This window comes from Frondihabitans cladoniiphilus (assembly GCF_039544345.1).
In the GTDB taxonomy this organism is placed as follows: Bacteria; Actinomycetota; Actinomycetes; order Actinomycetales; family Microbacteriaceae; genus Frondihabitans; species Frondihabitans cladoniiphilus.
On sequence record NZ_BAABLM010000004.1, the window covers coordinates 113,947 to 217,793 of the forward strand.

The 103,847-nt window shown below is 70.4% G+C and carries 103 protein-coding genes, 1 pseudogene and 1 riboswitch (1 of these 105 running past the window's edge); of the genes and pseudogenes, 47 read left to right on the forward strand and 57 right to left on the reverse strand.

Features of this window, described 5'->3' with window-relative positions; all coding sequences use genetic code 11:
* On the reverse strand, nt 1–696 hold the 5' portion of the coding sequence (locus ABEA39_RS11480) for a polyprenyl synthetase family protein (RefSeq protein WP_345376013.1). 384 nt of this gene lie to the left of the window's left edge; the window shows 696 of its 1,080 coding nt (coding positions 1–696); its start codon is at nt 694–696; its stop codon lies beyond the left edge, outside the window.
* A gap of 26 nt (nt 697–722) precedes the next feature.
* Entirely contained in the window at nt 723–1,439 is a 717-nt protein-coding gene (gene ubiE, locus ABEA39_RS11485) for a bifunctional demethylmenaquinone methyltransferase/2-methoxy-6-polyprenyl-1,4-benzoquinol methylase UbiE (protein ID WP_345376120.1), read from the reverse strand.
* Between the two features lie 225 nt (nt 1,440–1,664).
* Between ubiE and ABEA39_RS11490 the strand changes: the two genes are divergently transcribed.
* Nucleotides 1,665–2,987 (forward strand): isochorismate synthase, encoded by a 1,323-nt coding sequence (locus ABEA39_RS11490; RefSeq protein WP_425556969.1) that lies wholly within the window; start codon nt 1,665–1,667, stop codon nt 2,985–2,987.
* Between the two features lie 45 nt (nt 2,988–3,032).
* On the opposite strand, the gene ABEA39_RS11495 is transcribed toward ABEA39_RS11490, so the two are convergent.
* From ABEA39_RS11495 to ABEA39_RS11525, 7 genes are all read right to left on the reverse strand, one after another.
* Nucleotides 3,033–3,884: a polyphosphate kinase 2 family protein gene (locus tag ABEA39_RS11495; RefSeq protein WP_345376015.1), complete on the reverse strand. Its 852-nt coding sequence runs from the start codon at nt 3,882–3,884 to the stop codon at nt 3,033–3,035.
* Between the two features lie 100 nt (nt 3,885–3,984).
* Nucleotides 3,985–4,884: a carbohydrate ABC transporter permease gene (locus ABEA39_RS11500; protein WP_345376016.1), complete on the reverse strand. Its 900-nt coding sequence runs from the start codon at nt 4,882–4,884 to the stop codon at nt 3,985–3,987.
* Between the two features lies 1 nt (nt 4,885).
* Nucleotides 4,886–5,830 carry a carbohydrate ABC transporter permease gene (locus ABEA39_RS11505; RefSeq protein ID WP_345376017.1) on the reverse strand — a complete coding sequence of 315 codons (945 nt, stop codon included), beginning with the start codon at nt 5,828–5,830 and terminating at the stop codon, nt 4,886–4,888.
* Nucleotides 5,827–7,179, reverse strand: coding sequence for an ABC transporter substrate-binding protein (locus ABEA39_RS11510; protein ID WP_345376018.1), 1,353 nt, complete (start codon nt 7,177–7,179; stop codon nt 5,827–5,829). The genes ABEA39_RS11505 and ABEA39_RS11510 overlap by 4 nt, the downstream gene beginning before the upstream one ends.
* Nucleotides 7,180–7,255: 76 nt before the next feature.
* Entirely contained in the window at nt 7,256–8,278 is a 1,023-nt protein-coding gene (locus tag ABEA39_RS11515; RefSeq protein WP_345376019.1) for a phosphotransferase enzyme family protein, read from the reverse strand.
* A gap of 50 nt (nt 8,279–8,328) precedes the next feature.
* On the reverse strand, nt 8,329–10,260 hold the full coding sequence (locus ABEA39_RS11520; RefSeq protein ID WP_345376020.1) for a thiamine pyrophosphate-binding protein: 1,932 nt from the start codon (nt 10,258–10,260) through the stop codon (nt 8,329–8,331).
* Between the two features lie 123 nt (nt 10,261–10,383).
* Entirely contained in the window at nt 10,384–10,803 is a 420-nt protein-coding gene (locus ABEA39_RS11525) for a PLDc N-terminal domain-containing protein (RefSeq protein WP_345376021.1), read from the reverse strand.
* 162 nt (nt 10,804–10,965) lie between these two features.
* Here ABEA39_RS11525 and ABEA39_RS11530 point away from each other — a divergent pair, with 162 nt between their 5' ends.
* Nucleotides 10,966–11,313 (forward strand): DUF4229 domain-containing protein, encoded by a 348-nt coding sequence (locus tag ABEA39_RS11530; protein ID WP_345376022.1) that lies wholly within the window; start codon nt 10,966–10,968, stop codon nt 11,311–11,313.
* A 741-nt stretch (nt 11,314–12,054) separates the two neighbouring features.
* On the opposite strand, the gene ABEA39_RS11535 is transcribed toward ABEA39_RS11530, so the two are convergent.
* Genes ABEA39_RS11535 through ABEA39_RS11545 form a run of 3 tightly spaced genes read right to left on the reverse strand, consistent with a single transcriptional unit; the run spans nt 12,055 to nt 15,250 of the window.
* Nucleotides 12,055–13,053, reverse strand: coding sequence for a 1,4-dihydroxy-2-naphthoate polyprenyltransferase (locus ABEA39_RS11535; RefSeq protein ID WP_345376023.1), 999 nt, complete (start codon nt 13,051–13,053; stop codon nt 12,055–12,057).
* A gap of 45 nt (nt 13,054–13,098) precedes the next feature.
* Complete coding sequence (locus ABEA39_RS11540) at nt 13,099–14,337, reverse strand: AMP-binding protein (RefSeq protein ID WP_345376024.1); 1,239 nt, start codon at nt 14,335–14,337, stop codon at nt 13,099–13,101.
* Between the two features lie 4 nt (nt 14,338–14,341).
* On the reverse strand, nt 14,342–15,250 hold the full coding sequence (locus ABEA39_RS11545) for a 1,4-dihydroxy-2-naphthoyl-CoA synthase (protein ID WP_345376025.1): 909 nt from the start codon (nt 15,248–15,250) through the stop codon (nt 14,342–14,344).
* An 80-nt stretch (nt 15,251–15,330) separates the two neighbouring features.
* Between ABEA39_RS11545 and ABEA39_RS11550 the strand changes: the two genes are divergently transcribed.
* Nucleotides 15,331–16,362 (forward strand): o-succinylbenzoate synthase, encoded by a 1,032-nt coding sequence (locus ABEA39_RS11550; protein ID WP_345376026.1) that lies wholly within the window; start codon nt 15,331–15,333, stop codon nt 16,360–16,362.
* 213 nt (nt 16,363–16,575) lie between these two features.
* On the opposite strand, the gene ccsB is transcribed toward ABEA39_RS11550, so the two are convergent.
* The 5 genes from ccsB to ABEA39_RS11575 are packed head-to-tail and all read right to left on the reverse strand — an operon-like array spanning nt 16,576 to nt 21,415.
* Nucleotides 16,576–17,604, reverse strand: coding sequence for a c-type cytochrome biogenesis protein CcsB (ccsB, locus tag ABEA39_RS11555; RefSeq protein ID WP_425556963.1), 1,029 nt, complete (start codon nt 17,602–17,604; stop codon nt 16,576–16,578).
* A complete protein-coding gene (gene resB, locus ABEA39_RS11560; RefSeq protein WP_425556964.1) occupies nt 17,601–19,424 on the reverse strand; it encodes a cytochrome c biogenesis protein ResB in 1,824 nt (607 codons plus the stop codon). Before resB ends, ccsB begins: the two co-directional genes overlap by 4 nt.
* Nucleotides 19,408–20,178 (reverse strand): cytochrome c biogenesis CcdA family protein, encoded by a 771-nt coding sequence (locus ABEA39_RS11565; protein WP_345376028.1) that lies wholly within the window; start codon nt 20,176–20,178, stop codon nt 19,408–19,410. The genes resB and ABEA39_RS11565 overlap by 17 nt, the downstream gene beginning before the upstream one ends.
* The gene (locus ABEA39_RS11570; protein ID WP_345376029.1) at nt 20,175–20,777 is read right to left on the reverse strand and encodes a TlpA family protein disulfide reductase; all 603 of its coding nucleotides are present in this window, start codon (nt 20,775–20,777) and stop codon (nt 20,175–20,177) included. Before ABEA39_RS11570 ends, ABEA39_RS11565 begins: the two co-directional genes overlap by 4 nt.
* Nucleotides 20,774–21,415: a histidine phosphatase family protein gene (locus tag ABEA39_RS11575; RefSeq protein ID WP_345376030.1), complete on the reverse strand. Its 642-nt coding sequence runs from the start codon at nt 21,413–21,415 to the stop codon at nt 20,774–20,776. Before ABEA39_RS11575 ends, ABEA39_RS11570 begins: the two co-directional genes overlap by 4 nt.
* Nucleotides 21,416–21,488: 73 nt before the next feature.
* Here ABEA39_RS11575 and aspS point away from each other — a divergent pair, with 73 nt between their 5' ends.
* Nucleotides 21,489–22,817 (forward strand): aspartate--tRNA(Asn) ligase, encoded by a 1,329-nt coding sequence (gene aspS / locus ABEA39_RS11580; RefSeq protein WP_345376031.1) that lies wholly within the window; start codon nt 21,489–21,491, stop codon nt 22,815–22,817.
* Between the two features lie 38 nt (nt 22,818–22,855).
* Here aspS and ABEA39_RS11585 read toward each other — a convergent pair whose 3' ends face one another.
* The 5 genes from ABEA39_RS11585 to ABEA39_RS11605 form a co-directional block, all read right to left on the reverse strand.
* On the reverse strand, nt 22,856–23,158 hold the full coding sequence (locus ABEA39_RS11585) for a Dabb family protein (RefSeq protein WP_345376032.1): 303 nt from the start codon (nt 23,156–23,158) through the stop codon (nt 22,856–22,858).
* Nucleotides 23,155–23,451, reverse strand: coding sequence for a glutaredoxin family protein (locus ABEA39_RS11590; RefSeq protein ID WP_345376033.1), 297 nt, complete (start codon nt 23,449–23,451; stop codon nt 23,155–23,157). The genes ABEA39_RS11585 and ABEA39_RS11590 overlap by 4 nt, the downstream gene beginning before the upstream one ends.
* Nucleotides 23,452–23,512: 61 nt before the next feature.
* The gene (locus ABEA39_RS11595; RefSeq protein ID WP_003792170.1) at nt 23,513–23,611 is read right to left on the reverse strand and encodes a 30S ribosomal protein bS22; all 99 of its coding nucleotides are present in this window, start codon (nt 23,609–23,611) and stop codon (nt 23,513–23,515) included.
* Nucleotides 23,612–23,760: 149 nt separating this feature from the next.
* Nucleotides 23,761–23,955 (reverse strand): helix-turn-helix domain-containing protein, encoded by a 195-nt coding sequence (locus tag ABEA39_RS11600; RefSeq protein ID WP_345376034.1) that lies wholly within the window; start codon nt 23,953–23,955, stop codon nt 23,761–23,763.
* Nucleotides 23,956–24,129: 174 nt separating this feature from the next.
* Complete coding sequence (locus ABEA39_RS11605) at nt 24,130–24,678, reverse strand: ArsR/SmtB family transcription factor (RefSeq protein WP_345376035.1); 549 nt, start codon at nt 24,676–24,678, stop codon at nt 24,130–24,132.
* Nucleotides 24,679–24,811: 133 nt separating this feature from the next.
* Here ABEA39_RS11605 and ABEA39_RS11610 point away from each other — a divergent pair, with 133 nt between their 5' ends.
* Together ABEA39_RS11610 and ABEA39_RS11615 are read left to right on the forward strand one after the other, a co-directional pair.
* The gene (locus tag ABEA39_RS11610; protein WP_345376122.1) at nt 24,812–26,203 is read left to right on the forward strand and encodes a TrkH family potassium uptake protein; all 1,392 of its coding nucleotides are present in this window, start codon (nt 24,812–24,814) and stop codon (nt 26,201–26,203) included.
* A complete protein-coding gene (locus ABEA39_RS11615; protein ID WP_345376036.1) occupies nt 26,196–26,867 on the forward strand; it encodes a potassium channel family protein in 672 nt (223 codons plus the stop codon). The genes ABEA39_RS11610 and ABEA39_RS11615 overlap by 8 nt, the downstream gene beginning before the upstream one ends.
* A 49-nt stretch (nt 26,868–26,916) precedes the next feature.
* On the opposite strand, the gene proC is transcribed toward ABEA39_RS11615, so the two are convergent.
* A complete protein-coding gene (gene proC / locus ABEA39_RS11620; RefSeq protein ID WP_345376037.1) occupies nt 26,917–27,750 on the reverse strand; it encodes a pyrroline-5-carboxylate reductase in 834 nt (277 codons plus the stop codon).
* 70 nt (nt 27,751–27,820) lie between these two features.
* Between proC and ABEA39_RS11625 the strand changes: the two genes are divergently transcribed.
* Entirely contained in the window at nt 27,821–28,783 is a 963-nt protein-coding gene (locus ABEA39_RS11625; protein ID WP_345376039.1) for a cation diffusion facilitator family transporter, read from the forward strand.
* A 111-nt stretch (nt 28,784–28,894) separates the two neighbouring features.
* Here the strand turns inward: ABEA39_RS11625 and tadA are convergent, their stop codons facing one another.
* Nucleotides 28,895–29,326 (reverse strand): tRNA adenosine(34) deaminase TadA, encoded by a 432-nt coding sequence (gene tadA, locus ABEA39_RS11630; RefSeq protein WP_345376123.1) that lies wholly within the window; start codon nt 29,324–29,326, stop codon nt 28,895–28,897.
* Between the two features lie 87 nt (nt 29,327–29,413).
* Here tadA and upp point away from each other — a divergent pair, with 87 nt between their 5' ends.
* The 5 genes from upp (at nt 29,414) to ABEA39_RS11655 (ending at nt 35,244) form a co-directional block, all read left to right on the forward strand.
* Nucleotides 29,414–30,049, forward strand: coding sequence for a uracil phosphoribosyltransferase (gene upp, locus ABEA39_RS11635; protein ID WP_345376041.1), 636 nt, complete (start codon nt 29,414–29,416; stop codon nt 30,047–30,049).
* Between the two features lie 483 nt (nt 30,050–30,532).
* Nucleotides 30,533–31,261 carry a winged helix-turn-helix domain-containing protein gene (locus ABEA39_RS11640; RefSeq protein WP_345376042.1) on the forward strand — a complete coding sequence of 243 codons (729 nt, stop codon included), beginning with the start codon at nt 30,533–30,535 and terminating at the stop codon, nt 31,259–31,261.
* A 433-nt stretch (nt 31,262–31,694) separates the two neighbouring features.
* Nucleotides 31,695–32,234, forward strand: coding sequence for a MarR family winged helix-turn-helix transcriptional regulator (locus ABEA39_RS11645; RefSeq protein ID WP_345376043.1), 540 nt, complete (start codon nt 31,695–31,697; stop codon nt 32,232–32,234).
* Nucleotides 32,231–33,613, forward strand: a complete 1,383-nt coding sequence (locus ABEA39_RS11650; protein ID WP_345376045.1) for a cryptochrome/photolyase family protein — start codon at nt 32,231–32,233, stop codon at nt 33,611–33,613. The genes ABEA39_RS11645 and ABEA39_RS11650 overlap by 4 nt, the downstream gene beginning before the upstream one ends.
* Nucleotides 33,610–35,244 carry a serine hydrolase domain-containing protein gene (locus tag ABEA39_RS11655; RefSeq protein WP_345376046.1) on the forward strand — a complete coding sequence of 545 codons (1,635 nt, stop codon included), beginning with the start codon at nt 33,610–33,612 and terminating at the stop codon, nt 35,242–35,244. Before ABEA39_RS11650 ends, ABEA39_RS11655 begins: the two co-directional genes overlap by 4 nt.
* Before the next feature lie 729 nt (nt 35,245–35,973).
* Here ABEA39_RS11655 and ABEA39_RS11660 read toward each other — a convergent pair.
* Nucleotides 35,974–36,921 carry a carbohydrate kinase family protein gene (locus ABEA39_RS11660; protein ID WP_345376047.1) on the reverse strand — a complete coding sequence of 316 codons (948 nt, stop codon included), beginning with the start codon at nt 36,919–36,921 and terminating at the stop codon, nt 35,974–35,976.
* A 107-nt stretch (nt 36,922–37,028) separates the two neighbouring features.
* On the opposite strand from ABEA39_RS11660, the gene ABEA39_RS11665 reads away from it, so the two are divergent.
* The gene (locus ABEA39_RS11665) at nt 37,029–37,481 is read left to right on the forward strand and encodes a GNAT family N-acetyltransferase (protein WP_345376048.1); all 453 of its coding nucleotides are present in this window, start codon (nt 37,029–37,031) and stop codon (nt 37,479–37,481) included.
* Nucleotides 37,482–37,561: 80 nt separating this feature from the next.
* Entirely contained in the window at nt 37,562–38,125 is a 564-nt protein-coding gene (locus ABEA39_RS11670; RefSeq protein ID WP_345376049.1) for a TetR family transcriptional regulator, read from the forward strand.
* A gap of 36 nt (nt 38,126–38,161) precedes the next feature.
* On the opposite strand, the gene ribH is transcribed toward ABEA39_RS11670, so the two are convergent.
* From ribH to ABEA39_RS11690, 4 genes and pseudogenes are all read right to left on the reverse strand, one after another.
* A complete protein-coding gene (ribH, locus tag ABEA39_RS11675; RefSeq protein ID WP_345376050.1) occupies nt 38,162–38,650 on the reverse strand; it encodes a 6,7-dimethyl-8-ribityllumazine synthase in 489 nt (162 codons plus the stop codon).
* A gap of 29 nt (nt 38,651–38,679) precedes the next feature.
* Nucleotides 38,680–39,372, reverse strand: a pseudogene (ribB, locus tag ABEA39_RS11680) (3,4-dihydroxy-2-butanone-4-phosphate synthase); the annotation flags it as partial.
* Nucleotides 39,372–40,028, reverse strand: coding sequence for a riboflavin synthase (locus ABEA39_RS11685; protein ID WP_345376051.1), 657 nt, complete (start codon nt 40,026–40,028; stop codon nt 39,372–39,374). The pseudogene ribB and the gene ABEA39_RS11685, both read right to left, overlap by 1 nt.
* Before the next feature lie 137 nt (nt 40,029–40,165).
* Nucleotides 40,166–40,319, reverse strand: a riboswitch (FMN riboswitch).
* Nucleotides 40,320–40,445: 126 nt separating this feature from the next.
* The gene (locus ABEA39_RS11690; RefSeq protein WP_345376052.1) at nt 40,446–41,132 is read right to left on the reverse strand and encodes a pentapeptide repeat-containing protein; all 687 of its coding nucleotides are present in this window, start codon (nt 41,130–41,132) and stop codon (nt 40,446–40,448) included.
* Nucleotides 41,133–41,154: 22 nt separating this feature from the next.
* Between ABEA39_RS11690 and ABEA39_RS11695 the strand changes: the two genes are divergently transcribed.
* Nucleotides 41,155–42,045 (forward strand): aminotransferase class IV, encoded by an 891-nt coding sequence (locus tag ABEA39_RS11695; protein WP_345376053.1) that lies wholly within the window; start codon nt 41,155–41,157, stop codon nt 42,043–42,045.
* 40 nt (nt 42,046–42,085) lie between these two features.
* Here ABEA39_RS11695 and ABEA39_RS11700 read toward each other — a convergent pair whose 3' ends face one another.
* The 3 genes from ABEA39_RS11700 to ABEA39_RS11710 form a co-directional block, all read right to left on the reverse strand.
* A complete protein-coding gene (locus ABEA39_RS11700) occupies nt 42,086–43,471 on the reverse strand; it encodes an L-serine ammonia-lyase (RefSeq protein WP_345376054.1) in 1,386 nt (461 codons plus the stop codon).
* Between the two features lie 111 nt (nt 43,472–43,582).
* Complete coding sequence (locus ABEA39_RS11705; protein WP_345376055.1) at nt 43,583–43,720, reverse strand: hypothetical protein; 138 nt, start codon at nt 43,718–43,720, stop codon at nt 43,583–43,585.
* Nucleotides 43,721–43,779: 59 nt separating this feature from the next.
* Nucleotides 43,780–44,520, reverse strand: coding sequence for a GntR family transcriptional regulator (locus tag ABEA39_RS11710; protein WP_345376056.1), 741 nt, complete (start codon nt 44,518–44,520; stop codon nt 43,780–43,782).
* A 229-nt stretch (nt 44,521–44,749) separates the two neighbouring features.
* Here ABEA39_RS11710 and ABEA39_RS11715 point away from each other — a divergent pair, with 229 nt between their 5' ends.
* The 4 genes from ABEA39_RS11715 to yccX all read left to right on the forward strand — a co-directional run bounded on the left by ABEA39_RS11715 (nt 44,750) and on the right by yccX (nt 48,757).
* A complete protein-coding gene (locus tag ABEA39_RS11715; protein WP_345376057.1) occupies nt 44,750–46,084 on the forward strand; it encodes an NtaA/DmoA family FMN-dependent monooxygenase in 1,335 nt (444 codons plus the stop codon).
* A 67-nt stretch (nt 46,085–46,151) separates the two neighbouring features.
* The gene (locus tag ABEA39_RS11720; protein WP_345376058.1) at nt 46,152–47,384 is read left to right on the forward strand and encodes a winged helix DNA-binding domain-containing protein; all 1,233 of its coding nucleotides are present in this window, start codon (nt 46,152–46,154) and stop codon (nt 47,382–47,384) included.
* 99 nt (nt 47,385–47,483) lie between these two features.
* The gene (locus tag ABEA39_RS11725; protein WP_345376059.1) at nt 47,484–48,470 is read left to right on the forward strand and encodes an aldo/keto reductase; all 987 of its coding nucleotides are present in this window, start codon (nt 47,484–47,486) and stop codon (nt 48,468–48,470) included.
* A gap of 5 nt (nt 48,471–48,475) precedes the next feature.
* Entirely contained in the window at nt 48,476–48,757 is a 282-nt protein-coding gene (gene yccX / locus ABEA39_RS11730; protein WP_345376060.1) for an acylphosphatase, read from the forward strand.
* 7 nt (nt 48,758–48,764) lie between these two features.
* Here the strand turns inward: yccX and ABEA39_RS11735 are convergent, their stop codons facing one another.
* Complete coding sequence (locus tag ABEA39_RS11735; RefSeq protein WP_345376061.1) at nt 48,765–49,715, reverse strand: amidohydrolase family protein; 951 nt, start codon at nt 49,713–49,715, stop codon at nt 48,765–48,767.
* Nucleotides 49,716–49,737: 22 nt separating this feature from the next.
* Here ABEA39_RS11735 and ABEA39_RS11740 point away from each other — a divergent pair, with 22 nt between their 5' ends.
* Both ABEA39_RS11740 and ABEA39_RS11745 read left to right on the forward strand, forming a co-directional pair.
* Complete coding sequence (locus ABEA39_RS11740) at nt 49,738–50,415, forward strand: DNA-3-methyladenine glycosylase I (RefSeq protein ID WP_345376062.1); 678 nt, start codon at nt 49,738–49,740, stop codon at nt 50,413–50,415.
* Nucleotides 50,416–50,425: 10 nt separating this feature from the next.
* Entirely contained in the window at nt 50,426–52,414 is a 1,989-nt protein-coding gene (locus ABEA39_RS11745; RefSeq protein ID WP_425556965.1) for an APC family permease, read from the forward strand.
* 534 nt (nt 52,415–52,948) lie between these two features.
* Here the strand turns inward: ABEA39_RS11745 and ABEA39_RS11750 are convergent.
* From ABEA39_RS11750 to ABEA39_RS11760, 3 genes are all read right to left on the reverse strand, one after another.
* Complete coding sequence (locus tag ABEA39_RS11750) at nt 52,949–53,293, reverse strand: hypothetical protein (RefSeq protein WP_345376063.1); 345 nt, start codon at nt 53,291–53,293, stop codon at nt 52,949–52,951.
* Nucleotides 53,294–53,370: 77 nt separating this feature from the next.
* Nucleotides 53,371–55,071, reverse strand: a complete 1,701-nt coding sequence (locus tag ABEA39_RS11755) for a sodium:solute symporter family protein (RefSeq protein ID WP_345376064.1) — start codon at nt 55,069–55,071, stop codon at nt 53,371–53,373.
* 280 nt (nt 55,072–55,351) lie between these two features.
* Complete coding sequence (locus ABEA39_RS11760; protein ID WP_345376065.1) at nt 55,352–56,047, reverse strand: SDR family oxidoreductase; 696 nt, start codon at nt 56,045–56,047, stop codon at nt 55,352–55,354.
* 184 nt (nt 56,048–56,231) lie between these two features.
* Between ABEA39_RS11760 and ABEA39_RS11765 the strand changes: the two genes are divergently transcribed.
* Nucleotides 56,232–56,579 (forward strand): DUF7882 family protein, encoded by a 348-nt coding sequence (locus ABEA39_RS11765; protein WP_459076810.1) that lies wholly within the window; start codon nt 56,232–56,234, stop codon nt 56,577–56,579.
* A gap of 193 nt (nt 56,580–56,772) precedes the next feature.
* Here ABEA39_RS11765 and ABEA39_RS11770 read toward each other — a convergent pair whose 3' ends face one another.
* The 6 genes from ABEA39_RS11770 to ABEA39_RS11795 form a co-directional block, all read right to left on the reverse strand.
* On the reverse strand, nt 56,773–58,170 hold the full coding sequence (locus tag ABEA39_RS11770; RefSeq protein WP_345376067.1) for a glucose-6-phosphate dehydrogenase: 1,398 nt from the start codon (nt 58,168–58,170) through the stop codon (nt 56,773–56,775).
* A 10-nt stretch (nt 58,171–58,180) separates the two neighbouring features.
* Nucleotides 58,181–59,797: a S53 family peptidase gene (locus tag ABEA39_RS11775; RefSeq protein ID WP_345376068.1), complete on the reverse strand. Its 1,617-nt coding sequence runs from the start codon at nt 59,795–59,797 to the stop codon at nt 58,181–58,183.
* Nucleotides 59,798–59,870: 73 nt separating this feature from the next.
* Nucleotides 59,871–60,875, reverse strand: a complete 1,005-nt coding sequence (locus ABEA39_RS11780) for an SDR family NAD(P)-dependent oxidoreductase (RefSeq protein WP_345376069.1) — start codon at nt 60,873–60,875, stop codon at nt 59,871–59,873.
* Complete coding sequence (locus tag ABEA39_RS11785; protein ID WP_345376070.1) at nt 60,872–62,026, reverse strand: UDP-N-acetylglucosamine--N-acetylmuramyl-(pentapeptide) pyrophosphoryl-undecaprenol N-acetylglucosamine transferase; 1,155 nt, start codon at nt 62,024–62,026, stop codon at nt 60,872–60,874. The genes ABEA39_RS11780 and ABEA39_RS11785 overlap by 4 nt, the downstream gene beginning before the upstream one ends.
* Nucleotides 62,027–62,060: 34 nt before the next feature.
* Complete coding sequence (locus ABEA39_RS11790) at nt 62,061–63,425, reverse strand: sensor histidine kinase (protein WP_345376071.1); 1,365 nt, start codon at nt 63,423–63,425, stop codon at nt 62,061–62,063.
* Nucleotides 63,422–64,141 (reverse strand): response regulator transcription factor, encoded by a 720-nt coding sequence (locus tag ABEA39_RS11795; RefSeq protein ID WP_345376072.1) that lies wholly within the window; start codon nt 64,139–64,141, stop codon nt 63,422–63,424. Before ABEA39_RS11795 ends, ABEA39_RS11790 begins: the two co-directional genes overlap by 4 nt.
* 95 nt (nt 64,142–64,236) lie before the next feature.
* On the opposite strand from ABEA39_RS11795, the gene ABEA39_RS11800 reads away from it, so the two are divergent.
* The 3 genes from ABEA39_RS11800 to ABEA39_RS11810 all read left to right on the forward strand — a co-directional run bounded on the left by ABEA39_RS11800 (nt 64,237) and on the right by ABEA39_RS11810 (nt 67,546).
* Entirely contained in the window at nt 64,237–66,069 is a 1,833-nt protein-coding gene (locus ABEA39_RS11800; RefSeq protein ID WP_345376073.1) for a gamma-glutamyltransferase family protein, read from the forward strand.
* Nucleotides 66,070–66,531: 462 nt separating this feature from the next.
* On the forward strand, nt 66,532–66,735 hold the full coding sequence (locus ABEA39_RS11805) for a hypothetical protein (protein ID WP_345376075.1): 204 nt from the start codon (nt 66,532–66,534) through the stop codon (nt 66,733–66,735).
* A gap of 10 nt (nt 66,736–66,745) precedes the next feature.
* Nucleotides 66,746–67,546, forward strand: coding sequence for a hypothetical protein (locus tag ABEA39_RS11810; RefSeq protein WP_345376076.1), 801 nt, complete (start codon nt 66,746–66,748; stop codon nt 67,544–67,546).
* 117 nt (nt 67,547–67,663) lie between these two features.
* Here the strand turns inward: ABEA39_RS11810 and ABEA39_RS11815 are convergent, their stop codons facing one another.
* A complete protein-coding gene (locus tag ABEA39_RS11815; protein WP_345376077.1) occupies nt 67,664–69,202 on the reverse strand; it encodes a YrzE family protein in 1,539 nt (512 codons plus the stop codon).
* 168 nt (nt 69,203–69,370) lie between these two features.
* Between ABEA39_RS11815 and ABEA39_RS11820 the strand changes: the two genes are divergently transcribed.
* Complete coding sequence (locus tag ABEA39_RS11820; protein WP_345376078.1) at nt 69,371–70,249, forward strand: HpcH/HpaI aldolase/citrate lyase family protein; 879 nt, start codon at nt 69,371–69,373, stop codon at nt 70,247–70,249.
* A 141-nt stretch (nt 70,250–70,390) separates the two neighbouring features.
* On the opposite strand, the gene ABEA39_RS11825 is transcribed toward ABEA39_RS11820, so the two are convergent.
* Nucleotides 70,391–70,600 (reverse strand): hypothetical protein, encoded by a 210-nt coding sequence (locus tag ABEA39_RS11825; RefSeq protein ID WP_345376079.1) that lies wholly within the window; start codon nt 70,598–70,600, stop codon nt 70,391–70,393.
* A gap of 87 nt (nt 70,601–70,687) precedes the next feature.
* Between ABEA39_RS11825 and ABEA39_RS11830 the strand changes: the two genes are divergently transcribed.
* Together ABEA39_RS11830 and ABEA39_RS11835 are read left to right on the forward strand one after the other, a co-directional pair.
* Entirely contained in the window at nt 70,688–70,969 is a 282-nt protein-coding gene (locus ABEA39_RS11830) for a hypothetical protein (protein WP_345376080.1), read from the forward strand.
* Between the two features lie 3 nt (nt 70,970–70,972).
* Nucleotides 70,973–71,599: a hypothetical protein gene (locus tag ABEA39_RS11835; RefSeq protein ID WP_345376081.1), complete on the forward strand. Its 627-nt coding sequence runs from the start codon at nt 70,973–70,975 to the stop codon at nt 71,597–71,599.
* Nucleotides 71,600–71,629: 30 nt separating this feature from the next.
* Here the strand turns inward: ABEA39_RS11835 and ABEA39_RS11840 are convergent, their stop codons facing one another.
* On the reverse strand, nt 71,630–72,631 hold the full coding sequence (locus tag ABEA39_RS11840; RefSeq protein ID WP_345376082.1) for an alpha/beta fold hydrolase: 1,002 nt from the start codon (nt 72,629–72,631) through the stop codon (nt 71,630–71,632).
* A 130-nt stretch (nt 72,632–72,761) separates the two neighbouring features.
* On the opposite strand from ABEA39_RS11840, the gene ABEA39_RS11845 reads away from it, so the two are divergent.
* The 3 genes from ABEA39_RS11845 to ABEA39_RS11855 all read left to right on the forward strand — a co-directional run bounded on the left by ABEA39_RS11845 (nt 72,762) and on the right by ABEA39_RS11855 (nt 76,863).
* Nucleotides 72,762–73,448 carry a PadR family transcriptional regulator gene (locus ABEA39_RS11845; RefSeq protein ID WP_345376084.1) on the forward strand — a complete coding sequence of 229 codons (687 nt, stop codon included), beginning with the start codon at nt 72,762–72,764 and terminating at the stop codon, nt 73,446–73,448.
* Between the two features lie 155 nt (nt 73,449–73,603).
* Nucleotides 73,604–75,334: a hypothetical protein gene (locus tag ABEA39_RS11850; protein WP_345376085.1), complete on the forward strand. Its 1,731-nt coding sequence runs from the start codon at nt 73,604–73,606 to the stop codon at nt 75,332–75,334.
* A gap of 146 nt (nt 75,335–75,480) precedes the next feature.
* Nucleotides 75,481–76,863 (forward strand): MFS transporter, encoded by a 1,383-nt coding sequence (locus tag ABEA39_RS11855; RefSeq protein ID WP_345376086.1) that lies wholly within the window; start codon nt 75,481–75,483, stop codon nt 76,861–76,863.
* A 90-nt stretch (nt 76,864–76,953) separates the two neighbouring features.
* Here ABEA39_RS11855 and ABEA39_RS11860 read toward each other — a convergent pair whose 3' ends face one another.
* Nucleotides 76,954–77,649: an NAD(P)H-hydrate epimerase gene (locus tag ABEA39_RS11860; protein ID WP_345376087.1), complete on the reverse strand. Its 696-nt coding sequence runs from the start codon at nt 77,647–77,649 to the stop codon at nt 76,954–76,956.
* A 39-nt stretch (nt 77,650–77,688) separates the two neighbouring features.
* Here ABEA39_RS11860 and ABEA39_RS11865 point away from each other — a divergent pair, with 39 nt between their 5' ends.
* Entirely contained in the window at nt 77,689–78,483 is a 795-nt protein-coding gene (locus tag ABEA39_RS11865) for an alpha/beta fold hydrolase (RefSeq protein ID WP_345376088.1), read from the forward strand.
* 232 nt (nt 78,484–78,715) lie between these two features.
* Here ABEA39_RS11865 and ABEA39_RS11870 read toward each other — a convergent pair whose 3' ends face one another.
* The gene (locus ABEA39_RS11870) at nt 78,716–79,369 is read right to left on the reverse strand and encodes a histidine phosphatase family protein (RefSeq protein WP_345376089.1); all 654 of its coding nucleotides are present in this window, start codon (nt 79,367–79,369) and stop codon (nt 78,716–78,718) included.
* Between the two features lie 36 nt (nt 79,370–79,405).
* On the opposite strand from ABEA39_RS11870, the gene ABEA39_RS11875 reads away from it, so the two are divergent.
* The 7 genes from ABEA39_RS11875 (at nt 79,406) to ABEA39_RS11905 (ending at nt 86,314) form a co-directional block, all read left to right on the forward strand.
* A complete protein-coding gene (locus ABEA39_RS11875) occupies nt 79,406–80,704 on the forward strand; it encodes a M18 family aminopeptidase (protein ID WP_345376090.1) in 1,299 nt (432 codons plus the stop codon).
* Nucleotides 80,705–80,839: 135 nt separating this feature from the next.
* Nucleotides 80,840–81,037, forward strand: a complete 198-nt coding sequence (locus ABEA39_RS11880; protein WP_345376091.1) for a hypothetical protein — start codon at nt 80,840–80,842, stop codon at nt 81,035–81,037.
* A 168-nt stretch (nt 81,038–81,205) separates the two neighbouring features.
* Nucleotides 81,206–82,933, forward strand: coding sequence for a class I adenylate-forming enzyme family protein (locus ABEA39_RS11885; RefSeq protein WP_345376092.1), 1,728 nt, complete (start codon nt 81,206–81,208; stop codon nt 82,931–82,933).
* An 88-nt stretch (nt 82,934–83,021) separates the two neighbouring features.
* The gene (locus ABEA39_RS11890) at nt 83,022–83,948 is read left to right on the forward strand and encodes an ABC transporter ATP-binding protein (RefSeq protein ID WP_345376093.1); all 927 of its coding nucleotides are present in this window, start codon (nt 83,022–83,024) and stop codon (nt 83,946–83,948) included.
* The gene (locus ABEA39_RS11895) at nt 83,945–84,850 is read left to right on the forward strand and encodes an ABC transporter permease subunit (protein WP_345376094.1); all 906 of its coding nucleotides are present in this window, start codon (nt 83,945–83,947) and stop codon (nt 84,848–84,850) included. Before ABEA39_RS11890 ends, ABEA39_RS11895 begins: the two co-directional genes overlap by 4 nt.
* Before the next feature lie 134 nt (nt 84,851–84,984).
* Nucleotides 84,985–85,488, forward strand: a complete 504-nt coding sequence (locus ABEA39_RS11900) for a glutathione peroxidase (protein ID WP_345376095.1) — start codon at nt 84,985–84,987, stop codon at nt 85,486–85,488.
* Nucleotides 85,489–85,621: 133 nt separating this feature from the next.
* A complete protein-coding gene (locus ABEA39_RS11905; RefSeq protein ID WP_345376096.1) occupies nt 85,622–86,314 on the forward strand; it encodes an SDR family NAD(P)-dependent oxidoreductase in 693 nt (230 codons plus the stop codon).
* Between the two features lie 84 nt (nt 86,315–86,398).
* On the opposite strand, the gene ABEA39_RS11910 is transcribed toward ABEA39_RS11905, so the two are convergent.
* From ABEA39_RS11910 to ABEA39_RS11925, 4 genes are all read right to left on the reverse strand, one after another.
* On the reverse strand, nt 86,399–86,692 hold the full coding sequence (locus tag ABEA39_RS11910; RefSeq protein ID WP_345376097.1) for a hypothetical protein: 294 nt from the start codon (nt 86,690–86,692) through the stop codon (nt 86,399–86,401).
* A 114-nt stretch (nt 86,693–86,806) separates the two neighbouring features.
* Entirely contained in the window at nt 86,807–87,832 is a 1,026-nt protein-coding gene (locus tag ABEA39_RS11915; protein ID WP_345376098.1) for a bacteriorhodopsin, read from the reverse strand.
* Nucleotides 87,833–87,845: 13 nt separating this feature from the next.
* Nucleotides 87,846–88,181 carry a DUF7882 family protein gene (locus ABEA39_RS11920; protein WP_345376099.1) on the reverse strand — a complete coding sequence of 112 codons (336 nt, stop codon included), beginning with the start codon at nt 88,179–88,181 and terminating at the stop codon, nt 87,846–87,848.
* A gap of 29 nt (nt 88,182–88,210) precedes the next feature.
* The gene (locus ABEA39_RS11925; RefSeq protein WP_345376100.1) at nt 88,211–88,597 is read right to left on the reverse strand and encodes a hypothetical protein; all 387 of its coding nucleotides are present in this window, start codon (nt 88,595–88,597) and stop codon (nt 88,211–88,213) included.
* 132 nt (nt 88,598–88,729) lie between these two features.
* Here ABEA39_RS11925 and ABEA39_RS11930 point away from each other — a divergent pair, with 132 nt between their 5' ends.
* On the forward strand, nt 88,730–89,476 hold the full coding sequence (locus ABEA39_RS11930; RefSeq protein WP_345376101.1) for a GDSL-type esterase/lipase family protein: 747 nt from the start codon (nt 88,730–88,732) through the stop codon (nt 89,474–89,476).
* A gap of 93 nt (nt 89,477–89,569) precedes the next feature.
* Here ABEA39_RS11930 and ABEA39_RS11935 read toward each other — a convergent pair whose 3' ends face one another.
* The 3 genes from ABEA39_RS11935 to ABEA39_RS11945 all read right to left on the reverse strand — a co-directional run bounded on the left by ABEA39_RS11935 (nt 89,570) and on the right by ABEA39_RS11945 (nt 93,944).
* Nucleotides 89,570–90,172, reverse strand: coding sequence for a DUF6518 family protein (locus ABEA39_RS11935; RefSeq protein ID WP_345376102.1), 603 nt, complete (start codon nt 90,170–90,172; stop codon nt 89,570–89,572).
* A gap of 148 nt (nt 90,173–90,320) precedes the next feature.
* Nucleotides 90,321–90,839, reverse strand: a complete 519-nt coding sequence (locus ABEA39_RS11940; RefSeq protein WP_345376103.1) for a GNAT family N-acetyltransferase — start codon at nt 90,837–90,839, stop codon at nt 90,321–90,323.
* Nucleotides 90,840–92,396: 1,557 nt separating this feature from the next.
* Entirely contained in the window at nt 92,397–93,944 is a 1,548-nt protein-coding gene (locus tag ABEA39_RS11945) for a DHA2 family efflux MFS transporter permease subunit (RefSeq protein WP_345376104.1), read from the reverse strand.
* Nucleotides 93,945–94,014: 70 nt separating this feature from the next.
* On the opposite strand from ABEA39_RS11945, the gene ABEA39_RS11950 reads away from it, so the two are divergent.
* The 5 genes from ABEA39_RS11950 to ABEA39_RS11970 all read left to right on the forward strand — a co-directional run bounded on the left by ABEA39_RS11950 (nt 94,015) and on the right by ABEA39_RS11970 (nt 98,648).
* Nucleotides 94,015–94,635, forward strand: a complete 621-nt coding sequence (locus ABEA39_RS11950; protein ID WP_345376105.1) for a TetR/AcrR family transcriptional regulator — start codon at nt 94,015–94,017, stop codon at nt 94,633–94,635.
* Nucleotides 94,636–94,726: 91 nt separating this feature from the next.
* Entirely contained in the window at nt 94,727–95,407 is a 681-nt protein-coding gene (locus tag ABEA39_RS11955; RefSeq protein ID WP_345376106.1) for an endonuclease/exonuclease/phosphatase family protein, read from the forward strand.
* Nucleotides 95,408–95,752: 345 nt separating this feature from the next.
* Nucleotides 95,753–96,439, forward strand: coding sequence for a GntR family transcriptional regulator (locus ABEA39_RS11960; RefSeq protein ID WP_345376107.1), 687 nt, complete (start codon nt 95,753–95,755; stop codon nt 96,437–96,439).
* On the forward strand, nt 96,439–97,143 hold the full coding sequence (locus ABEA39_RS11965; protein ID WP_345376108.1) for a GntR family transcriptional regulator: 705 nt from the start codon (nt 96,439–96,441) through the stop codon (nt 97,141–97,143). Before ABEA39_RS11960 ends, ABEA39_RS11965 begins: the two co-directional genes overlap by 1 nt.
* Before the next feature lie 170 nt (nt 97,144–97,313).
* Nucleotides 97,314–98,648: an O-acetylhomoserine aminocarboxypropyltransferase/cysteine synthase family protein gene (locus ABEA39_RS11970; protein WP_345376109.1), complete on the forward strand. Its 1,335-nt coding sequence runs from the start codon at nt 97,314–97,316 to the stop codon at nt 98,646–98,648.
* Between the two features lie 184 nt (nt 98,649–98,832).
* Here the strand turns inward: ABEA39_RS11970 and ABEA39_RS11975 are convergent, their stop codons facing one another.
* Genes ABEA39_RS11975 through ABEA39_RS11985 form a run of 3 tightly spaced genes read right to left on the reverse strand, consistent with a single transcriptional unit; the run spans nt 98,833 to nt 102,288 of the window.
* A complete protein-coding gene (locus ABEA39_RS11975; protein WP_345376110.1) occupies nt 98,833–100,188 on the reverse strand; it encodes a glycosyltransferase family 87 protein in 1,356 nt (451 codons plus the stop codon).
* Between the two features lie 43 nt (nt 100,189–100,231).
* Entirely contained in the window at nt 100,232–101,287 is a 1,056-nt protein-coding gene (locus tag ABEA39_RS11980) for a PfkB family carbohydrate kinase (protein ID WP_345376111.1), read from the reverse strand.
* Nucleotides 101,284–102,288, reverse strand: coding sequence for an ADP-ribosylglycohydrolase family protein (locus ABEA39_RS11985; protein WP_345376112.1), 1,005 nt, complete (start codon nt 102,286–102,288; stop codon nt 101,284–101,286). The genes ABEA39_RS11980 and ABEA39_RS11985 overlap by 4 nt, the downstream gene beginning before the upstream one ends.
* 26 nt (nt 102,289–102,314) lie before the next feature.
* Here ABEA39_RS11985 and ABEA39_RS11990 point away from each other — a divergent pair, with 26 nt between their 5' ends.
* Entirely contained in the window at nt 102,315–103,148 is an 834-nt protein-coding gene (locus ABEA39_RS11990; protein ID WP_345376113.1) for a putative protein N(5)-glutamine methyltransferase, read from the forward strand.
* A gap of 34 nt (nt 103,149–103,182) precedes the next feature.
* Nucleotides 103,183–103,491, forward strand: coding sequence for an EthD family reductase (locus tag ABEA39_RS11995; RefSeq protein ID WP_345376114.1), 309 nt, complete (start codon nt 103,183–103,185; stop codon nt 103,489–103,491).
* Nucleotides 103,492–103,847: the final 356 nt, after the last annotated feature.

Here is a 103,847-nt window from a genome sequence, read left to right on the forward strand (position 1 = left end):
GGCGATGCCGATCTTCTCTCCGAACGCCGCCACCGGGCCGAGGAACTCGGACGGGGCGCCGGAGAACATGACGCCGACCTTGGCCGCCATGGAGATGAGCGAGCCGGTCTTGTCGGCGAGCACGTCGATGTAGTGGGCGATCGGGTCGTCTTCCGGGCGCGGCCCGATGGTCTCGTGCAGTTGGCCGAGGCAGAGCCGCTCGAAGGTCTGCGCCTGAAGCCGTATCGCGTCTTCACCGAGGTCGGCGACGATGGTCGAGGCACGGGCGAAGAGCAGGTCGCCGGTGAGGATCGCAACCGTGTTGCCCCAGGTCGCCTGGGCGCTCGGGACGCCGCGACGCATGGTCGCCTCGTCCATCACGTCGTCGTGGTACAGCGACGCCAGGTGCGTGATCTCGACGGCTTCGGCGGCCGAGACGACGGCGGGGGTCGCCCCCTCGCCGAGTTGAGCGATGAGCAGGGCGAGGGTCGGCCGGATGCGCTTCCCGCCCGCCGAGAAGAGGTACCGGCTCGTGACGTCGGCGAGGTCGTCGCCGAACGCGATCTCGGTCAGGAGGCCGTCTTCGACACGGTCGAGCCCGGCGTCGATGGCGGCGACGAAGCGCCGCTCGGAAGCGGAGGAGAACAGCTTTTCGGCCAGGCCGAGGGAGGAACTCAGGGAGTTTCCGCGGCGAGCAGCCGGTGCGCTGGGGGTCACAGGATCACCTTGTCGGATCGGGAGGGTCAGGCGTCGGGCGCTGAGGAGGGACGGCGGCCCCCGGAGGCGGGTTTGCGGCCACGGTGGAGGGCCACGATGCCGGCCGTCAGATTGCGGTGGGCGACACGGGTGAAGCCCGCCCCGCGGATCCACTGGCTCAGGACCTGCTGCTCGGGCCACTTCTCGATCGACTCGGCGAGGTAGCTGTAGGCAGGCGAGTTGCTCGACGTGATCTTGGAGATCGCCGGCAGGACGTGCTTGAGGTAGGCCTGGTAACCGAAGCGGAGGCCGGCCATCGGCGGCGTCGAGAACTCGCAGATGACGAGACGGCCGCCCGGCTTGAGCACGCGGAACATCTCGGCGAGCGCGGTCTTCGGCTTGTTGACGTTGCGGAGGCCGAACGAGATGGTGACGGCGTCGAACTCGTCGTCGCCGAACGGCAGCTTCTCGGCGTCGCCGACGATGAACTCGATCGCGGGCTGGCGCTTGCGGCCGACCTCCACCATGCCGGCAGAGAAGTCGAGCGCGACCACCTCGGCGCCGCTCTTGGCGATCGCGGCCGAACTGGTGCCGGTGCCCGCGGCGATGTCGAGCACCCGCTCGCCGGGCTTGGCGTCGATGGCCTTGACGGTGGCGATCCGCCACAGTTTGGCGTTGCCCGCGGAGAGGATGTCGTTGGTCACGTCGTAGTGCGCGGCCACCCCATCGAACATGGAGGCAACCTCGTTCGGTTGCTTGTTCATATCGGCCTTGGTCACGAATGACGAGCTTACCGGCTCGGCCTGCACCCCACCCGTGTGAAGCGGACGCTCAGCGAACGCCCACTTCGACAGGACGCTATTGCCACGAGGACGCCGCCGCCGCGTGGCTACGATGAGGCGGTGAGCGACCCTCAGCCCCCCTTCGACATCCCGCAGAGCATCCCGCCGGCCGACCCGCAGAACGTCCCGCAGAACGTTCCGCCGGGCATCCCACCGACCGCACCGGACCTCGCGACCCCTCTCACGGTGAAGACGACCCGCGTCGACGACATCACCCCGCTCCTCACCCTGGTCGACCCCGAGAACCCGCTCGCGTTCGTCCGCCGCAACGACGGCATCGCCGGGGTCGGGACGGCTCTGCGGCTGGAGTTCCACGGCGCCTCCCGCATGCGCGACGCCGCCGAGGCCTGGCGCCGGATCGCGGCGAACGCCGAGGTCGACGACGAAGTGCGGCTGGGCGGCTCGGGCCTGGTGGCGTTCGGCTCGTTCGCGTTCGCCGACGATTCGGCCGACACGAGCATCCTCCTCGTGCCCCGGGTCGTTCTCGGACACCGGGACGGCGTGCATTGGATCACCCGCATCGGCTCGGTCGACGACGTCGCGGCCGCCGCCGAGCAGGCCGCACCCACTCTGCTCGGAGCGGAATACCACGTGGCAATGAAGCCCGGTGCCTTCGGCCCGGACGACTACGCCGCAGCCGTCGCCGAGGCCGTCGCCACGATCGGCCGGGGCGAGGCCAGCAAGATCGTGCTGGCCCGGACGATGGAGGGGAAGCTCCCCGAGGGCGCCGACCTGCGCGTGCTGGCCGCCGACCTCGCGACCGGCTACCCCGACACGTACACCTTCGCGGTCGACGGTCTGATCGGGTCGAGCCCCGAGACGCTGATCCGCAGCGAGAAGGGCGAACTGACCGCGCGGGTCCTGGCCGGGTCCAGCGCCCGCGGGACCGACGCGGCCAGCGACGCCACGGCCGCCCTCGAACTCGCCACGTCGCAGAAGGACCTCGACGAACACGCCTTCGCGCTCCGCAGCCTCCTCCTCTCGCTCGAGCGCCATGCGACCGACGTGGTCTCGGCGGAGACGCCGTTCACGCTCAAGCTGCCGAACGTCTGGCACCTGGCCAGCGATGTGCGGGCCCGGTTGGCCGACGGCGCCTCCTCGCTGGACCTGATCGACTCGCTGCACCCCACGGCGGCTGTCGCCGGCAGCCCCACGCGGGATGCACTGGCCCAGATCCAGCGTCTGGAGCCCTTCGACCGGGGCCGCTACGCCGGACCGGTCGGCTGGGTGGGAGCCGACGGCGACGGCGAATGGGCGATCGCGCTGCGGTGCGCCCAGGTGCTGCCCGACGGGACCATCCGGGCCTTCGCCGGCGCCGGGATCGTCAGCGAGTCGGTGCCCGAGCGCGAGGTGGCCGAGACGAAGATGAAGTTCAAGCCGATCGTGGACGCGCTCGAGCGGGCACTGCCGGACGACGTCGGGCGGCCCCTGCCGTCGCGGCCGGCGTGGGCGGCCCCGAGCGTCGGCTGAGCATCCCCCGGCTGAGCATCCCCCGTCCGGCCCTGCCTTTCGTCGTCAGCTGACGGCGAGGCGCGTCTTCTGCAGGTCGACGTCGAAGTCGGCGGGTGGCCAGGCGAGGTCGAGGCCGCGGAGGGCGTCGATCACGAGCTTCTGCACCGCCACCCGGGCGTACCACTTGCGGTCGGCCGGCACGACGAACCAGGGGGCTCCGTCGGTGGAGGTGCGCTGGAGCGCGATCTCGTAGGCGTTCTGGTAGTCGGCCCAGAGGTTGCGCTCGTCGATGTCCCCGGGGTTGAACTTCCAGAACTTGTCCGGGCGGTCGAGGCGCTCGGCGAGGCGGGCCTTCTGCTCCTCGAACGAGATGTGCAGCATCACCTTGACGATCGTCGTGCCGGAGGCGGCCAGTTCGTTCTCGAATTCGACGATGTCGCCGTACCGCTTCTCGATCTCGTCGAGCGGGGCCAACTCGCGCACCTTGCCCACCAGGACGTCCTCGTAGTGCGACCGGTCGAACACGCCGATCATGCCGACGCCCGGAAGCTGGTTGCGGATCCGCCAGAGGAAGTCGTGGGCGAGCTCCTCCTCGGTCGGCCGCTTGAACGCGTGGTGGTGCACGCCCTGGGGATCGACGGCACCGACTACGTGGCGCACGATGCCGCCCTTGCCCGCGGTGTCCATCGCCTGGAGGACGAGGAGGACGTTGCGCGTGTCGCCGGCCGCTCGGCTGGAGGCGAACAGCTTCTCCTGGAGGTCGGAGAGCTGCTCGGCGCCCGCTTCGAGCACCTGCTGGCCGTACTTCTTACTGCCCTCGAAGCCGGGGGTGGAGGCCGGATCGACGTCGGCGAGCGACCACCCCTCTCGAACGCGGAGGGACTGTGCGGGCTCGGTGCTCCAGGTCTTGGCCATGTGCCGACTCTACGACCGTCGGGCAGGACGGCGACCGGCAGGCGAGCCGGCCGGCGACCGACAGACGGGCAGGACGGCGACCGCGCCGCGTGATCCGGCCTCACTTCAGGCCGGACCGCGCGAGCCCCTCGACGAAGTACTTCTGGAAGGCGACGAAGAGGATCACGATGGGCAGGATCATGAGCAGGTTGATCGCCATGATCGCCCCGTAGTTGGACGTGTACTGGCCCTGCAGGTCGGCGACGATCCCGATGGGCAGAGTGAACTGGTTCTGGTCGCCGGACAGAGCCACCAGGGGCCAGCCGAACGCGTTCCACTCCCCCATGAACGTGAGCAGGATCAGGACGGCGAGAAGTGGCTTGCAGAGCGGGAGCACCACCGAGCGGAAGGCCCGGAACTGCCCGGCGCCGTCGACCCGAGCCGCCTCGATCAGTTCGTCCGGGATCGCGATGAAGAACTGTCGGGCGAGGAAGACGCCGAAGATGACCGCGCTCTCGGGCAGGATGACACTCCAGAGCGAGCCGTAGAGACCGAGACCGACCGACAGCTTGAACTGCGGCACGATGATCGCCTGCGGCGGGATCATCATCGTGGACAGCAGGACCAGGAACAGGGCGTTGCGGCCCCGGAACCGGAGTTTGGCGAAGGCGTAGCCGGCCAGAAGATTGCAGACGACGGTGATGATCGTCGTCATCACCGTGATGAACAGCGAGTTGCCGAACCAGCGCCAGACCGGGAAGTCGCGGAACGGCTGGATGAAGTTGTCGAGCGTGAGGTGCCGCGGCCAGAGGTGCAGCCCGGGCGCGTAGAGGTCGGCCCTGGTGGAGAACGCCGTCAAGAGCATCCAGTAGAGGGGGAACGCCATCACGACGGTGATCACCACAGCGACCGTGATCCGGAGCCAGAGGAGTCGGCCGTGCTTGGCTCGGGGTGCGCGCGGCGGCGCCGTGACGGCGGGGAGGTCCGATCCGACCTCGAACACGTCGGTGAGCGACGACATCTCAGACTCCTTGCTCGGCGAGCTCGCGGCGGGTGTTGAGGCGCCACTGAACGGCCGTGATCGCCAGGGTGATGAGGTAGATGGCCACGCCGACGGCGGCTCCGTAGCCGAGGAGCGACGGGCCGGACTCGTCGAAGGCGAGCCGGTACGCGTACGACACGATTGTGGTGGTCGAGTAGCCGGGCCCGCCGCGGGTCATCGCCCAGACGGTGTCGAAGACCTGGAACGAGTAGATCAGGTTCATGATCAGCAGGAAGAAGGTCGACGGGCCGAGCAGCGGCAGCGTGATGTAGCGGAACGACTGCCAGCCGGTCGCCCCGTCGACCCGCGCCGCCTCCTGCACGGCCGGGTCCACCCCCTGGAGACCGGCCAGATAGATCAGCATGTCGAAGCCGACCCGCTGCCAGAGCGTGACCAGGATGATCGCGGTCAGCGCCCACGTGCCGTTCGACTGCCAGTCGACACTCGGCAGGCCGATCGCCTGCAGCATCTTGTCGATGAAGCCGTTGTTCTGGTCGAACATCCACGCTCCGAGGACGCCGGTGGCGACACCGGAGACGACGAGGGGAAGAAAGATGATCGATCGGAACACGGTGCGCCCGGGGAGGACGCCGTTCAGCAGAACGGCGATGCCGAGCCCGAGCGCCATGCCGACGGGCACGGTGAAGAGGGTGAAGACGCCGGTGTTCGCCATCGATTGCCAGAAGACCGGATCGGTGACCATCGTGACGTAGTTGCCGAAGCCCGCCCAGGTCGTCCAGCCGAGGGAGTCCAGGGATTGGAAGCTGATGACGAATGCGTAGACGAGCGGGAACAGGGTGAAGACGCCGAGCATGACGACGTTCGGCAGCAGGAACCCCGAGGCGGCGAGACCACTCGTCGCGCGCACACGGAAGGGCGTGCGGCTCCGCCGGGCAGCGGGGATGCGAAGCGGGTGCGTCGTCATGCCGCCACCGCCCCTCGGATTCCCGAGGCGATGGCCCGCAGGGTCGCATCGGTGTCGGTGCCGCGGAGCCCCAGCTCCAACTGGTCCTGCAGGGTCGTGGAGATGCTGGCGAATCCGGGCACGGTGGTCTCCTTGACGACGGTGTCGGTGATCGTGGTGGCCTGCCGGGTGAACACCGCGAGCGAATCGGGACGGATCGGGTAGTCGAGGGTCGAGTCGGCCAACGACTGGAGCGTTGGCAGCTCGGTGGCGAGTTCGCAGAAGCGCTTCATGGCGTCTTCGGAGACGAGGAATTTGAGGAACGCGGCGGCGAGGTCGGGGTTGCGGGTGCCCTTCCAGGCGACGATCGCGTTGCCGCCCAGGTCGGAGGCGGCCGTCTCGTCCTGAGGCATGAAGGTCGTGGCCCACTCGCCACCCTGATAGCCGTTCGTCTTGTCGGCGATCTCGGGGACGAGGAAGTCGCCGATGAACGTCATCGGCACGGTCTGGTTCAAGAAGAAGTTGTCGGAGTAGACGGTCGTCTTGATCGTGTTGTTCGCCGGCACCCACTTCTTCTCGAAGAACGTCTTCGTGAAGTCGAGCGCCTTGCGCGAGGCGGCGCTCGGCACGGCCGGCTTCTTCAGGTCGGAGGTCAGGAGCGAGCCTCCCGCCTGGTAGACGAACGACGACCAGCGGTACGCCCCCGCGGCCGTCCAGTCGTAGGCGAACGGGTACTTCGACGCGGGCAGGCTCTGCCTCAGCTTGCTGGCGACGTCGCTGAACTCGTCCCACGACCAGGCGTCCTCGAGGCGGTCGGGCACCGCGCCGATACCGGCCGACGCGAACGCCGCCTTGTTGTAGACGACGGCGGTCGTGTCGGTCTGGTGCGGAACGCCCCAGGCACGCCCCTCGTACTTCACGGCGTTCCAGAAGGCCGGGAGGAACGCCTCGGTCTCGGCCGTGCTGAAGTACGGCGTGACGTCGAGCAGCACCCCGTGCGAGATGTACTTGCCGATGGACGTGTAGTCGACGCGGAAGAGGTCGGGCGCCGTCTCCGAGACGATGCCGCGGTCGATGCTGGAGAAGAAGCCCGCGTAGGGCAGCGTCTTCAGAACGATGGTGGTGCCGGGGTTGGCCGCCTCGAACCGCTTCTTCACCTCGGCGAAACCCTGGGTCTCTCCGTCGCTGCCGCCCCAGAACGCGAACGTCAGCGTCCCCGTGACCTTCTTCGCCTGCGCCTTCGAGCCGGCGGTGCCCCCGGCCGGAACGGGCCCGGGCGTGGAGGTGCAGGCGGCCAGCGAGGCCACTGCCGCGGCTCCGAGAGCCCCCGCCAGGAGCCCTCGGCGCGTGATCGTCGTCGACTGCAGCACTGCTTGTACCCCGTTCCGTCACCACCGCGATCGACGCGTGGTTCCAGGAAAGGTAGACGCGCCCGGACGATCCTGCTCAGATCCGATCGAGTCTCGCCTCGACGCGTCCCGCCAGCCCCTCCTCCGACAGCACTCCGTCGATGAGCGTCTCGAGGTCGACGGGGAGGTGCGATGGGTGTCCGGTGAGGAGGTCCTCGACCGCCTGCAACAGGTCCTCCACTGCTCGGACGCTGCCGAAGCGGAGGATGCGGTCCTGGTCTAGGACGACGGCGCCGTAGCCGCTGTGGAACGCCCGCCGGTCGGTGTCCGTCACCGGCATGGTGAACAGCACGCCGAGCTCGACCAGCATCAGGTCCACCTCCCGAGGCGCGGTGACGGCGTCGTCGAAGTCGATCAGCCAGGGCTGCCCGGCGTCGTCGACCAGGACGTTGCCCAGGTGCGGGTCGCCGTGGCAGCTGACTCGCGCCGTGGGAGTCCGCGTTCGTCTCAGGCGACCGGCCTCCTCCCGCAGGGCGACGATGCGCGCGCGGATTCCGGGCCAGGCGCGGAGCAGGCGGGCCACGACGGGGTCGTCGTCCTCACCGGTGCCCGCGGCGGCCGCCAACCGGTCGATGCGTCGGAGCCGCGCGGTCGATCGTGCTCCCGCGCGTCGGATCCCCCGCCGCACGGCCGGTCCGTCACCCACCGCGTCGACCGGAGGCGGCGGCTCCTCGTGGACCCGACGCAGGAGCCGACCCAGCGCCTCCCACTCGGCGGGCGCGAGGCCGGTCTCGAACGCTTCGCGACCGAGCACCCAGGCACTGACGGACAGGCGCCCGCGGCGTCGGTCGCTCCAGGGATGGCCCTGCCGCGACGTGAGCTGCTCGGGCACGCCGACGACGGCCGACTGCGCGAGCGCCCCGGCGAGGAGCAGACCGAAGCGCGTGTCTCGACGGGTCCACTTCACCGCCCACGATCGGCCGAGGTCGTCCACGGCGAGCCAGACGGCGGCCTCGGGGTCGAGCCCTCCCACGATGGGCTCGAGCGAGTCGATCGTGAGACCGTAATCGGCGAGGAGCCACGCCCCGATACGGGAACCGAGGTCGGCGCGGGGCGTCATCGCTCGACCGTACCCGGCCGCACGGACCTCGGCGCGCCCTGCGGCACGGGTCACCGTGCCAGCGGCACCTCGATCAGGATCGGGCCGGGGCTGCCGACGAGGGCCTGGTCGAGTTCTCCGCGGGTGGATGCCCGGCGGTACTCCCAGCCGTAGGCTGCCGCGAGCTTCTCGAACGATGCGGGCTGCGGGGTGAACTGCACCCGGGTCATGGCGTCCTCGGGGGCGGTCGCGGCGACCTCGAGGCCGTCGAAGATGGTGCCGCCGCCGTCGTTGCCGACGACGACCTGGATCCGCGGCTTGGCCTCGCCCTCGCCGAAGAGCAGGCTGCCGGCGTCGTGCAGCAGGGTGAGGTCGCCGACGAGGACGCGGGTCACTCCGGTGGATCCGTCGGTCCAGCCGGCTGCCGGGGCACCTGTCGTGCCGCCGCCCTGGCTCGCGAGGCCGATACCGGTCGCGGTGGCGATGGTGCCGTCGATACCGGCGAGGCCCCGGTTCGCGTGGACGGCGATCTTCTTGCCCGTCACGAAGACGTCGGCCTCGCGGATGAGGCGCGAGGCCCCCAGCACGAGCCGGTCGTGCGGCCAGGTGACTCGCCAGAGCGCCTCCACCAGCGACCGCCTCGTGACGGGACGGCGGATCGCCTCGACCTCGCCGCGAAGGAACTCGGCCCGCACGGCCTTGTCGTCGGAGACGGCGGCATCGGCGTCGGGAGCCACGCCGTCGTCCGCGATCAGACTGCGGCCGGTGTGGACCCAGCGGCCGACCCAGTCGCGGTGCGCGGGGTCGTCGGGACGGGCATCCCCGTCTTCGATCTCGATGGTCTCCACGATGGTCGCCGAACGGCTCGGGTCGTAGGCCTCGGGCACTCCGCCGCGGACGACGATCACCTCGACGGCGGGACGGCCGTCGCTGCCGTCGCTGGCGGGGCGGCCGTCGCTAGCGTCGCTGCCGTCGCGCTTGAGCAGCTGCGGCACCTGGCGGGTGAGGGTCGGGTGCCCGTAGACGACGGCACGGCGGATCCGGCCGCCGAACTCGTCATCGTCGAGGAGCTGCCGATACGACGGCACGAGGTTCGGGCCGAAACGGGCGCCGCTGGAGACCTCGGCGATCAGTGGGGCTCCGAGGGCGCGTGCGGTGGCCTCGGCGACGGGGCCGGCGGCGTGGCCCGCGATGACGACGGTTCCGGGGTGGCTGTCGACGGAGAGGCGGTGGGGTGCTGCGGTCGCGCGCAGGGGCGTGGGATGCCCAGGTCGCGGCTCCGGCAGCGTTGTGACGGGCGCCGACAGCGGCTCGCGGAACGCGATATTGAGCTGCACCGGCCCGGGGGCGGCAGGGTGGTCGGGAGACCCCGAGTGCCCCAGCGCCGCCGAGAGGGCTTCTCGGGCGAGGGTGCGGACCGTGTCGAGGGCGCTGGCGCCGGCGCTGCTCGAGCCGGCGGGGACGGTGTCGCCCGTCGGCGCTGCGTTCACCGCGTCTGCGTTTGCTGCGTCTGCATTTGCCGCGGGCCTGCGCCTCCCGGCGTCCGGCGTCTTCGGTGCCTCGACGTCGCGGATCAGTCGCAGGGCTTCGCCGAACATCCGCGCCTGGTGGGTGGTCTGGTTCGAGCCGATCCCCCGCAGCTCCTCCGGGCGGTCGGCGGTTAGCAGCAGCATCGGCACGCCCGAGTGGTGCGCCTCGAGGACGGCGGGGTGCAGGTTGGCGACGGCTGTTCCCGATGTGGTGACCACGGCCGCGGGGATGCCCGTCTCGACGCCGAGGCCGAGTGCGAGGAACCCGGCCGACCTCTCGTCGAGGCGCACGTGCAGGCGCAGCCGCCCGGCCCGCTCGTACTCCGCCGCCGCCAACGCCAGGGCCTGCGAGCGGGAGCCCGGGCTGAGGACGACGTCGCGCACTCCCCCCGCCTCGAGTTCGGCGAGCAGCAGGACCGCGAAGTCGGTGGCGGAGCTGCCGGAGGGAGCGGGGACGGTGGGGTCGCTGGGCACGGAGGAGTCTTTCGTCGGGGATGCGGTGGTGCAGGAAGCGGTGGTGCGGGAAGCGGGGGTGCGGTCGGGGCTCCGTCGGTCGGCAGGTGCCTCGGTCGGCAGGTGCGTCAGCCGGCGGGTGCGTCAGCCGGCGGGCGGCCCGCCCGGGGAGTCGTCGTCGCGGTCGCGGTCGGCGAACTCCTGCTCGAGGCGGCGGATCCGCTCGTCGGTCTCGCGCAGGGCTTTGCGCCGCAGCTCACGTTCGCGTCGATCGAACTCCCGCCGGTCGCGCGGGGTACTCGCCTCGCTCGGTGCGGAGCGCCCCAGGAACGCCGGATCGTCGTCGGGCCCGCGATACCGCGCCCGCTCGACGGCACGGCCCCATCGCCGCCCCATCGTGAGCCAGAGAACGGCGCCGATGACCGGCAGCACGATGATCACCACGACCCAGAACGGCTTGTTGAGAACCCGGAAGCGCGGCCGATCGGCGGACAGGCAGTCGACCAGCGCGTAGACGAACAGCGCGACGGCGGCCACGATCGCGACGAACAGCCCTTTGACCATGTCCCGATCCTAGGCTCGTGCCCTGGATTGCTCCCTGGCGGGTCGCTGCGAGCGGGGCTCCGGTGCCGGGTGCGCGGGGCTCGGGTGCCGCGAGCGCGGGGCTGAAGCGTGGGATGCTCCCCGCCGGGCTGGTTCCCCGAACGCTCGTCTAGACTTCAGCGCGTGAAAGCGACGCTCCTCTACTCTCTGGCCCGTATCGGTGTGTTCGTCGTGGCGTTCATCGTCTTCCGCTTCACGCCGATGCCCATCTGGCTGGCCGCCATCCTGGCCGCGGTCGTCGCTCTCCTCATCTCGTACATCTTCTTCGGCGCCCTCCGCAAGAACGTCGCCCTCGCCATCGTGAAGCGGCGCGCGGCGCCCGAGCGTGATGACGACGCCGACCTCGAGGACGCCGTCCTCGACGCCCGTGCCGACGTGACCGGGGCCGCCGGCACCTCTGCGGCCGTGCCCTCGAAGGCGCGTCCCGCCGCGGCTCCCCGCCGTCCGGGCCCTCCCGCCGAGGACGAATAGCCCCGCGCACCCCGATCCCGCGCGTCCGCACCCCCCGGTCCCGCGCGTCCGCACCCCCGGTCCCGCGCATCCAAACCCCATTCCCGCGGACCCGCACCCCGACCACGCCTCACGACCCCCTGTCGCCAGGGGGTCTTTTGCGTCGACGGGGGGGGTCCGACTCATTGCGGCCGCGCTCCGAGCCGCGCCCAACGCCGAGTGGGCGCAAACGGCCGCTCCCGCCGCACGGGCCGGCCACTTCCGCCCACTCGCCGCTAGTCCGACTCTCGTCCGGTCGCCGCCGCCCGTTCCCGCGCCCTCAGCCGTCGTGCCCGCGTCTGCACCGTCCGTGGCCACCCTCGCGCCGAAGGAGACGCCGAATGTACGAAATCTGGGGGAATTTGCGCAGGAGGGCCCCGATTTCGCACATTCGCGTGCGGCGCGACGGCGAGTGGGCGCAAACGGCCGCAACTGCTGCACCCGCCGGCCATTTCTGCCCCCTCGCCGAGCAGCGGCCGACGAACAGCGCGCCGAACACACCGCAGCGGCACGAACCTCATGCCTAGGACATGGGTTCACGCCGCCACGGTGTGTTCGAGCAGGCGCGGGGCCAGCCCAGCAGGCGCAGCGGGCGCAACGGATGCACGGGGCGCAGCGGGCGAGCCGGCGCGATCCCCGGCCTCGGCCCGGGCCGCGCCAGGCCGAGGCCGCCAGGCCGAGGCCGCCAGACCTCGGTCGCCAGAGGCTACGGCCGTTCGAGCGCTATGGCTGGAAGAAGAGCACAGCCGCGAGCGCCAGCGAGAACAGGAGCGCGGAGAACGACGAGAGCTTCAGCGCCGTGATGTGCTCGCGAGGCGTGCGGCCGGTGACGCCGATGACGATGGCGGGAATCGTGAGGATGGCCGAGAAGTAGACGTAGCCGCCACCGAAGTAGAGCACGGTGAAGTAGACGAGCAGGACGTACGGCAGGCCGAGGAAGAGTGCGTAGACGATTCGCGCGCCGCGGTGGCCGAGGACGACGGCGAGGGTGCGCTTGCCGGCGAGCTTGTCTTGCTCGATGTCGCGGATGTTGTTGATCATCAGCACGCCGCAGGAGAACAGCCCGATCATGACCGCGGCGACCCAACCGGCCTCGGTGACCGTGTGCGCCTGCACGAACTGGGTGCCGGCCGTCGCGACGAGCCCGAAGAAGACGAAGACGAAGATCTCGCCCATGGCGTTGTAGCCGTAGGGGCGCTTGCCGCCGGTGTAGAACCAGGCGGCCACGACGCAGGCGGCACCTACGAGCAGCATCCACCAGTACTGGGTGATGACGATGACGGCGATACCGGCCAGCGCGGCGACGGCGAACGAGGCGAATGCGACCGTGCGCACGCGCTTGGGATTCGCCACCCCGGCGCCGGTGAGGCGAGCCGGACCGACGCGGTATTTGTCGGTGCCGCGGATGCCGTCGGAGTAGTCGTTGGCGTAGTTGACACCGATCTGCAGGAACAGGGAGACGACGAGGCACAGGACGGCGAGGACCCAGTCGAAGTCGTTGATCGCGGCGGCGGCACCGGAGCCCAGGGCGACGGGAGCCACGGCCAGGGTGAGGGTGCGGGGACGAGCACCGCTGATCCAGTCGGAGACGGTCGCCTTGCGCGGCGCGACGGCACCGGGGCGCCCACCCGGGCGACCGGCGGGACGGCCCGAAGGGCGCCCGCCCGAGCGGCCGCTGCTCTGGGAGCCGCGGGAGGAGCGTTTCGTCTTGGTCTTTGCCACGGATGAATTCTACGGGGCCGGGCCCCGTGCATCCCGCGCCTCGGATCAGGCTGTGGAGGAGGTGTCGCCTGGGGAGAACTCGTTGCGACCCGGCGCAGCAGCAGCAGCAGCAGCATCGAGGCCGGCCAGCCGGGTGAGGGCCACCCGATCGGGCTTGCCGCTGGCAAGGAGGGGCAGGGCATCCACCGTCAGGAGCCGAGCGGGAGCGGCAGCGCGACCGGCCCCCGCGACGACCGCGGCTCGAATGGCGCCCAACGACGGCAAGACAGCACCGCCAGCAGCACCAGCACCACCAGCCCCAGCCCCAGTCCCAGCACCACCCACAACCACCACCGGCACCTCCCCCCACCGCGCGTCGGGTGCCCGAACCACCACCGCGCCCGAGAGCCCGGGCAGTTCGCGGACCAGCCGTTCCACGACGCCGAGCGACACCTTCTCGCCGCCCGAGATGAACACGTCGTCGAGCCGCCCGGTCACCGTGACGACGCCGTCCGACGAGATGCTGCCCGCGTCGCCCGTGCGGTACCAGCGCACCCCGTCGCGCTCGACGAACGCCGCGGCCGTCCGCGCAGGATCCGCCAGGTAGTACTCGGCCAGTGTCGGCCCCGAGAGCTGCAGCTCGCCGTCGACCACGGCGGCACGGGTGCGACCCACAGGCACTCCGTCGTACACGCAGCCGCCGCTCGTCTCGCTGGAACCGTAGGTGCGGACCACGCGCACGCCGGCGCCCCGAGCCCGCGACAGAAGCGCGAGCGGCGTCGCCTGCCCCCCGACGAGCACGGCGTCGAACCGGCCCAGAGCCCGAACGGCAGCGGGCCCCGCGTCGAGCAGCGTCGTCAGCTGTGCCGGCACCAGAGACGTGTACCGCGTGGGATGCACGAGCCCCTCGGCAGCCGCCACGAATGCCACCGGATCGAAGTGTCCGCGCGGCACGAACGCCGGCACGGTCGACGCGGCCAACGACCGCACCAGCACGTTCGTCCCGGCCACGTAGTGCGCGGGCAGCGCCAACACCCACTGCCCCGGCCCGGCGAGGGCGGCGTCGGCAGCCGCGGCACCGGCGAGCAGCGCCTCGGCGGAGAGCCCGACGCGCTTGGCGTGCCCGGTGGAGCCGCTCGTCTCGATGACGAGGACCACCTTCTTCTCGACCTCGGCCGGCAGGTCGGACGGCACGCTGTCGTCGATGCGCGGGTTGATCGCCGGCCCGCCGGAGAGGGCCTCGCGGAGCGCCTCGAAGACGCGGCGGGGGTCGCGGGCGTCGACGGGGAGGAGCGGATGGGTCACGAGCTCAGAACTGCCACGGGTACGGCGACCAGTCGGGCTCGCGCTTCTCGAGGAACGAGTCGCGCCCCTCGACGGCCTCGTCGGTGCCGTAGGCGAGACGGGTGGCCTCGCCCGCGAAGACCTGCTGCCCGACGAGCCCGTCGTCGAGTGCGTTGAAGCTGAACTTGAGCATGCGGATGCTCGTGGGCGACTTGCCCATGATGATGCGGCCCCAGCGCAGGGCCTCCTTCTCGAGATCGGCGTGGTCGACGACGGCGTTCACGGCGCCCATCTCGTAGGCGCGCTGGGCGGAGTACTCCTGCGCCAGGAAGAACACCTCGCGGGCGAACTTCTGCCCGATCTGCTTCGCGTAGTAGGCGCTGCCGTAGCCGCCGTCGAACGAGCCGACGTCGGCGTCGGTCTGCTTGAACTTGCCGTGCTCACGACTGGCGAGCGTCAGGTCGCAGACGGCGTGCAGCGAGTGCCCGCCGCCGGCCGCCCAGCCCGGGACGACCGCGATGACGACCTTGGGCATCGTGCGGATGAGGCGCTGGACCTCGAGGATGTGCAGGCGGCCGTTACGCGCCGGATCGGGCGTGTTCTCCGCGTCGCCCTCGTACTTGTAGCCGTCGCGGCCGCGGATCCGCTGGTCGCCGCCGGAGCAGAACGCCCAGCCGCCGTCCTTCGGGCTCGGGCCGTTGCCGGTCAGGAGCACGACGCCGATCTTCGGGTTCATCCGCGCGTCGTCGAGCGCACGGGCGAGCTCGTCGACGGTCTGCGGGCGGAACGCGTTGCGCACCTCGGGACGGTCGAACGCGATGCGCGCGATCTGCCCGCGGACGTCGTGGTGGTACGTGACGTCGGTCAGCTCGCCCGCCCCCGTCGCCTCCGTCCACTCGGTCGGATCGAACAGGTCGGAGACGCGGTCAGTCATGCCCCCAGCCTACTGACGGGCCGCTCCGCCGGGAGGGCGCGCACTGCCGCTCCCAGCGCAGTTCGGGCCAGACTGGACGCATGTCCGACGCCTCGCAGCCCTCGCCCGTGCTCCCGCCGAGCATCCCCCCTCTCGCCGACCTGTTGCGCGACGCGCACGTGGTGGCCCTGCCGCTGCGCAATCGGTTCCGCGGCGTGGACGTGCGCGAGGCGCTCCTGGTCGAGGGGCCGAACGGCTGGACCGAGTTCAGCCCCTTCGTCGAGTACGAGACCGAGGAGGCCGCCTCGTGGCTGGCGGCGACGATCGATTTCGGCTGGGGGCCGTCCGCACCCGTCTCGCGCCGACGGGTCGAGGTGAACGCGACGCTGCCCGCGGTTCCGGCAGAGCTCGTTCCGGGCATCCTCGCTCGCTACCCCGGCTGCCGCACGGTCAAGGTCAAGGTCGCCGAGCCGGGCGGCACGCTCGCCGACGACGTGGCCCGAGTGGCCGCAGCGCGCAAGTACGTGGGCGACGACGGCCGGGTGCGGATCGACGCCAACATGAACTGGACGGTGGACGAAGCGGTGGATGCCCTGCTCGCCTTCGCGCCGTACCGCCTCGAATACGCCGAGCAGCCGGTCCGCACGGTGCCGGAGCTCAAAGCGCTTCGAGAGCTGGCCGCCCCTCTCGGCGTGCCCATCGCCGCCGACGAGAGCGTCCGGAAGGCCACCGACCCGCTCGCCGTCGCCAGGGCCGGAGCCGCCGACCTCCTCGTGATCAAGGCCCAGCCTCTCGGCGGAGTGACCGCCGCCCTCGGGATCGTCGCCGAGGCGGGCCTGCCGGTCGTCGTCTCGAGTGCGATCGACACGTCCGTCGGGCTCTCGATGGGCGCCCACCTGGCCGCGAGCATTCCGTCGCTCCCCTACGCCTGCGGCCTCGGGACGGCGGCGATGTTCACCTCCGACGTCACGCGCGAGCCGCTGCTGCCGGTCGACGGGGCGATCGACGTGCGGCGGGTGGACGTCGACGTGGACCTGCTGCGGGCCGCGGCAGCGCCCGACATCCGGCGCGCCTGGTGGTTCGAGCGGGTGCGTGCCGCGCATGCCGAGCTGGAGCGGCGCGCGGCGTCCTGAGCGCTCGGGCCGTGCATCCCCCGCTCTCGCTGCCTGCCCTTTGTCGCAAATCGCGAGTGATTCGCTGAGGTCGCCCCGGATTCATGCGCCGCCGACGGCAGCGCCCGCCGAAACGCTCGACATGTGCGACCCAGGAGAGACCGGAGCGGGGGATGCACGAACCCCCGCCGCACGAGGCGACGGGGGTCCGGGAGGTGCAGCGGAGGCCGAGGCCTACAGCCCCGAGTACGCGTGCAGCCCCTTGAAGAACAGGTTCACGACCGAGAAGTTGAACATCACCGCGGCGAAACCGACCAGCGAGAGGTACGACGACCGGGCCCCGCGCCAGCCGCGTGTCGCACGGGCGTGGATGTAGCCGGCGTAGATGACCCAGATGATGAAGGTCCAGACCTCTTTGGTGTCCCAGCCCCAGTAGCGACCCCAGGCCTTCTCGGCCCAGACGGCGCCGGCGATGAGCGTGAAGGTCCAGAGCACGAAGCCGACCAGCGCGATGCGGTAGGCGAGGTCTTCGAGACGGTCGGCGCCGGGAAGCGTGTCGAACAGCTTGATGCCGGCGTTCTTCGACATCTCGCGGCGGGCCTGGACGATCTGCGCGGCGGAGAGGCCGGCTGCGATCGCGAAGAACGCGGTGCCGAGGCAGGCGACGAAGACGTGGATGACCAGCCAGTACGACTGCAGGGCCGGAACGAGCGGGCTGACGGCGACGTAGAAGTTGACGACGGCGACCCCGAGCAGGATCAGGTTGAGGCCCATGACGTAGGCGCCGAGGTACTTCACGTTGACGAAGAGGTTGACGACCAGGAACATCGCGACGATCAGCGCGGTGCCGGTGAGGCCGAACTCGAACATGTTCGCCCACGGCACGCGGCCGGCGGCGAGTCCGCGGAACACGACCGAGACGATGTGGACGACGAGCCCGAGAGCCATCATCGACATGCCGATGCGCTCGAACTTCGACGACTTACGCGGGGCCTCGAGGCTCGGCACGTCGGTGCGCTCGAGGACTGCCACGCCGCCACCCGAACCATAAGCGGGGGATCCACCACCGGCCATCTCGAGGACGGCACCGGCACGGGCCTTCGCCTGGACGGCCTGCGCCTTGAGAGCCGCGGTCGCCGCCATCTGGGCGTCGCCGGAGCGCTTGGCGAGGTCGAGCGCGAACGCGATGAAGGAGATCACGTAGATGGCCATGGCCGAGTACGCAGCGTAGAGGCAGTAAGTCGAGAGTTCTGCGGACGTCACTGGGACAGCCTACTTCCGTCGTCGGCCTTTTCAGGCCTCGGTTCTGGGTGGGGAGGGGTGTTCTGCTTCGGCGACCCGATCATCGCCAGGTGTCGCTTGGCGAGGTCGTCGACCGCGCGTTCGAGCGTGGGGTCTTCGCCTCGGGCCAGGCCCGCGTACTCGAGCGACAGACCGTTCGGCCCGCTGACCGCCTTCACCCACACGCGACGGCGCGGGATGAAGAGGCCCGTGAGCAGGCCGAGGACGATCAGGACCGCGAAGATCAGCACGTAGACCTGCGACGGGTCGTGGTGGATGTCGAGTGAGACGAAGCGCTTGACGCCGGTGAACTCCACGGAGCCCAGGCCGTCGGGCAGCTTCACGGTCTCGCCCGGCTTGAGGGTGATCGGCTTCTCTTCCGCCTTCGAGGTGGTGCCCGCGATCGGCTTCAACCCGTCGGTGTTGAGCGTGTAGACCGACTTCGGCACCCCGTCGTTGAGGCCGAGGTCTCCGGCGTAGACGTCGAGGGTGAGCTCCGGGTTGATCGTGTCGGGGTAGTTGGAGGTGAGCGCGCCGGTGCTGAGAGGAGTGGCGCTCGGGTAGAAGAACCCGATCATGCCGAGCTGCTGGGGCAGGGCGTCGGGCACCTTGATGACCCCGAGCGAGGTCAGGTTGGCGTCTTGCGGGAGGAACGGGACCTCGTCTTTGAACGCCACGTTGCCCTGGCCGTCGCGGACGGTGACGTCGACCGCGTAGCCGTTGCCGAGCACGTAGACCTGCGTGCCGCCGATGTCGAGCGGGTGGTTGACCTTGATGGTCGTCTTCTTCTCTTTCTGACCCTGCTCCTGCGTGGTGACGTAGGCGGTGTAGTCGAGCGGCGTGCCGAGCGACGAGGCGATCTTCGTCTCGTACTTGGCCACGAACTTGTCGACCCGGATGTTGTACGGCGCGAGCTGCGACGCGGTGAACCATCGGCCCGGGTTGAACGAGTCGTACGAGCCGAGGTTGTTGGAGAAGCTCTGCCCGGCGACGACCACGCGGTTGCCGGTGTAGCCGAAGCTGCCGCCGATGCCGACGGTGATGAGCACTCCGAGCAGCGCCATGTGGAAGACGAGGTTGCCCGTCTCGCGGAGGTAGCCGCGCTCGGCGCTGACGGAGTCGCCGTACACCTGGGTGCGGTAGCCGGCGCGACGGAGCTGGGTGCGGGCGGCCGCGATGGCGATGTCGGCCGACACGGGAGCCTTGCCGTTCACGCCCTCGCTGCGGACCGGGTGCGACTGGAATCCCGCCAGACGCGAGAGCCGCGCCGGGGTCTTGGGCGGACGAGCGCGGAGGGCGTCGAAGTGGTGCTTGGTGCGCGGGATGATGCAGCCGATCAGCGAGATGAACAGCAGCAGGTACACGGCCGAGAACCAGGGCGTGTTGTAGGTGTTGAACAGGCCGAACCAGTTGAGGATCGGGTACAGCTGGGCGTGGTCGATCTTGTACTGCGCGACGCCGTTGGGGTCGGCGCTCTGCTGCGGCACGAGCGACCCGGGGATGGCGGCGATGGCCAGAAGCATGAGCAGGAACAGGGCCGTGCGCATGCTGGTGAGCTGCCGCCAGAAGAAGCGGACGTAGCCGAGGAAGCTCAGCCGGGGTTGCGTGATCGTGCCGTCGCCGGAGCCGGACCCCGACGAGCCGGAGCCGGAGGCCTCGGAGGCGGGAGCGACGTAGTCGATGTGGTCGCGCGGACGCAGCGGGTCGGCCCGCTCGTCGGTGCGGTCTTGAGCGGAGGCGTCGGTCACTGAGCCGGGCGCGCTCGAACCGGTGGGCTCTTCGGGATCAGACGACCGTGCCATAGTTCGCGATCACCGCCCCGAGACGTGACATGAGGTCGGTCCAGACCCCGGCGACCATGAGAACACCGATGAGCACGAGAAGGCTGCCTCCTACGAGGTTGACGGCACGGATGTGCCGTTTGACGAAAGCGATGGAGCGCGTCATCCAGCCGAGGCCGAGAGCGACGAACAGGAACGGGATGCCGAGACCCACGCAGTAGGCGACACCGAGCAGGAAGCCCTGCTTGGCCGAGCCGGAGTTGAGCGACAGGGCGGTGATGGCGGCCAGCGTGGGCCCGAGGCACGGGCTCCAGCCGAGGCCGAAGACGATGCCGAGCAGCGGGGCACCGACCAGGCCGGTCTTCGGGCTGATCCGGAGCTTCGTCGTGCGCTGGAAGATCGGGAAGTTGCCGATGAACACCAGGCCCATCACGATCACGACGATGCCGAGCAGGCGCGTGAGGAGGTTGCGCCATTCCAGGAACCAGAATCCGAGGATGCCCGCTCCCGTGTTGAGGGCGACGAAGACCACGGTGAAGCCGAGCACGAACATGACGACCCCGAGCAGCAAGCGCCCTCGGTCGATGCGCTTGCCCCGGGCATCCCGCGTGCCGTTGCCGGCGAGGCCGCCGACGTAGCCGAGGTACCCCGGCACGAGCGGGAGCACGCAGGGAGAGAGGAAGGAGATGATGCCGGCGAGGATCGCGACGGGGACGGCGACGACGAGTTGGCCGCTCGTCACGGCCTGGAAGAAGGGATTGCCGGCGAAGTTCACTTGTCGTTCTCGGCGACCGTGTCGCTGATGAGGGTGTCGAGGACGCTCTTGTTGACCTCGCCCAGGACGCGGGCGGCGACCCGGCCCTTCTGGTCGAGGACGATCGTGGTCGGGGTGGCGTTCGGGCCGCGCTGGCCGGAGAAGGCGAGCTGCACCTTGGCGTCGGCCGCGTCGATCACCGAGGGGTAGCTGATCTTGAACGAGCGCTCGAAGGCCTTGGCGGTGTCGGTCTGGTCGCGCACGTTGACGCCGAGGAACTGCACGCCCTGGCTGTCGTACTTCTGGCTGAGGCTCTCGAGGTCGGGGGCCTCGAGGCGGCAGGGCGGGCAGGAGGCGTACCAGAAGTTCACGACCATGACCTTGCCCTGGTAGTCGCTGCGCTTGAGGGTGGCACCGGTGTCGAGGCTGGTGGTGAATTCGACCGGGTCTTTGCGATCGGCGGGCTTGATCTCGGTCAGGGTGCCGTCGCCGGAGATGTAGTTCTGGTTCGAGCCGCTGCCGTACTGCTTGATCAGGCTGTCGTTGTTGGTGCAGCCGGTCAGGGCGACGGCCGCCACGGCGGCCATCACGGCGACGCGGACGAGGTTCTTCTTGTTCACACTGCTCCTGTGTCGACGGCGGAGGCCTGGAGGGCCGCGGCCGGTTCACGGTAGGAGACCTCGACGAAGGCGTCGCCGTGGTGCTCGAGGGTGGTGATGCTCGAGAGCGAGCATCGTCTTCTGCGGGGATCGTGGAACAGTCGCTCACCCTTGAGACTGCGATGGACCATCCAGATGGGGAGCTGGTGGCTGACGAGGACGACGTCGCCGTCGTCGACACTGCGCCAGGCTTCGTCGACGGCGGCCAGCATGCGAGCGGCGATGCTCACGTAGGCCTCGCCCCAACTGGGCTTGAGAGGGTTGGCGATCCAGGGCCACTCGGCCGGAGTGACCAGCGCCTTCTTGTAGGTCTGCTGCCGGCCCTCGAACTTGTTCGTCGGCTCGATGAGACGGGCGTCGGTCTCGATCTCGAGACCGAAGCGGCGGGCCCAGGGCTCGGCGCTCTCCTGGGTGCGCTGGAGAGGGCTCGCGACCAGTCGGCGGATGGGGAGGCTCTCTTCGCGGAGCGAACGGGCGGAGGCCTCGGCCATCCGGTGCCCGAGCGTGCTCAGCCCGAAACCCTCGATGCGCCCGTAGAGGACGCCCTCGGGATTGAACACCTCGCCGTGACGGACGAGGTGGATCTGGTTCGCGGGCACGACTTCCAGTGTAGATTGCCCCGTCGCGCCCACCTCCCATGGAGGATATCCACAGCCGGTAGACTCGCTGCTCGTGACTGAACGCACCCTCATCAAAGACCTCGCTGCCTCCTCCGACGGACCCGTCTCGGTGTCCGGGTGGGTCGAGACGGTGCGGGATCAGAAGAAGGTGCAGTTCGTCGTGCTCCGCGACGAGTCCGGCGCCGTGCAGCTCGTCGCCCCGCGCGTGAGCGGCGACGACGGCGAGATCGTCGCCACCGACGTCTCCGACACGATCACCTCGCTCTCGCAGGGCAGCTTCCTCACCGCCACCGGCGAGCTCAAGCACGACGAGCGCGTCAAGCTCGGCGGCGTCGAGATCAAGCTCGACGCCCTCGACGTGGCGTCGCTCGCGATCGCCGAGACCCCGATCAAAGACGACTCCGGCATCGACAAGCGCATGGACTGGCGATTCCTCGACCTCCGCGTGCCCCGCAACGCCCTGATCTTCAAGATCCAGACGACCTTCCTCCACGCCCTCCGCAGCTACTGGGTCGAGCACGACTACATCGAGATCCAGACCCCGAAGCTGATGGCGTCGGCCAGCGAGTCGAAGGCCGAGCTGTTCCGGGTCGAGTACTTCGACGGCAGCGCGTTCCTCGCGCAGAGCCCCCAGTTCTTCAAGCAGATGGCGCAGCCGGCTGGCTTCGGCAAGATCTTCGAGGTCGGGCCCGCGTTCCGAGCCGACCCCAGCTTCACCTCGCGCCACGCCACCGAGTTCACCTCCGTCGACGCCGAGATCAGTTGGATCGACTCGCACGAAGACGTCATGAAGATGCACGAGGAGATCCTCGTCGCGGGCTTCCAGGCCGTGAAGGACAAGCACGGCGACGCGATCAAGGAGCTGTTCGACGTCGAGGTGACCGTCCCGACGCTGCCCTTCCCGCGCATCCCCCTGGCCGAGGCGAAGAAGATCGTGGCCTCACGCGGCTACGAGATCCCGCGGGCCGACGACGACATGGACCCGGAGGGCGAGCGCCAGATCGCGGCGTACGCGCGCGAAGAGCTGGGCTCGGAGTTCGTCTTCCTCACCGACTACGCCTCGACGATCCGGCCGTTCTACCACATGCGTCGCGAAGGCGACCCGTCGATCACCAACAGCTACGACCTCATCTTCAACGGCACCGAGATCTCGACCGGAGCTCAGCGCGAGCACCGCGTCGACGTGCTCACCGAGCAGATCAAGGAGAAGGGTCTCGACCCCGAGGAGCTCGACGGCTACCTCGACTTCTTCCGCTACGGCGTGCCGGCGCACGGCGGGTTCGGCATGGGCCTGTCGCGCGTGCTGATGCTGCTGCTGGGGCTGCCGAACCTGCGCGAGGCGACGTACCTGTTCCGCGGGCCGACGCGCCTGGAGCCGTAGCCGCTCGACGAGCAGCGAACGCTCGCTTCGGGGCGACCTCAGTATTCGAAGTCGATACCGGCGCGGGACGCCACCAGAGTGCGGATCTCCGCCGCGACCTCCTGGTGGTCGGGGTGCACCTGGTAGGCCTGCACGCCCTCGTAGTCGTCGAAGTCGGCCACGACCGAGATGTCGGAGTTCGTCTCGGGGTAGGCGCCGTTCACGCCGACCGTCAGGCTGCGGATCGACTCGACCCGGCCCACGAGGCCGTTCAGCAGCTGGGTGATGCGGGCGATCGCTTCGGCCTTCTCGAGCTCGTCGGTCGCCTTGAGCTTCCAGAGGACGATGTGCTTGACGGTCATGACGCCGCTTTCGTGGGGTCGGTCTCGCGAGCGAGAGAGGTGCGGAGGGCTGCGCGGAGGCGCTCCTGGTCGACGCGCCAGGTCGTGTGCACGCGGCCGTCGATCTTCACGACGGGGATGTCCTCGAAGTACTCGTCGGTGAGCGCGGCGTCGTCGAGGATGTTCTGCTCGGCGAAGCCCGGCGCGGCGATCGCCCCGGCGAACTCGTCTTCGGCGAGGACCTGGGCGAGGGATGCCCGGGCGTCGTCGCAGAGATGACACCCGGGTTTCGTCAGCAGTTCGATTCGTGGCACGACTTCAGCGTAGCGGGCACAAAAAATGCCCCGACCATCGGCCGGGGCACGTTTCGTATCTCTACTTCTTGTTGCGACGCTGGTGACGAGTCTTACGAAGCAGCTTGCGGTGCTTCTTCTTCGCCATGCGCTTGCGACGCTTCTTGATAACAGAACCCATAGGGCACCTCACTGATTTCTGAATTCGGACCTAGCAACACCGGGCCCCATCAGAACCGCGGAAAAATACCTCGCGTCAGTCTACTCGGCCAGCGGCCGAAAGACGAACCGGGTCGGGACGTGGACCCCGTCGGACGACGTCAGCCGACGTCAGCCGACGTCGGCCACTCCCCCGCGGAGGACGGCCTGCACGGCCGAGTCGGGAACGCGGAACGACCGGCCGAAGCGGATCGCCGGCAGTTCGCCGGAGTGCACCATGCGGTACACGGTCATCTTGGACACTCGCATCATGTCGGCGACTTCGGCAACGGTGAGAAAGCGCACGTCTGTCAGATCGTCCGACATCGTCCTGCCTCGGGTTTCGGGCCCGTCCGACGAACAGTCGGAGCAAGGCGGTGGCTATGCGGCTGATGAGTGTTACTCGTGAGCCCTGTGGTTACTTTAGGGGCGCATGTGACACCGTGGCAAGCCGGGCGGCAGCCCCCGTTCGAGCGGGTCGAGGAAGGCCGTCGACGCGGGTCAGTCGCGGCGCCCGAGCCGCTTCTTCACGGCGGACGAGGCACGGTTCTGCGCCTGGGCGACGGCACGCCCGAGCGTCGCACCGACGTCCTTCGCATCGGGCAGGTTCTCGGCGGCCCGACGGAGCGGAGCAGGCACCGGCACGGGGCGGAGCGGGCCTCCGGAAGCCGCCGGCACCACCTCGGTAGCGGCGTCGGACACGGCCTCGGCGGCGACCAGGGCCTCGACCGGCGCGAGGAACCCGTGCAGCCACTTCTCGAGGTCGTGCAACGGCCCCGTCTCGAGGCTGTAGTAGCGGTGCTGCCCCTTCTCGCGAACGTGGACAAGACCGCTGTCGCGGAGGACGCGGAGGTGCTTGGAGACCGTCGGCTGGCTGAGCGAGAGTTCGATCACGAGGTCGCCGACGTTGATCTCGCCCGCACCGGCGTCGCCGTGGGCGAACCCGGCAGCGGAGGCGGGCGACGACGTCGCGTCGTCGCGGCGTTCGAGCAGGACACGCAGGATCTCGCGCCGGGTGGGGTCGGCGATCACGGTGAAGAGGTCGGCCATTGGCTCAGGCTAGCGATCTCCGGCCGGGAGTACCATGCTGATTCGGATGATCGGACGGGTGGGAGATCGAGTGGCTACCACCGCACCCTCCCGAAAGCCCGGTCGGGCATCCCACGGCCCTCGTCCTTCGCCCGTGGGCCGCGCCCGCGACCGGTTCGGCGACCTGGCGCGGCGCTCCCCCGCCCGCTTCGCCATCCTGCTGTTCACCACGCTGATCCTCCTGTTCACGGCCCTCTTCATGCTGCCGCTGAGCGCCGCCGACGGTCGGGTCACCCCCGTCGCCGACTCGCTGTTCTCCGCGGTCTCGGTGATCTGCGTCACCGGCCTGGCCACAGTCGACATGGCCACGCACTGGTCGCTCTTCGGGCACGTGGTGATCTTCGTCGGGGTGCAGATCGGCGCCATCGGGGTGCTGACCGTGGCGAGCATCCTCGGCCTCGTCGTGTCCGGGCGTCTCGGTCTCCGCTCCCGCCTGATGGCCGCGGGCGACTCGAATCCCCTGAGGGCGCACGCCGGTCCGGTGCCCGAGGGGCAGGCTGTGCGGCTCGGCGAGGTCGGCGGGCTGCTCGCGACCGTGGCCGGCAGCACCCTGTCGATCGAGCTGATCATCGGAGCATTGCTGATCCCGAGGATGCTCGGGGCCGGGGTCCCCGCGGGCGACGCCGTCCTCGACAGCTTCTACTACGCGGCCATGGCCTTCACGAACACGGGCTTCACGCCGAACGCCGCGGGTCTCACGCCCTTCGCCGGCGACGACGTGTTCCTCGGACTCCTCATGGTGGCGGTGTTCCTCGGCAGCATCGGGTTCCCGGTGATCTACGCCGTGATCCGCAACCCCCGCCAACCGCGGCGCTGGTCGCTGCATGTCAAACTCACCCTGACCACCACGGCGATCCTGCTCGTGGCCGGAACCGTCCTGTTCCTCCTGCTCGAGAACGACAACCCGCGCACGTTCGGCGAGAAGCCGCTCGGATCGACGATCTTCCAGTCGCTCTTCCTGTCGACCATGACGCGGTCGGGCGGCTTCTCCACCTTCGACATCTCGCACCTGCACGACTCGAGCCTGCTCGTGGCCGACATGCTGATGTTCATCGGCGGCGGCTCGGCGTCGACGGCCGGCGGGCTCAAGGTGACGACGCTGGCCGTGCTGTTCCTGGCGGCGGTCGCCGAGGCGCGCGGCCGCCGAAGCATGGAGGCGTTCGGGCGTCGCATCCCCAGCGACGTCCTGCGCCTGTCGGTGAGCGTCGCGCTCTGGGGCGCGACCATCGTGGCAGTGGCGACCATCGTGATCCTGCAGATCACGAAGGCCTCGTTGTCGCACGTCCTCTTCGAGGTGATCTCCGCCTTCGCGACCTGCGGCCTGTCGGTCGGGCTGACCGCCGACCTCCCCGACTCGGCGAAGTACGTGCTGGCCGTCACCATGTGGATGGGCCGCGTCGGCACCGTGACCCTGGCCGTCGCCCTCGCGAACTCGCAGAAGCGGCAGCTCTTCACCCGTCCCGAAGAAAGGCCCATCGTTGGTTGACCGGATCCCCCACGACGCTCCCGTCCTCGTCATCGGCCTCGGCCGTTTCGGCGCGGCGACCGCGGGCCAGCTCGAACGCCAGGACCGCGACGTCCTGGTCGTCGACACCGACGCCGAGCTCGTGCAGAAGTGGGCCGAGCGGGTGACGCACGCGGTGCAGGCGAACGCCACCGACATCGACGCGCTCCGCCAGATCGGGGCGGCGGACTTCGCCATCGCCGTGGTCGCCGTGGGCTCGTCGATCGAGGACAGCGTGCTGATCACGGCCAACCTCGTCGACCTCGAGGTGCCGCAGATCTGGGCGAAGGCGATCTCGCGATCCCACGGCAAGATCCTCACCCGCATCGGCGCCACCCACGTCGTCTACCCCGAGGCCGAGGCCGGCGAGCGCGTCGCGCACCTGGTGAGCGGGCGGATGCTCGACTACATCGAATTCGACGACGACTTCGCCATCGTGAAGATGTATCCGCCGGCGCTCGTGCGTGGCAGGGCCCTGGCCGCGTCGAAGGTGCTGACCAAGTTCGGCGTGCGGATCGTGGGCGTGAAGACGCCGGGCGGGGCCTTCCAGCCGGCCACGCCCGAGACCGTCGTCGACGACCACGACCTGATCATCGTGAGCGGGGCGGAAGCCGCGCTCGAACGGTTCTCCGCGCTGGAGAGCTGAGGCTTCGGCGGGCTGAGGCGCCGGTGGGCTGAGGCGCCCGCTGGCCTCGCTAGCTCGCCGCGATCTCCGCCGCGCGGGCCGCCGCCGCCGCCGTGGCCCGGTCGAACAGCTCTTTGAGGCCGCCCGACTGGAGCACCTCGACGGCCTTCTCGGTGGTGCCGTTCGGGCTCGTCACGCGGCGTCGGAGCTCGTCGGGCGCGGTGACGTCGGAGGCCAGCAGCTCGGAGGCTCCGCGGAACGTGCCCTGCACCATCGTGGCGGCCTGCACCGGCGAGAAGCCGAGGTCGATCGCCGTCTTCGTGAGCTCTTCGATGAAGTAGAAGACGTACGCCGGCCCCGAGCCCGACACCGTGCTCAGGGCGTCGATCTTGTCTTCGGGGATGACCACGACGTCGCCGACCACCTCGAACAGGCTCTTGGCCAGAGCGAGGTCGGCGTCGCTCGAGCGCGTGCCGGCGGCGAGCCCGGTGACCCCTCGGCCGACGACCGCGGGCGTGTTGGGCATGGCCCGGAGCACGGGGATGCTCGCCGGCAGTTCGGCCTCCATGGTCGCGATCGTCGTCCCCGCCGCCAGGCTCACGACCACGGTGCCGGGTTCGAGCACGGGGGCGATCTCACGCAGCAGGTCGACGATCATGTACGGCTTGACGCCCAGAAGGACGATCTTGGCGCCCGTGACGGCGGACGCGTTGGCGGCCGGATCGGTCTCGGTCGCGAGCGAGGTCACGTCGTCGTGCCGCAGCGGCACGGCCTTCGCCTCGCTGCGGTTGGTGACGCGGACACCGCCTTCGACGGTGACGTCCGGTCGCACCAGGCCGTGCAGGATCGCACCGCCCATCGAGCCGGCTCCGAGAATCGCGGTCGCGGGAAGGGTCGTCGTCATCCGTCCATCCTAGGATTGGCGGCAACGCACCAGGGGCACAGGGGTCCCGGCGACGAACGAAGGGCCTGCGATGAGCACGACCGGCGGCAACAAGGCGATCTTCGCGGCGCTCGCGGCCAATCTCGGCATCGCGTTGGTCAAGATCATCGCGTGGGCCTTCTCCGGCTCCGCGTCGATGCTGGCCGAGGGCGTGCACTCGATCGCCGACTCCGCCAACCAGCTCCTCCTGTTGCTCGGCGGCCGCCAGTCGAAGAAGGCCGCCGACGAGGAGCACCCGTTCGGCTACGGCCGCGAGCGCTACGTCTACGCGTTCGTCGTGTCGATCATCCTGTTCTCCATCGGCGGTGTGTTCTCGCTCTACGAAGGCATCGGCAAGATCCAGCACCCGCACGAGCTCGACAACTGGTGGCTGCCGATGCTCGTGCTCGTGATCGCCATCGTCCTGGAGTCGTTCTCGCTCCGCACCGCCCTTCGCGAGGCCCGACCGCACAAGGGCGACCAGGGCTGGTTCTCGTTCATCCGCCGCGCCAAGGCCCCCGAGCTGCCGGTCCTCCTCCTCGAAGACACCGCCGCTCTCACCGGCCTGGTACTCGCGTTCTTCGGCGTCGGCCTCACGGTCGTGACGGGCAACAGCCTGTTCGACGCCCTCGGGACGGTCCTCATCGGCGTCCTGCTGATCCTCGTGGCGATCATCCTCGGCATCGAGACGAAGAGCCTCCTGGTCGGGGAGGGCGCGTCGGCCAGCGACACCGAGGCGATCCGAAAGGCCATCACGGGCGGCCCCGAGGTCGAGTCGATCATCCACATGAAGACGCTGTACCTCGGGCCCGAGGAGCTGCTCGTCGGGGTCAAGGTCGCCCTCTCGGGTCGGATGCTCCTGGCCGACGTCGCCTCCGCGATCAACGCCGTCGAGGCGCGCATCCGGGCCGCCGTGCCCGTCGCCCGGGTCATCTACGTCGAGCCCGACGTCTGGGTCGAGCCCGGCGCCGTCTCACCCGCGACCGACACGATCGTGATCCGCGCCGCCGACTGAACTCCCGACTCGATCGGGGGCGGGCTGCCGCGCAACGTATCGCGGTCAACGCAACGTGCCGCGGCGCGTGGAACAGTCCGTGATGCGTCGCGCGGCGGCCTCCGCGAAAACTCAGCGGCGGGCCGCGAAGAACGCGTCGAGCAGGGATGCACAGCTCGACTCGAGCACGCCGCCATAGACCTCGGCGCGGTGCGGCAGCCGTCGGTCCCGCAGCACGTCGTAGACGCTCCCCGCCGCGCCGGCCTTCTCGTCCCACGCGCCGAAGACGACGCGCGGCACTCGGGCGGCCAGGATCGCCCCCGCGCACATCGGGCAGGGCTCGAGTGTGACCACCAGCGTGGTCCCCGTCAGGTGCCAGTCCCCGGTGGTGCGCGCCGCGTCGCGGAGTGCGAGCACCTCGGCGTGAGCGGTGGGATCGTGCAGGGCCTCGCGCTCGTTGTGACCGCGGCCGATGACGACGCCCGCCGCGTCGAGCACGAGCGCCCCGACCGGGACGTCGCCCGTCTCGGCGCAGTGGGCCGCCTCGGAGACGGCCTCGTGCATCCAACGCTCGAATTCGGCGGGAACCCGCGTCACCAGGAGCCTCTCGCTCGGAACCGCCCGCCTCTCGGGTCGGCTAGCCTCGAGCCTATGCGAGTGCACGTGGCCGACCACCCCCTGATCACCCACAAGCTCACGGTGCTCCGTGACCGCGAGACGTCGTCGCCGACGTTCCGCGCCCTGACCGAAGAGCTGGTGACCCTGCTGGCGTACGAGGCGACGCGCAACGTCCGCACCGAGCCGTACGACATCGTCACGCCGGTCGCGCCGACCACGGGGCTCGCGATCTCGAAGCCCCGGCCGCTTGTCGTGCCGATCCTTCGTGCCGGGCTCGGAATGCTCGAGGGCATGACCAAGCTGGTGCCGACGGCCGAGGTCGGCTTCCTCGGCATGATGCGCGACGAGGAGACGCTCCAGCCGGTCACCTACGCCGAGCGTCTGCCCGACGACCTCTCGAACCGCCAGTGCTTCGTGCTCGACCCGATGCTGGCCACCGGCGGCTCGCTGATCGCCGCCATCGACTTCCTGCTCGACCGCGGGGCCGTCGACGTCACGGCCGTGTGCATCCTCGCCTCGCCGGAGGGTCTTGCCGCGGTAGAGAAGGCCATGCACGGCCGCGAGGTGTCGATCGTGCTGGGCGCGGTCGACGAGAAGCTGAATGACAAGGGCTACATCGTGCCGGGTCTCGGCGATGCGGGCGACCGTCTCTACGGCCTGGCCGAATAGCACGGCGCCGCGCTCGTCGGTCTCGTGCACGACACGTGCCGTCCGATGTTGACACGGGGCGACTTCATCCGAAACAATGGCCCAATGACCAACAACGTGCACGCCCTGACCTCCTTTGAGGCCCCGGGGAGCACCGGCATGATGATGCCGGTGGCCGTTGTCCTGTGTTGTCGAATGTGTGCCTGATCCGGCACCTTCCCTCCGCCGAGTCGCCGCCGGTCCGCAGGCCTGATACAGCTGCCCTGCGATCTGCATCCTCGCTCTGAGCCCACCGGCTCATCCCGGACCGCGACTCCGGATGCATTGTCCGCCCGACCAGGCGGCGCATCCCTTCCTGTTCCACGATCCTGGGCCTCATTTGCCCGATCGTGTGAGCCACGCGGCACACATCGAAGACACTGCGCTCCTTCTCCGCACTCGAATGCTCCACGGTCGAGTTGGCGGACGAACGGGTGTCTTCCCCAGTCCCAAAGGACAAAACCCATGTCTCTCGCTCTCGACACGACCAGCACCGCCAGCCCCCTCACCACCTCCGCCTCCTCGACCCGCCACCTCTCGGCCGTCGAACAGCCCGCCGCCACCCCGGCTCCCCGTCTCCGCGCCGTCCCGGCCGGCACCGAAGCCCGCGGCTTCGTCCTCTACGTCGGCATCGACGAGCTCAAGGCCGCCGACGCCGGCACCAGCCTCGGCGAGATCGTCTCGCAGCTCCGAGCGCTGACCGCTCAGCTCGCGCCCTCGGCCGAGACCCACGCCGCCGTCGCCCTGGCTCCCGAAGGAGCCGGCGGACGGGACGTCGACGTCGTGCGCCTCGCCCTGCAAGACCCCGCCGCACTCGCCAAGCACCGCACCACCGAGGTCGACGAAGAGCCCGGTGCCCGCGGCGGAGTCGTCGTGGACATCTCGCGCAAGCGCCTCCTGCTCGACGGCGACGTCGCCCCGCTCACCTACAAGGAGTTCGAACTGCTGCAGTACCTCGTCCTCCGCGAGGGCCGCACGATCGACCGCGCCGAACTCATCTCGAGCCTCTGGTCGGCCGGCGACGACGAGGTGCCGAACGAGCGGACGATCGACGTGCACGTCCGTCGCCTCCGCTCCAAGCTCGGCGCCTTCGAGGACATCGTGCGCACCGTCCGCGGCGTCGGCTACCGCTTCGACCGTCACGCCGACGTGTCGATCCGTCAGGCCTCGACGCCCTCGCCCGACGTCTTCTGAGCCGCTTCCGGCTCGGCCGGCGCCGACAAGTCGAAACGGGGGATGCACCTCCCCACGTCCACCGAGTGGCGGACACCGCGTCCCCCACCGGGGCCGATCAAAGCGAACAGCAGTCATCCTCCAAGTGACTTCCCAGCAAAATAACGATTCGGTAACTAGCGTCCGTTACCAAGCCGTTATAGATTGAGGTCACTGAAGTCGTTTGCTGTGGCGGCTCCAGTGGAATGTGATTGCAGGACACTCTTGGTGCAAGGGAGAGGGTCGGTCTCGCCTCTGAGACCGACCCTCAGTCCGTTAACCGGCCGACGCTGTCCGCCCGACGCCGTCCGGCCCGTCGCCGACCGGCGCGACCGGCCGATCCCCCTCGGCGTCGCCCTCGATCCACCCTGTGGACAACCGGCCCGACGCGCCTCGGAGTTCGTACACTGGACAGGTGAACGAGAAGACAGCGGCCGTCGGCGCGTGGGAGGCGCTCTTCCGTGCCCAGGTGACGATCATGCGTGAACTGACCGCGTGCTTCCCGACCGGCGTCATCTCGTTCAACGAATACGACGTGCTCTTCAACCTCTCCAACCAACCCGAGAAGCGCGCCCGCATCAAAGAGCTCACGCAGCACCTCCTCCTCACCCAACCGAGCATCTCCCGTCTCGTCGACCGGCTCGCTTCGAAGGGCATCGTCGAGAAGCTCAGCGACCCGGGCGACGGGCGCGGCATCGTCGTCGCCCTCACCGACCTCGGGGTCGACGTCTTCCGCACCACCGCCGTCCGGCACGCCGAGGCGATCTCGGCCCGGGTGGGCGGCACGCTCGACGCCGACGAGCTGCTGCAGCTGACCAAGCTCTGCACCAAGCTCCGGCTCGGCACCCCCATCGCCGAGGCCGAGCCCGACGACCGGCTGTGCGGTGGCATCGACGACGAAGCCGATGCCGACGAAGCGCGCTCCGAACCCGCCGTGGCCGAGGCCAGCGCGTGAGCGAAGGCTCCTCCGGCCCCACGCTCGTCTGGCTCCGCGACGACCTGCGTCTGGCCGACAACCCCGCCCTCCACGCCGCCGTCGAGCGTGGCGGCCCGATCGTCGTCGCGTTCCTCCTCGACGACGAGAGCCCGGGCTTCCGCCCTCTCGGCGGTGCGAGCCACTGGTGGCTGCACCAGTCCCTCAGCGCCCTCGCCGCCGACCTCGACGACCACGGCAACCGACTGATCCTGCGCCGCGGGCCGGCGGCGACCGAGATCCCCCGTCTGGTGGCCGACACCGGCGCGACTGCCGTGACCTGGACCCGGCGCTACGGCAAGGCCGCTCGCGAAGTCGATGCAGCGCTCAAGTCCGCCCTCACCGACGACGGTGTCGAGGCCCACAGCTTCCAGGGCAGCCTCCTCTTCGAGCCGTGGAAGATCCAGACCGGCTCCGGCACGCCGTTCAAGGTCTTCACGCCCTTCTACCGCGCCTGCCTCGAGCAGCCGGAGCCCCGGCATCCCTACCCGAAGCCGCACACGGTCGAGGCTCCCGACGCGTTCCCCGCGAGCGACGACCTCGACGACTGGGCCCTCCTGCCCACGAAGCCCGACTGGGCCGGCGGTCTGCGCGACCGCTGGGAGCCGGGCGAGGCCTCCGCCCATCGCACCCTCGAGCAGTTCGTCCACGGCGACCTCGCCGACTACGGCGACCGCGACTTCCCGGCCCACGACACCACGAGCCACCTCTCCCCCCACCTCCGCTTCGGCGAGATCAGCCCGTTCCAGGTGTGGCACCGCCTGCGCGGCGACCTGCCCGAGTCGGCCCGCAAGCAGGCGGCTTCCTTCCTCCGCGAGGTCGTCTGGCGCGAGTTCAACCACACGGTGCTGTTCGCCAACCCCGATCTCGCGACGGCGAACTACCGTCCGGAGTTCGACGGGTTCCCGTGGGCGAAACCTCAGGCGAGCGAGCTCGAGGCGTGGCAGCAGGGGCGGACGGGCATCCCCCTGGTCGATGCCGGTATGCGTGAGCTATGGCAGACCGGGGTCATGCACAACCGGGTGCGGATGGTCGTCGCCAGCTTCCTGATCAAGAACCTCCTGATCGACTGGCGTATCGGTGAGCGCTGGTTCTGGGACACCCTGGTCGACGCCGACGAGGCGAACAACCCCGGCAACTGGCAGTGGGTCGCCGGGTCGGGGGCCGACGCCGCACCGTACTTCCGCGTCTTCAACCCCGTACTGCAGGCCGACAAGTTCGACAAGCAGCGCGAGTACATCCGCCAGTGGGTGCCCGAGATCGACACCGACGACTACCCCGAGCCCATCGTCGATCTGAAGGAGAGCCGGCGCCACGCCCTCGACGCGTACGCCGACATGCGCAGCAAGGCGGGGCTGTGAGCGCAGGCTCGAACGGCGCTGCCGCCCGCTCGCCGTCCGGCACGGAGCTCGACGAGGCCGTCCGCGCAGCCGTCGCCGGGGTCGACCGCCACTTCGCCGAGCGGGCGCGAGACCACCATGCGCCGAGCGCCTCCTACGGCGTCTTCACCCGGTCGGGCCTCGTCCACACGGGTTCGACGGGCGAGGTCGCCGGTCGCGCTCCGACTCCCGACACGATCTACCGCATCGCGAGCTGCACGAAGAGCTTCACGGCGACGGCGCTCCTCGCGCTGCGCGACACTGGCACGCTGACCCTCGACGACCCGATCACCGAGTACGTGCCCGCGTTCGCCGACGACGTGCTGCCGACCCGCGACTCCCCCGTTCCCACCCTCCGCATGCTGCTCACGATGTCGGCCGGGTTCCCCACCGACGACCCCTGGGGCGACCGTCAAGAGAGCCTGACCGACGCCGGGCTCGACGCCCTCCTTCGGCGCGGGCTTCGGTTCGACAGCGTGCCCGGCACACGGTTCGCCTACTCGAACCTCGGTTACGCGCTGCTCGGGCGGGTCGTGACGATGGCCTCGGGAAAGCCGTATCGCGAGGTGGTGGAGCAGAGCATCCTCGCCCCTCTCGGTCTGACGTCGACGACGTTCACCGCCCCTGCCGACGCGAGCGACCGCCTGGCCGTCGGGCACCGACCGGTCGGCGACGAGTGGGAGCCCCTGCCCTTCTCCGGCCCGGGAGCCTTCTCGTCGATCGGCGGGCTCTTCAGCACTGTGACCGACCTGTCGCGCTGGGCACGGTGGCTGGCGTCGGCGTGGTCCGACGACGAAGCAGGCGCGGGGGATGCCCGGCCCGGCACCCCTGCGCAGGCCGGCGGCGACCTCGACGGTGACCTCGACGGCATCCTCTCGCGATCGTCTCGCCGTGAACTCCAGCAGATCGCGCGGTTCGTCCCCGCCCTCGCATCCCAACCCACCGGCTATGGCTTCGGGTTGTTCGCCGAGCAGCAGCCGGGGCTCGGTCCGGTGGTGTCGCACTCCGGCGGGTATCCCGGCTTCTCCGCGCACATGCGCTGGCACCGCGCCACCGGCGTCGGCATCGTGGCCTTCGAGAACGCGACGTACGCGCAGGTGGCGGTCGCCGCCTCCACCAGTCTTCACGCCCTCCTACATGAGATCGGGGCGGGGCCGGCCGTGGCGGTCTGGCCCGAGGTGGTGGCGGCACGGGCGCGGGTCGAGGGGCTGCTCGCTGCGGCGGTGGACGGTTCCGGAGTGCCGGACGGGCTCGACGACAGTGCCCTCTTCTCCGAGAACGTCGCGCTCGACATCCCGTGGAGTCGCCGCCTGGTCGCGTGGCGCGAGGCGTTCTCGACCGTCGGGGCGGCGGCGCCGGCGGGTCAGGGTGCGGAGTCGGCCCGACAGGGTGCGGAGTGGCGGCCTGCGCCTGCAGCCGTCTCGTCCTCCCCCGACGCGGCACCCGGAGATCTCCCCATCGACCCGGCCGCCGGCGAGGAGTCGCTCGCGCCATCACACCTCGTCTGGCGCCTGCCGGGCAGCCGCGGTCGTGTCCGGGTCGAGCTGCGGCTCACGCCGGAGGCCACCCCGCGCATCCAGACCCTGACCGTCCGGGCCGAGCCCTCCGCCTGACCCTGCCGTCAGGTAGCCCGCGCCCCGGGCCGACCCTCAGGCGCGCCCACCGCGGGGCCCACGTCGAATCGGCACGCACCCCCCACGCACAACGCAGGGCCCCCGCCGATTCGAAGGGGCTCACGCGGCCCGATACCCACCGCCGCCACCACTCACCCCGCCCACCCCCGTCGAAACGGCACGCACCCCCACGCACGCCCGGCCCAGCCCCCGTCGAAACGGCACGCACCCCCACGCACGCCGCAGGGCCCCCGCCGATTCGAAGGGGCTCACGCGGCCCGACACCCACCGCCTCCACCACTCACCCGGCCCAGCCCCCGTCGAATCGGCACGCACCCCGACGCACGCCCGACACCCCCGTCGAAACGGCACGCACCCCCACGCACGCCCGACACCCCCGTCGAAACGGCACGCACCCCCACGCACAACGCAGGGCACCCGCCGATCCGAAGGGGCTCACGCCGCCCGACACCCACCGCTTCCACCACTCACCCGGCCCAGCCCCCGTCGAATCGGCACGCACCCCGACGCACGCCCGACACCCCCGTCGAAACGGCACGCACCCCCACGCACAACGCAGGGCACCCGCAGATTCGAAGGCGCTCACGCGGCCCGGCGCCCACCGCCTCCACCACTCACCCGCCACGACACCCCCATCGAAACGGCACGCACCCCCACGCACACCGCAGGGCCCCCGCCGATTCGAAGGGGCTCACGCCGCAGCCGCGCTCAGGTCGCCGGCCGCCCACCCACGGTCGCCAGCGCCAGCGCCGCCAGCTTCGTGCCGCGCCGCGCCGCGATCGCCAGGCTCGGCGACCTCACCCATGACGCCACGAAGCCCGCGACGAACGCCGCCCCCGCGCCGATCGGGTCCGCCGACCGGGTGGCGACCGGCGCCGCGTGCACCGTCTTCGCCCCGCGCCGCCCCACGACGGCCCCGCCGTCCGGCAAAAGCAGCGCCACGACGCCGAAGCGCCCCCGGAGTTTCCGGACCACGGCATCCGGGTCGTCGACCCCGGCGAGCAGCCGCCCCTCCGCCAGCGTGACGAAGAACAGGTCCACCCCCTCGACCAGCTGTGAGAACGCCTCCGCACCGATCTCCCCGACGAGGCCTACCGCCCCGGGGTCGAACGACGCGAGCGCCCCGGCCGCATGGATCCGCGCGATCAGCCCGCGCACCGCACTGGCATCCCCCGCGACGTCGAAGCTGTACCCGGTGAAGTGCACGACGTCGAACCCGTCGATCATCTCGGCCGTGATCTCCTCGACGGCGAGCTCGGCCGATGCACCCCGATCCACCATGGTCGTCCGGCTCCCGCCGTCGAGCGTGATCACGACGGTGCCGGTGGCGGCGTTCCGGGCATAGCCGAGCCGGGGATGCACGCCCGCAGTCGCGAGGATCTGCGAGTGCCGCTGCACGTCGCCGACGCCGACCCGTCCGACGAGTTCCACGTGCACGCCGGTCGACCCGATCCAGGCCGCCGTGTTCGCGGCCCATCCCCCGGCCCGGTGCTGGATCACCGCCCGAGAGTCGGCGTCGCCCCGGGGAGCCTTCACCGGCGACACGATGATGTCGTCCAGGACGTCCCCGAAGACGAGGATGCGCGGCTCGATCTCCGAGGTCGACGGCGGGTCGGGGAAGGGGGCGGAACGGATCATGAGGGTCCAGCCGACCATGCCATTTGCTGTGCATCCCTCGTTTCCACTCAGAACCACACCGGACCGCGAAGAGGATCACCCGGCCCTCACCCGCGGATGGCCTGCGGGTCGGTATCGTTGGGAAAATGGTTGTCACGCACCACGAGTCCCTGACCCGCGAGCTCGATCCGGTCGTCCTGTACAAGATCCTGCAGCTTCGCGTCGACGTGTTCGTCGTCGAGCAGGAGTGCCCCTACCCCGAGCTGGACGGGCGCGACGTCGAGCCCCGAACCCGCCAGTTCTGGACCACCGACGAGACCGGCGCCGTCCTCGCCACGCTGCGCCTCCTGACCGAGGGCGACGACGACGGCGACGACCGCCGCATCGGGCGAGTGGCCACGGCGCGGGATGCCCGGGGGCACGGCTACGCAGGAGTCCTCCTCGAGCAGGCCGTCGCCCGGGCCTCCGGGCACGCGATCCACCTCGACGCGCAGTCCCGACTCGAGCCCTGGTACGCGCGCTACGGCTTCGTCCGCTCGGGCGACGACTTCCTGGAGGACGACATCCTCCACGTGCCGATGACGAGGAGCGCATCGTGAATCAAACCGAACCAGATGTTTCGGGCGTGTCGGACGCCTCCCGCGCCGATGCCGAGGGGACGGAACCATACACTCGGAAAATGGCTCGCAGACCCGTCCCGCCGCGCGATCGCATCCTCGAGGCCGCCCTCCACGAGTTCGCCGAACGCGGTCTCGCCGGTGCCCGGATCGACACGATCGCCCGCGAGGCCGAGGCCAGCAAAGAGCGGCTGTACGCCCATTTCAAGACGAAGCGGGACCTCTTCGACGCGGCTCTGGGCGCGAGCATCGACCGCTGGGTGCACGCGGTGCCGTTCGACGCTCGCGACCTCCCCACCTGGGCCTCCACGCTCTACGTGCACCTCGCGACCCACTCCGAAGACGCGCGGCTCCTGCTCTGGGGCCAGATCGAGGGGGCGGCCCTCGCCAGCCCCGGCGTGGTCGACCACGAGCAACTCGAGGCGCGCCGTCAGGGCGTCCGAGACGCGCAGGCCGAGGGCCTCATCCCGACGAGTTGGCAGGGCGACGAGCTGCTGACCATGGCGTTCGGACTCGTGCTCGGCTGGTTCGTCACTCCGCAGACCACGAAGGTCCGCTCGGCCGACGTGCAGCGACGGGCCATCGTCGTGCGCGAGGCCGTGTCGCGGCTGCTCGCGCAGGCCTGACCCGCACGAGCTCCCGACTCCGGCCGCGACTCGGGCTCAGCTCGCGAAGGCGGGCGACCCCAGCGACCGGAGGGTCAGCACGGTCTGGACCGCCGCCACGGCGGCCTCCTCGCCCTTGTCCTCCTTGGAGCCGGGAAGGCCGGCGCGGTCGAGGCCCTGCTGTTCGTCGTCCAGCGTCAGCAGACCGAAGCCGACCGGCTTGCCGGTGTCGAGCGCGACGCGGGTGAGGCCCGAGGTCGCGGCGTCCGAGACGTACTCGAAGTGCGGGGTGCCGCCGCGGATGATCACGCCGAGGGCGACCACCGCGTCGGCGCCGCCCTCGAGGGCGGCCTTCGCGACGATCGGCAGCTCGAAGCTGCCGGGCACGCGCACGACGGTCGCGGTCGCGCCCATGGCCTCGAGGGCGCGGAGGGATCCGGCGAGCAGCCCCTCCGAGATCACCTCGTGCCAGGTGCCCGCGACGATGGTGACGCGAACGCCGGTGCCGTCGATTCCTTGGGTGGTGGGTGCGCCTTCGCCGCTCATGCGGTGACTCCTTCTGCTGCGGGGACCCCGGAAGCGGGGACGGTGGTGGGGGACGCGACGGAGCCCGAGGGCGCGCCGGCGGGGGATGCGGCTGCCGCATCACGGTCGTTCAGCCACTCGATGAACGCGCCGATCGTGACGACGGGGACGCCTTCGCGCTCTCCGAGGTCGAGGAGCCCGGGCATCCGCATCATCTCGCCGTCGGGGGCGACGATCTCGCTGATCGCGGCCACGGGACGGAGGCCGGCCGCGAGCATGAGGTCGACCGCGGCCTCGGTGTGACCCGAGCGGGCTCGCACCCCGCCCTCGACCGCGCGGAGCGGCAGGATGTGGCCGGGGCGATGGAGGTCGTCGCGGACCGACGCGGGGTCGGCCAGGACGTTCAGCGTGTGGGCGCGATCGTGTGCGCTGATTCCGGTCGTGACGCCTCGGGCGGAGTCGACCGTGACCGTGTAGGCGGTGCCGCGTTCGTCTTCGTTGTGCTCGACCATGGGCGGGAGATCGAGCCGGTCGGCGATCTCGCCGCTGACCGGGGCGCAGACCAGACCGGACGACATGCGCACGAGCCACGCCATCCACTCCTGCGAGGCGAGCTCGCCCGAGAGGATCACGTCGCCCTCGTTCTCGCGCGACTCGTCGTCGGCCACGATGACGGGTCGGCCGAGCCGGAGGTGCTCGAGAACGGTCTCGATGGTGTTGAGGTCGGAAGGAGCGTCGGGCATCAGAGGTCCACCGTCGTGAGAGGCGACGCGTCGAGGGCGGCGGTCGCGACCTCGTCGATGCGGAGCATGCGGCGCACGTGGCGGGCGAGCACGTCGGTCTCGACGTTGATGCGGTCGCCGACGGCCTTGGCGCCGAGCGTGGTGGCGGCGAGGGTCTCGGGGATCAGCGAGACCTCGAACCAGCCTTCGGCGGCGCCCGCCTCGCTGATGTCGCTGACCGTGAGGCTCACGCCCTCGAGCGTGACCGACCCCTTGTCGACCAGGAGCGGCGCGAGTTCGTCGGAGAGGCTGAAACGCAGCCGACGCCAGGCGTCGCCGGGCACGATCTCGAGAAGGGTCGAGGTGCCGTCCACGTGGCCCTGGACGATGTGGCCGCCGAGCCGGTCGCCGACACGGGCGGCCCGCTCGAGGTTGACGGCGGAGCCGGGCGCGAGGTCGCCGATGGTGGACATGACGAGCGTCTGCTTCATGACGTCGGCCGTGAACGACTCGGTGTCGCTGTCGACGACGGTCAGGCAGACTCCGCTGACCGCGATGGAGTCGCCGTGCGCCACCCCGTCGACGGCCAGGGGGCCGTGCACCGTGAGGCGGACGGAGTCGCCGTTGTCGGCGATCCGGTCGACGCGGCCGAGTTCTTCGATGATGCCCGTGAACACTTCAGCTCACCACCCGGGTGGGGGAACCAGGACGAACGTTCGCTGCCATTGCTTTCTCCGGTCTGCTCTTTCTGGAGCTCCGGGGAAGGGTCGGCCGACGGCCGCCGCCCACGCGCGAGGGATGAGAATGCGCCTGGGCACGCGCTGCCTCCTATCCGGACTTTCACCGTCGGCACTGGAATTACACCAGTTCAGCCGGTCTCGACTTCGCGAGACGGATCTCGAGAGGCTTCGACCGGGTCGCGGACTATAACCGCCGGTACAGATTTTCACTGACCCCGGAGCGCGTTGCTATGGATACGACGCTAGCACCGCCGTGTTTCATTCCGCTTACGCGTTTCCACTCGTGACATTGCGCCGCCTCGACACCGCCGCGGTGCCCGGATTACCGGCGATCCGCCGGGGTGACGAGTCGATTCAGACGACGACGATCCCGATTTCCGCCGCCAGCAGCGGCGCCAGCAGCCAGAGCTGCTCGGTGTCGACGACGGCTCCTCGCAACCCGGAGAGCCCCGTGACCGACTCGAAACCGGTGCCGCGGAGATCGACCGAGTCGAGGGATGCACGGGTCACGTCGATCGTTCCGATCCGGCAGTCGACGAACGCCACTCGACGGGCGGTGACCCCGCCGAGATCCAGCTCGCCGATGACGGCCCCCTCGAACACGACGTCCGTCAGCTCGGAGGACCGCAGGTTCAGGTAGTCGATCTTGCCCCCCTCGACGCGGACGGAGTCGAGCTCGGAGTCGAACAGCTCGGCGCTCCCCCACCGCGGCCGTTCGATCCGCACGTCACGCCAGGTGGTGCGCTGGGCCCGCAGTGCCGACGCGAACGGGTCGACGAGCACGGTCTCGACGAACCGGCTGCCACGCAACTTCGTCTCGGTGAGAGTGAGGCCGGTCAGGAGGCACTCGCTGAAGCCCGAGCCCTCGAGGTCGTAGTCCGAGAGGTCGGCGTCGGCGAAGGTCAGGGCGTCGTGCGACTCACGGGACGCGAGCGCCTCGGCGTCTCCCTCCGACAGGTCCTGCAAGTCGACGGTGCCGAGGCGGGGCGCTTCCACTCCACCGGTCGACTTCTTCCTGGACGGGTTCCTCGATGCGGCCATGGCGTAACGGTACCGTCGATGCATGACCGTTCCCGTGCTGCTCGTCCTCGCCCAGTCGACTCCGACCACCGACGGCTCCGCTCCGTCGCCCGCCACGTTCGTCGAGGCCGACCTCGCGGCACCCCAGGTGTCCGTCCTCGACCTCGGCGTCACTCGCGGCGACGGCATCTTCGAGAGCATCGGCGTGGTCGACGGTCGCGCGCAGGCTCTCGAACCGCATCTGAACCGCCTGGCGAAATCAGCGGGGATGCTCGACCTCCCGGCCCCCGACCTCGACCTCTGGCGTGCCGGCGTCCTGCGCAGCATCGAGCTGGCCGGCGACTCGGCGGCGGCCTCCGAGCTCCTCGTCAAACTCGTCCTCACCCGCGGCATCGAGGGCGGCGACGACGTCACCGGCTGGGTGCTCTGCTTCGCCGACGTCTCGCACGTCGACGCCCGCGAGGGGATCTCGGTCGTGACGCTCGACCGCGGCTACCGGTCCGACGTCGCCGAGACCTCGCCCTGGCTGCTCCAGGGTGCGAAGACCCTCTCCTACGCCCTGAACAAGGCCGCCCTCCGCGAGGCCGAACGCCGCGGCGCCGACGACGTCGTCTTCGTCAGCACCGACGGCTTCGTGCTGGAAGGGCCGAACTCGACCGTGATCGCTCTGATCGACGGCGAGTACGTGACGACCCCGTCGTCGCTCGGGGTCCTGGAGGGGACGACCCAGGCCGCGTTCTTCTCCGACGTCGAGGCGCGCGGCGGGCGGGCGTCCTACCGGCCGATCACCGTCGACGAACTCCGAGCGGCCGACGCCCTGTGGCTGGCGTCGAGCGGGCGCCAGATCGCTCCGGTCGTGTCGCTCGACGGAGTGCCCGTGGCGCAGGACCCAGCGTTCACGGCGGCGGCCGAGGAGCGCATGCTCGCCCGCTAGCCGGGCCCGTGCATCCCGCACTCCCGCCCCTCCGTCTCGGTCAGCACTCGATGACGTTGACGGCGAGGCCGGCGGCGCTCGTCTCCTTGTAGTTGTCGGACATGTCGCGGCCGGTCTGACGCATCGTCTCGACCACCGCGTCGAGGCTGACGAAGTGCGAGCCGTCGCCCAGCATCGCCAACCGCGCCGCCGACACCGCCGTGCCCGAGGCGATGGCGTTGCGCTCGATGCAGGGCACCTGGACGAAGCCTCCCACCGGGTCGCAGGTCAGCCCGAGGTGGTGCTCCATCGCGATCTCGGCCGCGTTCTCGATCTGCCGGGGTGTGCCGCCGAGCACGGCGGTGAGCCCCGCCGCCGCCATCGACGACGCCGAGCCGACCTCGCCCTGGCAGCCGGCCTCGGCACCCGAGATCGAGGCGTTCCTCTTGTAGAGCGAGCCGATCACCGCCGCCGTCAGCAGGTAGTCGGTCACGATCGCGTGCCGGGTCACGCCGAGGAAGCGCAGTGCGTACAGACCCACTGCGGGGATGATGCCCGCCGCGCCGTTCGTCGGAGCCGTCACGACCCGTCCGCCGGCCGCGTTCTCCTCGTTCACGGCGAGCGCGAACGCCTGCAGCCACTGGGCCGCGAGGTCGGGCGCCGAGCCGTCGAGGGAGTTCAGCCGGACGGCCACCTCGGACGCGCGACGCGGCACCTTCATCCAGCCGGGCAGCACCCCGCTGGTCGTGAGGCCCGCCTCGACGCTGGCCTCCATGGCCGACCAGCGGGTCTCGAGGCCGTGCTGCACCGCGGCCGAGCCGTGGAGCGCATCCTCGTTGATCCGGGCGACCTCGGCGATGCTCAGATCGCGGCTCTCGCAGAGCGCCAGGAGGTCGTCGGCCGAGTCGAACCCGAGGGGCGCCTCCACCTCGGGCAGGGCCCGGTCGGGCTCGCCCTCGCGCACGACGAAGCCTCCGCCCACCGAGTAGAAGACGTCACGCAGGATGCTCGCCCCCGTGTCGTCGAAGGCCTCGAAGCTCATCGCATTGGGGTGGCGCGCCGGGGTCCCGGACCCTGCGCGCGTCAACGGCGCCAGCCGCAGATCGGCCTCCTCGAACCGGATCGCGTGCTCGCCGAGGAGGTTGAGGCTGCGGCTGTTCTCGACGACCCGGCCGAGCTTCGCCACGACGTGCGGGTCGCAGGTCTCCGGCTCGAGACCAAGGATCCCGGCCAGGACCGCATTCGGGGTGCCGTGGCCGAGGCCGGTCGCGGCGAGGGAGCCGTACAGCACCGCTTCGACCCGGCGGATCCGGGTGAGCTCGCCGGCGGCCTGCAGCCCCAGCAGGAACGTGCGGGCGGCCCGCATCGGCCCGACGGTGTGCGACGAGGAGGGCCCGATGCCGAGGGAGAAGAGGTCGAGGGCGGAGACGTAGCCGGGGGAAACCATGCGACGACGGTACGCCCTCCGCGGGGCGCCCACTCCGCGCATCCCCCGTTTCCGAGCGCGAAAGAAGGGCGGCCCCGGAATCGGTGCCGCCCTTCGGAATCGGGTCGAGCGCTAGCGCTTCTTGACCTTCGAGACCACGTCTTCGCTGTAGTTGCCGGCCGAGCCCTTGGCCTTCTTGTCGGCCCGCTTCTCCTTCAACGAACGGACCGCGACCTTGGCGTTGTCCTTGCGAGCTGATTTCTCTGCCATGGTGGTGCCTCCGATCGGAACCTGCGGCTCCGTGGCGGCTGAGACTACACCAGCGGCCCTCAGAGCAGGGAGGCGGTGGCCTCCAGCCGGACCCGGTCGCCGCGGAACCGGTCGAACACGGTCTCGACGGGGCTGCCGTCGCTGTCGTAGTAGGTCATCTCGCGGACGATCAGCGGCACCCCCTCGGCCACTCCGAGCACGCGCGCGGTGTGGGCGTCGGCGATGTCGCTGCCGACGATCACGAGCACCTCGCCCGGGGTCACGCCGAAGAAGTCGCGCATCACCATCGACATGCGCACGGGGGTCCGGTAGATCTCGAAGTCGAACTCGAGCGCTGCGGAGAAGTAGGCCGTGCGCAGGCCGATGACCTGCCCCTCGGCGCTGAAGGTGTTCTCGATCATCCGGACCGTCTCGTCCTCGAGGTGCAGCCGATCGCGCACCAGCGGGAAGCTCGGCACGAGCCGTTGCTCGAGAACGGTCACGATGACGTGCTCGGTGTCGGTGTGGATGTCGCTGATCGGGAGGGTGACGCCCAGGTCGGTCACCTTCGTGCCCACCCGGCGCTTGCGTTCGACGAAACCCGAGTCGCGCAGCTGGGTGAGGGCGGCCCGCACCGATCCACGACTGGTGTCGAACAACTCCATCAGGTCCTCTTCGGCCAGGGGGTCGTCGGGGGCGAGATGCCCGTCGCGGATGGAGGCGGTGATCAGGTCGCGGACGCGTCGGGCGGAGATCTGTCGCCCGCGAGAGGAGCCACCCTTCGAACGGGGATGCTCGGGCGAGGTCGGGCTGTCGGTCATGTCTGCTCCAGACGGGTCAACGGCCCCTCTGGCCGTCTCGCCTGATTTTACGGCGCGCGCCGACTCCGTCCAGGCGGTCGCGTTACATTCCGCCCGACCTGTTTCTCATCAGCAAAAACGCTGGATCCTGATCGAACGGCTCTCGCGTAATTCAGGAGTTACCGCGCACGTCCGCGCCGGAAATCTGGGTAGGGGACTCTGTGGTGGTCCCCAAGCGAAAGGCTCCACCATGTTCCACCTCTCCTGGTTCCTCGGCGACGGTTTCGGCATCCACCCGTGGAGCGCTGCGAACGGCGACGGCCCGTGGGTCGGCAACAACGTGAACGACTGGATGGAGCCCGACATCTACATCGACCTCGCGACGAGTCTGGAGCGGGCGGGGTTCGACTACATCCTGTTCGAGGACACCTCGATGGTCGAGGACAGCTACAACGGCAGCGCCGACACGTCGCTCCGTCGCGGGCTGATGGCGCCGAAGAACGACCCGATGCCGCTGGTGCCGATCATCACGCGGGCGACGAAGCACATCGGGATCATCCCTACGGTGTCGACGATCCAGTACCCGCCGTACCTGGCCGCGCGTCTCTACACGACCCTCGACCACCTGACCAAGGGACGCGTCGGCATGAACGTCGTGACGAGCGTCACCGACCGGGTGGCCCAGAACTTCGGCTACGAGCGCCACCTCGATCACGACGAGCGCTACCGCATGGCCATGGAGTGGACCGACGTCGTGCTCCAGCTCCAGAACTCGTGGAAGGACGGCGCGATCGTGGCCGATCCCGAGGCCGGGGTCTACGCCGACCACACGAAGGTGCTGCCGATCGACCACAAGGGCGAGTTCTTCTCGTCGCGGGGCCCGCTCAACACGATCCCGGGGCCGCAGCGCACACCGCCGATCTGCTCGGCCGGCTCGTCGGAGGCCGGCCGCGACCTCGCCGCGAAGTACGACGACACGATGATCTCTCTGGTCAAGACGCCGGCGGAGGGCAAGGCCTACCGCGAGGACATGCGCAAGCGCGTCGCCGCCTACGGCCGGAACCCCGACGACGTGAAGTTCCTGTTCCTCGTGTCGCCCACCATCGCCGCGACCGATGCCGAGGCCGCCGCGCAGCTCGAGGCCGCCGCCGCGTGGAAGGCCAGCGACAAGGGCATCGAGTACAACCTGTGGAACATGTCGTACACCTCCGGCGGACGCATCGACTTCGGCGGCATCGACCCCGACACGCTCATCCGCGACATCGATCTGTCCAAGCAGAACGGCGAGCACACGTCGATCCTGAACCTCTTCAAGGGCCACGAGGACAAGACGCTGCGCGAGGTCGTCGCGTCGTCGCACCAGGTGAGCGACATGGGCCTGCACGGCTCCCCCGACACCGTCGCGGAGCGCATGGGCGAGATCATGGACGAGATCGGCGGCGACGGATTCCTCGTCTACATGCCGACCACCCGCATCAACATGGCGATGGTGGCGGACGGTCTGGCTCCGGCCCTGCGCCGTCGTGGACTGATCCGCACCGAGTACACCGGCGCCACGCTGCGGGAGAACCTGCTCGCGTTCTGAGGCCGGGGGTGCCCCGGGCGGGTCCGAGTCTTCTGGCACGGCCCCGGGTGGGTCCTAGTCTTCTGGCATGGCCCCGCCCGACACCCGACTCGCCCGCCGCCGCCTGGTCGCCCAGGGGGTGGCGGGGCCGGACTCGTCGGCTTCCCGCCCCGGCCAGTCACCTACCCGAGCGGATTCCGTCGTCCTAGCGGCCTCGCGGCAGCTCGCCACCCAGGCCCAGGACCTCGCCAGCGGCGTCGGTGCGTTGGCGCTCCGCTCCACCGGTCTCCACGCGGACGTCGAGGCGGCTCTGGACGCCGGGGCGATCGTCCGCTCCTGGCCGATGCGCGGTACGCTCTTCCTCGTCGCCGCGGCCGACGCCCGGTGGCTGACCGAGCTCCTCGCCCCCCGCTCGTACGGGCAGGCGGCGGGGGTCTGGCGCACGGCCGGCCTGGGCGAGCCCGAGTTCGCCCGGGCCGCTTCGATCGCCCGGGACGTCCTCGGCGGCGGCCGCGCCCTGCCTCGCGCCGACGTCTTCGCCGCATTCGAGGCCGGCGGGCTCCCGCTCGGCGGCGGGCGGGGCCCCCTCCTCCTCAAGCGTCTGGCCGGCGACGCCTTGATCGTCCTGGGTCCGCTCGTCGGTGCCCAGCAGGCGGTCGTGCTGCTCGACGACTGGGCGCGGGATGCACGGGCCCGCGATCGTGAGGACGCCCTCCGCGAGCTCGCAGTGCGTTACGTAGCGGGCCACGGTCCGGCGACGGTGCACGACCTCGCCTGGTGGAGCGGACTGACGGTGACCGACGCGCGCCGGGCCGTCGAGCTGGCGGGGGACGCGATCGAGCGGGAGGAGATCGGGGGCGTGACGTTCCTCGTGGCCGCGGCCGGGCATCCCGCGTTCTCGCCGTCGCCTGCGTCGTCGTCGCCGTCTTCGGTCTCGCTGCCGTCTTCGGCCTCGCTGCCGTCTTCGGCCTCGCTGCCGTCTTCGCCGGGGGCTGAGGCCGTCGCTGCACCCGGCGACGTGCGGCTGCTGCCGAGCTTCGACGAACTGCTGCTCGGCTACCGCGACCGATCGGCGTCGATGACACCCGAGACGTTCGCGCGGGTGACGCCGTCGTCGAACGGGCTCTTCTTGCCGGTGGTCACGGTCGACGGCCGGGTCGTCGGGACCTGGCGCCGCACGCTCGTCGGCAGCGCGGCCGTCGAGGTTGCGACGGACCTGTTCGAGCCGGTGTCGGCGGCGGTCGAGACGGCGATCCGCCGCCGCTCGCAGGAGTTCGCGGTGTCGCTGGGGCGCGAGCTCGTCGCGCCGGCGTCCCCGTAGCGCGGCGCCGAGTGGTCGGTTTCGGGGGTGCGCTCGGCGCGGAGTGCCCCGAAACCGACCACTCGGCGGCGCCCGCCGGGGGCGGAGTAGGTTCGGCCCATGAAGCACACCACTCTCGGAAACGTCGACGGCGGCCTCGACGTCGGGCGCATCGGCCTCGGCTGCATGGGCATGTCCGCCTTCTACACCGGCTCCGGCCTGAACGACGACGAGTCGATCCGCGTGATCCACCGCGCCATCGATCTCGGCGTCACCCTCTTCGACACGGCCGACATGTACGGCCCGTTCACCAATGAGAAGCTGCTGGGCCGCGCCCTCGAGGGCAAGCGCGACGGGGTCGTCGTCGCCACCAAGTTCGGCAACGTCACCGACCCCGAGGCGCGCAAGACCCGCGCCGTCGACGGCCGCCCCGAGTACGTCAAGAAGTCGGTCGAGGGCTCGCTCGAGCGCCTCGGCGTCGACTACATCGACCTCTACTACCAGCACCGCGTCGACACCCTCGTGCCGATCGAGGACACCGTCGGCGCCATGGCCGAGCTCGTCGCCGCCGGCAAGGTCCGCCACCTCGGGCTCTCCGAGGCCGCACCGGAGACCATCCGTCGAGCCCACGCCACGCACCCGATCACCGCGCTGCAGACCGAGTACTCGCTCTGGTCGCGCGACCCCGAGGCGGAGATCATCCCGACGGTCCGCGAACTGGGCATCGGCTTCGTCCCGTACTCGCCCCTCGGCCGCGGCTTCCTCACCGGCGCGATCCGCAGTGTCGACGAGCTCGACGAGAACGACTTCCGTCGCTTCAACCCGCGCTTCCAGGGCGACAACCTCGAGGCGAACATCGCGATCGTCACAGCGGTCGACATCATCGCGGCCGACCTCGGCGTCAAGCCCGGGCAGGTCGCACTCGCCTGGCTACTGGCCAAGGGCGACGACATCGTCCCGATCCCCGGCACCAAGCGCCTCCCCTACCTCGAAGAGAACGTGGCGGCCGACGCCGTCGTCCTCGACGCCGACCAGGTGGCGCAGCTCGACGACATCGCCGCTCCTCAGGGCGACCGCTACCCCGACATGTCCACGGTCGACAAGTAAGGCCGATGGAAGACGTGATCCGGCGCCGTGCCATCGTGCACGGCGCCGTCCAGGGGGTCGGCTTCCGCTTCTCGACCGAGGGCGAGGCCGACCGGATCGGTCTCGCCGGCTACGTCCGCAACCGCTTCGACGGCACGGTCGAGGTCGAGGCGGAGGGCGAGCCCCACGACGTCGAGAAGCTGCTCCGGTGGCTCCGCGACGGCGGCCCCTCGTCGGCACGTGTCGAGCGCGTGGACGTCAGCGAGCTCGGGCCGACCGGCGACGCGGGGTTCGAGACCCGCCACTGACCGTCCGCTAGGACGACCGCCCGGTCAGGAGTTGTCGCGGGTTCACCGAAAAGACGGCGTGACTCCACTCACGACCGAACTCGGGGTCGCGCGGCTGGTGGAACGGCCGGTCGGACCCGTGCACGAGCGGACCGAGGCCCACGATCCGGGCCATCGCGTCGATCGCCCGCGGGTCGTACGCGCTCGTCTCGTAGAACACGTTGGGGTCGCTCTTCGGCGCCCCGCGGCTCTTCCGCGACAGGGAGGCGTGGACGAGCGGTGCCAGGCCGGCGAGCGCGATGAACGCGATGCGGAGCGTGGGATGCTGGGCCCGCCCGCCGTCGTTCCAGGTCGTCCACGCCGCCTTGAGTTGTTCGGCCCGCGGGACGGAGTCGATGGCCGGAACCCCGTCGACCGGGGCCGCGACGACGTGACGGGGATGCACGAGCACCGGTTTGCCGGACGCCTCGACGATGCCGAGCACCGGCTCGAGACGCTCCAGCGCACAGGCGTCGCCGAGGCTCGTGGCGGGCATCTGCAGGCCGACCACCCGGTCGTGCTCGAGCACCTCGGCGAGCCCGTCGAGGTCGAACTCAGTCAGCGGGGTGGCGGCCCAGACGCGGAACGGGTCCCCCAGTGCGATGGCCGAGCGATGCCAGACGTCGATCAGGGTGCGGGCGTCGTCGAACGGGAGCTCTTCGACGCGGAGGTTGCCGGGCAGGGAGACGAGCACGTCGCCCTTGCCCTCGTCGAGCTCCTGCTGGCGGCGACGCTCGACGTCGTGCGCCAGCGGGTTGACCGAGTAGGGCGACTCGCCGAGGGTCAGCAGGGTCCAGTCGTCGACGAGCCGCGGGAGCGCGGTGCGGGAGCGCAGGGCCTCGATGAAGGCCGGCGGCAGCAGGTGCTGGTGCAGGTCGATACGGGTGGCCACGGAGCGGGAGAGCCCGGAGAACGGCGCCGCCCCGACCAGATCCGTCATGCGTCCACTCTAGAGTGAGCGGGTGCCGACCGATCATCACGATTCGCCCAGCCCGTCCGACCTGGTGGTGGGGCCGGACGGTCTCGCCCGCCCGCTCTGGGCCGCCGTGCCGGGGCCGATGCAGCTGTACTACGACACCGAGTGGGGCATGCCCGTCCACGACGAGCGGGGCCTGTTCGAGCGGATCAGTCTCGAGGCCTTCCAGTCCGGGCTCTCGTGGTCGACCATCCTGAACAAGCGCGAGGCGTTCCGCACGGCGTTCGCCGACTTCGAGCCGGATGTCGTGGCCCGCTTCGACGACGCCGATCGCGCGCGGTTGATGGCCGACGCCGGCATTGTCCGCAACCGCCTCAAGATCGACGCGACGATCGACAACGCCCGTGCGACCGTGGCCCTGCGCGACGAGGGCGGTCTGGCTGCGTTCGTCTGGTCGTTCAAGCCCGCAGCGACGCCCGAGCCGCGGACGTACGCCGAGGTGCCGACCGCATCCCCCGACTCTCTGGCTCTGTCGAAGGCGCTGAAGGCCCGCGGCTTCCGCTTCGTGGGGCCGACGACGATGTACGCGCTGATGGAGGCGGTCGGGATCGTGGACACCCACCTGATCGACAGCCATCGACGAGGGTCCTCCGGCGTATGGTCGACTTCACCCACCGCCGACGGTTCTCCGACCGGCGTGGCCCCCGCGAGAACGACGGACTGAGAAGGATCGCGTGACCACCACTGACCGCACCGGCGCCACCGATGCTCTCGAGCAGGGCCAGCGACCGAGAGCCCCCCGTCGCACCCTGCGCGCGTGGCTGCTGAACGACCTCGCCGACGACGCCGGTCGCCATCCCGGTCCGCACGCCCGGGCGACCGAGAAGACGCACTCGTGGTGGCGGGTGATGTGCCTGACCGGCGTCGACTACTTCTCCACCCTCGGCTACCAACCCGCCATCGCGGCGGTGGCCGCCGGGCTGCTCTCGCCGTTCGCCACCATCGTGCTCGTGCTGCTCACGCTGCTCGGAGCGCTTCCGGTCTATCGCCGCGTCGCCCGAGAGAGCTTCAAGGGCTCCGGCTCCATCGCGATGCTCGAGCGGCTGCTGCCCTGGTGGGGCGGCAAGCTCTTCGTGCTGATCCTGCTCGGATTCGCCGCGACGGACTTCATGATCACGGTCACCCTGTCGGCGGCCGACGCCTCGGCGCACGCCATCGAGAACCCGTTCGCCCCGGCCTGGTTCCACGGGGCGCAGGTGCCGATCACGCTGTTCCTCATCGCCCTGCTCGCCGTCGTCTTCCTCCGCGGCTTCAAGGAGGCGATCGGGATCGCCGTCGTGCTCGTCGGCGCCTACCTTGTGCTCAACACCGTCGTCATCGTCGTGGCGCTCGTGCGGGTGGCCGCGCACCCGGTACTCGTCGGCGACTGGTGGTCGGCCCTCACGACCGAGCACAGCAATCCGCTGATCATCGTCGGCATCTCGCTGCTGGTCTTCCCCAAGCTCGCGCTCGGGCTGTCCGGGTTCGAGACCGGCGTCGCGGTCATGCCGCAGATCACCGGCGACGAGAGCGACACCCCGGAGAAGCCCCTCGGTCGGATCCGCGGCACCAAGCGCCTCCTCTCCACCGCGGCCATCGTGATGAGCTGCTTCCTCATCACCTCGAGCATCGCGACCACGCTGCTGATCCCGCAGAAGGAGTTCCAGGCGGGCGGCCAGGCCAACGGCCGTGCGCTCGCGTTCCTGGCCCACGAGTACCTCGGCAACGGCTTCGGCACCGTCTACGACGTCTCCACCATCTGCATCCTCTGGTTCGCCGGCGCCTCCGCCATGGCCGGGCTGCTCAACCTCGTGCCGCGCTATCTGCCGCGCTACGGCATGGCGCCGATGTGGGCCGCGGCCGTGCGTCCGCTCGTGCTCGTCTTCACCGCCATCGCCTTCCTGATCACCTTGCTGTTCAAGGCGAACGTCGACGCGCAGGGCGGCGCCTACGCCACCGGGGTGCTGGTGTTGATCACCTCGGCGACCGTGGCCGTCTTCCTGTCCGCGCTGCACAAGCAGCAGCGCAAACGCACGATCGGGTTCGGCGTCGCGGTCGTCGTCTTCGGGTACACGACCGTGCTCAACGTCATCGAGCGCCCGGAAGGCGTGCGGATCGCGGCGCTGTTCATCGTGGGGATCCTGGCCGCAGCCGTCGTGTCGCGCATCCACCGGTCCTTCCAGCTCCGCGCCACCTCCGTGTCGCTCGACGCCCAGGCCCTGGCCTTCGTGACGGAGGACGCCGACGAGAGCGGCAAGATCGTGCTCGTGTCGAACGAGCCCGACGACGGCAGCGCGCACGAGTACAAGCAGAAGGCGGCCGACGAGCGTCGGTACAACGGGATCCCGCAGCGCACGCCGGTCATCTTCGTCGAGGTGTGGCCGGCGGACTCGTCGAACTTCGAGGAGGACCTCGAGGTGCGGGGCGAGCTCGTGCACGGGTACCGGGTGCTGCGGGTGAACAGCGGCAACATCCCGAACACGCTGGCGACGCTCCTGCTCGAGATCCGCGACGTGACCGGGGTCAAGCCCGACATCTACTTCGAGTGGACCGAGGGCAACCCGATCTCGAACATGTTCAAGTTCCTGGTCACGGGGAAGGGCGAGATCGCGCCGGTCACCCGCGAGGTGCTGCGGCGGGCCGAGCCCAGTCGCAAGCGGCGGCCCGACGTGCACGTGAGCTGACGCGGGCGGGAGGGAGGGGCATCCCCCGCCCGCGCTCTCGGTGGTTCGGGTGCGTGGGTGCGGCGGCGCATTCGTGCCGGTGCGGTTGCGGCGGCGCGTTCGTGTCGGTGCGGCTGCGGGGGTGCGGTTGCGGGGGTGCGTTTGCGGGGGTGCGGCTCGTTCGGGTGCTCGCCGACTCCAGAACACGCCGCTCATGTTCGCGCGCGGACGCACCTTCTGGAGTCGCCCGCGCCCCGCCCACCTCGCCGACGCGCCCGACTCCAGAACACGCCGCTCATGTTCGAAGGTGAGCGGCGTGTTCTGGAGTTGCGGCCCCTCGCGCGGACGGCGAGACGACGCGCACCCCCGCGACACGCCGCGACCCCCGGTCGACGAGGGGTCGCGCGAGCCCCCGAGGGTGCGTGTCCGCGGGATAGGGCTGCTGCCCCGCGCAACGAGGGTGCAGGCCCGCGCGACGAGGGTGCAGGCCCGCGCGACCGGAACGCGGGGCCAGGCAGCGACGGGGGATGCACGCGCCGCACGACCTCGGACGGCTCAGCCGACCTCGCGCGCCTCGCCGACGGCCTTCTCGTACTCGACCTGCTCCGCGCTGCCGATGATGTCCTCTTCCGGGACGGGCGCGAGGCGGTCCCAGAGGAAGAAGAGCAGAGCGAGCACGATCATGCCGATGCCGGCCCAGAGGTTGATCGCGATGCCGCCGGTCTGCTTCATGTCGGACGCGTTGTGGACGACGCCGAGGATCGTGCAGATGATTCCGTAGAGCAGGAAGAGTCCGCCGAGGAGACGGCGCAGGTCGAACCGCCGGGTGGAGGCGACGAGGGCTCGGCGCTCGGCGTCGGTCATCGCCCCGGGGGTGCTGGAAGGAGTGGTGTCAGCCATGGACAGGCCTTTCTCGATGACGCAGCGTGATCACGCAGCGCGATGACGCACCGTGATGACGCCGCGCGATGACGCGGCTAGAGGAACGGAAGGTAGAGGACGACGCAGAGGATGAGCGCGACCGTGCCGAGGAGCGCGGGCGACCTATACCAGGCCGTGTCGGAGGCCACTGCATCCATCGACATGTCGATCTTGCCCACGCCGTAGACGAGCCCCTTGAGTTGCGAGACGTCCTTCGGTTTGGTGAAGGTCGAGATGATCACCCCGACCACGATCACCGTGACGAAGGAGATGATCGCGCCGTAGAGGGTCTCGGCCGTTCCCGTCGCGAAGAGCTTCGGGTTGTTGAGATACGAGACCCAGACCACCGTCGGCGCCGCGATGCCGGCGAGGTAGGACCAGAGGGCGGCCGTCGGAGTCATCCGCTTCCAGAGGAGGCCGAGGATGAACACGGCGAAGAGCGGAGCGTTGAAGAACGAGAACAGCGTCTGCATGTAGGTCATGATGTTGCCCGCGCCGGCCGCGATGAAGGCCGTCGCGATGCCGATCAGCACGCCGACGATCGTGACGTAGCGCCCGACGCGGAGGTAGTGCGCGTCGCTCATCTTCGGCTTGATGTAGCGCTGCCAGATGTCGTAGGTGAACACGGTGTTGAAGCTCGAGACGTTGGCCGCCATGCCCGCCATGAACGAGGCGAGGAGGCCGGTGACCGCGACGCCGAGCACACCTTCGGGCAGGTACATCTGGATCAGCTTGGGGATGACGTCGTTGTACGAGAGGTGCGTCGCATCCCCCTGTGCGGCGAGCTGGTTGCCGAGCACCGCAGCACCGATGAGGCCGGGCACGACGACGATGAACGGGATGAACAGCTTCGGGAACGCGGCGACCAACGGAGTGCGGCGAGCGGCCGACATGTTCTTGGCCGAGAAGGCGCGCTGCACCTCGGTGAAGTTCGTGGTCCAGTAGCCGAAGCCCAGCACGAAGCCGAGCCCCAGCACGATGGCCAGCCAGTTGGCGCCGATGGGGTTCGAGACGTTTCCGATGGCGGTTCCGGCCCAGGCCGAGAGGTGCTTGACCGAGCCGGTCTTCGCGAAGGCGTCCTTCAGTCCACCCCAGCCGCCGACGCGGTGGAGCCCGACGATCGTCAGCGGCACGAGGCCGGCGATGATCACGAAGAACTGCATCACCTCGTTGTAGATCGCGCTGGAGAGCCCGCCGAGGGTGATGTAGACGAGCACGAAGGCGGCGGAGACGATGATGGCCACCCACTCGGGCCAGCCGAGCATCGCCTCGATGACGATGGCCATGGCGTAGAGGTTGATGCCGGCGATCAGCACGTTCGAAATCGCGAAGGCCAGCGAGTTCACCAGGTGCGGCGCCTTGCCGAACCGGCGCAGCATGAACTCAGGGATGCTCCGCACCTTCGACCCGTAGTAGAAGGGCATCATCACGAGGCCGAGGAACACCATCGCGGGCACGGCGCCGACGAGATAGTAGTGGAGGGTCGCGACGCCGATCTGCGCGCCGTTGGCGGCCATGCCGAGGATCTCGGTCGCGCCCAGGTTGGCGGAGACGAAGGCCAGGCCGGTGATCCAGGCGGGCATCGAACGCCCCGACAGGAAGAAGTCCATCGAGGTCTTGACCCGGCTCCGGGCGATGAACCCGATCGAGATCACCACCCCGAAGTAGACGATCAGCATCAGGTAGTCGACCCAGCTCAGGTTGAGCCTGATGCTGATGTCGGTGGCGGCTGCCAGGGAAGTCGGGGGAAGTAGCACGCGTATCTCTCCAGTGTCGAACGACGTCGGTCGCAGAATCCGCCGTTGCATATCGCAACAGGCGAGTTCCGAACGAGGACGCTACTCCCCTGGGAATCGATTGCGCGAATGCCATCGAGATGATGTACCTTCCTCACCGACAACGATGTCAGGTGGAGCCGCTCGGCGTCGTGTCCGATCCCTGCCCCCGCGTGATCGGACGCGGAGCGGGCGGCCCCGCCGTCGTCGTCGAGGCGGCCAGACGCCCCAGCGTCAGCGCCGCAGTGTCAGCGCCCCAGCGTCAGCGCCGCAGCGGTCGCACCGAGATCGACTCCGCGACCGCCGTGTGCGGCAGGTCCACGACCAGTCGGACGGCGTCGGCGATGTCCTGCGCCCCGAGGTACTGCGTGGCGTCGTACGTGCCGTTCTGAGCGGCGACGAGCTCGTGCTGCATGTCCGTGTCGACGCGGCCGGGATGCACGGAACTAACCCGCACCCCGTTCGCCCGCTCCTCCTCCCGCAGGCCGTCCGCGAGCGCTCGCAGCGCGAACTTGCTCGCGGCGTAGAGGCCGCCCGCTGCCGAACTCGTGAATCCCGAGCCGCTGTTGATCAGGATCACCGTGCCCTCGGCCCGCCGGAGCGCGGGCAGCGCCAACCGCGTCACCTCAGCCACCGCCACGACGTTGATCTCGAGCACCCGGCGCCACTCGGCCCGGTCGGTCTTCTCCACCGTCGTGCCGCCGAGCACTCCGGCCGAGTGCACCAGGACGTCGAGCCGATCGAGCCCGGCGGCGAACGAACCGAGGTCGTCGTCGTGCTCGAGGTCGGCCACCCAGGTCTCGGCCGACGGCAGCTGGGCCGCCAGTTCGTCGAGGGCGGCGGCGCTCCGACCACCGAGGATCACGTGGTGGGTCGAGCCGAGCTCGAGGGCGATGGCGCGCCCGATTCCACGGGTGGCACCGGTGACGAGGGCTGTCGGACGAGTCGAGGCGTGCATCCCACGATCGTCGCATGTCTCGAGGGCGAGCCGGGGGATGCCCGGGCCCGACCCCCGGCATGGCCCGGGCTCGGCAGCTGCGCACTACCAGCGCGCGCTGGGCCCAGTCAAGGGGGCTACGGCGACTCGCTCGGCCCCGTATCCTCACGAGGTCAGATCCGCGTCATGGAGGGGAAGCAGCACCATCGGCACCTTCGTCTACGGCTCCGTGCCGCTCGAGGTCCATCTCGACGACAGGACCCTCGCCCACCTCCAGATCGTGATCGTCTCCAAGCTCCGTCGCCGCGAATCCTTCGTGTTCTCGTGGCGCGAGGACATGTCGGGCGCCGAGGGGCGCGTGAGCGTCTGGATCCACCCCGACTGCGACCTGGCGTTCCGCTTCGCCGGCAGCCGCACGCCGTCGGTCAACCGCTCCTGGGTCGCTCAGCTGACCGAGCTCGCCAACAGCGGCTCGGGGCTCTGGATCGTGCCCGAGCCGGCCGCCGCCGGCGCTGGTGCCGGTGCTGGTGGGGACGCGCCCGACGCCTCCTGACCGGCGCGGGCACGGCCGACTCCAGAACACGCCGCTCATGTTCGGCTCGACCCGCATCTTCTGGAGCCGCGCCGCGTCGAGTTCGGCGGCGACTCCAGGAACGGCGTGCCTGACGAAAGCTGAGCGGCGTGTTCTGGAGTCCACGGGAGGCCGTGGACTGCGACGACCGATGCGGCAACGGCAGGTGAGGACGCTACTCCGCCGGAGCCGACTCGGCGAGCCCCGACGGCCACGACCCCGGCCCGTCGCTGCCGGCCGGGTAGTCGTCGAGGGAGACCTCGCCGGACTTCCACGCCGCGAGCACGGGAGCCACGATCCGCCAGCCCTCGACCGCCGAGTCGCCGCGCACCGACAGGGCGGAATCGCCGTCGAGGATGCCCTGCAGCACTTCGCCGTAGGCCTCCAGGTCGCCGGGATTGAACTCGGCCTTCAGCTCGGCACGGTCGATGACGTAGGGGTCGCCCGGCCCGTTCACGTTGATCTCGAGCGACATCTCGTCGGGGGCGATGCAGATGCGGAGCCGGTCGGGGGCCTTGAGGGTGTGGAACTCGGGAGGGACGTGACTCGGCGCCTTGAAGGTCACGATGATCTCGCGCCGGTGGGAGGCCAGGGCTTTGCCCGACCGCAGCATGATGGGGACGCCGGCCCAGCGCATGTTGCGCACCTCGACGACGACCTCGGCCAGGGTCTCGGTCTCGTGCGACGGATCGACGCCCTCTTCGTCGACGTAGGCCGGAAGCGACCGGCCGTCGATGGTGCCCGCGGTGTAGCGGGCCCGGCGACTCGTCTTCGGGTCGTCCTTCCAGAGGCGGGTGGCTCGGAGGGCGAGCTGCTTCTGGTCGCGGACGTCGACGGCGGCCAGCGTTGCCGGCGCCTCCATGACGAGGACCGCCATGACCTGAAGCAGGTGGCTCTGGATCATGTCGACCAGGGCGCCCGCGTGGTCGTAGTAGCGGGCGCGGTTCTCGAGACCCAACTGCTCGTCGTAGACGATCTCGATGTTCTCGACGTCGCGGTTCGACAGCATGGGTTCGATGAGCCGGTTGGCGAAGCGCAGCCCGAGCAGGTTGAGCACGGTGGCGCGACCGAGGAAGTGGTCGACCCGATGGATCTGTTTCTCGGGCACGACCCGCAGGAGGAGCTCGTTGAGGGCCTCGGCCGACTTCTCGTCGGTGCCGAACGGCTTCTCCAGAGCGAGCGCGAGACCGGCGGGGAGGTCCATCGTCGCCAGCACCTCGCAGGCCTTCTCCGTCACGGCCGGGGGCAGGGCGAAGTACAAAGCGGGGGCCTCGTCGCTCGCGTCGAGGAGCTCCTGCAGATCGGCCTGGCTCGTGACGTCGGCGGTGAGGTAGACCGTGGATTCGAGCAGCGCGTCGACGGCGGGACCCGACGCGTTCTCGCTGTCGAAGGAGGCCTTGACCCGCGCCTTCCATTCGGCGTCGGTGTAAGTCTCGACGCCGGCGCCGATCAACTGGACCCGCCTCGACGGCTCGTGGGTGAGGAGGCCGCCGAGGCCGGGCATCAGGAGACGGGAGGCCAGGTCGCCGCTGGCCCCGAGGATGACGAGGCTCGAGTTCTGGGAGGAGGTCATGCCACGGATGCTAGGCCTCGGGTGCCGCCGAGGCCCGGAGGGCGGTCAGAAGGGCTTCGCCGTTCGGCGACCCGAGACCTGTGCAGGCGTCCCACCCGGGGCCGGCCGAGTAGCTGCCGTTGGTGCCCTTCGTGATGTCGTGGAAGCTCGTCGCGGCCGCGTAGAGCTTCGGCTGGGCCAGGCCGAGAGGCGAGCCCGTGGCCTGCACGAGTCGAGCCACGAGGGCCGCCCAGAGCGGAGCGACGGCGCTGGTGCCGCCGATGACCGTGCGCTGGCCGTCGACCAGCACCTCGTACCCGGTGGCCGGGTCGGCGTTGCCTGCCACGTCGGGGACTCCGCGGCCGCCACCCGCCGCGGGGGCGGCCGGCACGCCGACGCCGGTCTGGTAGCTCGGCAGGGCGAAGGCGTCGCTCACACCGCCGCCCGTCGCGCCGCGGCCGGAACCGTTGTTCCAGACGGTCTCGGAGCCGATCGTGCCGGACGACGCCTGCAGGCTGGTGCCTCCGCAGGCGAGGACGTTCGGGCTCGACGCGGGGAAGTCGACGTGGCTCTTGCCGTCGGTCGCCCCGTCGGAGCTGCCGTTGTCGCCGGCCGCCGCAGTGACGGTGACGCCGAGGGCCGCCGCGTCGACCAGGGCCTCGTCGAAAGCCTGGCGCGCCTGTGCCGTCCACTGGTCTTCGCTCTGACCCCAGCTGATGCTGATCGAGGCGGGTGTCGGCGTCGCGTGGGCCGCCGTCGCGACGGCGTCGACGAACCCGGCGTCGGTGTTGGGAGCGAAGTAGACGACGATCGACGCCTTCGGGCTGAGCGCCCCGACGACCTCGATGTCGAGGAGGACCTCGCCGTCGGCTCCCGAAGGGTCTTGCCCCGGGGCGTTCTTCGCCCCGTCGACCCCGACGGCCGTGACCTTCGGCGAGCCGACGCCGAGGCCGCCGAAGTAGGCGTCGAGATCGGACTGGCCGAAGCCGCCGCCCAACTCGACGATCGCGACCGTCTGCCCCGAGCCGTCGGTGCCGGCCGGGAACGCGTAGATCTCGCCGAGCTGCACCGGGGTGTACCTGACCGACGTCGACGCAGCCGCGGGCGCGATCCGGAACTGGGCCCGCGCCTGGGGCCGGTCGTCGAGGCCGAGCACGGCCGTGACGACTCCGTCGAGAGAGCGGGGGATGCTCAGCCCGCCCGATCGCTGACGGTGCTGCACCCGCGGTGCCTCCGCCGCCTCCTCGCCGCCGTGCTCGCCCACGAGTGGAGCCTCGCTCGTCACGGACTCGAGCGACGTGCCGAAGATTGCGGAGACGGTACTCATCGGGCCGGTGACCCGGACGCGCCGCGACGGGGCGTCCGCCTCGTCGACGGTCAGGCCCAAGCCTTCGAGCGTGGCGGTGACCAGGTCGAGATCGGCCTGCGAGGCGCCGTGATCGCGGAGATAGGCCTCGCGATCGACGGCACCGCCCCGGAGGACGGCCGGGTCGACGGCGTTCTGGCGACGGAGCACCAGGGTCGCCGAGACGTCGGCGTGCTGCGCGAGGGGCTCGGCAGCGGGCGCCGCCCCCGGGGCGGGCGGACGCTCGCTGCCGGCCAGCGGAACGAGTTCGAGGTGCGAGAGGTCGGGGCTCGAGGAAGTCATGAGACGTGTCTACTCCCGGCCTCCGACAGTCCCTTCCTGCGAGCCCGCTCCATGACACGCCTCGGCGGTCCCTTCAGACCGCGTAGGCCGATGCTGTCGGAGGCTTCGACAGGATCCAGCGCCAGGTGCGCTCGAGCCCTTCCTCGAGTCCCACCTCGGGCTGCCACCCTGCGATCCTCTGCGCCAGGCGGTTGTCCGACAGAAGGCGGTCGACCTCGCTGCCCTCGGGCCGGAGCCGGGTCTCGTCGACGACGATTCGCGCATCGCTTCCCGTCATTTCGATGAGCTTCTCAGCGAGTGGCCCGATGGCGATCTCGCGTCCTGTGCCCAGATTCACGGCCCGACCCAGGGCGGCGTCGGACGCTCCAACAGCGAGGAACCCCCGCGCGGTGTCCGTCGAATAGGTGAAGTCGCGCGTGGTTGTCAGCGCTCCCAGTCGGATCTCCTCCGCTCCAGCCCGGAGCTGGGTCAGGATGGCGGGGATCACGGCGCGAGGCGACTGCCGCGGGCCGTAGGTATTGAACGGACGACAGACGGCGACCGGAGTCTCGAAGCTGTGCCAGTACGACAGGGCCAGCGCGTCTGCGGCGATCTTGGAGGCGGAGTAGGGCGATTGCGGCTGGAGGACGTGATCCTCGCCGATAGGGACGCTGCGCGCGCTGCCGTATACCTCTGACGTCGACGTGTGGACGAGTCGCGCCCCATGCCTCCGACACGCTGCCGCCACATGATGAGTTCCCACCACGTTCGTCTGGACGTAGGAGTCGGGTGCCTCGTAGCTGTAGGGAATGCCGACCAGGGCGGCGAGGTGGAACACCGTCGAGACGCCGTCGACGGCGGTATCGACGACCTGGGGGTCCCGGACGTCGCCGACGAGCATCCTCACCCGAGGGTTGTCCCTGTGGCGAGCCAGGTACCCGGCTTCGGCGTAGGGCTTGTAGTGGCAGAGTGCCCGGACGCTCGCGCCCGCCGCCAGGAGTTCGTCGACGAGAGTCGAGCCGATGAAGCCCTCCGCTCCGGTGAGCAGGACGGTCGAGCCGGAATAGTGGTCGATGAAGTGGGGGGCCGACACGGTCATCGGGTTTCCTTTCGTGACAGGACGATTCCGCGACGTGCGGAGGCGAGGTCGATTGCCCAGCGCGCCAAACGCTCGGCTGCTCCGGTATGGGGCGAGTTCGACGGCGGGGGCGTGCGGGACGACGCGAAGAGGCGGTCCAGGGAGGCGGCGAGGCGTTCGGCCGAGAGTTCGTGATCGGGGATCAGGACGCCCTGGCCGGCATCGGTGAGGAGACGGGCATTCCAGGTCTGATGGTCGCCCGGCGCATGGGGGTAAGGAACCAGCACGGCCGGCGTGCCCGACTGCTGCAGTTCCGCCACCGTCGCGGAACCGGCTCGGACCACGACGGCGTCGGCAGCCGCATAGGCGAAGTCCATCCGATCGATGAATTCGACGGCCGTGGCGATCCGCTCCCCGCCCTCGCGTTCCAGTCGGTCGACGACTGCGGCAGAGCCACCCGATCTCGTCTTCACGAGAAGACGGACGTCGTTTCGGTCCTTCCAGAGGAAGGCGAGCTGCACCGCCGCCTCGTCGAGACTCGCCGCCCCCTGGCTACCGCCGCTCACCACGACCAGCCGCTGTCCGTCGGACATACCGAAGTGCTCGCGGGCACGCGCCCGATCGACGTCCGCTCCCTCGATGGACCGATCGAGAGGCACACCGACGTGCCTGACTTCGCAGGCTCGACACCACCGACTCGATTCCGTGGGGAAACCCGTCGCGACGTGGGCTACGAACCGGGCTGCCAGCGCATTGGCCCGACCCGGAACCGCGTTGGATTCGTGGACGAGGCAGGGCAGCCCGAGGGAGCGGGCCGCGAGGACGACGGGGATGCTCGGATATCCGCCCATGCCGATCACGACGTCGACCGAATCCCTCGTCAAATGCCGACGAGCCACGAGGATGCTCCGGCCCAGGTGCCAGGGAAACGCCCCGCGTGACGCCCCCCGGCTGCGGACGAACGGGCGCATGGGCACGGTGTCGAGCGGGTAGCCGCCTCGCGGGACGAGGATCGTCTCCAGGCCTCGTGCCGTGCCCGAGAAGCTGACGACGGCGTCCGGGACGAGCATCCTGATCGCATCGGCCGTCGCCAGACCGGGATAGATGTGGCCGCCGGTGCCCCCGGCGCCGATGACGACGCGGAGGGGGCGGCGGGAATGACTTTCTTCCATATGCCGACACTGCCGGGCGAGGATGAGGCCAGGGTTAAGCGCCGGGGAGGTCGACGGTCACGATCGTGCCACCACCGGGACGTGCCGCCGCTCTGATCGAGCCGCCATGGGCTCGGACGATCTGATCGGCGATCGCGAGCCCCAGACCCGAACCGGGGAGGCTTCGCGCGGACGGCGACCGGAAGAACCTGTCGAAGACGTACGGGAGGTCGGCGACAGGGATCCCGACCCCGCGATCGGCCACGACGAGCCGGATCCCCGTGTCCGTCGCCAAGGCCTGAACCTCGACATCGCCGCCGTCGGGGCTGTACTTGCCGGCGTTGTCGAGCAGCACGCTGACGAGACGCTCGAGGCGCTCGGGGTCGCCGGAGACGACGAGTGCGGCCCCGTCCGCCGGCGCTCCACGGAGCAGGAATGCGGCTCGAGCCCAGTGGCGACCGGCCGTCGCGACAGCTGCCTCCAGAAGAACGTCGAGGTCGACCTCGACGCGATCGCCGTCGAGCTCGTCGCCGTGCGCCAGATCGATCAGGTCGCCGACCAGAGATTGCAGGGCACGGAGCTCGTCGTCGACGGCACGGACGAGCTCGATTCGGGTGGCTGCGGCGAGGGCATCCGGCCGCTCCAGAAGTTGGAAGTTCGTCCGAAGGCTCGTCAACGGCGTGCGGAGTTCGTGCGAAGCATCTGCCACCAACTGCTGTTGAGCAGCGTTCGCGGCCGCCAATTCGGACAGCATGGCCGAGAACGACCGTGCAAGTCGTCCGAGTTCGTCGTCTCGCTCCACGGCCACGCTTTCGCGGGGATCGCGCGTGCGCGCGACTCGATCGATCGCGGCGGCCAGGGTTCGGACGGGGCGGAGGCCGACGCCGGCCACGATGTAGCCGATCAGGGCGGATGAAAGGACGCCGACGGCACCCAAGACGACCAGCACGGCGCGGATGCGGTCGAGGGTGATGTCCACCGTCGTGATCGGGAGGCCGACCATCACGGCCTCTCCCGGAACCGTCGGCATGACGACGACCCGAACGGAACGTCCCGGCGCCCTAACCGTGAAGAAGGCGACCGCGAGCCGCCCCCGAGCGACCTCGACGGCCTCCGACTTCACCCGCAACGGCGCGTCACCGGACTCGGGGGACGCCGAGGCGGAGATCAGGCGAGTACAGGCCGGCTCGCTCGCATAGCGACACGTATCCGAGGAAGAGGCGAGGAATTCCGACCCGGCCTGGACGAGCCTCTGAATCCGGGTCGCTTCTCGCTGTAGAGCGACGTCCTGACCCCGCTCGAGCTGACGCGCGACGACGAGGTAGGCGATGCCGGCCATGAGAAGGACGGCCGACGCCACCGTGGCCGCCAACAGGCCGGCGAGTCGTGTTCTGAGGCTCCCCTCGCGAGGGTGCCTCACGACGAGGCCAGCCGGTAGCCGAGCCCCCGGACGGTCACGACGAGGCCCGCCGCACCCGCGAGAGCGAGCTTGGACCGGAGCTGACTGAGGTAGACCTCGAGAGCGTTCGACCGCGGCCCTTCCTGACCTCCCCAGACGGCCTCGACCAGCGAGGCTCGGGGATGGGTCCGCCCCGGTTCTTCGAAGAACCGCTTCAGCAGGACCGTCTCGATCCGCGTCAGAGCGATCGCGTCCCGAGGGGAGAGGAGGAGTCTCTGCTCCGTGTCGAGACACAACTCACCGTGACTCAGACGCGCGCGATCGGGTGGGCGATTCCGGCGGACGAGCGCCCGTACCCGAGCCAGCAATTCGTCGAGGTCGAACGGTTTTCCGAGGTAGTCGTCAGCCCCGGCATCGAGCCCGCTCACCCGGTCCCGAGGTCGGTCGTGTGCCGTGAGCAGGAGGATCGGCACTCTGTGACCAAGGCCGCGGAGCGATCGGCACACCGCCAGCCCGTCGAGGCGGGGCAGTCCGACGTCGAGAACGATCGCATCGATGCTCGCCGAGGCGACGGCGGAGAGAGCGTTCAGACCGTCGTCGGCGACGGCGACCTCGTAGCCGTCGGCTTCGAGGGCAGTTCGGAGACCGAGAACGATGTTCGGATCATCGTCGACGACGAGGATGCGCGAGGCCGATTCTGCGGCCGGCGCGGCGTCCTGGCGTCGTGTGCGGTCCATCGTCCTCCTCCAGAGAGGCCCACCTCGAGGGGGCCGACCGACCATACGGGGCCGACCTGAGTCGAAGGTGAAACACCCTGAGGCACGATGGAGGCATGCCCTTCACTCCCCCCGACGCCCACCGCACGCGCCCTGTCCTCCGCGGATCCTTCGGCATGGTCGCCGCGACGCACTGGCTGGCCAGTGCCTCGGCCCAGTCCGTCCTCGAGCGGGGCGGCACCGCGATCGACGCCGCGGTGAGCGCGGCGTTCGTGCTGCACGTCGTCGAACCGCACCTCAACGGGCCGGGCGGCGACCTGTCCCTGATCTACTCCACTGCCGACGACCCGGGGCCGCACGTGGTCTCGGGGCAGGGGCCGACGCCCGAGGGGGCGACGATCGAACACTTCCGCAGGGAGGGCCTCGACCTCGTGCCGGGTGCCGGCGCCCTGGCCGCGACCGTGCCGGGGGGTGTGCCGTCGTGGCTGATGCTGCTGGCCGAGCACGGCACGTGGGAGCTCCGCGGCGTCTTCGAGCACGCCATCCATTACGCACGGAACGGGCATCCCCTGCTCCCGTCCGCCGCGCGGACCATCGCCACCGTGCAGGAGCTCTTCACCGAGCACTGGCCCACCTCGCGCGATCAGTGGCTCGTCGACGGCGAGCCGCCGGAGCCCGACTCGATCGTGACGAACGAGGCGTACGCCCGCACTCTCGAACGACTCCTGGCAGCGGGCGACGAGGCCGCCGCCCCTCTCGGCGACTCGACCGCGGGGCGCGAGGCGCGCATCCTCGGGGCCCTCGACGCCTGGCGCTCGGGGTTCGTCGCCGAGGCCATCGAGCGTTTCGTGGCGACGCCGCACCGGCACTCGACCGGCGGCGACCACGCCGGGGTGCTCCGGGCCTCCGATCTGGCCGCGTTCACCCCGGCGGTCGAAGAGGCGACGACCCTGGCGTTCCGCGGCGTCACCGTGGCGAAGACGGGCGCCTGGGGCCAGGGGCCGGTCCTGCTCCAGACGCTGGCGATCCTCGACACGTTCGACGACGAGCACCTCGACCCGTCCACCGAGCTCGGCGTGCACACGATCACCGAGGCGCTCAAGCTCGCCCTCGCCGACCGCGACGCCTACTACGGCGACCCGGGGCCCGACGAGCAGCCGGTGCCCCTCGACGTGCTCCTCTCGCCCGAGTACGCCCGCGAGCGGGCCGCCCTGATCGGGCCCGAGGCCTCGACCGAGTTCCGACCGGGCCGCGTGCCCGGGCGCACCGCGTTCCTGCCGCCCCTCGTCGAGGAGCACGCGTCGCCGACGAGCGGGCGGGCGGGCACCGGCGAGCCCACGGTCCGCGTCACCGGCGAGACGCGCGGCGACACCTGCCACGTCGACGTGGTCGACCGGTTCGGCACCATGGTGTCCGCCACCCCGTCCGGAGGCTGGCTGCAGTCGTCGCCCACGATCCCCGAACTGGGCTTCTGCCTGGGCACGCGGCTCCAGATGTCGTGGCTCGACGAATCGTCGCCGTCCCGCCTGCGTCCGGGGCGACGGCCGCGGACGACGCTGAGCCCCACGATGCTGCTCGTCGACGGCCGCGCGGCCGAAGCACTCGGAACACCGGGCGGCGATCAGCAGGACCAGTGGCAGCTGCTCTACCTGTTGCGGACAATCGTCGGCGGCTACGACCCCCAACAGGCCATCGACGCCCCGATGTTCCACACGACGCACCTGGCGGGCTCGTTCTGGCCCCGCACCTGGGAGCCCGCGGGGCTCGTCGTCGAGACCCGTCTCGGCGCCGACGTGCTCGACGGCCTCGCGCGACGGGGGCACCGGATCACGAGAGCGGGCGACTGGGCTCTCGGGCGGCTCTCGATGGTGGGCGTCGATCCCGCCACGGGCCTCCTGCGGGCGGCCGCGACCTCGCGCGGCTCGCAGGGCTACGCCGCGGGTCGCTGAGCCGGCGGGCACAGACACGGCGCGGGACCCCGGAGGAGGTCCCGCGCCGCCGACTCGCCTACCTGATCCTTTAGGCGAGGTGTACTCGTTTCTACCCCACAGCGGGGTCCGCGTCCATCCCGGAGGCCCTTTTCACCCGGAGCGGGTCGGCACCTCGTCCGCGCGGCCCGACGAACATGCCCCCGAGCCAGAAGGCATCGGGGGCATGTCGACGTCGAGAGGGGTTACGAGCCGGGCGGCACTCGGATCAGGAGAACGACGACCGACTCGTCCTCATCGACGCAGTGCGCTCGGTAACCAGCCGAGTCGCTATGCCACACTAGCCAAAATCTTTAGCGAGAGGAAAGAGTTCGTCCAGATTGACGACCAATCAGATCACTTTCCGGCTAAAACCGATCCCCTCGACCCGTGCGGGCCGCTCGACGGACCCGATGCCGCCTCGAGCCTGCGATAGTTGAGGCCGTGGAATACCTGCTCGTCGGCCTGCTCATCGCCGCCATCGTCGTGATCGTCGCCGTCCAGGCGGTCGGTCGCCACCGCCGCCTCACCCGCAAGGCCGACTCCGGTCAGACGACCCTCCCGCGCTCGACCTGGATCGTGTTCGGCGCGTCGGCCGTGTTCTTCGTCTTCGCCATCGTCGTCTTCCCCCTCCTGCTCCGGAAGTGAGGCGACCGTCGTGACCCGATCCCCCTCGCTCGGTTCCGCCGCCCTCTGGCACGAGCTGACCGTCGGCCTCGTGCTGCCCGATCGCGTCTTCGGCGCAGCGGTCGACATCGACGGCCTGCTCTCCGACCCCGAGCTGCACTTCGCGGCCACGCTCACCACCAGTCGCCTCCTGCTCATGCCCCGCGCCGGCTCGTTCGCCCGCCTCTCGCTCGAGTGGGAGACCCTGCCCGAGATCGGCGTCTTCACCGCGGCCATGCCGCCGGGCGACGACTCGCTGACGGCCGACGACCGAGGGCGCCTCGAGACCTGGATGCGCGACGTCGCCTCCTCCTGCCACGCCCTCCGCGATCGGATCCGCGAGTCGGCCGAGCGCGCGGTCCGCGACGCGTCGGAAGGGCAGGACACGAGCCTGCCCGAATCGCTGCCGCCGCACGCGCACGTCGTGTCGGCGCACGTCGGCACGCGCGTGGTGGGGCCGTCCGAGGGCAGCCCGGTCGGGGCGGTCGACGTGGCCGGCGCGGGCAGCGGAGCCGCGCATCCCCCGCTCGATGCCGTGACCGACGAATCGGTCTTCGTCGAGCGGGCGACGGGGCGCGTCCTGGGCCGCCGCCGCACCACCCGGGTCGAGGGCGAGGTCGTGGCCGTCGACTACCGGGCGGAGGATGCACGGGTCGGCCGGGCGGACCTCGTGCGCTGGTACGACCAGCACATCGACCGCGAGGTGCTCTTCGACGACGTATGGCAGGTGTACGTGCACCTGCTCGCCGGCCTCGAGGCCCCGGCCACCGTCGCCTACTTCACGGAACAGTGACCCCGCGGTCCACGCACGACTGATCCCCCGACGACGAGAGGTCCGCTCCGGGGCTCCGACACGGCGGTCGGGCCCGGGAACGGACCACTCGGTGTGACTCGGTGCGGCTGCGGCCGATCAGACCTCTTCGAAACCGAAACGGTCGACGCGGCGGTGGAAGCGGATGCCCGCGAGCCCTCCGACGAGGGCGCCGCCGAGCGAGAGCACCACGAGGAGCGCCTCGGCGACGATCGCCAGCACGCTGGTCAGGTCGCTGAGCGAGAGGGCGGAGCCGTCCGCGTTGGTTCCGAGCGACGTGAAGCGCTCGCTCTGACTGGCCAGGACGACGAAGACGACGCCGACGATGATCGACATCACGACGCCCCAGAGCCAGACCGCGAGGCCCTGCTTGAGACCGGAGAAGCGCGCCATGCGGCCGGCGACGAATCCGCCGACGAAGTACGACACGAAGACGATGACGAGGAACACGACGAGCGCCGTGATGCGCAAGGTGTCGGTGTCGAAGACCGACCCGAGCGACCGGATCTCGCGGCTGGACCCGGTGATGATCGAGGTCGAGGCGAGACCGGTGGCGAGAGTGATGCCGCCGGCGATCAGGTAGAGGATGCCCGCGAGACCCACGGCGGCGAGCCAGCCGAAGAAGGCGCTGCCGAAGTTGATCCCGGCGAACTCCTGCTTCTGGCGGAAGGCGATCTCGTCGCGGAACGCGCGACGCTGAGCCATCTCCTCCGGCGTGAAGCCGTCTTCGCCGCCGGCGATCTGGTCGCCGAAGCCGAGGCGCTCCGCAGGCGAGGTGCCGATGGTCCCGGTCGCGGGGGCCACGGGGATCGCGGTGGTCGCCTGACCGGTCGGCGGGGCGTAGGGGGTGGGCGTGGCTGCCGCGGCGGGTGCCGCGTACTCGGTCGGCGAGGCCGGCGCGGGCGGCGGGGTCCAAGCGGCCGAGGAGCGCGCGCCGTTCGGCGTCACGATGCGGGTGTCTCCGACGTCGTCCTGGTCGAGGGGCGCGGAGGTGCTGGCCGCGGCGGGGGTCTCGGCGGGAGCCGCGCTGCTCGGGCCGGCTGCCGCCGATTCGGTGCCGTGGGATGCACGGGTCTCGCCGGTCTCGCCGGCTCGGGCCGCCTCGGCGGCGCGCAACGCACTGTCGTCGTGCAGCGGTCCGCCGGGGGCGGACGCCGGCACGGAGGTGGCCGGGGGCGACAGCGGAGGCGCCGTCTGCTCGGGGCGCTCGCTCGAGGCGACGGACGCGGCGGCGGTCTCGGAGGAGGCGGGGGTCTCGGACGAGGCGGGGGCCGCCGTGGCAGCGGTCTCGTGCGAGGAGTCCGCGGAGCCGACGGACCAGGCGCGGGTCGGCGTGACCTCGGCGGAAGAGGCGGCGGCGGCATCCCCCGATCCGATCGCGTCGGCGGCGGGCACGGCCTCGTGCTCGTCGGACGGGGCAGCGTGCTCGTCGGATGACACAGCGTGCTCGTCGGACGGGGCAGCGTGCTCGTCGTCGACGGAAGGCTCGTCGAACGCCGCCGACTCGGACTGCGGAGCGTCCGTGCGCGTCTCGTCGGAAACCGTGTCGGTGCCGGGCTCGTCGAAGCCGGGCCGTTCGTCGTTCAGCACCGGCGAGGAGGGGTTCCCCTCGTGGCCAGGCGTGTTCGGATCCGTCATGCGTAGCTCCTCGTGATCGGTGTTCCTGGCGGACAGTACCCCTCTCCGGGCCGCGAGTGGGGGTCCCTCGCCGCGTGTGCGCAACCCCGCGACCCCCGGCCGCACATGGGATCCCCCGGGGCCGATAGCGTAGAGGGACCGATCGACGACGAACGAGTACGAGGCCCGATGAGCGACACCCCCTCTCCTGCGAACAGCCCGGAGACCGACCCGACCACCCCGAAGCCGCGTCCCGACGCCGAGATCGCGCGATCCTGGCTCCTCGTCCCCGGCACCGACCCGGCCCGATTCGACACCGCCGCCCGGTCCCGCGCCGACCAGATCGTCCTCGACATCGAAGACGCGGTCGACCCGAAGCGCAAGCCCGAGGCCCGCGACGACGTCGTCCGCTGGCTCGAGGCGGGAGGGAGCGCCTGGGTGCGCATCAACGACCACTCGACGCCGTTCTGGTCGGACGACGTCGACGCCCTTCGCGGCCTGCCGGGCCTCCTCGGCGTGATGCTCGCCAAGACCGAGGTGCCCGAGCACGTCACCGAGACCTACGACCGGCTCGGCAGCAACCACGCCGTGCTGCCGCTGGTCGAGTCCGCTCTGGGCATCGAGGTCTCGCCGTCGATCGCCAGCGCGCGCGGGGCGTTCCGTCTCGCGTTCGGCAGCGGCGACTACCGCCGCGACACGGGTACGAGCTCGGACGACATGGCCATGGCGTACCCGCGCTCCCGGCTCGTCATCGCGTCGCGCATCGGCAATCTGCCCGGCCCGATCGACGGCCCCACGGTCGGCTCGAGCCACGGCGTGCTCCGCGAGCAGTCGTCCGTCGCCGTCGCGCTCGGCCTGACGGGCAAACTCTGCCTCGACGTCGAGCAGCTGCCGGTCATCAACGAGGTGATCAGCCCCACGCCGTCCGACACCGCGTGGGCCCGCGACTTCCTGGCCGACTTCGAGAGCCGGGGCCGCATCATTCGCGACGGCAGCGACCTCCCCCGCCTCGGCCGCGCGCAGAAGATCGAGCGGCTGGCGACGGCGTTCGGGGTGCAGCCCCTGTAGAAGGCAGCCCCTGTAGACGGCAGCTTCTCCAGGGTGCGCAAATCGCGAGCGATCAGCGCCCGGCCCCACGCACCGACGGGCGGCTGCGGGGCCGGCGCGGCGAATCACTCGCGATGTGCGACCCGAGGGCCGGCAGCCGCCTCAGAGCCCGGCGCGGTGCCCGCCCGCCGACCCCGTGTCGACGTCGTCGCCGCCTTCCAGCAGCGGACCGTCGCCCTCCGTGATGTCGATGTCGAACCCCTTCACCTCGTCGGGCACGGGGTCGCCGTCACCCGACACGATGGCCAGGTCCTCCTTCAGGTTCTCCTCGTCCTCGACGAAACCGTCGTCCCACTTCGTGTCGTCGCTCATCGTGATTCCTCTCGTCGGGTCCGCCGCGTGGCACGCTGCGTCCTTCCCCAGGATGCACGCCCAGCCGAGGAGTGGCACGCTGGGATCATGCCCACCCGCCCCCGTCGCAGCACCGTTCGCATGACGCTCGACGAAGCGGAGCGCATCGTCGCCCTCGACGAGCAGAACACGTACGACCGCACCGACTCCGAAGTCGCCAAGATCGTGTCCGAGGCCCGCACCGTCGTCCAGCGCTCGGCGCTCTGGGGCAGCGGCCCCGGGCAGCCCGGTCGGCGTCGCAGCGTCTACCTCTTCGTCGCCTCCGCCGTGTTCCTCGGCGTCTGGGTGCTCGGGCTCCTGGCCCCGCTCATCGCCGGCCAGGGCAACTGAGCCATGCCCGCCCCCGCGGCGGCCGTCAAGGCCCGGCTCCTCCTCGTGGTCGTCGCCCTCCTGGCGATCCTCGGCATCGTGTCGGCGGCCGTCGTCGCCCACGAGCGCGCCACCGCGGTCGATCTCTCCCACGGTGCGGCGACCGAGGCGCCCTGGCCGGCTCCCGAAGGTCTCGGCACGAAGGATGCCCGCGCCGCTCTCGCTCGTCTCGACAACGTCTACGGCCAGAAGCTCGCCGAGCACATCCACGCGCATCTCTCGATCGTCGTCGACGGGCATCCGGTGACGGTGCCCGGCCAGATCGGTCTCGACGAGGCGCAGCACTTCGCCACCAGCCTCCACACCCACAACACGTCGGGGATCATCCACGTCGAATCCCCCGTCGTGCACGACTTCACGCTGGGGCAGTTCTTCACCGAGTGGGACGTGCGGCTCGACGCGCGCCACATCGGCGCGAGCGGAGGCGACCTCACCCAGACCCTGACCGTGTTCGTCGATGGCGAGAGGCGTCTCGGCGACCCGTCGTCGATCGTGCTGCACGACCTCGACAGCATCGAGCTCGTCGTGGCGCCGGCCGGTCAGGTCGTCCGAGCCGAGCCGGCCTTCGACTGGCCGTCGAACTACCACTGACGGCACCCGCCCCGTCGGCGAGCGGTGCGATCAGGCGGACTCCGCGTCGCCCTTCTCGTGGGCGGACTTCATCGCCTCGGCGTGGTCGGTCTTCCCCTTGGCGATGGTCTCGTCGTCCTCGGTCAGCATTCCGACCGCCTCGACGAACCGGCCCGCGACGGCCTTGGTCACGTCGCCCAGATCGGGATCCGCCGACGCCCGACGCCTCTGACTCGCCTGGTCGTGCGTCAGCCTGCGGAGGACCCCGCCCTCGTCGTACTCGAGCGGCTGCTCGGCGTGCTCGACGCACAGCCGCGCCACTTCTTCGGCGTGGGCGTGCATCACCGAGTGGGCTGCACCCGGGATCTCCCACAGGCGCGACGACGGCAGGAGCTCGCCGACCCGTCGGACCCACTCGCGCGGGGCGACGGCGTCGAACTCGCCCCTGATCACGAGGGTGTCGGCCTGGACTTTCGGCAGGGCGCGCTCGATCGGGAACCGCATCATCTTCGGCAGGATGCGCGAGAACCACTTCGGCCCGCAGAGCAGATAGGCCGTGACGGCGAGGAACTTGACGTCGCCCGGCTCGTGCCAGGCCGACTGGAGGAACCGGACCGCTTGCCGCCCGATGCTCCGCTCGCGCGGGTTGATCACCGGCCCGATCAGCACCGCGGTCGTCAGGTCCGGCCGACGGGCGAGGAGGTCGGTCACCACCTGAGTGCCCATCGAGTGCCCGACGACGACCGGATCGTTCAGCTGCATCTCGTCGATCACCCGCCCGACGAGGTCGGCGTACTTGCGAATGCTGAGAGCCTCGGCGGGATGCGCGACCCCGGCGAATCCGGGGAGGTCGAGAGCGTGCACGGGGCCGAACTCATTGAGGTTCGGCGCCAGTCGTTCGAAGTAGTTGCTGGCGACCCCGATGCCGGGCACGAGCACGAAGGGCCGCTCCCCCGAGTCTCCGATGGTGCTGACCCGGACGTAGGTGCCCTTGGCGATCCCCGTGCCGCGAACGCGCGTGACGGTGACGGAGGTGGAGGAGTCGGATGCCATCCCGACAGCTTGCCAGAGCATCCCGCGAAAAGATTTCGAAGTCGGTGTTGACTTAACGAACTATCACGATATATCTTTGAGCTATCGCCACCGAAGGCGGTCCCCGACATTCAACCGAAAGGAGTACCTCATGGGTACCCGACACAACCACTTCACTCCTGAACACCACCACCACGACTCCGACGGGCGCGCCGCCGCCTTCGGCGCACAGGGCTTCGGCGGCCAGGGCTTCGGCCCCGGCTTCGGCGCTCGTCGCCGCGGCTTCGGCCCGGGCTTCGGCCAGGGTGCCGGTCGCGGCTTCGGCCCCGGCGCCGGCTTCCCGGGCTTCCCCGGGTTCGGCGGCCCCGCGGGCTTCGGCCCCGGTCGCGGCGGCCGCGGCCGTGCTCGTAAGGGCGACGTCCGCCTCGCGATCCTGTCGCTCCTGGCCGACGCCCCCGCCAACGGCTACGGCCTGATGAAGTCCATCGGCGAGCGCACCGAGGGCGCCTGGAAGCCGAGCCCCGGCTCGGTCTACCCGACGCTCGCCCAGCTCGTCGACGAGGGCCTCATCGTCGAGTCCGGCGAGGGTCGCCAGTCGACCTTCGACCTGACCGAGGCCGGCCGCTCCTACGTGGCCGAGCACGGCGAGGAGATCGCCAAGGCCTGGTCCGACGCGACCGCCGTCGAGGGCCCGCACGACGAGTTCATCGGCAGTGCCGTCAAGCTCGCCGGTGTCATCAAGCAGTTCGCCTTCGACGCCACCCCCGAGCAGCGTGCTGCCGGTCAGGCCAAGATCGACGAGCTGCGCCGCGCGCTCTACACGATCCTCGCCGACTAGCGACGAGATCCCGCGGCGCCGCGTCCTCGCGGCACCGCATCACCCGAAGACCCCGATCGGCTCGCTCGATCGGGGTCTTCGTCGTGCCCCCACTCGTTACCGAACCGTCATCGGAAGTCCAGTCGGCTCATAGCGGATGCGAAGAATCTCGAAGGATGCAGCTCCACCGCACCGTGTCGCCCCGCTCGTCCGCGGGCAGCGACACGCTCCTCGCTCCCCCCGCCGGCCACTCCCGTATCCGCTCGGTCGCCCTCGAACTCGGCGGTGGCGCCGCTGCGCTGGTGCTGGGTCTCGCCGCCCTCGCCCACGTCGTCCTCTCGGCCCGATCGGTCGTGTTCTTCACGAACGGCGACTCCGTTCTGATGCCCCTGATCGAGCGCTCGCTCCGGGAGGGGCAGCCGTTCGACTGGGCCCTGTCGTCCGTCCTGTTCTTCGTCCCCGAGATCCCCGTCTACGCGGCCGTCTCGCTCTTCTTCCCCGACCCGCACGCGGCGATGCTCGTCAACGCGCTCGTGATCGTCGTCGCCCTCTACGCCCTCCTCCGCGGCCTCGTCGCCGTCGTGGCCCGGCATGCAGGTCGCCTGACGCGCATCCTCGTCGCCCTCGTCCCGGTGGCCATCCTGCTCGGTGGCACCCTGCTCGAACACGATCCCGGGCGCGACGGGCTCGAACTCGTGTCGCTCTTCCTGACCACGTCGTACTACTACGGCACCACGCTGGCGATGGTCGCCTCGTTCGCCCTCGTGATCGCGAGCGTGGCGGGCCGGAGCGCACGGAGCAGGCGCGCCGCACTCGTCGGGCTCGGGATCGTCACGGCGCTGGCCGTGCTGTCGAACCCACTGATCCTCCTCTGGGCGGTGGCCCCGAGCATCCTCACCCTCGCTCTTCTGCTTCGCCGGCGATCGTTCCCTCTCCGTGCGGCCCTCGTTCCCACGGCGGTCCTCGTGGCGGCGACTCTCGTCGGCTACCTGCTGCGGGTGCCGTTCAGGGCCCACATCGCCCGATCGATGGGCGCGTACTTCCACCTCGGCGCGTGGCACCGGAGCGCGCAGACGTTCATCGACGAGTTCTTCGGCACCGCCGCCGGCTGGCAGGGCTCGATCGAGATGACGCTCCTGGCCGTGGCGCTCGCCGGCACCTTCGCGCTCGCCATCGTCGCCCTCGTGCGACGCTGGCCGACGCGGATCGCTCTCGGGCTCGTGATTCCCGCCGTCTCGATCCTCGTCACCGTCGCCGGGTCCGTCGTCCTCGGCGAGACCGCCACCCGCTACCTGATGCCGCTCTTCTTCGCGCCGGCCTGCTCGGCCGTGGTGCTGCTCGTGCACGCGCTCGAGCGGTTCCCCGAACGGTCCGGGGTGGCGCTTCCCCGAGACGGGGCCTCGGCCCCGATGGGCCGCCGGATCCTCGCGGTCGCGCTCATCGCGGGCGCCGTGATCGGCGTCGCCTCGGTGCGCGTGACCACGACCGCGCCCTCGACCCAGGCGTACGCCCCGGCGACCTGCCTCTCCAACTGGATCGGCGGCCGCGACCTGACCGGGGCCGGCGAGTTCTGGACCATCCGCGCCCTCCAGGCCTACGGCGACTCCAGTGTGAAGCTGCTGCAGATCGGATCCGGCTACGGCGCCCACGTCTGGCTCGAGAACGCCGCCGACGACCGGGGGCAGGACATCTCGTACCTGGTGACCGACGACCGCAGCGTCTACGGCACGAGCCCCCTGCAGAAGCTCGGGGCCCCCGCTCAGACCATCACCTGCGGCCAGTACACGATCCTGGACTATCAGGGCACGCCGGGCGAGCTGCGTCTCAGCCAGCACGTCGCCGCGACCGCCGCGGCCGTGATCGCTCGGGACGGCCTCGTGTCGTCGCGAAAGCCCCTGCCGAACTGAGCGGTCCTCGGGGCTCACCTCGGGACTATCGTGCAACCGGTCGGCCCCCACGGCCGTCGCAGTCGTGCGGAGGGAGCACTCGGATGTCGACATCCACCACAGACGCGAGGAGCGGCGGGCCCGTCAGGAGCCTCGTCCCGGCCCGAATGGACCGCTTGCCCTGGACCCGGTTCCACTGGTCGATCATCATCGGCCTCGGAGTGTCCTGGGTCCTCGACGGGCTCGAGATCCAGATCGTCGCGGCCAATGGGTTCGCGAGCGAGTTCCACATGTCGTCGGGCCAGGTCGGCGCCCTCGGCACCACTTACCTCATCGGTCAGGTCGTCGGAGCGCTGGTCTTCGGACGTCTCTCCGACAAGCTCGGCCGCAAGAAGCTCTTCATCCTGACACTGGTCATCTACCTGATCGGATCGGGCGTCGCCGGCCTCTCGCCCGCGATGTGGTTCCTGTTCGTGTTCCGTTTCGTCGCGGGCCTCGGCATCGGAGGCGAGTACGCCGCCATCAACTCGGCCATCGACGAGCTCATTCCGTCGAAGTACCGTGGTCGCGTCGACATCGCCATCAACGGCACGTACTGGGGCGGCGCCGCCATCGGTGCGGCGGCCAACCTCTTCTTCCTCAACGACGACTACTTCGCCACCAACGTCGGCTGGCGCCTGGCGTTCTTCATCGGTCCGGTCATCGGCATCGCCATCATCTTCCTGCGGAAGAACATCCCCGAGAGCCCGCGCTGGTTCATGACCCACGGCTACGAGAAGCAGGCGGAAGACACCGTCGACGAGATCGAGCGTCGCGTGCAGAGCGAAGGAGGGGTGCTCGAGCCGGTCGACGACAGCCAAGCGATGGAGGTCAAGCGCACCGACAGCATCCCGTTCTCGCAGATCTGGCACGTGCTGTGGCACGTCTACCCCAAGCGCACCGTCACCGGGCTGACGATGATGATCACGCAGTCGTTCCTCTACAACGCGATCTTCTTTACGTACGCCCTGGTGCTCACGAACTTCTACCACGTCGGCCTCACGGGCCTGTACTTCTTCCCGTTCGCGATCGGAAACCTGATCGGCCCGTTGGTGCTCGGCCCGCTGTTCGACTCGATCGGCCGTCGCAAGATGATCTTCGCGACCTACGTCATCTCCGGCATCGTGCTGGCCGTCTCGGCTGGGCTCTTCAGCGCCGGCGTGCTGAACGCGGTGACGCAGACGATCTTCTGGTGCGTCGCGTTCTTCTTCGCTTCGGCAGGAGCGTCGAGCGCGTACCTGACGGTGTCGGAGATCTTCCCGCTCGAGATCCGCTCGCAGGTCATCTCGTACTTCTTCGCCATCGGCCAGATCTTCGGGTCGGTCGCACCGCTCATCTACGGAATCCTCGTGGGCGACGGCACCGATCGTGGCCCCCTGACGATCGGATACTTCCTCGGTGCCGGCATCATGATCGCCGGCGGCATCGTGGCGGCGATCCTCGGGGTGGACGCAGAACGAAAATCGCTGGAGTCGATCACGCAGCCGCTCTCGGTCGTCGGCAAGAACTAGCCGGGCCGCCGCGCGACGTATCCCGGTCACCGCACCGTGCCGCGGCGCGTCTCGGAGTCCGCGATGCGTCGCGCGGCGCGCGGCGCGCTGCTAGTCGGTGTGGACGACCGGGTCCACCCCGTCGAGGTCCAAGCCGATCTCGACGAGGTGGATCCGGCCCGCGAGACCCGACGCCGGAGGCAGCAGCAGCCCCGCCTTCACCGCCCCGAACGTGACGGTCACGAGGGCGGGCAGCACGAGGGGGTCGGGCACGGCCCCGTCGTCGGATCCGATCCCGCTCGGGATGTCGACGGCGACGACTACCGGCGCACCCGACATCCGACGGAGGACGCTCGGCCGGACCGCCTGGACGACGTCGCGCGCTCGGCCCCGGAGCGCCGGGCTGTCCGTCCTGCCGATGCCGAGGATCCCGTCCACGACGACGTCGGCCCCGTCGAGCAGGGCTTCGAACGCAGGGGTGCCGGGTTCGGCGTGCCGGTCGCCGGCGTCGGCGCCCGCCGTGATGGCAGCGGCCAGGGCATCCTCGTGCCATCTCGTGCCTGTCGTGAGGATGCGCACCCGGACGCCGGTCGCGGCCAACCGTGCCGCGGCGTAGAGCGCGTCGCCGCCGTTGTCGCCACTGCCCGCGAGCACGAGCACCACCCCGGGCGTCGTGCCGCGGTTCTCGAGCACCCGCCGAATCTCGTCCGCGAGCCCGTCGGCGGCCCGCTGCATCAGCGGAACGCCTGCGTCGAGCAGAGGTTTCTCCGCCTGTCGGATCTGGTCACTCGAGTAGCCAAGGGTCATGGGGACAAGGATGCTCGCTCCTCACGCCAGAATGGGTGCATGCGGGGCACAACGAGCAATCCGACCGACGGCACCGAGATCGCGTACGAGGTGGGCGGTTCGGGCGAACCGCTGCTGCTCGTGCACGGATCGGGGCTCTCCAAGGGCACCTGGCGCGGCCTCGGCTACCTGAAAGACCTGGAACGCGACTTCACGGTCATCGCCCTCGACCTGCGCGGGCACGGCCGAAGCGGCAAACCTCACGAGGTCTCGTCGTACCTGCCGCCGGCGTTCATCGGCGACGTCGAGAGCGTGCTCGACGCCGTCGACCTCGGGCCCGTCCACTACGTCGGGTACTCGGTCGGGGCGCGGATCGGGCTTCGGATGGCCGCCGGCACCCCGGAGCGGCTCCGCACCCTCACCACAATCGGCGGCTCGTTCGAGGCCATGACCGACCAGATCGGGCGGACCTTCTTCCCGACCTGGCGCGAGGCGCTCGAGACCGGCGGCATGGAGGGCTTCATCAAGGCCTGGGGCGCGCACCGTCACCGCCGCATCGACGCCGCCACCGCTTTGGCCTTCCAGCAGAACGACCCGGTCGCCCTCCGCGCCTACTTCGAAGGGCTGGAGTCGGCTCCGCCGCTCGGAATCGAGGGCGCGTCGAAGATCACGGTGCCGACGCTGTTGCTCGCCGGCACCGACGATCCCGACCGGTACCGGCAGTCGCAGGAGGCCGCGCGGCGCATGGCGCACGGCAGCTTCTTCGAGCTCGTCGGCCAGGACCACGCGTCGTCGCTGCTGCCCGTCGACGAGGTGACCGATCTGATCCGCACGTTCCTCGAGTCGCTCAATTAGCGCCGGCGCACCGGGCGTCGCCGGCGGCCCCCGTCGTTTCGGCACAACCCCTGATGCGGCTCGACGGGTTTTCGCCGAAACGGAGGGGTAAGAGTGCCGGGGATGCGGGGCTCGCCGAAACGGAGGGGGCCTGCCGAAAACACGGGGGCTTGCCGAAACGACGGGGGCCTGCCGAAAACACAGGGGCTCGCCGAAACGACGGGCGCCCGCCGCAAGCGACAGCAGACGAAGGTCAGCGCTGGCCCGTGGGGTCCGGCGCCGCCGCATCCGCGAGGGTCTCGCCGCCGACCGGGTCGCCGGCCCACGATGCGATCCGCCACCCTTCGGACGGCGAGCCGTCGAGCGCGACGATTCCGGTGTTGTCGAGGTTGTGCGTCGTCAGGAAGGCGGCGGGAAGCGCGGGGTCCTGTGCGGAGGCCCAGATGCGGATGGCCGCGCCGTGGCTGACGACGGCGCCGACCGCGATACCGGTCGCCGCGAGCGAGGCGACCGCAGCGTCGTAGCGCGCGAAGAACTCGACACCGCTCGGGCCGCCGGGGATGCGGGGCGAGAGATCGCCCGCCACCCAGGCGTAGATCGGGTCGAGGAACAGCTTGTACGACTCCTCGTCGGTCGCGTCTTCGAGGTCGCCCGCCTCGATCTCGCGGAACCCGCCGTCCACCACCGGGGTCAAGCCGAGCGACGCGGCCAGAGGCGCAGCGGTGAGATGCGTGCGCACCAGCGTCGAGACGCGGATCTCCTCGATGCCCGCGTCGGCGAGCGCCGCGGGCAGAGCCGCCGCCTGCTCCACGCCGCGCTCCGTCAGCCCCGGGCCGGGAGCCGCCGTGGCGAGCCGCCCCTCGACGTTCGCGGGGGTCTGGCCGTGGCGGATCAGGTACAGGCGCATGACACCCGAGCCTACGGTGCGGCAGTCTAGAGAACGATGACTCCCACGAACGACGCCACCGACGCCCACCTCGCCTCCCTCTCCTCCCTCATCACGGCCTCGCCGTCGTCGTACCACGCCGCCGCCGAGGCGGCCCGTCGCCTCGACGCCGCAGGCTTCGTCGGGCTGAGCGAGACCGCCGACTGGCCGACCGGGCCGGGCCGGCACTACGTCGTGCGCGACGGTGCGATCATCGCCTGGATCCGTCCGGAGGCGGCGACCGCGACGAGCCCGTTCCGCATCGTCGGAGCCCACACCGACTCCCCGTCGTTCAAACTCAAGCCCTCCCCCGACACCGGCACGAGCGGTTGGCAGCAGGCCGGCGTCGAGGTCTATGGCGGCCCGCTGTTCAATTCGTGGCTCGACCGCGACCTCGAGTTCGCGGGGCGTCTGGCCACCTCCGACGGTGCGATCCACCTCGTCCGCACCGGCCCGGTGCTGCGCTTCCCGCAGCTCGCCGTGCACCTCGACCGCTCCGTCAACTCCGAGGGTCTCAAGCTCGACCCGCAGCGGCACCTGCACCCGATCGTCGGCGTGGACGGGCCGACGGGCGGCGACATCCTCGCAGCACTGGCAGCGGCGGCGGGGGTGGACCCGGCCACGGTCACCGGGCACGACGTCCTCGTGGCGGACACCGCGCATCCCCAGATCATCGGATTCGACCGCGACCTGTTCGCAGCCGGCCGCATGGACAACCTGACCTCGGTGCACGCGGGCCTCGAGGCCCTGATCGGCAGTGCCGACGCGATCGCCGCGGGCAGCGTGACCGCCGTGCTCGGCGCGTTCGACCACGAAGAGGTCGGCTCGGCCTCGACCTCCGGCGCCGCGGGGCCGTTCCTCGAGACGGTGCTGACCCGGATCTCGCACGGCCTGGGTGCCAGCGACAGCGAGCGGTTGCGCGCCTGGGCCGCCTCCTGGCATCTCTCCTCCGACGCCGGTCACGCCGTGCATCCCAACTATTCCGAGCGCCACGATCCCGCGAACCACCCGCTTCCGAACGGCGGCCCGCTGCTCAAGATCAACGCCAACCAGCGATACGCGTCGGATGCCCGGGGCGCAGCCGAATGGACGCGCGCGTGCGAGCAGGCCGGTGTGCCCTTCCAGACCTTCGTCTCGAACAACGCCGTGCCGTGCGGCTCCACCATCGGGCCGATCACGGCGACCCGTCTGGGGATCCGCACGATCGACGTCGGCGTCGCCCTCCTGTCGATGCACTCGGCCCGCGAACTCTGCGGCGTCGAGGACCCGGGGTATCTGGCCCGGGCCGCCTCGGCGTTCCTGTCCCCCGTTTCCTGAAAGAAGCCCTTTAGACCCACGTCAGCAGCAGCGTCAAGCCCCCGTCGCCGTCATTGCACCCGGTCGAATAATTTGCGAAAGTTCCTTCATGCGAAGGGTGAATGACGTCGACTGCGCCGACGAGGCGGCAGCGCGATGACGAGCAGCGCCTACGACCGCGATCCCGGTGTGCCTCCGGTGCACGTGGAGCACCTCGGCAAGCATCACAAGACGCCGACGGCCTCCGTGCCCGTGCAACCCCGCGTGCCCGCACCCCGGCCCGACGACGGGCCGACCTACGCCGACTTCCTCGAGCACGACGCGTCCGACCGCGCCACGGACGAGTTGGGCTGACCCGGGGGACGCGGGCCGGGCATCCCCCGATCTCTCGCGTTCTGGCGGTGGACAGGTCTGTCGTAACGCCAGCCTCCGTGGGCTATTGTCCGATGGGATGCTCGAACAGGGGCAGCATCCACGGAGACGGCCGCGCTGGGCGGCGGAGTCTCGAAAGGGGAGAGCCACGTGACCACGACCACATCGAACGCGAGCCCGCAGTCGCCGACCGGAGCCTGGAGCGGCCCCAACAGCGACTACGACCCGACGACCTTCCAGGGCGTGTTCGCGAACCACTTCACCTATGCGAACGGCATCGAGCGGAACATCCACCGCTACGCCAAGCGCACGGCGCTGACCGACTCGGAGACCGGCGAGAGCTGGACCTACCAGCAGCTCGGCGCCGTCACCGGGCAGCTCGCGGCCGGTCTCGCCTCGCACGGCGTGGGCACGGGCGACGTGGTCTGCTACCAGTTGATGAACCGCCCCGAGTTCGCGTTCCTCTACGTGGCCACCCAGGGCATCCGCGCCGTCGGCTCGCCGATGAACTTCCGTCTCGCACCCGCCGAGACCGCCTACATCCTCGACGACTCGCGCCCGGTCGTCTTCTTCTTCGAGGCGAGCGACGCCGGCCTGATCGCCGCCGCGCTCGAGATCGCCTCCTTCCGCCCGTCGGTGCTCGTCGCCGTCGGCCCGGAAGACGTCAGCGCCGTCGAGGGCGCCGTGCCGTTCTCCGCCCTGCTCGACGAAGGCGCCCCCTCGTTCACCGCGCCCGTCGACGGCACCACGTGGGACGAGACGACGCGCCTCTACACGTCCGGCACGACCGGACGTCCGAAGGCGGTCCCGCTCACGAGCCTCAACGAGGTGCTGACCGCGCACGACGTCATCATCAACATGTCGCTGACGCCGAAGGACAAGACGATGAACATGTCTCCGTGGTTCCACCGCGGCGGCACCTACTGCGCCGGTCCGAACACCGTGTTCTACGTCGGCGCCGAGGCCGTGACGCTGCCGCGCTTCGACGCCGGCAAGGTGCTCGACCTGGTGCAGGACAACGGCGTCACCTACGTCATCGGCGCCCCGACCAACCTCGAGCGCCTGGCCGACGTGCAGGAGTCGCAGCCCCGCGACCTCGCCACTCTGAAGGGCATCGTCACGATGGGTGCGCCCTTCGAGCGGAACGCGGCCCTGCGCTACCAGAAGGTGCTGACGCCGAACATCTCGAACGGCTACGGCACCACCGAGGCGTTCTGGAACACCTTCCTCCCCGGCGACGAGCTCACCACCTACGCCGGGGCCGCCGGTCGCGCCAGCATCGACGACGACGTGGTCGTGGCCAAGGTCGTGGGCGAGGGGCTCGGGGATCCGAAGAACCAGGTGGCCACGGACGGCAAGGAGATCGGCGAGGTCGCCGTCCGGTCGATCAAGTCGGGCTACACGTACCGGAACAACCCCGAGGAGGACGCCAAGAAGTTCAAGGACGGCTGGTTCTTCGCGGGAGACCTCGCCACCTGGAACGAGGACGAGGTGATCACGGTCGTCGGCCGCAAGGACGACATGATCATCTCGGGCGGCGAGAACGTCCACCCCGTGCAGGTCGAGGAGGTCCTCGCGAGCCACCCCGCCGTCGCCGACGTGATCGTCTGCGGTCTGCCCGACACCGAGTGGGGGCAGCTCGTGGTCGCCTACGTCGTCCGCCGGGCGGGCCAGCTCGCCGACGTGCAGGAGGCCGCCGACGCGCTGGAGCAGTTCTGCCACGACAGCATCGACCTGTCCGACTTCAAGCGGCCCCGCCTGTACTCGTTCGTCGACGAGCTCCCCTACACGGCGACCGGCAAGAAGCAGCACTTCATCATGCAGGACCGCGCCCCGCGCGACCACGACGAGGGGCAGTTCGTCAAGCCGCGACGCTAGTCGGCCCCGGGGTCCCGGAGGGCCGGTACCCCGGGACCATGCCGCCGCGCAGGGGTTCTCCTAACGTGGCGGTCATGGAGCAGAACTCATGATCGTCGCCGAGAACCTCACCAAGCGCTACGGCGAGCGCGCCGCCCTCGACAACGTCTCGTTCGAGGTGAAGCCCGGCCTCGTGACGGGCTTCCTCGGGCCGAACGGTGCCGGCAAGTCGACCACGATGCGTCTCATCGTCGGGCTCGATCGAGCCACCTCCGGAGACGTCACCGTCAACGGCAAGCACTACTCCCAGCACCGGGCCCCGCTCCGCGAGGTCGGCGTCCTCCTCGACGCGAAGGCCGTCCACCGCGGGCGCAGCGCCTTCGACCACCTGCTCGCCATGGGGGCCACCCACGGCATCGGCAAGAAGCGCGTCGAAGAGGTCATCGCCCTGACCGGTCTCGAGTCGGTCGCCAAGAAGCGCGTCGGCGGGTTCTCCCTCGGCATGGGGCAGCGTCTCGGCATCGCCGCGGCCCTCCTCGGCGACCCCGACACGCTCATCCTCGACGAGCCCGTCAACGGCCTCGACCCCGAGGGCGTCGTCTGGGTGCGAAACCTCGCCCGCCACCTGGCCCGCGAGGGCCGCACCGTCTTCCTCTCCTCGCACCTCATGAGCGAGATGGCCCAGACGGCCGACCACATCATCGTGCTCGGTCGCGGCAAGGTGATCGCCGACGAGCCCGTCCAGACGATCCTCGCCCGCGCCAAGGGCGACGGCGTCCGGGTCCGCACGCCGCAGGCGTCGCAACTCGCCCCCCTGCTCACGCAGCCCGAGGTCACGGTGACCGGAACGGCCGCCGACCTCCTCGAGGTGCACGGCCTCGCCTCCTCGCGCATCGGCGAGATCGCCGCTTCCGCCGGCGTCGTCCTGCACGAGCTCACCCCTCTCGACGGCTCGCTGGAGGACGCCTACATGGCGCTCACCGCCGACGACGTCGAGTACCGCACCACCAGCGCCGCTCCGGAGGCAATCGCATGACCACCGCCACCACGACCACCGAGCCCACCGGCCCCGCGACCCCCGCCGGGGTCCCGGCCCGCTCGCACGCCACTCTCAGCCGGCTCACGTTCGGGGGGATCCTCCGCTCCGAGTGGATCAAGATCCGTTCGCTCCGCTCGACCTTCTGGTGCTACCTCTTCATCGTGATCATCAACGTCGGCTTCGCGGCCCTGGCCTCCTGGCTCGTGGGGGCCGGCAGGGGCCGTGGCCCGGGCAGCGCCCTCTCGACGGCCGGCGGACCCGCCGAGGCCATCGGGATCATCACGGCCGGCCTCACGCTCTCCGTGCTGATCAGCGCCGTCCTCGGCGCCCTGATGATCACCGGCGAGTACGGCACTGGCATGATCAAGTCGACGCTCACGGCCGACCCGCGTCGCTTCGGCGCCGTCTTCGGCAAGGTGCTCGTCTTCGGCATCAGCTCCTTCGTCATCGGCCTCGTGTCGCTCGTCGTCGCCGCTCTCGTGGCCACGCCGGGTCTGAACCACAACAACGTCAGCTTCGACTGGAGCGACGGCCAGTTCTGGCTCGCGCTGATCGGCGGCGCCGGCTACATCGCTCTCGTCGGCTTGATCTCGTTCGGCCTCGGAGCGATCATCCGCAGCACGGCCGGTGGCATCGCCGCCGGAATCGGTCTCGTCTTCATCCTCCCGATCATCGGAACGATCTTCAGCGCACTGACCTCGGTCGCCTGGATCACGAACCTCATCGCGTTCCTTCCGAGCAACGCCGGCGGCAAGATCTACGCCTACGGAGCAGGCACGTCCAGTGTGAAAGACGGACTGATCACGTTGGATGCGACGCAGGGCCTGCTCGTCCTGCTGGCCTGGGCGGTCGTCCTGCTCGCCATCGCCACCGTCACCATCAAGCGACGCGACGCGTAACCTCGCGGCCGTCCCATAGCAAGGCGACGGGTGTCGCTCGTAGACTTCCCCTCAGACATCGTCCATCGACTTCCGTCGTCGACCGACTCACGTCGCGAACCGACCGACGTCGTCCACCGACCCGAGGAGCAGTCATGACGAGCGACACCCTGTATTCGATCCCGGTCGACAAGGCCGACGGCACCACCACCACCCTCGGCGAGTACGACGACAAGCTCCTCCTGGTCGTCAACGTCGCCAGCCGCTGCGGCCTCACGCCCCAGTACGGCGACCTCCAGGCCCTCCAGGAGAAGTACCGCGACCAGGGCCTCCAGGTCGTCGGCTTCCCGGCCAACCAGTTCAACGGTCAGGAGCCCGGCACGAACGAGGAGATCCAGGAGTTCTGCGTCGCGACCTACGGCGTCGACTTCCCGGTCTTCGCGAAGATCGAGGTCAACGGCGAGAACCGCCACCCGGTCTACGACGTCCTCACCACCACGCCCGACGCCTCGGGCGAGGCCGGCGACGTGCAGTGGAATTTCGAGAAGTACCTCGTCGCGCCCGGCGGCTCCGTCGTCGCCCGCGTGCGTCCCCGCGAGAGCCCGGCCACCGACGAGTTCGTGGCCCTGGTCGAGGCGAACCTCCCCGTCCGCGTCTAGCCCCTCCCCCGGCACACAGGCGTTCGTCGAGGCCGCGCTCGACGCGCGCGCAGTGGACGCCGAGGGTGGTACTCGCGGTCCGTACGCTGAGCGGCCCCTGGCTGCGCACGGGCCGCGAGAGCAGGCTGAGTGCATGACAACGACACTCATCACCGGCGCCAACAAGGGCCTCGGCTACGAAACCGCCCGACGACTCCTCGAAGCCGGCCACACCGTCTGGATCGGCGCCCGCGACCGGGCCCGCGGCGAGGAGGCCGCCACCGCACTCGGCGCCTCCTTCGTCCAGCTCGACGTGAGCGACGACGCCTCCGTCGCCGCCGCCGCAGCCACCGTCGGTGCCGCAGGCGGACTCGACGTGCTGATCAACAACGCCGGCATCACCGGCCCGCAGAAGGACGCGGCCGACATCACGGGAGACGACGCCACGAGCGTCTTCCAGACCAACGTGATCGGGATCGTGCGGACCACGCAGGCGTTCCTGCCCCTGCTCCGTGCATCCTCCGCCCCCACGATCGTGAACGTGACCAGCGGTCTCGGCTCGTTCGACGCCGTGCACGACCCCTCGCGCATCGAGTCGCAGGTCATCGCGCCGCTCTACAACGCCTCGAAGTCGGCCGTCACGATGCTGACCGTGCAGTACGCGAAGGCGCTTCCGGAAGTCCGCATCAACGCGGCCGACCCCGGCTACACGGCGACCGACCTCAACGGCAACTCGGGTCACCAGACCGTGACGGAGGGAACCGACGCCATCGTCGAGCTCGCCACTCGCGGCGGCCAGGGCCCGACCGGCACGTTCATCGACCGCAGCGGAGTCGCGCCCTTCTAGTCGGGCTCCGTGGGGGCGGAGCGCGGGATGCACCGCCCGCCCCCTCGCGGAGGCCCGGCCTCGCGTCGACGAGCGGGAGCCGGGCTACCGCGTGCGCGCGGAGGGGGCCGTGTCGTCGTACCGAGCGATCGGCAGGGCCACGACGGGCACAAGGGCCGCCCGGCACCGGAACATCAGCGCGGCGTAGCTCGGGTTCTCGGCCTCGACGGACCCGCTCTGCGCGAGGCCGTCGCCCGCCCGACTCCCCGCCGGCCCGTCGCCCCGCCCGATGATCGGGGTGACATCCGCCAGGCCGATGCGCGCGGGATCCCGTCGCCGGCGGGACAGGTGCTCGACGCGTAGGCCGACGACACCGGGTTCCGATCGATACGAGCTCATCCCGCCACCACCCTTCGCGTCGAAGACTGACAGCCGCGGACGCCCGGCGCGAGCCTGCGGCGAGGGCTTGACAGGGTGAGTAGAAAGACGCAAGAGCCTGTCGGCTTCCGCCGCTCAGTTCCCCCTGTCGGCCTCGGCCTCGGCCCCGGCCGAGATCGACGGCGAGGGGGCGGCCACGGCCGAGCCCGTCGGCTGCTCGCTCCGGCGCTGGTGGACGGCCGATCCCTCGGCGAGGTGCACCTCGAGCGCGACCCCGGCGTCGGACACCTTCTCGGACGAGATCCAGATCGATTCGGCATGCACGTCGTCGCCGGCCCGGACGTCTTCCGCGGTCCGCATCTTCGCGACGCGCAGCACGACGTTGCCGAAGACGAGCTTCACGGTGACGTCGGCGACCGTGTAGGCCACCTGCATCAGGGTCGACCAGGCCCCCGACGCCCCGAAGAGCGGCAGGGCGTACACGATCGGGTAGACGACGAAGCTGATCAGGAGGATCGCGTTGGCGCGGACGAGCAACCGCCACGAGGCGGCGGTGAGGGTGTCGCGGGATGCACGGACGGCACGCACGAGCACGACGACGAGGCCGGCCCAGAACAGGCACCCCACCAGACCGCCGGAGACGAGCATCCCGCCGTCCAGGGTCGCCGCACGACCGCCGACACCGGTGCCGCCTCCGGACGCGGCGGACTGCGAGGTGATCCCGCCGACGAAGCCGCTCGCGATCATCAGGAACGCACACCCGATGGCCACGCGCCCCGCCCGCCGGGCCGCGTCGCCGACGAGACCGCAGACGCCCAGCAGCTCGAGGCAGAGCAGCGGCACCGTCACGGACCACTCGAGGTAGCGGAGGGTCGTCAGGGCGGTGCTCGACGATCCGGGCAGCCAGTGGTCGCCGACGCGGTGGTAGCTCAGCACGAATGCGATCGCGAGGCCGAGATAGGAGAGGAAGGCGACGACGAGGATGCTCACCCGCGCGGACACGACCGGCCGGTAGCGGGATCCCACCTCGCCCTTCGTCATGACGCTCCTGATCGTGCCGGCCAGGAACGCGAGGGTCGCGACCCCCAGCACGTAGCCGGTGACCTGGTACTGGGCATCGCTGAGCGGCGCCGTCCACGGAGCGGCGATGGCCCCGATCACGAAGCGGGGCCCGTCACGAAGCGGCCCTGGCCAGGCGCGGCCCAGCGGGCGCCCCCGGTTCGGCCGTGAACAGAAGACCCGTGCCACTGTTGGCGGAGAGCGTGAGTTCGGCGATCCACTCGCGGTTGATGGCCGGCATCCGGTTGCCGAGGAACCGGAAGTAGAGGATCGAGCTGGGGTCGAGCCAGATGGAGCTCCGGCCGCTGCCGAGGGAGACGTCGTCCACCCAGGAGAAGGCGAAGCTCTCCTTGAGGCGGAGCTTCGTCGTGATGACGATCTGCAGGTGCATGAGAGCTCGGTCTTCGAAGGTGACGACGACGCTCGGATTCCCGTAGAGCAGTGTGCCCATGCGTGCACCCCTTCGACTGGCGGCCCAGACTACGGGGTATGGCCGGGTGCCGGTGACGGTTTCTCGTCGACGACCGCGATGAAGCGGCTGCCGATGCCGTCGACCTCGTGTCGAGCGAGACCGTCGGCGGGGAGAGGGACCTCTCCGGGGGTGTGGTGGTCGCAGGACAGATAGGTCCACTCCGGCCACCACTTCTTCGGCCGGACGTCTTCGGTGAACCCGCAGACGACGCACTCGAGCTTCACCCAGACGGGCTTCGTGCCGGTGCGATTGGCCCGGGACTGCTGCAGCCAGGCCGGCGGGTTCGTGTCCAGTTCTGCGAACTCGGCGTCGGTCAGGCTCTTCGGCAGCCCGTGGCGATTCGCCATCTCGAGGGGGATGTCGAGCCGGAGGGCCGCTTCGCGTCGCGTGATCACCGGGTAATCCTAATCGCCCCGTCGGCCCGGGCCGCCGTGCATCCCACCGTCTCGCCCTCGCGCCCGGCGCCTCGCGGGCGCCGCCCCCGAACAGGGGCACGAGCGACGGTCGTCGTTCTGCAACGATAGAGGGTGACCTCCCTCGATCCACTCGTGCGCCTATTCGGGCGCCCGCTGCTCCGCCTCTCGTTCGCCCTGTTCAAGCGCGAGATCCGCCGCGCACCGATGCCTCGCGACGAGCCGGACGGCTCGATCCCCGGCCCCCACCCGGAGCGGCTCGTCTTCATCGGCGATGTGCTGACCGGCGGCTACGGCGTCGTGACGCACGACATCTCGACCCACGCCCGGACCGCCCAGCTCGTGGCCGCACGACGGGGCCGCGGTGTCGACTGGGTCGCCCGCATCGACCCGACCCGGCTGGCCGACGAGCTCGCCGTGTCGGACGTGCTCGATCTGCGCGAGGCGGACGTGGCCGTGGTGCTGCTCGGTGTGACCGACGTGCTGTTCCTGACGCGGACGGACGCCTGGGCCACCGCCCTCGCGGCGATCACCGACCGTCTTCGCCGAAGCGCGGGCCCGGATTGCGAGGTCGTCTTCGTGGCGATCCCGCCGCTGGCCGACTTCTGGCCGATCCCGCTGCCGTTCCGCCAGCTGATCCGGTGGCAGGCCGACCGGCTCAACGCCGCCACGCGTGACCTCGTCACCCAGCTTCCCGGCGTGCGCTACTCGGAGTTCCCGGGCCTCGTCGGCCCGGCACGGTCTCGCGGACCGGTCTCCTGGCGACACCTGCACGATCAGTGGGCGCGCGGGCTGACACCCCTCGTGATCGAGGCTTTGGAGGAGCGTTCCGCCGACGGCGGCGTCTCCGCTACCGCGTGACGCACGGCTCCGCTACCGCCTGACGCGGACCGGTGTCTCCGCTACCGCCTGACGCGCGGCTCCGCTACCGCCTGACGCGGACCAGCGCCAGCGCTACCGCCTGACGCGGACCAGCGCCAGCGCGAAGAAGCTCGCGCCCGCCACGATCTCGAGAGTCCAGAAGACGGGGCTCGTGGAGGTGAGCAGCACGAGGAGCCCGTGCGTGCCGTCGGCGATCAGCACGGCACTGAGGGCGGCGACGCCGAGCAGGCGCCAGCCCCGCGAGCCGTAACGCGCGGCCGTCGCCGCCACCCCCATGATCGGCCCGACGACGAGGCCGATGCCGGACCAGATCGACGAGAACGGCGCGGAGTAGTAGTGCCCGCGCCAGCCGCTGACGAGGCCGTACGCCTCGACCATCGTCTCGAAGGCGACGACCCCCAGCACCACGGCGAGGATGGGTCGCGCCCGGGCGAGCCAGACGAGAAGGAACACGAACGCCGTCCATCCCCCGGCCGAATTCGCGAGCGAGTTGATCCACGAAGGCAGATACTGCTGCGCCGGGCTCGTGAGGCCGCCGATGAGGGCCGAGCCGAGGATCACGGCGACGGTCGCGCGAACGGCGTGCCCGGCGGCGGCGGACGGCTGGACGAGGGCCGGAGCGGCCGCGACGGCGTGGGAAGGGACGGGGGCGCGGGACGTGCTGGAAGCGCTCATGCTCCGACGGTACGGATCGGGGCCGACTGCGCGCATCCCCCTTTCGGCGGGTTCGTCTCCCCCTCGGGTCGTGCCCGGTTCGGGTCGTGCCCGGCTCGGGTCGTCACCGGCTCGGGTCGTGCCCAGTTCGGGTCGTGCCCGGCGCGGCCTAGGCGAGCACCTTCTCGTAGCAGAGCGAGAACGGGATCGTGTCGATGTAGGGCGGGTAGACCGGGATCGGCGTGTAGCCGCTCCGCTCGTACAACCGCACGGCCTCGGGCTGCCGGTCGCCGGTCTGCAGGATGATCCGTGCCGCGCCACCCTCGCGAGCCGCCCGGTCGAGTTCGCTCATCAGCAGGGCGCCGATCCCCCGGCCCCGCGCCGCAACGGCGACGATGACGCGCTTCATCTCCCACTCGCCGCGCAGGTCGCGGAGGGCCGCGTGTCCGAGCGGAGTGCCGGTCGACTCGTCCACCACCAGAATCGTCGCGAACACTCCGGCGGGATCAACGGCCAACGCCCGGTGCAGCGCCTCCTCCTTATCGGGAGTGCTGTCGGCGTCGCGCCCGGCGTACCGAGCACCCATCTCGAACTCCATGGCCTCGCGCAGGGCCACCGCCCGGGGGTCGTCCCACTCGACGCGCTCGACTCGAACGCCCGGGGTGGTGGATGCAGTCGTCTCGCTCACACGCCCATCCTTCCGCACGGCCGGGGACGAGAGGGTGGGATGCACGCCGCCCCGTCATACGGCGTCGCATGCCTTGGTCTGCCGAGCGTGTCTGCCGCGCATGTCTGCCGTGCATCCCCCGTCTTCTCGAATTCGAGAGCATTTCGGCCCCCGAGCCACACCCGTTGCTGGCCGGCTTGACGTGTCGCGCCCGATCGCTCTCGAATTCGGCAGGCCCTGCGGCCGGGCCGCCTGGCCGGGCGCGCCTGGGCCGCCTGGCCGGTGTCCGCGGGGGTGCGGGTCGTCCCGCCCGGCCCGCACCCCGTCCCCGCGGAGCCGCACCCCCGTCCCGCGGAGCCGCACCCCGCCCGCGCCCACGCACCCCTGTCGACCTGGGGTTCCCCGCGGACTCGAGGGTGCAGCTCCTCCCGCCCATGCACCCGCACCCCGTTCGGCATCCCCTTCACCCGGTCCGCCGCACCCGGCCTCCCGCCACCCTGCCTCCCCAGCACTTATCCACCAGCCCACCGCTGGCAACTCAGGCAACCAGCGACCCGCCGCCCGCAGAGACCACCGCCCACGCCCCGTCGGCCGCAACTGCCTGAGTTGCCGACACGACGGCACAGAACACCGGCGCGGGCACGAGGACAGAACCGGGAGGGTGGGATGCCCAGCCCGCCCCGCCGCACCCGGCCTGCTCTCACCCATCGCCCGGCCGCCGGCCCACCGCTGGCAACTCAGGCAACCAGCGATCCGCCGCGCGCAGAGACCACCGCCCACGCTCGGTCGGCTACAACTGCCTGAGTTGCCGACACGACGGCGCAGAACACGGGCGCGGGCACAAGGGCAGAACCGGGAGGGTGGGATGCCCAGCCCGCCCCACCGGACCCGCCTCCGCTCGCCCGGCCTCCCGGCACCCGGCCGCCGGCCCACCGCCGGCAACTCAGGCAACCAGCGACCCGCCGCCCGCAGAGACCACCACCCACGCCCCGTGCGCCACGACTGCCTGAGTTGCCGACGGGACGGGACAGAACACGGGCGCGGGCACAAGGCAGAACCGACAGGGTGGGATGCCCAGCCCGCCCCACCGGACCCGCCTCTGCTCGCCCCGCCTCCCGGCACCCGGACGCCGGGCCACCGATGGCAACTCAGGCAACCAGCGACCCGCCGCCCGCAGAGACCACCTCCTGGGCACTGTCGGCCACAACTGCCTGAGTTGCCGACACGACGGATAGAACACCGGCGCGAGGGCGGAAGCGCGAGGGTGGGACGCACGGGCCACCCCGCCTCATCCGGCCTCCCGGCACCCGGTCGCCGGGCCACCGCTGGCAACTCAGGCGACCAGAGATCTGCCGCCCACGGAGACCACCACCCAGTCCCCGTCGGCCACAACTGCCTGAGTTGCCGACGGGACGGGACGGCACCGAACACCGGCGCGGGCACGAGGACAGAACCCACCGGGTGGGATGCCCAGGCCCGCACGTCAGACGGACAGCCGCACCTCAGACGGACAACGGCACGTCAGACGGACAGCCGCACGTCAGACGGACAGCCGCACGTCAGACGGACAGCCGCACGTCAGACGGACAGCGGCACGGGCGACTCGGCGGCACCAGCTCCAGCACCAGCCCCGGCACCGGCACCAGCACCGGCCCCGGCACCAGCACTGGCACTGGCACCGGCCCCGGCAGCTACGGCACCCTCCGCCGCTACCTCGCCCCGGGCATCCCCCGCCTCGGCTCGCGCTCCGCGCCCCACGGGCAGGAACAGCGCGACGACCGCCGACCCGAGCAGCACCGACGCCCCGACGAGGACTGCGGGGACCGCGGCATGCACGTACCCGGTGGGCGTCAGCTGCCCGCCGGCGCCCGTGAACACCGCGGTCAGTACGGCGATGCCCAGGGCGACGCCGATCTCGCGCAGGGTCGAGTTCGTGCCGGTGGCCTTGGCGTGGTCGTCCGACGCCATGTTGACCAGCACGGCGCTCGAGATCGGCGCGAACACCAGGGCCATGCCGATGCCGGCGAGCAGGAACCCGGGCAGCATCGTCGAGTACGCCACGTCGGCCGAGAGCGTCAGGCCGATCTCGAAGAGGCCGCCGGAGAGGAGCACCAGGCCCGCGACGATCAGGAAGCGGGTGCCGAGTCGCGGCACGAGGAGGCCGGTGAGCGGGGCGATGAACATGGGCGCAAGGGTCCACGGCATGGTCTCGACGCCCGCCTGGAGGGGCGTCTTGCCCTGCACGACCTGGAGGAACTGGATCAGGATGAACACGGCGCCGAACGCACCGAAGCTGAACGACATGGCGACGAGGTTGGCGAGCGCGAAGCTCCGGTCGCGGAACAGGCGCAGGGGCAGCAGCGGCGACGACGTGGCCGATTCGCGCACCAGGAACCCGGCGATCAGAAGGCCGCCGGCGATCAACGATCCGAGCACTTCGAAGCTGGTCCAGCCGGCGTCGTTGCCGCGCACGATGCCGTAGACGACGCCGAGGATTCCCAGGCCGGCCAGGATCACGCCGAGGACGTCGGCGCGCACCCGAGCGCCGACGCTGTTCGGGAGCACGAGCAGTGCGAGGGGGATCGCGACGATGCCGACCGGGACGTTCAGCCAGAAGATCGACTCCCAGCTCCAGCCCTCGACGACCGCGCCGCCGATCAACGGGCCGAGCGCGACCCCGAGCCCGGAGACGCCACCCCAGATGCCGATGGCCATGGGCCGGGCGGCCGCCGAGACGGAACCCACCAGCAGGGTGAGCGACAGAGGCATGATGGCCGCCGCCCCGACGCCTTCGAGGGCACGGGCGGCGATGAGCACGCTCGTCGAGGTGCTGAGAGCGGCCAGGGCACTCGCGGCCGTGAAGACGACGATGCCGCCGATGAAGAGGTGTCGACGGCCGAGGCGATCGCCGAGGCTGACCGCGAGGAGCATGAGCGCAGCGAACGTGAGGGTGTAGGCGTTGGTGATCCACTGCAGGCTCTCGACGGTCGAGCCGAGCTTCTCGTGGATGACGGGCAGAGCGCTCGTGACGACGAGATTGTCGAGCGTGGCCATGAACATGGGCAGCGAGGCGGCTACGACGGCCAGCCAGACGGGGATGCGACGGGCACCGGATGCAGACGACACGATGAGTCCATTCAGGTTGTAATCGGATGATTACCTAGACCGTAAGTTATCGACTGATACCATGTCAACCATGCCCCCGACTTCCTCCGCCACCGCGTCGACGGAGACGCGCATGCCGGCCGCCCAGCGCCGCGAGCTGATCCTCGACGCGGCCACCGGCGTCTTCGGCGACCGCGGCTACCACGGCACGACGACCGACCAGATCGCCAAGGCCGCCGGTATCAGCCAGCCCTACGTCGTGCGCCTGTTCGGCACGAAGGAGAAGCTGTTCCTCGACGTCCTCGATCGCGCTCTTCAAACCATGCTCGTCGCGTTCCGGGCCGCTCTGGCCGACGACGGGTCCGGCTATCCGCTGCAGAAGCGTCTCGGCGAGACGTTCGTCGACCTGGTCAGCAGCAAGGGCGTCCACCGCACTCTCCTTCAGGCGTTCGTCTCGGGCGGCGATGCCGAGATCGGCCGCTTCGCTCGCGCCGGATTCCTCGACGTCTTCCGCTTCCTCCGCGACGAGGCCGGCTTCACCGACGTCGAGGTCGACGAATTCCTGGCCCAGGGGATGCTCTTCAGCGTGCTGCTCAGCCTGGAGCTCCCCCGGACCTTCGGCACGGACCCCGACGGCGATGCGCTCATGCGAGCGGTCTTCGGTGCGAAGTGCGCGATGGTACTGGATGTGATGGGGCCGGGCGCCTCCTGAGAGCCGTTCCGTGCATCCCCCAGATGACGTTCCCGTTAACTGGGGTGGTTTCCTGAAAGCCCCGACCCGAGGGACGCGCCAGAATGAGCCCATGGAATCCGATCTGAGAATCGTCAGCTACAACCTCCGTGAGCACCTCGCCATCGGAGAGCTGTCAGCTCTCGTGGACACCCACACCATGGACGTGCTCTGCCTGCAGGAGTGCGACAGCACCGACATCCCCGAAGAGATCCTCGGGCTGACCCTGGCCGCGTCGACGAAGACGAACCGTCTGGGCCTCGCCCTCTACTACCGCAAGGACCGCTTCGAGCTGCTTGGCACGAGCCTCTTCGCCCTGATGAAGTCGATGCACGACCGCGTCATGGCGCCGGCCCACGAGCGACTGCTCGCCGCCCGCCTCCGCGACCTCACCACCGGGCAGGAGCTCATCGTCGCCGACTTCCACGCGGCACCGCTCACGGCCTCGAACGCCCTGCGCCGCAAGCAGATCGGCCTGGCGCACGAGAAACTGGCCGAGCTCGCCGACGGCGTGCCGACCGTGATGGTGGGCGACTTCAACTACCCCTGGTTCCGGGCCGGGCTCCGCAAGCACCTGCTGAAGACGGGCTACGAGCTCTCGATCACCGAGGAGCCCACGTACGCACGGTCGGGTTTCAGCGGCCACTTCGACTTCGCGACCACCATGGGCATGAAGATCGCCAGCGTGCTGTCGCTGCCCCAGGGCAAGTCGGATCACCGGCCGATCCTGCTCCTCGCCAGCGTCGCGGCCTGATCGACCGGGCGTCGCGGGCTGATCGACGAGGCATCGCGGCCTCATCGCAACGGCCTCGCAGCCCGACGCCCCGCGCGAGGGTAGCCGAGGGAAAACCTACTCGCAAGAATTTTTAGCGAATCGATTAGGTCACGAATGGGCGATCTGATTAGTATGTGAATCACGCCACTGATCCGGCGGTGGCGGGAGTCCTTTTATTCGGGTAAGAGACTCCCGCCCATTCTCTTCTGTGTCGCTGCCCACTGTCTCTGTCCACTTCCGTGTCTTGATTCGCTGTGTCCCAGGCCTCCGCGCGCGACGTGTACATTGGGGCACTTGAAAACGCGGCGATCGGATGGTGAAGCGGTGGAGCCGTCTGCGACACCCGCCCGGACCCTCCTCCGCGAGCGCGTCCACGGGCAGCTCCTGAAGGCGATCCTCGACGGCACGTTCCAGCCCGGCGCCCGGCTCCGCGACAGCGACCTGACCGCCTGGCTCGGCACCAGTCGGGCCCCCATCCGCGAGGCCCTCGCTCAACTGACCGAGGTCGGCGTCATCGAGATGGCCCCGAACCGCTACACCCGCGTCGCGACCATCACCCCGCGCGTCTACGCCGAGAGCGCCGCCGTGTGGGCGACGCTGATGACGCGGGCCCTGCACTGGGGCATCCTCGCGTTCCCCGCCGACGAGGTCCCGCGGCTGGCGGCCCTGTGCGACGAGCTCCGCACCTCCGACCCCGCCCTGTTCCCCCCGGGGCCGACGCCGATCGATCGCTTCCTCGGCGCCATCGCGCGGCACTGCTCGAACGCGGTGCTCCTGGAGAACATCGCCGTGCACGAGCCGCTCCTGCAGCTCGGCATCAACCGGTTCAAGACCCATTTGCAGGTGAAGGCCATCGCCGGCTACTTCGACACCATCGTCGCGCGCTGCGTCGACCACGACGTCGACGGTTTCGAGGCGGGCATGCGGGAGTTCCTGAACGGTCCGACACGCGCCTTCACCGAGACCATGACCGGGATGAGCCTCGCCGAGTACCTGGACGACGTGAGCTGATGCCCGTCCCCGATCGCCTCGACGAGCCCGTTCCCGCCCGACGACTGCTGACCGACGACGTCTTCGACCGCCTGCAGGACGACATCGTGCGCGGACGCCTCGCTCCCGGTCAGCGCCTGTACGACCTGTCGCTCGCCAGCGAGCTCGGGCTGTCCCGGGCCACGGTCCGCACCGCGCTGCTCCGCCTCAAAGAGGTGAAGCTCGTCGAGGCGGTGCCGAACCTCTACACCCGGGTCGCGCCGCTCGATCTCGTCCGCTACCTCGAGACTCAAGACACCGCGCGGGCGCTCTACCTGTTCGCGGCGCGGATGGGCACCCCGTTCCTCACCGACGAGCAGATCTCCGGGTTCCGGGCCTACGGCGACGATGCAGCCGAGCGCGTCGAGGTCGACGCCGACAACCTCTTCTCGGGCCGCGCCGAGGCGGCGGCCCTCCTGCCGTTCGTCGACGCCCTCGGCAACGCCGCGCTGGCCCGGGCCGTGCAGCGTCTCTCGCCCACCATCCGACGCATGACCGGCCTGCACGCCGACCTCATCCCCTGCGACGGGATCTTCGACACCATCCGCTCCCTCTCGGCGGCGGCCGGCCGCCGCGACGCCGAGGGCGTCACAGCAGCACTGAACGCCTACTACGACGGCCCGATCGCCGAGTTCCACGAGCGGCTCGGCGACCTGTTCGACGAGACCGGCCCCGTGCATCCCTGACCCCTCCGGCCCTTCCGGGTGCCGAGTCGGCGACGACGGCGGCGCCCCGATTCGTGACCCCGTGTGACGAGGCGCAGGTGCGCGGGGGATGCCCGGGTTAACCTGGCAGCGCGGCTCACCGGGGCCGTGGCGCCGAAAGGCGTTCACCGCGAAAGGCACGACTTCCGACCATGGCCGCAGCAGAGTTCGACTTCGAGACCCGTCAGATCCACGCCGGTGCGACCCTCGACGCCGATCACGGAGCCCGACTGACCCCGCTGTACCAGACCGCCGGTTTCGTGTTCGACTCCTTCGACGACGGCCAGGGCCGCTTCAACGGCACGATCCCCGAGCCGGCCTACTCGCGCACCGACAACCCGACCAATGCCGCGGTCGCCCGCCGGCTCGCCGACCTCGAAGGCGGCGTCGGGGGTCTGCTCACGGCGAGCGGCACTGCGGCCATCGCCCTGACGCTGAACGCTCTGGCGGCCTCCGGCGATCACGTCCTCGCCACGGACAGCCTCTACGAGGGCTCGCGGACCCTCTTTGCTCGCAGCTTCGGACGCCAGGGCGTCGAGATCGAGCTGATCCCGGCGGATGCCCCCGACGAGGTCTGGGCGGCGGCGATCCGTCCGAACACCAAGGCGCTGTTCACCGAGACGATCCCGAACCCGAAGAACGACGTGGTCGACCTCGAGCGGCTGGCCGGCATCGCGCACCGCGGCGGGTTCCCGCTGGTGGTCGACAACACCGTCGCCACCCCGTTCCTCAACCGGCCGATCGAGCACGGCGCCGACATCGTGATCCACTCGACCTCGAAGTGGCTCTCCGGGCACGGGGCCGTCATCGGCGGCGTCGTGATCGACAGCGGCACGTTCGACTGGGCCGGCAACGCCGACCGCTTCCCCGAGATCGCGCTCCCGTCCCGCACGGGTGTGGCCTCGTTCGTCGAGCGTTTCGGCCGCCTCGCGTTCCTCACCTACCTCCGCAGCGTGACGGCGCTCGACTACGGCCCGACGCTCCCGCCCACGAGCGCGTTCCTGCTGCTACAGGGCATCGAGACGCTTTCGCTCCGCATGGAACGCCACGTCTCGAACTCCCTGGAGATCGCCCAGTGGCTGGAGCACCAGGACGAGGTGGCGAACGTCGACTACCCGGGTCTCGTCAGCAACCCCTACTACGCCCGGGCGCAGAAGTACCTGCCCCAGGGCGCCGGTGCCGTCGTCACGTTCGACCTGGCCGGCGGCGTCGAGGCGGCCCGCGTCTTCATCGACTCGCTCCAGTTGATCAGCAAGATGACCCACCTCGGCGACGTGCGCACCCTGGCGATCCACACCGGCTCGACGATCCACGGCCACCTCACCGAAGACGAGCGGCTCGCGCGCGGCATCCGCCCCGGCACGGTCCGGCTGTCGATCGGTCTCGAGAGCGTGCGGGACCTCCGGCACGACCTCGAGCGGGCTCTGGACGCCGTTGCTGCGGCTGCTCCGGTCGCGGCTGCTCCGGTCGCTGCGGCCGCCGTCTGACGCGGGCGCCGTCTGACGCGGCCGCCGTCTGACGCTGGCGCCGTCTGACGCTGGCGCACGGGATGCCCCGCCGTGCGACGTATCACGGTCGAAAGCACGTGCCGCGGCGCGTTGATCAGTCCGTCATACGTCGCGCGGCAGCAGAGTCGGAGCAGAGGCGCGAGCGAAGAGGCGAGCGCCGCACTCAGTAGCTGATGTTGCGCACGGCGACGTCGAACGGCCGCGTGCCGAGCGGTACCGTCGGCCGCACGAACGCGACGCGCGCCACCTTCCACACCGCCCACGCGAAGGCGGCGAGCAGCAGCAGGTTCCGCACCGCGAGCAAGATCACGGCGGCGGGATGCGCGGCCATGAGCTGGTCGTAGAACACCGGGTACACCAGCGTGGTCACGACGCTCGTCACGACCAGCAGCACTCCGGGGAAGCGCCATTCGACCGGCTTGCTGAGCAGCCCGACCGCGACGATCGGGGTCAGCCAGAGCAGGTACTGGGGCGACACGACCTTGTTGAAGACGACGAAGGCGCTGGCGAGGCCCAGGCTGCCGAGGAGGACGAGGTCGAGCTCGCGGCCGGTGGGCCGGGCGAAGATCGACAGGCGCCGCATCGCGAGGGCGAGCAGGACGAGCAGGGCGAGCATCACGAGGAGCATCAGCATCGTGCCATGGGCGACCAACCAGGAGTCGCCCGGGCCGGTGACCTCTTCGGTGTTGAGCGGATGGTCGTGGAAGATGCGGGCGCCGGGCACGCCGAACATGCTCATCCAGACCCAGGGGGTGGCCAGCGGCGCCTCGAGCTGGAGGGGCCGGGAGTCCTGGGCCGTGACGAAGCTCGTGAGGTGCGAGCCGCCGCCGAACAGGAAGACGACGGCAGCCACGATCACGGAGACGCCGACGGACGTGACGAGGATCGCCCACCGCTTCGACGAGGCCACGAGGGCGGCGGCGATGACCGCGGCGGGCCAGACCTTGACCCAGGTCGCCGCCGCGAGCAGGACCCCCGCAACGCGCGGCCGGCTGCTCAGGAAGAGGAGGGCCACGACGACGGCCGGAGCGGTGAAGCCCTCGATCCGCATCAGGACGACCGGTGACAGCACCGCGAGCGTGGCGAGGTAGAACCAGGTGGCCGTGAGATCGCGGCGCCTCGTGCCTCGATCGATCAGGAACCAGACCGCGACGGCGTTGCTCGCGGCGATGAACACCAGCCAGAGCACCTGGTAGAACGCGAACCCGAGGACCGCCGGGAGCATCACGATCAGGACCGCACCGGCCGGATAGACCCAGTCGCGGCCGAAGACGGGCCATTCACCGGTCTTCAGCGCGTGATGCGCGACGCCCTGGTACCACGAGACGTCGCCCCCCGACGTGCCCTTCACGATGAACGGAAGGACCCCGATGAGGAGGGCGACATGGATGGCGGCGAACACACTCCAGAGGAGCCAGGGAGCCCGTCGCAGCCGGTCGAACGGGCTGCCGGGCTCGATGTCGGCGGAGCTGCGGCTCGCCTCCCTCGTCTTGCGGAGAGAGGAGGAGGGAACACGCACAGAGGGAGTTTAGGACACGTTCACTGGGTGCCGTCGCCGGTCTTCACCGAGTGCCGTCGCCGGTCGGCGGGAGGCCCGCCCCGAGGAGGAGGTCGGTCTCGGCGGCCGTCGGCGCGGTCGCGGGACCGCGCCGGGCGACCGCCAGGGCCGCCGCCGCGTTGGCCCGTCGAGCCGCCTCGGGCAGAGTGACGCCGCGCGCGAGAGCCGCGCAGAGGACGCCGCAGTGGGCGTCTCCGGCCCCGGTCGAGTCGACCGCCTCGACGGCGAAGCCGGCGATGCGCTGCACGGTGGAGCCGGTCGCCAGCACGCAGCCGTCGGCGCCGTCGCGGACCAGGGCCGCGGAACCCGGCCGAGAGAGCAGCGCCGCGAGGGCGGACGCCGCACGAGCCGGCTCGGAGAGAGCCGGCCCGGAGAGAGCCGGCCCGGAAAGAGCCGCGGCGTCGGCGGGATGCACGCCTCGCCCGCTCCAGAGGCGCGCCTCGCGGGCGTTCGCCGAGACGACGTCGGTCCGCGCGAGCACCCGCGCGAGTGCCGCACGGGGCAGCGTGGCGATCAGAGGCGAGGGATCGAAGACGACCCGCACGGACTCGGGCAGCGCCTCGAGCCAGGCCGGGACGAGCGACGCATTCGCCGGGTGCGCGAGCGAGTAGCCCGACACCAGGACGACGTCGGTGGGCTCGACTTCGACTCCCTGAAGGTCGGAGGGCTCGAGCATCCCCTCGGCCCCCACGCTCGTGACGAAGGTCCGCTCGGACGTCGGGTCGACCAGGACGACGGAGAAGCCGGTGTCGCGGTCCGGCACCCGCCGCTCGAGCGAGAGGACGCCCTCGCTCTCGAGCGCCGCCGCGACGAGCGAGGCGAAGGGCCCGGTGCCGAGAATGCCGACGTGCACGGCGACCGCCCCGTCGCGCGAGGCGGCCGCCAGCGCGTTGAAGGCCCCGCCGGCGGTCACCGCGGTGGAGGTCGCGAGGACGTCGCCGCCCGGCTCGGGCAGAGCGGGGACGACGAGGCCGACGTCGGCGATGGCGTTGCCGACGACGAGGACGCGCCCGCCCGTACGCTCGCGCCCGCCCGCACGCTCGCGCCCACGCCCGGTCACACCCGCTCCCGCAGCAGGAGGAGGCCCGCCGCGACCTCGGGCAGCTGGAGTCCGTTCACCCGGGTCACCGTCGCGACCGCCGCCTCGGGCCACGCCGCCATGCCGTGCAGCGCCCCGAGGACCGCCCCGGCCATCGCACCGATCGTGTCGGTGTCGCCGCCCACGCTGGCGGCCTCGCCGAGCGTCGCCCAGGGATCCTCGGCGAGCGACACGAGTGCGAGGGCGGCCACGACCGACTCCTGCGACGCCACCGAGGTGCCGATCACGTCGTACACGGCCCGCACCCGCTCGGCCGCCGGCACCCCGGGCAGCCACGCGCGGAAGTGGGCGAGCCGCGACGCGATGTCGCCGCCCGCGACCCACACTCCTCGTCGGGCCCCGAGCCGAGCCGCCTCGGTCGCCCGGTCGAGCGCCTCGTCGACACTCGCGCCTGCGAGCCCGGCGCTGATCGCCGCCGCCACGGCCGCTGCCCCGGAGATGCCCAACCCGGTGTTGTGCGTGACACTGCTCGCCGCCTCCACGGCATCGACCAGCCCGGCCAGGTCGTCGACCGGCGTTGCGATCCCGATCGGCGCGATCCGCATTGCCGCCCCATTGGTGGTGCCACCGCTGCCCGCCTCGGCCACCGGCACCCCCTCGAGCAGACGTGTCACCGCCGCCTTCGTGCTCGGGCCCAGCAGGTCGAGCGACCCGCGCTCCTGCATCGAGCGCTCCCAGGCGACGAGCCCGTCCGCGAAGGCCCGAGGGTCCACCCGTCCGCCGCCCTCGATCAGCAGCTTCGCCAGCAGCAGCGCCTGCTCCGTGTCGTCGGTGATCGATCCGGCCGCCATGCCCGCAGCGATCCGCTGGAGGGGGCCCGCGCCGACGAACCCGGTGACCCGGCCGTACGAGTCGGCGATCGCCTCGTGACTCATCGACTGCGTGGGCATGCCCAGGGCGTCGCCCAGGGCGAGACCGGTGAGGGAGGCGAGGGCGCGGTCGGACAGCGAGAAGGAAGGCATGGCCCAATCGTGTCATCGTTGACCCCATGCCGACCGATCCCCGAGAGCTCGTCGCGCGGCTCCGCGCCGCCGGGTGCGTCTACGCCGAGGACGAGGCGCGCCTCCTGATCGAGGCTGCCGCCGACGACGACGATCTGGCGAGGATGCTCGGGCTCCGCGTCGACGGAGAGCCCCTCGAGCACGTCCTCGGCTGGGCGGAGTTCGACGGCCTGCGGATCCGAGTGGGTGCGGGCGTCTTCGTGCCGCGGCGCCGCACGGTGTTCCTCGTGGAGACGGCGTGGGCGGGCATCCCCCGTTTCTCGCCCGACCGGGCTCTGCGGGTGCTCGACCTGTGCTGCGGCTCCGGAGCGGCGGGGGCGGCCCTCGAGGCCCGTGCCGAGGCTGCGGGGGTGCTCGTCGAGGTGCACGCCGCCGACCTCGAGCCGGCGGCCGTCGCGATGGCTCGGACGAACCTGTCGCACCCCGAGCGCGTCACGGAGGGCGACCTGTTCGAGGCCGTGCCGCGCGACTACCTCGGCCGGTTCGACGTGATCCTCGCCAACGCGCCCTACGTGCCGACCGACGAACTCGCATTCATGCCGGTCGAGGCCCGCGACCACGAGCCCCGGTCCGCTCTCGACGGCGGCCCCGGCGGCACGGCCCTCCACGAGCGGATAGCGCGGGATGCCCCCGCCTGGCTGGCCCCGGACGGCCGTCTGCTGATCGAGACCAGCGTCCGCCAGGCAGCCACTACCCGCGCGTTCGTGGCGGCCTCGGGGCTCGACGCGCGGATCCTGCATTCCGACGAGTTCGACGCGACCCTCGTCGAGGGCGCCGCGACGCGTTTCGAGGGCGCGGCTCGCGTCGGGGGCGTTGGATGAGAGCGTCCCGTCCCTTCTGACGAAAGGTCCACGCATGCCCACGAAGATCACGTTCATCTACGACAACCCCACCGACCCCGACGCTTTCGAGGCCGCCTACCCCGAGAACCTGGCCCTCGCGAAGAAGCTGCCGGGCATCACCAAGGTCGAGACGAGCAAGGTCTGGCCGAAGGAGGACGGTTCGCCGACGCCGGCCTACCGCACGATCGACCTCTATTTCGAGAACTACGACGCCGCCAGCGCGGCCGTCTCGGGCGCCGAGGCCGGCGCGCTGTTCCCGAACGTGCAGGAGATCGCCACGGGCGGCGTGCGCATCCTCTTCAACCACCTCGAGGAGAGCTGAGACCAGCCCCCCGACCCGTTCTCGCGACGGCCGTTCCCTTCGGGGAGCGGCCGTTTCGTCATTGCGGGATCACCTCTGGTTCGGAGCCGACGCCGCCTTCGGATTCGCCCCACTAGTGGGGGTTTCAGGGGACGGGTGAGTATCCGCATCATTGAGTAGCTTCACAACCGAGTAACACGAACGGCGATACATCATCGCTCTCCTCGGCCCTCCTTCTTCCCACCCGGCCTCGACCGAGGCCACCGGCCCAACCAACCAAGGGGTAATCAGAAATGTCCGCTCACAGCTCCGCTTCCACCAAGGCCAAGCGTCTTCGTTTCGCTCCCCTCGCCATCGCGACCGGTGTCCTCGGCGCC

What these genes read in the sequence shown, in the direction of transcription:
- ABEA39_RS11950 (WP_345376105.1), top strand. Translation starts at nt 94,015, where the DNA reads ATGCCCCCGACTTCCTCCGCCACCGCGTCGACGGAGACGCGCATGCCG.
- ABEA39_RS11585 (WP_345376032.1), bottom strand. Translation starts at nt 23,158, where the DNA reads ATGACCGTCAAGCACATCGTCCTCTGGAAGCTCAAGGCGACCGACGAG.
- ABEA39_RS11785 (WP_345376070.1), bottom strand. Translation starts at nt 62,026, where the DNA reads ATGGAAGAAAGTCATTCCCGCCGCCCCCTCCGCGTCGTCATCGGCGCC.
- ABEA39_RS11750 (WP_345376063.1), bottom strand. Translation starts at nt 53,293, where the DNA reads ATGGCTGACACCACTCCTTCCAGCACCCCCGGGGCGATGACCGACGCC.
- ABEA39_RS11660 (WP_345376047.1), bottom strand. Translation starts at nt 36,921, where the DNA reads ATGGTCGGCTGGACCCTCATGATCCGTTCCGCCCCCTTCCCCGACCCG.
- ABEA39_RS11865 (WP_345376088.1), top strand. Translation starts at nt 77,689, where the DNA reads ATGCGGGGCACAACGAGCAATCCGACCGACGGCACCGAGATCGCGTAC.
- ABEA39_RS11640 (WP_345376042.1), top strand. Translation starts at nt 30,533, where the DNA reads ATGTCTCTCGCTCTCGACACGACCAGCACCGCCAGCCCCCTCACCACC.
- ABEA39_RS11840 (WP_345376082.1), bottom strand. Translation starts at nt 72,631, where the DNA reads ATGGCATCCGACTCCTCCACCTCCGTCACCGTCACGCGCGTTCGCGGC.
- proC (WP_345376037.1), bottom strand. Translation starts at nt 27,750, where the DNA reads ATGACGACGACCCTTCCCGCGACCGCGATTCTCGGAGCCGGCTCGATG.
- yccX (WP_345376060.1), top strand. Translation starts at nt 48,476, where the DNA reads ATGGAAGACGTGATCCGGCGCCGTGCCATCGTGCACGGCGCCGTCCAG.
- ABEA39_RS11665 (WP_345376048.1), top strand. Translation starts at nt 37,029, where the DNA reads ATGGTTGTCACGCACCACGAGTCCCTGACCCGCGAGCTCGATCCGGTC.
- ABEA39_RS11695 (WP_345376053.1), top strand. Translation starts at nt 41,155, where the DNA reads ATGACCGTTCCCGTGCTGCTCGTCCTCGCCCAGTCGACTCCGACCACC.
- ABEA39_RS11890 (WP_345376093.1), top strand. Translation starts at nt 83,022, where the DNA reads ATGATCGTCGCCGAGAACCTCACCAAGCGCTACGGCGAGCGCGCCGCC.
- ABEA39_RS11770 (WP_345376067.1), bottom strand. Translation starts at nt 58,170, where the DNA reads ATGACCTCCTCCCAGAACTCGAGCCTCGTCATCCTCGGGGCCAGCGGC.
- ABEA39_RS11835 (WP_345376081.1), top strand. Translation starts at nt 70,973, where the DNA reads ATGCCCGCCCCCGCGGCGGCCGTCAAGGCCCGGCTCCTCCTCGTGGTC.
- ABEA39_RS11905 (WP_345376096.1), top strand. Translation starts at nt 85,622, where the DNA reads ATGACAACGACACTCATCACCGGCGCCAACAAGGGCCTCGGCTACGAA.
- ABEA39_RS11895 (WP_345376094.1), top strand. Translation starts at nt 83,945, where the DNA reads ATGACCACCGCCACCACGACCACCGAGCCCACCGGCCCCGCGACCCCC.
- ABEA39_RS11830 (WP_345376080.1), top strand. Translation starts at nt 70,688, where the DNA reads ATGCCCACCCGCCCCCGTCGCAGCACCGTTCGCATGACGCTCGACGAA.
- ABEA39_RS11920 (WP_345376099.1), bottom strand. Translation starts at nt 88,181, where the DNA reads ATGGGCACACTGCTCTACGGGAATCCGAGCGTCGTCGTCACCTTCGAA.
- ABEA39_RS11670 (WP_345376049.1), top strand. Translation starts at nt 37,562, where the DNA reads ATGGCTCGCAGACCCGTCCCGCCGCGCGATCGCATCCTCGAGGCCGCC.
- ABEA39_RS11795 (WP_345376072.1), bottom strand. Translation starts at nt 64,141, where the DNA reads ATGGACCGCACACGACGCCAGGACGCCGCGCCGGCCGCAGAATCGGCC.
- ABEA39_RS11690 (WP_345376052.1), bottom strand. Translation starts at nt 41,132, where the DNA reads ATGGCCGCATCGAGGAACCCGTCCAGGAAGAAGTCGACCGGTGGAGTG.
- tadA (WP_345376123.1), bottom strand. Translation starts at nt 29,326, where the DNA reads ATGCACGAGGCCGTCTCCGAGGCGGCCCACTGCGCCGAGACGGGCGAC.
- ABEA39_RS11820 (WP_345376078.1), top strand. Translation starts at nt 69,371, where the DNA reads ATGAGCGACACCCCCTCTCCTGCGAACAGCCCGGAGACCGACCCGACC.
- ABEA39_RS11600 (WP_345376034.1), bottom strand. Translation starts at nt 23,955, where the DNA reads ATGTCGGACGATCTGACAGACGTGCGCTTTCTCACCGTTGCCGAAGTC.
- ABEA39_RS11595 (WP_003792170.1), bottom strand. Translation starts at nt 23,611, where the DNA reads ATGGGTTCTGTTATCAAGAAGCGTCGCAAGCGCATGGCGAAGAAGAAG.
- ABEA39_RS11725 (WP_345376059.1), top strand. Translation starts at nt 47,484, where the DNA reads ATGAAGCACACCACTCTCGGAAACGTCGACGGCGGCCTCGACGTCGGG.
- ABEA39_RS11850 (WP_345376085.1), top strand. Translation starts at nt 73,604, where the DNA reads ATGCAGCTCCACCGCACCGTGTCGCCCCGCTCGTCCGCGGGCAGCGAC.
- ABEA39_RS11505 (WP_345376017.1), bottom strand. Translation starts at nt 5,830, where the DNA reads ATGACGACGCACCCGCTTCGCATCCCCGCTGCCCGGCGGAGCCGCACG.
- ABEA39_RS11965 (WP_345376108.1), top strand. Translation starts at nt 96,439, where the DNA reads ATGCCCGTCCCCGATCGCCTCGACGAGCCCGTTCCCGCCCGACGACTG.
- ABEA39_RS11495 (WP_345376015.1), bottom strand. Translation starts at nt 3,884, where the DNA reads ATGGCCAAGACCTGGAGCACCGAGCCCGCACAGTCCCTCCGCGTTCGA.
- ABEA39_RS11875 (WP_345376090.1), top strand. Translation starts at nt 79,406, where the DNA reads ATGACTCCCACGAACGACGCCACCGACGCCCACCTCGCCTCCCTCTCC.
- ABEA39_RS11910 (WP_345376097.1), bottom strand. Translation starts at nt 86,692, where the DNA reads ATGAGCTCGTATCGATCGGAACCCGGTGTCGTCGGCCTACGCGTCGAG.
- ABEA39_RS11990 (WP_345376113.1), top strand. Translation starts at nt 102,315, where the DNA reads ATGCCGACCGATCCCCGAGAGCTCGTCGCGCGGCTCCGCGCCGCCGGG.
- ABEA39_RS11970 (WP_345376109.1), top strand. Translation starts at nt 97,314, where the DNA reads ATGGCCGCAGCAGAGTTCGACTTCGAGACCCGTCAGATCCACGCCGGT.
- ABEA39_RS11860 (WP_345376087.1), bottom strand. Translation starts at nt 77,649, where the DNA reads ATGACCCTTGGCTACTCGAGTGACCAGATCCGACAGGCGGAGAAACCT.
- ABEA39_RS11985 (WP_345376112.1), bottom strand. Translation starts at nt 102,288, where the DNA reads ATGCCTTCCTTCTCGCTGTCCGACCGCGCCCTCGCCTCCCTCACCGGT.
- ABEA39_RS11800 (WP_345376073.1), top strand. Translation starts at nt 64,237, where the DNA reads ATGCCCTTCACTCCCCCCGACGCCCACCGCACGCGCCCTGTCCTCCGC.
- ABEA39_RS11605 (WP_345376035.1), bottom strand. Translation starts at nt 24,678, where the DNA reads ATGGCCGACCTCTTCACCGTGATCGCCGACCCCACCCGGCGCGAGATC.
- ABEA39_RS11775 (WP_345376068.1), bottom strand. Translation starts at nt 59,797, where the DNA reads ATGACTTCCTCGAGCCCCGACCTCTCGCACCTCGAACTCGTTCCGCTG.
- ABEA39_RS11545 (WP_345376025.1), bottom strand. Translation starts at nt 15,250, where the DNA reads ATGACTGACCGCGTCTCCGACCTGTTCGATCCGACCGAGTGGACGGAG.
- ABEA39_RS11780 (WP_345376069.1), bottom strand. Translation starts at nt 60,875, where the DNA reads ATGACCGTGTCGGCCCCCCACTTCATCGACCACTATTCCGGCTCGACC.
- ABEA39_RS11735 (WP_345376061.1), bottom strand. Translation starts at nt 49,715, where the DNA reads ATGACGGATCTGGTCGGGGCGGCGCCGTTCTCCGGGCTCTCCCGCTCC.
- ABEA39_RS11855 (WP_345376086.1), top strand. Translation starts at nt 75,481, where the DNA reads ATGGACCGCTTGCCCTGGACCCGGTTCCACTGGTCGATCATCATCGGC.
- ABEA39_RS11870 (WP_345376089.1), bottom strand. Translation starts at nt 79,369, where the DNA reads ATGCGCCTGTACCTGATCCGCCACGGCCAGACCCCCGCGAACGTCGAG.
- ABEA39_RS11995 (WP_345376114.1), top strand. Translation starts at nt 103,183, where the DNA reads ATGCCCACGAAGATCACGTTCATCTACGACAACCCCACCGACCCCGAC.
- ribH (WP_345376050.1), bottom strand. Translation starts at nt 38,650, where the DNA reads ATGAGCGGCGAAGGCGCACCCACCACCCAAGGAATCGACGGCACCGGC.
- ABEA39_RS11935 (WP_345376102.1), bottom strand. Translation starts at nt 90,172, where the DNA reads ATGAGCGCTTCCAGCACGTCCCGCGCCCCCGTCCCTTCCCACGCCGTC.
- ubiE (WP_345376120.1), bottom strand. Translation starts at nt 1,439, where the DNA reads ATGAACAAGCAACCGAACGAGGTTGCCTCCATGTTCGATGGGGTGGCC.
- ABEA39_RS11525 (WP_345376021.1), bottom strand. Translation starts at nt 10,803, where the DNA reads ATGGTCAAAGGGCTGTTCGTCGCGATCGTGGCCGCCGTCGCGCTGTTC.
- ABEA39_RS11955 (WP_345376106.1), top strand. Translation starts at nt 94,727, where the DNA reads ATGGAATCCGATCTGAGAATCGTCAGCTACAACCTCCGTGAGCACCTC.
- ABEA39_RS11500 (WP_345376016.1), bottom strand. Translation starts at nt 4,884, where the DNA reads ATGTCGTCGCTCACCGACGTGTTCGAGGTCGGATCGGACCTCCCCGCC.
- ABEA39_RS11825 (WP_345376079.1), bottom strand. Translation starts at nt 70,600, where the DNA reads ATGAGCGACGACACGAAGTGGGACGACGGTTTCGTCGAGGACGAGGAG.
- ABEA39_RS11515 (WP_345376019.1), bottom strand. Translation starts at nt 8,278, where the DNA reads ATGACGCCCCGCGCCGACCTCGGTTCCCGTATCGGGGCGTGGCTCCTC.
- ABEA39_RS11715 (WP_345376057.1), top strand. Translation starts at nt 44,750, where the DNA reads ATGTTCCACCTCTCCTGGTTCCTCGGCGACGGTTTCGGCATCCACCCG.
- ABEA39_RS11815 (WP_345376077.1), bottom strand. Translation starts at nt 69,202, where the DNA reads ATGACGGATCCGAACACGCCTGGCCACGAGGGGAACCCCTCCTCGCCG.
- ABEA39_RS11710 (WP_345376056.1), bottom strand. Translation starts at nt 44,520, where the DNA reads ATGACCGACAGCCCGACCTCGCCCGAGCATCCCCGTTCGAAGGGTGGC.
- ABEA39_RS11720 (WP_345376058.1), top strand. Translation starts at nt 46,152, where the DNA reads ATGGCCCCGCCCGACACCCGACTCGCCCGCCGCCGCCTGGTCGCCCAG.
- ABEA39_RS11845 (WP_345376084.1), top strand. Translation starts at nt 72,762, where the DNA reads ATGGGTACCCGACACAACCACTTCACTCCTGAACACCACCACCACGAC.
- ABEA39_RS11705 (WP_345376055.1), bottom strand. Translation starts at nt 43,720, where the DNA reads ATGGCAGAGAAATCAGCTCGCAAGGACAACGCCAAGGTCGCGGTCCGT.
- ABEA39_RS11625 (WP_345376039.1), top strand. Translation starts at nt 27,821, where the DNA reads ATGAGCACGACCGGCGGCAACAAGGCGATCTTCGCGGCGCTCGCGGCC.
- resB (WP_425556964.1), bottom strand. Translation starts at nt 19,424, where the DNA reads ATGGCACGGTCGTCTGATCCCGAAGAGCCCACCGGTTCGAGCGCGCCC.
- upp (WP_345376041.1), top strand. Translation starts at nt 29,414, where the DNA reads ATGCGAGTGCACGTGGCCGACCACCCCCTGATCACCCACAAGCTCACG.
- ABEA39_RS11700 (WP_345376054.1), bottom strand. Translation starts at nt 43,471, where the DNA reads ATGGTTTCCCCCGGCTACGTCTCCGCCCTCGACCTCTTCTCCCTCGGC.
- ABEA39_RS11900 (WP_345376095.1), top strand. Translation starts at nt 84,985, where the DNA reads ATGACGAGCGACACCCTGTATTCGATCCCGGTCGACAAGGCCGACGGC.
- ABEA39_RS11760 (WP_345376065.1), bottom strand. Translation starts at nt 56,047, where the DNA reads ATGCACGCCTCGACTCGTCCGACAGCCCTCGTCACCGGTGCCACCCGT.
- ABEA39_RS11880 (WP_345376091.1), top strand. Translation starts at nt 80,840, where the DNA reads ATGACGAGCAGCGCCTACGACCGCGATCCCGGTGTGCCTCCGGTGCAC.
- ABEA39_RS11550 (WP_345376026.1), top strand. Translation starts at nt 15,331, where the DNA reads ATGTCCGACGCCTCGCAGCCCTCGCCCGTGCTCCCGCCGAGCATCCCC.